General features: G+C 54.8%; 101 protein-coding genes and 1 pseudogene (2 of these 102 running past the window's edge). 63 read left to right on the top strand and 39 right to left on the bottom strand.

Annotated features, from left to right (window positions below; genetic code table 11):
• From ACMVME_RS01890 to ACMVME_RS01880, 3 genes are all read left to right on the top strand, one after another.
• Positions 1-13171 carry the 3' portion of an Ig-like domain-containing protein gene (locus ACMVME_RS01890; protein ID WP_414743401.1) on the top strand. The gene continues 2030 nt to the left of window position 1, outside the view, so 13171 of the gene's 15201 nt are visible here — the last part of the coding sequence; its start codon lies off the left edge, out of view; it ends in the stop codon at positions 13169-13171.
• Positions 13172-13247: 76 nt separating this feature from the next.
• On the top strand, positions 13248-15428 hold the full coding sequence (locus tag ACMVME_RS01885) for a type I secretion system permease/ATPase (protein ID WP_047955582.1): 2181 nt from the start codon (positions 13248-13250) through the stop codon (positions 15426-15428).
• Complete coding sequence (locus ACMVME_RS01880; protein ID WP_014169984.1) at positions 15425-16600, top strand: HlyD family type I secretion periplasmic adaptor subunit; 1176 nt, start codon at positions 15425-15427, stop codon at positions 16598-16600. Before ACMVME_RS01885 ends, ACMVME_RS01880 begins: the two co-directional genes overlap by 4 nt.
• A gap of 35 nt (positions 16601-16635) precedes the next feature.
• Here the strand turns inward: ACMVME_RS01880 and ACMVME_RS01875 are convergent, their stop codons facing one another.
• Positions 16636-17520 carry a MarR family transcriptional regulator gene (locus tag ACMVME_RS01875; protein WP_014169985.1) on the bottom strand — a complete coding sequence of 295 codons (885 nt, stop codon included), beginning with the start codon at positions 17518-17520 and terminating at the stop codon, positions 16636-16638.
• 289 nt (positions 17521-17809) lie between these two features.
• Between ACMVME_RS01875 and ACMVME_RS01870 the strand changes: the two genes are divergently transcribed.
• Positions 17810-19273: an EAL domain-containing protein gene (locus ACMVME_RS01870; RefSeq protein WP_068794612.1), complete on the top strand. Its 1464-nt coding sequence runs from the start codon at positions 17810-17812 to the stop codon at positions 19271-19273.
• Positions 19274-19305: 32 nt separating this feature from the next.
• Here the strand turns inward: ACMVME_RS01870 and ACMVME_RS01865 are convergent, their stop codons facing one another.
• Both ACMVME_RS01865 and ACMVME_RS01860 read right to left on the bottom strand, forming a co-directional pair.
• Positions 19306-19578, bottom strand: coding sequence for a DUF883 family protein (locus tag ACMVME_RS01865; protein WP_014169987.1), 273 nt, complete (start codon positions 19576-19578; stop codon positions 19306-19308).
• 119 nt (positions 19579-19697) lie between these two features.
• Entirely contained in the window at positions 19698-20366 is a 669-nt protein-coding gene (locus ACMVME_RS01860) for an epoxyqueuosine reductase QueH (RefSeq protein WP_414743343.1), read from the bottom strand.
• A gap of 802 nt (positions 20367-21168) precedes the next feature.
• Here ACMVME_RS01860 and ACMVME_RS01855 point away from each other — a divergent pair.
• The 4 genes from ACMVME_RS01855 to ACMVME_RS01840 all read left to right on the top strand — a co-directional run bounded on the left by ACMVME_RS01855 (position 21169) and on the right by ACMVME_RS01840 (position 25555).
• Positions 21169-21972, top strand: a complete 804-nt coding sequence (locus ACMVME_RS01855; protein ID WP_068794614.1) for a DUF6694 family lipoprotein — start codon at positions 21169-21171, stop codon at positions 21970-21972.
• Positions 21973-22274: 302 nt separating this feature from the next.
• Positions 22275-22550, top strand: coding sequence for a metal/formaldehyde-sensitive transcriptional repressor (locus tag ACMVME_RS01850; RefSeq protein ID WP_014169989.1), 276 nt, complete (start codon positions 22275-22277; stop codon positions 22548-22550).
• 33 nt (positions 22551-22583) lie between these two features.
• A complete protein-coding gene (locus ACMVME_RS01845) occupies positions 22584-23702 on the top strand; it encodes an S-(hydroxymethyl)glutathione dehydrogenase/class III alcohol dehydrogenase (RefSeq protein ID WP_014169990.1) in 1119 nt (372 codons plus the stop codon).
• A 161-nt stretch (positions 23703-23863) separates the two neighbouring features.
• Positions 23864-25555 carry a methyl-accepting chemotaxis protein gene (locus ACMVME_RS01840; protein WP_025204238.1) on the top strand — a complete coding sequence of 564 codons (1692 nt, stop codon included), beginning with the start codon at positions 23864-23866 and terminating at the stop codon, positions 25553-25555.
• Positions 25556-25612: 57 nt separating this feature from the next.
• On the opposite strand, the gene ACMVME_RS01835 is transcribed toward ACMVME_RS01840, so the two are convergent.
• The 4 genes from ACMVME_RS01835 to ACMVME_RS01820 form a co-directional block, all read right to left on the bottom strand.
• The gene (locus tag ACMVME_RS01835) at positions 25613-27994 is read right to left on the bottom strand and encodes a glucose/quinate/shikimate family membrane-bound PQQ-dependent dehydrogenase (RefSeq protein WP_068794615.1); all 2382 of its coding nucleotides are present in this window, start codon (positions 27992-27994) and stop codon (positions 25613-25615) included.
• Positions 27995-28276: 282 nt separating this feature from the next.
• Entirely contained in the window at positions 28277-29200 is a 924-nt protein-coding gene (locus tag ACMVME_RS01830) for a LysR substrate-binding domain-containing protein (protein ID WP_014169993.1), read from the bottom strand.
• Positions 29201-29386: 186 nt separating this feature from the next.
• A complete protein-coding gene (locus tag ACMVME_RS01825; RefSeq protein WP_068794616.1) occupies positions 29387-30271 on the bottom strand; it encodes an SDR family oxidoreductase in 885 nt (294 codons plus the stop codon).
• 64 nt (positions 30272-30335) lie between these two features.
• A complete protein-coding gene (locus tag ACMVME_RS01820) occupies positions 30336-30725 on the bottom strand; it encodes a YdeI family stress tolerance OB fold protein (RefSeq protein WP_020884197.1) in 390 nt (129 codons plus the stop codon).
• A gap of 138 nt (positions 30726-30863) precedes the next feature.
• Here ACMVME_RS01820 and ACMVME_RS01815 point away from each other — a divergent pair, with 138 nt between their 5' ends.
• The 4 genes from ACMVME_RS01815 to ACMVME_RS01800 are packed head-to-tail and all read left to right on the top strand — an operon-like array spanning position 30864 to position 33357.
• A complete protein-coding gene (locus ACMVME_RS01815; RefSeq protein WP_068794617.1) occupies positions 30864-31367 on the top strand; it encodes a hypothetical protein in 504 nt (167 codons plus the stop codon).
• 9 nt (positions 31368-31376) lie between these two features.
• Positions 31377-31823 (top strand): DUF421 domain-containing protein, encoded by a 447-nt coding sequence (locus ACMVME_RS01810; protein WP_068794618.1) that lies wholly within the window; start codon positions 31377-31379, stop codon positions 31821-31823.
• 11 nt (positions 31824-31834) lie between these two features.
• Complete coding sequence (locus ACMVME_RS01805; protein ID WP_337275475.1) at positions 31835-32353, top strand: 2-oxo-tetronate isomerase; 519 nt, start codon at positions 31835-31837, stop codon at positions 32351-32353.
• 17 nt (positions 32354-32370) lie between these two features.
• Positions 32371-33357, top strand: coding sequence for an SDR family oxidoreductase (locus ACMVME_RS01800; RefSeq protein ID WP_025204235.1), 987 nt, complete (start codon positions 32371-32373; stop codon positions 33355-33357).
• On the opposite strand, the gene ACMVME_RS01795 is transcribed toward ACMVME_RS01800, so the two are convergent.
• The 8 genes from ACMVME_RS01795 to ACMVME_RS01760 all read right to left on the bottom strand — a co-directional run bounded on the left by ACMVME_RS01795 (position 33358) and on the right by ACMVME_RS01760 (position 39887).
• Complete coding sequence (locus tag ACMVME_RS01795) at positions 33358-34983, bottom strand: alpha-amylase family protein (protein WP_068794619.1); 1626 nt, start codon at positions 34981-34983, stop codon at positions 33358-33360.
• 8 nt (positions 34984-34991) lie between these two features.
• On the bottom strand, positions 34992-36002 hold the full coding sequence (gene cydB / locus ACMVME_RS01790; protein WP_047955589.1) for a cytochrome d ubiquinol oxidase subunit II: 1011 nt from the start codon (positions 36000-36002) through the stop codon (positions 34992-34994).
• On the bottom strand, positions 36002-37405 hold the full coding sequence (locus ACMVME_RS01785) for a cytochrome ubiquinol oxidase subunit I (RefSeq protein WP_014170002.1): 1404 nt from the start codon (positions 37403-37405) through the stop codon (positions 36002-36004). Before ACMVME_RS01785 ends, cydB begins: the two co-directional genes overlap by 1 nt.
• 68 nt (positions 37406-37473) lie before the next feature.
• Entirely contained in the window at positions 37474-38346 is an 873-nt protein-coding gene (locus tag ACMVME_RS01780) for a manganese catalase family protein (protein ID WP_020884190.1), read from the bottom strand.
• 16 nt (positions 38347-38362) lie between these two features.
• Positions 38363-38869: a ferritin-like domain-containing protein gene (locus ACMVME_RS01775; protein WP_014170004.1), complete on the bottom strand. Its 507-nt coding sequence runs from the start codon at positions 38867-38869 to the stop codon at positions 38363-38365.
• Between the two features lie 25 nt (positions 38870-38894).
• Positions 38895-39098: a hypothetical protein gene (locus ACMVME_RS01770; RefSeq protein ID WP_020884189.1), complete on the bottom strand. Its 204-nt coding sequence runs from the start codon at positions 39096-39098 to the stop codon at positions 38895-38897.
• Positions 39099-39121: 23 nt separating this feature from the next.
• Complete coding sequence (locus ACMVME_RS01765; protein ID WP_020884188.1) at positions 39122-39616, bottom strand: ferritin-like domain-containing protein; 495 nt, start codon at positions 39614-39616, stop codon at positions 39122-39124.
• Positions 39617-39707: 91 nt separating this feature from the next.
• Complete coding sequence (locus tag ACMVME_RS01760; protein WP_020884187.1) at positions 39708-39887, bottom strand: general stress protein; 180 nt, start codon at positions 39885-39887, stop codon at positions 39708-39710.
• A gap of 644 nt (positions 39888-40531) precedes the next feature.
• Between ACMVME_RS01760 and ACMVME_RS01755 the strand changes: the two genes are divergently transcribed.
• Both ACMVME_RS01755 and ACMVME_RS01750 read left to right on the top strand, forming a co-directional pair.
• Positions 40532-41875 (top strand): VOC family protein, encoded by a 1344-nt coding sequence (locus tag ACMVME_RS01755; RefSeq protein ID WP_014170009.1) that lies wholly within the window; start codon positions 40532-40534, stop codon positions 41873-41875.
• Positions 41876-41917: 42 nt separating this feature from the next.
• The gene (locus ACMVME_RS01750; RefSeq protein WP_032678128.1) at positions 41918-43423 is read left to right on the top strand and encodes a carboxylesterase/lipase family protein; all 1506 of its coding nucleotides are present in this window, start codon (positions 41918-41920) and stop codon (positions 43421-43423) included.
• On the opposite strand, the gene ACMVME_RS01745 is transcribed toward ACMVME_RS01750, so the two are convergent.
• Entirely contained in the window at positions 43395-44252 is an 858-nt protein-coding gene (locus ACMVME_RS01745; protein ID WP_068794620.1) for a LysR family transcriptional regulator, read from the bottom strand. The genes ACMVME_RS01750 and ACMVME_RS01745 overlap by 29 nt on opposite strands.
• A gap of 113 nt (positions 44253-44365) precedes the next feature.
• Between ACMVME_RS01745 and ACMVME_RS01740 the strand changes: the two genes are divergently transcribed.
• From ACMVME_RS01740 to rimL, 4 genes are all read left to right on the top strand, one after another.
• A complete protein-coding gene (locus tag ACMVME_RS01740) occupies positions 44366-45535 on the top strand; it encodes a pyridoxal phosphate-dependent aminotransferase (RefSeq protein WP_014170012.1) in 1170 nt (389 codons plus the stop codon).
• Positions 45536-45545: 10 nt separating this feature from the next.
• A complete protein-coding gene (locus ACMVME_RS01735) occupies positions 45546-46319 on the top strand; it encodes a transporter substrate-binding domain-containing protein (RefSeq protein ID WP_025204230.1) in 774 nt (257 codons plus the stop codon).
• A 242-nt stretch (positions 46320-46561) separates the two neighbouring features.
• Positions 46562-48217 carry a glucan biosynthesis protein D gene (locus ACMVME_RS01730; RefSeq protein ID WP_068794621.1) on the top strand — a complete coding sequence of 552 codons (1656 nt, stop codon included), beginning with the start codon at positions 46562-46564 and terminating at the stop codon, positions 48215-48217.
• Positions 48218-48264: 47 nt separating this feature from the next.
• Complete coding sequence (gene rimL / locus ACMVME_RS01725) at positions 48265-48813, top strand: 50S ribosomal protein L7/L12-serine acetyltransferase (protein ID WP_025204227.1); 549 nt, start codon at positions 48265-48267, stop codon at positions 48811-48813.
• Here rimL and ydcK read toward each other — a convergent pair.
• Positions 48808-49788 (bottom strand): YdcK family protein, encoded by a 981-nt coding sequence (gene ydcK / locus ACMVME_RS01720; protein ID WP_025204226.1) that lies wholly within the window; start codon positions 49786-49788, stop codon positions 48808-48810. The two genes, rimL and ydcK, sit on opposite strands and share 6 nt — an antisense overlap.
• A gap of 122 nt (positions 49789-49910) precedes the next feature.
• Here ydcK and tehA point away from each other — a divergent pair, with 122 nt between their 5' ends.
• Positions 49911-50912: a dicarboxylate transporter/tellurite-resistance protein TehA gene (gene tehA / locus ACMVME_RS01715; RefSeq protein WP_068794622.1), complete on the top strand. Its 1002-nt coding sequence runs from the start codon at positions 49911-49913 to the stop codon at positions 50910-50912.
• Positions 50912-51505: a tellurite resistance methyltransferase TehB gene (tehB, locus tag ACMVME_RS01710; RefSeq protein WP_032678133.1), complete on the top strand. Its 594-nt coding sequence runs from the start codon at positions 50912-50914 to the stop codon at positions 51503-51505. The genes tehA and tehB overlap by 1 nt, the downstream gene beginning before the upstream one ends.
• On the opposite strand, the gene pepT is transcribed toward tehB, so the two are convergent.
• Positions 51502-52731, bottom strand: a complete 1230-nt coding sequence (gene pepT / locus ACMVME_RS01705) for a peptidase T (RefSeq protein WP_068794623.1) — start codon at positions 52729-52731, stop codon at positions 51502-51504. The two genes, tehB and pepT, sit on opposite strands and share 4 nt — an antisense overlap.
• Positions 52732-52842: 111 nt before the next feature.
• Between pepT and ACMVME_RS01700 the strand changes: the two genes are divergently transcribed.
• Complete coding sequence (locus ACMVME_RS01700) at positions 52843-54438, top strand: ABC transporter substrate-binding protein (protein WP_068794624.1); 1596 nt, start codon at positions 52843-52845, stop codon at positions 54436-54438.
• Between the two features lie 135 nt (positions 54439-54573).
• Positions 54574-55248 (top strand): DUF3313 domain-containing protein, encoded by a 675-nt coding sequence (locus ACMVME_RS01695; RefSeq protein WP_020884175.1) that lies wholly within the window; start codon positions 54574-54576, stop codon positions 55246-55248.
• A gap of 32 nt (positions 55249-55280) precedes the next feature.
• On the opposite strand, the gene ACMVME_RS01690 is transcribed toward ACMVME_RS01695, so the two are convergent.
• Positions 55281-56177 carry a DMT family transporter gene (locus ACMVME_RS01690; protein WP_014170023.1) on the bottom strand — a complete coding sequence of 299 codons (897 nt, stop codon included), beginning with the start codon at positions 56175-56177 and terminating at the stop codon, positions 55281-55283.
• Positions 56178-56350: 173 nt separating this feature from the next.
• Between ACMVME_RS01690 and ACMVME_RS01685 the strand changes: the two genes are divergently transcribed.
• Positions 56351-57223 carry a helix-turn-helix domain-containing protein gene (locus tag ACMVME_RS01685; RefSeq protein ID WP_025204220.1) on the top strand — a complete coding sequence of 291 codons (873 nt, stop codon included), beginning with the start codon at positions 56351-56353 and terminating at the stop codon, positions 57221-57223.
• Here the strand turns inward: ACMVME_RS01685 and ACMVME_RS01680 are convergent.
• Entirely contained in the window at positions 57203-58369 is a 1167-nt protein-coding gene (locus ACMVME_RS01680; RefSeq protein ID WP_068794625.1) for a benzoate/H(+) symporter BenE family transporter, read from the bottom strand. The two genes, ACMVME_RS01685 and ACMVME_RS01680, sit on opposite strands and share 21 nt — an antisense overlap.
• 92 nt (positions 58370-58461) lie before the next feature.
• On the opposite strand from ACMVME_RS01680, the gene ACMVME_RS01675 reads away from it, so the two are divergent.
• Both ACMVME_RS01675 and ACMVME_RS01670 read left to right on the top strand, forming a co-directional pair.
• Positions 58462-58989 (top strand): helix-turn-helix domain-containing protein, encoded by a 528-nt coding sequence (locus ACMVME_RS01675; RefSeq protein ID WP_068794626.1) that lies wholly within the window; start codon positions 58462-58464, stop codon positions 58987-58989.
• Between the two features lie 80 nt (positions 58990-59069).
• The gene (locus tag ACMVME_RS01670) at positions 59070-61034 is read left to right on the top strand and encodes a peptidase U32 family protein (RefSeq protein ID WP_040017455.1); all 1965 of its coding nucleotides are present in this window, start codon (positions 59070-59072) and stop codon (positions 61032-61034) included.
• Here ACMVME_RS01670 and ACMVME_RS01665 read toward each other — a convergent pair whose 3' ends face one another.
• Positions 61035-61265, bottom strand: coding sequence for a DUF2554 family protein (locus ACMVME_RS01665; RefSeq protein WP_025204219.1), 231 nt, complete (start codon positions 61263-61265; stop codon positions 61035-61037).
• Positions 61266-61507: 242 nt separating this feature from the next.
• Between ACMVME_RS01665 and ACMVME_RS01660 the strand changes: the two genes are divergently transcribed.
• Positions 61508-61870 carry a hypothetical protein gene (locus tag ACMVME_RS01660; protein WP_014170029.1) on the top strand — a complete coding sequence of 121 codons (363 nt, stop codon included), beginning with the start codon at positions 61508-61510 and terminating at the stop codon, positions 61868-61870.
• 158 nt (positions 61871-62028) lie between these two features.
• On the opposite strand, the gene ftrA is transcribed toward ACMVME_RS01660, so the two are convergent.
• The gene (gene ftrA, locus ACMVME_RS01655) at positions 62029-63030 is read right to left on the bottom strand and encodes a transcriptional regulator FtrA (protein ID WP_041162599.1); all 1002 of its coding nucleotides are present in this window, start codon (positions 63028-63030) and stop codon (positions 62029-62031) included.
• A 73-nt stretch (positions 63031-63103) separates the two neighbouring features.
• On the opposite strand from ftrA, the gene ACMVME_RS01650 reads away from it, so the two are divergent.
• The 8 genes from ACMVME_RS01650 (at position 63104) to zinT (ending at position 71121) form a co-directional block, all read left to right on the top strand.
• The gene (locus ACMVME_RS01650; protein ID WP_414743342.1) at positions 63104-63517 is read left to right on the top strand and encodes a rhodanese-like domain-containing protein; all 414 of its coding nucleotides are present in this window, start codon (positions 63104-63106) and stop codon (positions 63515-63517) included.
• A gap of 157 nt (positions 63518-63674) precedes the next feature.
• On the top strand, positions 63675-64778 hold the full coding sequence (locus ACMVME_RS01645) for a cobalamin-independent methionine synthase II family protein (RefSeq protein WP_047366215.1): 1104 nt from the start codon (positions 63675-63677) through the stop codon (positions 64776-64778).
• 203 nt (positions 64779-64981) lie between these two features.
• Complete coding sequence (gene urtA, locus ACMVME_RS01640) at positions 64982-66253, top strand: urea ABC transporter substrate-binding protein (protein WP_020884166.1); 1272 nt, start codon at positions 64982-64984, stop codon at positions 66251-66253.
• 24 nt (positions 66254-66277) lie between these two features.
• Positions 66278-67852 carry an urea ABC transporter permease subunit UrtB gene (urtB, locus tag ACMVME_RS01635; RefSeq protein ID WP_068794627.1) on the top strand — a complete coding sequence of 525 codons (1575 nt, stop codon included), beginning with the start codon at positions 66278-66280 and terminating at the stop codon, positions 67850-67852.
• On the top strand, positions 67852-68925 hold the full coding sequence (gene urtC / locus ACMVME_RS01630) for an urea ABC transporter permease subunit UrtC (protein WP_020884164.1): 1074 nt from the start codon (positions 67852-67854) through the stop codon (positions 68923-68925). The genes urtB and urtC overlap by 1 nt, the downstream gene beginning before the upstream one ends.
• Entirely contained in the window at positions 68925-69722 is a 798-nt protein-coding gene (gene urtD / locus ACMVME_RS01625; RefSeq protein ID WP_020884163.1) for an urea ABC transporter ATP-binding protein UrtD, read from the top strand. The genes urtC and urtD overlap by 1 nt, the downstream gene beginning before the upstream one ends.
• Before the next feature lie 9 nt (positions 69723-69731).
• Positions 69732-70430 carry an urea ABC transporter ATP-binding subunit UrtE gene (gene urtE, locus ACMVME_RS01620; protein ID WP_014170038.1) on the top strand — a complete coding sequence of 233 codons (699 nt, stop codon included), beginning with the start codon at positions 69732-69734 and terminating at the stop codon, positions 70428-70430.
• Positions 70431-70482: 52 nt separating this feature from the next.
• A complete protein-coding gene (gene zinT, locus ACMVME_RS01615; protein WP_063925461.1) occupies positions 70483-71121 on the top strand; it encodes a metal-binding protein ZinT in 639 nt (212 codons plus the stop codon).
• Positions 71122-71169: 48 nt separating this feature from the next.
• Here the strand turns inward: zinT and ydeE are convergent, their stop codons facing one another.
• Positions 71170-72408, bottom strand: coding sequence for an efflux MFS transporter YdeE (gene ydeE / locus ACMVME_RS01610; protein ID WP_376711904.1), 1239 nt, complete (start codon positions 72406-72408; stop codon positions 71170-71172).
• A 203-nt stretch (positions 72409-72611) separates the two neighbouring features.
• Between ydeE and eamA the strand changes: the two genes are divergently transcribed.
• A complete protein-coding gene (eamA, locus tag ACMVME_RS01605) occupies positions 72612-73511 on the top strand; it encodes an O-acetylserine/cysteine exporter (protein WP_068794628.1) in 900 nt (299 codons plus the stop codon).
• 38 nt (positions 73512-73549) lie between these two features.
• Here eamA and marB read toward each other — a convergent pair whose 3' ends face one another.
• The 3 genes from marB to marR are packed head-to-tail and all read right to left on the bottom strand — an operon-like array spanning position 73550 to position 74636.
• Positions 73550-73768, bottom strand: a complete 219-nt coding sequence (marB, locus tag ACMVME_RS01600; RefSeq protein ID WP_014170042.1) for a multiple antibiotic resistance protein MarB — start codon at positions 73766-73768, stop codon at positions 73550-73552.
• A gap of 32 nt (positions 73769-73800) precedes the next feature.
• The gene (marA, locus tag ACMVME_RS01595; protein WP_008502237.1) at positions 73801-74181 is read right to left on the bottom strand and encodes an MDR efflux pump AcrAB transcriptional activator MarA; all 381 of its coding nucleotides are present in this window, start codon (positions 74179-74181) and stop codon (positions 73801-73803) included.
• Between the two features lie 20 nt (positions 74182-74201).
• Positions 74202-74636 (bottom strand): multiple antibiotic resistance transcriptional regulator MarR, encoded by a 435-nt coding sequence (marR, locus tag ACMVME_RS01590; protein ID WP_020884159.1) that lies wholly within the window; start codon positions 74634-74636, stop codon positions 74202-74204.
• A 256-nt stretch (positions 74637-74892) separates the two neighbouring features.
• Between marR and ACMVME_RS01585 the strand changes: the two genes are divergently transcribed.
• Positions 74893-75558 (top strand): MarC family NAAT transporter, encoded by a 666-nt coding sequence (locus ACMVME_RS01585; protein ID WP_020884158.1) that lies wholly within the window; start codon positions 74893-74895, stop codon positions 75556-75558.
• Between the two features lie 58 nt (positions 75559-75616).
• Here ACMVME_RS01585 and ACMVME_RS01580 read toward each other — a convergent pair whose 3' ends face one another.
• Positions 75617-76813, bottom strand: coding sequence for a sugar transporter (locus ACMVME_RS01580; RefSeq protein ID WP_063435113.1), 1197 nt, complete (start codon positions 76811-76813; stop codon positions 75617-75619).
• A gap of 177 nt (positions 76814-76990) precedes the next feature.
• On the opposite strand from ACMVME_RS01580, the gene ACMVME_RS01575 reads away from it, so the two are divergent.
• A complete protein-coding gene (locus ACMVME_RS01575; RefSeq protein WP_020884156.1) occupies positions 76991-77779 on the top strand; it encodes a PhzF family phenazine biosynthesis protein in 789 nt (262 codons plus the stop codon).
• Between the two features lie 27 nt (positions 77780-77806).
• Positions 77807-78607: a PhzF family phenazine biosynthesis protein gene (locus ACMVME_RS01570; RefSeq protein ID WP_068794629.1), complete on the top strand. Its 801-nt coding sequence runs from the start codon at positions 77807-77809 to the stop codon at positions 78605-78607.
• Positions 78608-78658: 51 nt separating this feature from the next.
• Here the strand turns inward: ACMVME_RS01570 and ACMVME_RS01565 are convergent, their stop codons facing one another.
• Complete coding sequence (locus ACMVME_RS01565; protein ID WP_032678142.1) at positions 78659-79621, bottom strand: NmrA/HSCARG family protein; 963 nt, start codon at positions 79619-79621, stop codon at positions 78659-78661.
• Positions 79622-79713: 92 nt separating this feature from the next.
• On the opposite strand from ACMVME_RS01565, the gene ACMVME_RS01560 reads away from it, so the two are divergent.
• Together ACMVME_RS01560 and ACMVME_RS01555 are read left to right on the top strand one after the other, a co-directional pair.
• Entirely contained in the window at positions 79714-80625 is a 912-nt protein-coding gene (locus ACMVME_RS01560) for a LysR family transcriptional regulator (RefSeq protein ID WP_236900304.1), read from the top strand.
• A gap of 61 nt (positions 80626-80686) precedes the next feature.
• Positions 80687-81169, top strand: coding sequence for a GNAT family N-acetyltransferase (locus ACMVME_RS01555; RefSeq protein WP_014170050.1), 483 nt, complete (start codon positions 80687-80689; stop codon positions 81167-81169).
• Here the strand turns inward: ACMVME_RS01555 and ptrR are convergent.
• A complete protein-coding gene (gene ptrR, locus ACMVME_RS01550) occupies positions 81123-82001 on the bottom strand; it encodes a putrescine utilization regulator PtrR (RefSeq protein ID WP_068794630.1) in 879 nt (292 codons plus the stop codon). The two genes, ACMVME_RS01555 and ptrR, sit on opposite strands and share 47 nt — an antisense overlap.
• A gap of 99 nt (positions 82002-82100) precedes the next feature.
• Here ptrR and sad point away from each other — a divergent pair, with 99 nt between their 5' ends.
• From sad to ACMVME_RS01505, 9 genes are all read left to right on the top strand, one after another.
• The gene (gene sad / locus ACMVME_RS01545; protein WP_041162600.1) at positions 82101-83489 is read left to right on the top strand and encodes a succinate-semialdehyde dehydrogenase; all 1389 of its coding nucleotides are present in this window, start codon (positions 82101-82103) and stop codon (positions 83487-83489) included.
• 116 nt (positions 83490-83605) lie between these two features.
• On the top strand, positions 83606-85195 hold the full coding sequence (locus ACMVME_RS01540; RefSeq protein WP_040017476.1) for a methyl-accepting chemotaxis protein: 1590 nt from the start codon (positions 83606-83608) through the stop codon (positions 85193-85195).
• 62 nt (positions 85196-85257) lie between these two features.
• Positions 85258-86184 carry a glutaminase B gene (gene glsB / locus ACMVME_RS01535; RefSeq protein ID WP_025204200.1) on the top strand — a complete coding sequence of 309 codons (927 nt, stop codon included), beginning with the start codon at positions 85258-85260 and terminating at the stop codon, positions 86182-86184.
• Positions 86184-86540: a DUF4186 domain-containing protein gene (locus ACMVME_RS01530; RefSeq protein ID WP_068794631.1), complete on the top strand. Its 357-nt coding sequence runs from the start codon at positions 86184-86186 to the stop codon at positions 86538-86540. The genes glsB and ACMVME_RS01530 overlap by 1 nt, the downstream gene beginning before the upstream one ends.
• Before the next feature lie 113 nt (positions 86541-86653).
• A complete protein-coding gene (locus tag ACMVME_RS01525) occupies positions 86654-88099 on the top strand; it encodes a sensor domain-containing diguanylate cyclase (protein ID WP_068794632.1) in 1446 nt (481 codons plus the stop codon).
• A 109-nt stretch (positions 88100-88208) separates the two neighbouring features.
• Entirely contained in the window at positions 88209-89174 is a 966-nt protein-coding gene (locus ACMVME_RS01520; RefSeq protein WP_063156410.1) for a sensor domain-containing diguanylate cyclase, read from the top strand.
• A gap of 82 nt (positions 89175-89256) precedes the next feature.
• On the top strand, positions 89257-89784 hold the full coding sequence (locus ACMVME_RS01515; RefSeq protein ID WP_020884147.1) for a GNAT family N-acetyltransferase: 528 nt from the start codon (positions 89257-89259) through the stop codon (positions 89782-89784).
• 117 nt (positions 89785-89901) lie between these two features.
• Entirely contained in the window at positions 89902-91353 is a 1452-nt protein-coding gene (locus ACMVME_RS01510; RefSeq protein WP_068794633.1) for a tagaturonate reductase, read from the top strand.
• 202 nt (positions 91354-91555) lie between these two features.
• Entirely contained in the window at positions 91556-92470 is a 915-nt protein-coding gene (locus ACMVME_RS01505) for a bestrophin family protein (RefSeq protein ID WP_032681009.1), read from the top strand.
• Here ACMVME_RS01505 and ACMVME_RS01500 read toward each other — a convergent pair.
• The gene (locus tag ACMVME_RS01500) at positions 92458-93006 is read right to left on the bottom strand and encodes a GNAT family N-acetyltransferase (protein WP_020884145.1); all 549 of its coding nucleotides are present in this window, start codon (positions 93004-93006) and stop codon (positions 92458-92460) included. The two genes, ACMVME_RS01505 and ACMVME_RS01500, sit on opposite strands and share 13 nt — an antisense overlap.
• Positions 93007-93149: 143 nt before the next feature.
• On the opposite strand from ACMVME_RS01500, the gene ACMVME_RS01495 reads away from it, so the two are divergent.
• From ACMVME_RS01495 to ACMVME_RS01475, 5 genes are all read left to right on the top strand, one after another.
• A complete protein-coding gene (locus tag ACMVME_RS01495; protein WP_014170062.1) occupies positions 93150-93590 on the top strand; it encodes a GNAT family N-acetyltransferase in 441 nt (146 codons plus the stop codon).
• 145 nt (positions 93591-93735) lie between these two features.
• Positions 93736-94731, top strand: coding sequence for an alpha/beta fold hydrolase (locus ACMVME_RS01490; RefSeq protein WP_032678150.1), 996 nt, complete (start codon positions 93736-93738; stop codon positions 94729-94731).
• Between the two features lie 44 nt (positions 94732-94775).
• Positions 94776-95516, top strand: a complete 741-nt coding sequence (locus tag ACMVME_RS01485) for a response regulator (protein WP_025204193.1) — start codon at positions 94776-94778, stop codon at positions 95514-95516.
• Positions 95513-96811: an ATP-binding protein gene (locus tag ACMVME_RS01480; protein WP_025204192.1), complete on the top strand. Its 1299-nt coding sequence runs from the start codon at positions 95513-95515 to the stop codon at positions 96809-96811. Before ACMVME_RS01485 ends, ACMVME_RS01480 begins: the two co-directional genes overlap by 4 nt.
• Before the next feature lie 137 nt (positions 96812-96948).
• Positions 96949-98139 carry a cytochrome c biogenesis protein/redoxin gene (locus tag ACMVME_RS01475; protein WP_068794634.1) on the top strand — a complete coding sequence of 397 codons (1191 nt, stop codon included), beginning with the start codon at positions 96949-96951 and terminating at the stop codon, positions 98137-98139.
• Between the two features lie 6 nt (positions 98140-98145).
• Here the strand turns inward: ACMVME_RS01475 and tam are convergent, their stop codons facing one another.
• The gene (tam, locus tag ACMVME_RS01470; RefSeq protein WP_020884139.1) at positions 98146-98904 is read right to left on the bottom strand and encodes a trans-aconitate 2-methyltransferase; all 759 of its coding nucleotides are present in this window, start codon (positions 98902-98904) and stop codon (positions 98146-98148) included.
• An 82-nt stretch (positions 98905-98986) separates the two neighbouring features.
• Positions 98987-99571, bottom strand: a complete 585-nt coding sequence (locus ACMVME_RS01465; RefSeq protein WP_025204189.1) for an NUDIX domain-containing protein — start codon at positions 99569-99571, stop codon at positions 98987-98989.
• 86 nt (positions 99572-99657) lie between these two features.
• On the opposite strand from ACMVME_RS01465, the gene ACMVME_RS01460 reads away from it, so the two are divergent.
• Positions 99658-100431 carry a DeoR/GlpR family DNA-binding transcription regulator gene (locus ACMVME_RS01460; RefSeq protein WP_020884137.1) on the top strand — a complete coding sequence of 258 codons (774 nt, stop codon included), beginning with the start codon at positions 99658-99660 and terminating at the stop codon, positions 100429-100431.
• A 60-nt stretch (positions 100432-100491) separates the two neighbouring features.
• Here the strand turns inward: ACMVME_RS01460 and ACMVME_RS01455 are convergent, their stop codons facing one another.
• A complete protein-coding gene (locus tag ACMVME_RS01455; RefSeq protein ID WP_068794635.1) occupies positions 100492-100854 on the bottom strand; it encodes a DUF4406 domain-containing protein in 363 nt (120 codons plus the stop codon).
• Between the two features lie 227 nt (positions 100855-101081).
• On the opposite strand from ACMVME_RS01455, the pseudogene ACMVME_RS01450 reads away from it, so the two are divergent.
• A pseudogene (locus ACMVME_RS01450) lies at positions 101082-101570 on the top strand (mechanosensitive ion channel protein MscS); the annotation flags it as partial.
• A gap of 405 nt (positions 101571-101975) precedes the next feature.
• Entirely contained in the window at positions 101976-102560 is a 585-nt protein-coding gene (locus ACMVME_RS01445) for a hypothetical protein (protein ID WP_068794636.1), read from the top strand.
• Positions 102561-102609: 49 nt separating this feature from the next.
• On the opposite strand, the gene ACMVME_RS01440 is transcribed toward ACMVME_RS01445, so the two are convergent.
• Entirely contained in the window at positions 102610-103509 is a 900-nt protein-coding gene (locus ACMVME_RS01440) for a LysR family transcriptional regulator (protein ID WP_068794637.1), read from the bottom strand.
• A gap of 139 nt (positions 103510-103648) precedes the next feature.
• Between ACMVME_RS01440 and ACMVME_RS01435 the strand changes: the two genes are divergently transcribed.
• From ACMVME_RS01435 to ACMVME_RS01415, 5 genes are all read left to right on the top strand, one after another.
• Complete coding sequence (locus tag ACMVME_RS01435; protein ID WP_032680999.1) at positions 103649-103951, top strand: hypothetical protein; 303 nt, start codon at positions 103649-103651, stop codon at positions 103949-103951.
• 94 nt (positions 103952-104045) lie between these two features.
• Complete coding sequence (locus tag ACMVME_RS01430; RefSeq protein WP_032680997.1) at positions 104046-104603, top strand: NAD(P)H-dependent oxidoreductase; 558 nt, start codon at positions 104046-104048, stop codon at positions 104601-104603.
• Positions 104604-104621: 18 nt separating this feature from the next.
• Positions 104622-105641 (top strand): aldo/keto reductase, encoded by a 1020-nt coding sequence (locus ACMVME_RS01425; protein WP_032680996.1) that lies wholly within the window; start codon positions 104622-104624, stop codon positions 105639-105641.
• A 29-nt stretch (positions 105642-105670) separates the two neighbouring features.
• The gene (locus ACMVME_RS01420) at positions 105671-106402 is read left to right on the top strand and encodes a putative quinol monooxygenase (protein WP_032680995.1); all 732 of its coding nucleotides are present in this window, start codon (positions 105671-105673) and stop codon (positions 106400-106402) included.
• A gap of 77 nt (positions 106403-106479) precedes the next feature.
• The gene (locus ACMVME_RS01415) at positions 106480-107682 is read left to right on the top strand and encodes a serine hydrolase domain-containing protein (protein WP_032681996.1); all 1203 of its coding nucleotides are present in this window, start codon (positions 106480-106482) and stop codon (positions 107680-107682) included.
• Between the two features lie 155 nt (positions 107683-107837).
• Here the strand turns inward: ACMVME_RS01415 and ACMVME_RS01410 are convergent, their stop codons facing one another.
• The 5 genes from ACMVME_RS01410 to ACMVME_RS01390 all read right to left on the bottom strand — a co-directional run bounded on the left by ACMVME_RS01410 (position 107838) and on the right by ACMVME_RS01390 (position 114538).
• Positions 107838-108149: a hypothetical protein gene (locus ACMVME_RS01410; protein ID WP_032680992.1), complete on the bottom strand. Its 312-nt coding sequence runs from the start codon at positions 108147-108149 to the stop codon at positions 107838-107840.
• A gap of 221 nt (positions 108150-108370) precedes the next feature.
• Entirely contained in the window at positions 108371-111505 is a 3135-nt protein-coding gene (gene silA, locus ACMVME_RS01405; protein WP_032680991.1) for a Cu(+)/Ag(+) efflux RND transporter permease subunit SilA, read from the bottom strand.
• 10 nt (positions 111506-111515) lie between these two features.
• The gene (locus ACMVME_RS01400) at positions 111516-112766 is read right to left on the bottom strand and encodes an efflux RND transporter periplasmic adaptor subunit (protein ID WP_032680990.1); all 1251 of its coding nucleotides are present in this window, start codon (positions 112764-112766) and stop codon (positions 111516-111518) included.
• 11 nt (positions 112767-112777) lie between these two features.
• Positions 112778-113119 carry a cation efflux system protein CusF gene (gene cusF, locus ACMVME_RS01395; protein WP_068794640.1) on the bottom strand — a complete coding sequence of 114 codons (342 nt, stop codon included), beginning with the start codon at positions 113117-113119 and terminating at the stop codon, positions 112778-112780.
• A 33-nt stretch (positions 113120-113152) separates the two neighbouring features.
• On the bottom strand, positions 113153-114538 hold the full coding sequence (locus tag ACMVME_RS01390; RefSeq protein WP_032680989.1) for an efflux transporter outer membrane subunit: 1386 nt from the start codon (positions 114536-114538) through the stop codon (positions 113153-113155).
• A 190-nt stretch (positions 114539-114728) separates the two neighbouring features.
• Between ACMVME_RS01390 and silR the strand changes: the two genes are divergently transcribed.
• Positions 114729-115343, top strand: partial view of a copper/silver response regulator transcription factor SilR gene (gene silR, locus ACMVME_RS01385; RefSeq protein WP_032670366.1) — the 5' portion only. It continues 69 nt past the right edge of the window; only the first 615 of its 684 coding nucleotides appear in the window; its start codon is at positions 114729-114731; its stop codon lies off the right edge, out of view.

Here is a 115343-nt window from a genome sequence, read left to right as displayed (position 1 = left end):
CAATCAATACACCGCACAGGTACAGGCTGACGGCAGCTGGACGCTTGACGTGCCGGCAGCCGATCTGGCCGGTATCACCGACGGCACTGCCGTCGTTACGGCGGCCGTGTCGGATAAAGCCGGTAACCCGGCCAGCACGGATGCGTCTGTGCTGGTGGACACTACCGTGCCGCAGATCACCTTCAACACCGTTGCCGGTGATGACATTCTGAATATTGCTGAACACGGTCAGGCGCTGATCGTTTCTGGCACAGTCACCGGGGCACAGGCAGGCGACGTGATCACCGTGACGCTGAACGGTAAAAATTACAGCGCAATGCTGGACGCGTCCGGCAACTGGAGTATGGGTATTCCGGCGGCTGACGCGGGCGCGCTGGGCAATGGCGACCATACGATGTCTGCGACCCTCACCGACAAAGCGGGCAACAGCACCACGCAGACGCATGAGATTGCGGTTTCCCTGACCGCTCCGGTTATCGCTATCAATACCGTTGCGGGCGATGATGTGATCAATGCCATCGAGAAAGGCGAAGATCTGCAACTCTCCGGCACCAGCAACCAGCCGGACGGCACCACGATCGTCGTGACCCTGAATGGCATTAACTACACGGCCACGACTGACGCCAGCGGCAACTGGAGCGTGACGGTACCGGCAGCAAACGTCTCGACGCTGGGCGAAGCGAACTACACGGTCACCGCGAGCGTGACCGATACCGCAGGCAACAGCGCGAGCACCAGCCATCAGGCACTTGTCGACAGTGCGCTACCGGTGGTGACCATTCACGCTGTCGCCATTGATGATGTCATCAATGCGGCGGAAGTGACTGCGGGACAGACCCTGAGCGGAAAAGTCAGCGGTGCCGCAAGTGGTGACACTGTCACGATTTCAATGGGGGGCAACACCTGGACCGCCACCGTTGAGGATGATCTGAGCTGGTCGGTCAATGTGCCGCCTGAAGTCTTAAAGGCCATTGGCAACGGCGATTTGACCGTGACGGCAAGCGTCACTAACGGTCACGGCAATACCGGCTCCGGCAGCCGCGACATCACCATTGATGCCAACCTGCCGGGTCTGCGGGTCGATACCGTGGCGGGCGACGATGTGATTAACAGCATCGAGCATGGTCAAAACCTGATTATTAGCGGCTCCAGTGATGGGCTGAAAACTGGCTCTGCGTTGACGGTGACCGTCAATGGTAAAACCTATGCGGCGACGGTTCTGGCAGACGGGACCTGGGCGGCAGCGATCCCGGCCGCCGACGTCAGCGCGCTGAACGCAGGCAAGGTGACGGTAACCGTTGAGGGTCAGAGCACCGCAGGAAACCCGGTGACGATTGCGCATGACGTCACGGTCGATCTGGCCGCGGTGGCGATCAGCGTCAACGCGATTGCCACCGACGACGTGATCAACGCGGCGGAAAAAGGCGCGGATCTGGTCCTGTCGGGTACCACCACCCACGTCGAAGCCAACCAGACCGTGTATATCACCTTCGGCGGCAAGTCTTACACCGCGACCGTGGATGCCAGCGGTAACTGGACCGCTACCGTGCCTTCTGCTGATTTAGGCAGCCTGAAGGAGGGCGATGCCAGCGTGCAGGTGAGCGTCACCAACGTGAACGGCAACAGCGCGTCAGCGGGCCGTGAATACAGCGTGGATACGACCGCGCCGACGGTCACTATCGACATTGTCAGCGACAACAACATCATTAATGCGTCTGAAGCGCAGCAGGATTTGGTGGTTAACGGCATCACGAACGCGGAAGCGGGTCAGACCGTGACCGTTACGCTGAACGGCAAGGATTACACCACCACCGTGCAGGCGGATGGCAGCTGGAGCCTGAGCGTACCGTCAACCGACCTGAGCGGCATTATCGACGGAAACTACACCATCACCGCGGCGGTATCCGACAAAGCGGGTAACCCGGCCTCGGTGGATCGTGACGTGCTGGTGGATACCACGGTGCCGCAGTTGACCATTCACACCGTTTCGGATGACGACGTCATCAACAGCGTTGAGCACGCGCAGGCGTTGATTGTCACCGGGTCTGTCACCGGCGCGGCAGCGGGTGATGTGGTCACCGTCACCATCAATAATAAATCTTACACCGCCACGCTGGATGCCGCGGGCAACTGGAGCGTGGGAGTGCCTGCGGCCGACGTCACTGCTCTGGCCGCCGGGGATCACACCATCACCGCGACCCTGACCGATAAAGCGGGTAACAGCAACAGTGCGACGCACGACGTGGCCGTCAACCTTACCGCTCCGGTGCTGACCATTGACACCGTTTCAGACGACGATGTCATCAATAGCACCGAGAAAACGCAGGATCTCACCCTCACCGGCACCGCGTCAGGTCTGGCGGCGGGCGCGATCGTCACCGTGATGCTGAACGGCAAAGCCTACAGCGCAACGGTGGATGATAACGGGCTGTGGACGGCTACCGTTCCGGCGGATCAGGTCGGCGCACTGGGTGAAGCGATCTACACCCTCACGGCGTCTGCAACCGATGCTGTTGGCAACAGTACCAGCGTGACTCACACCGTGAACGTGGAGTCTGTCCTGCCGGGTGTCACCATCAACACCGTGGCTGGCGACGATATTATCAATACCGCGGAGCTGGCGACCGGCCAGACTCTCAGCGGTACCGTGGTGAATGCCGAAGCGGGCAACACCGTCACCGTGACCCTCGGCGGTAACACCCTGACCGCCACGGTGCAGGATGACCTGACCTGGTCCGTCAACGTCCCGCAGTCCGTGTTAACCGCACTGGGTAACGGCGAACTGACCGTCACCGCCAGCGTGACTAACGGCGTGGGCAACAGCGGCACCGGCGAGCGCGATATCACCATCGACGCCAGCCTGCCGGGCCTGCGCGTGGATACCGTGGCGGGTGACGATGTGATCAACAGCATCGAGCATGGTCAGAACCTGATCGTGACCGGCACCAGCGAAGGACTGGCGGCAGGGACCGCTCTGTCCGTAACGGTAAATAATAAAACCTATCCGGCCACCGTGCTGGCTGACGGCACCTGGAGTGCGGCTATTCCGGCGGCCGATATTGGCGCGCTGGCGGCAGGCACGGTAGCTGTCACCGTTGAGGGGCAGAACAGCGCCGGTACGCCGGTGTCCATTACCCACAATGTGACGGTGGACCTTGCGGCGGTCGCCATCGGGATTGACGCCATTGCCACGGATGATGTGATTAACGCGGCTGAGAAGGGCGCGGACCTGGTGCTCTCTGGCACCACCTCCAACGTGGAGGAGAATCAGACCGTCAGCATCCTCTTCGGCGGTAAAACCTATACGGCGTCGGTGGATGCTGACGGCAAATGGACGGCGACGGTGCCGTCTGCCGACCTGGCCGGTCTGAAAGAGGGCGATGCCAGCGTGCAGGTGAGCGTCACCAACGTCAACGGCAACAGCGCGTCTGCGGGCCGCGAGTACAGCGTGGATACCACCGCGCCGTCCGTAACGATTAACACCCTGGCGGCTGACGACATCCTGAATGCGACCGAAGCGAAAGCTGACCTGACGGTGTCCGGTACCAGCACCGCCGAAGCGGGTCAGACGGTCACCGTGAGCCTGAACGGGAAGAACTACACCACTACCGTGGGCGCAGACGGCAACTGGGCGCTGGACGTTCCGGCAGCCGACCTGGCGGCGCTCACGGACGGCAGCGTGACCGTGACGGCCGCCGTCAGTGACAAGGCGGGTAACCCGGCCTCGGTGGATCATAACCTGACGGTCGACGTGACGGTGCCGGTCGTGACCATCAACACCGTGGCAGGCGACGACGTGATTAACGTGGCTGAGCATGCGCAGGCGCAGATCGTCAGCGGCTCCGCCACCGGCGCGACGGCGGGCGATAAAGTCACCGTGACCCTTGGCAGCCAGACCTACACCACCGTGCTGGACGCCGCGGGTAACTGGAGCGTGGGCGTTCCGGCGAACGTGATTTCTGGCCTCAGCGACGGCACCGTGACGGTCAGCGTCAGCGTCACCGATGCCGCGGGCAATACCGGATCAGGCACCCATAACGTGACCGTCGATACCGGTCTGCCTTCCGTGGGCTTCAGTACCCTCAGTGGTGACAACGTACTGAACGCGGTGGAGAAAGGTCAGGATCTGAGCGTCAGCGGTACCAGCGCCAACCTTGCGGAAGGCACCCTGGTCACCGTGACCCTGAACGGTAAACAGTACACCGCAACAACCGCGGCGGACGGCGGCTGGAGCCTGACGGTACCGGCAGCGGATCTGGCCGCGCTGGGTGAGGCGAACTACACCCTGAGCGCAACCGCGACGAACACCGTGGGGAACAGCGTCAGCAATACGGCGAACCTGCAGGTCGATACCGCGCTGCCGACCGTTATCATCAACACCGTGGCCGGTGACAACGTGATCAATGCGGCGGAAGTGGCTGCCGGTCAAACCCTGAGCGGTACCGTTGCCCACGCCGAAGCGGGCAATACCGTCACCGTTACGATGGGCGGTAACAGCTGGACGGCGACGGTGCAGGATGACCTGACCTGGTCCGTCAACGTGCCTTCAGAGGTGCTGACGGCGCTGGGTAACGGCGGACTGAGCGTGACGGCCACCGTCACCAACGGACACGGCAATACCGGTTCCGGCGAACGCGATATCACCATTGACGCCAGCCTGCCGGGCCTGCGTGTCGATACCGTGGCAGGCGACGATGTGATTAACAGCATCGAGCATGGCCAGAACCTGATTGTCAGCGGCTCCAGCGATGGGCTGGCAGCGGGCACGGCACTGACCGTCACCGTGAACGGCAAAACCTATGCGGCGTCCGTACTGGCGGACGGGACCTGGAACGCAGCCGTGCCGGCCGCAGACGTCAGCGCGTGGCCGGAAGGCACCGTGAAAATTACCGTTACCGGCGATAGCCCGACAGGCAACCCGATGACCATCAGCCACGACGTGACGGTGGATCTGGCGACCGTGGCGATCAGCATTAACGCCATCGCTACCGACGACGTGATTAACGCGGCGGAAAAAGGGACCGATCTGGTGCTGTCAGGTGCGACCACCAACGTGGAAGCCGGACAGACCGTCACCCTCGCCATGGGCGGTAAAATCTATACCACCACTGTCGATGCCAGCGGTAACTGGACTTATACCGTACCGTCTGCCGACCTGACCGGTCTGAAAGAGGGCGATGCCAGCGTGCAGGTGAGCGTCACCAACGTCAACGGCAACAGCGCGTCTGCGGGCCGCGAGTACAGAGTGGATACCACCGCGCCGTCCGTAACGATTAACACCCTGGCGGCTGACGACATCCTGAATGCGACCGAAGCGAAAGCTGACCTGACGGTGTCCGGTACCAGCACCGCCGAAGCGGGTCAGACGGTCACCGTGAGCCTGAACGGGAAGAACTACACCACTACCGTGGGCGCAGACGGCAACTGGGCGCTGGACGTTCCGGCAGCCGACCTGGCGGCGCTCACGGACGGCAGCGTGACCGTGACGGCCGCCGTCAGTGACAAGGCGGGTAACCCGGTCTCGGTGGATCATAACCTGGCTGTTGACGTGACGGTGCCGGTCGTGACCATCAACACCGTGGCGGGCGACGACGTGATTAACGTGGCTGAGCATGCGCAGGCGCAGATCGTCAGCGGCTCTGCCACCGGCGCGGCGGCGGGCGATAAAGTCACCGTGACCCTTGGCAGCCAGACCTACACCACCGTGCTGGACGCCGCGGGCAACTGGAGCGTGGGCGTTCCGGCGAACGTGATTTCCGCGCTGCAGGATGGCACCGTGACGGTCAGCGTCAGCGTCACCGATGCCGCGGGCAATACCGGATCTGGCACCCATAACGTGACCGTCGATACCGGACTGCCTTCCGTGGGCTTCAGTACCCTGAGCGGCGACAATGTGCTGAACGCGGTGGAGAAAGGTCAGGATCTGAGCGTCAGCGGTACCAGCGCTAACCTTGCGGAAGGCACCCTGGTCACCGTGACCCTGAACGGCAAACAATACACCGCAACAACCGCGGCGGACGGCGGCTGGAGCCTGACGGTACCGGCAGCGGATCTGGCCGCGCTGGGTGAGGCGAACTACACCCTGAGCGCAACCGCGACGAACACCGTGGGGAACAGCGTCAGCAATACGGCGAACCTGCAGGTCGACACCGCGCTGCCGACCGTCACCATCAACACCGTGGCCGGTGACAACGTCATCAATGCAGCGGAAGTGGCGGCAGGCCAGACGATCGGCGGGAAAGTGGTGAACGCCGAAGCGGGTAACACCGTGACGGTCTCTGTCGGTGGCAATACCTACACCACAACGGTACAGAGCGATCTGAGCTGGTCGGTTGATGTCCCGCAGTCCGTGCTGACCGCGCTGGGTAATGGCGACCTGACCGTCACCGCAACGGTTACCAACGGGCACGGCAATACCGGTTCCGGCGAGCGTGATATCTTCATCGATGCCAGCCTGCCGGGGCTGCGTGTCGATACCGTGGCAGGCGACGATGTGATCAACAGCATTGAGCATGGTCAGAACCTGATTGTCAGCGGCTCCAGCGATGGGCTGGCAGCGGGGACCATGCTTACGGTAACGGTGAACGGCAAAACCTATGCGGCGTCCGTACTGGCTGACGGGACCTGGAACGCGGCTATTCCGGCGACGGATGTAAGCGCGCTGCCGGCAGGAACGGTAAGCGTTACCGTTGCAGGCCAAAGCACCACGGGCAATCCGGTGACCATCAGCCATGACGTCACTGTTGATCTGGCGGCCGTCGCCATCAGCATTGATACCATTGCCGTTGACGATGTGATTAACGCGGCGGAGAAAGGGGCAGATCTGCTGCTTTCCGGCACCACCAGCAACGTGGAAGCCAACCAGACCGTCAGCATCACCTTTGGCGGCAAGCACTACACGGCCACCGTTGATGCCAGCGGTAACTGGACGGCGACGGTACCGTCTGCTGACCTGGCCGGTCTGAAAGAGGGCGATGCCAGCGTACAGGTGAGCGTCACCAACGTGAACGGCAACAGCGCCTCAGCAGGGCGCGAATACAGCGTCGATGCGACCGCGCCTGGCGTGACAATTGATACAGTTGCCGGCGACAATGTGATCAACGCCAGCGAAGCGTCTGCAGGTGTGGCCATCACCGGCACCACCACGGCAGAAGCGGGTCAGACGGTCACCGTAACGCTCGGCGATAAGCAGTACACCGCGCAGGTTCAGGCAGGCGGCACGTGGAGTGTGAATGTGCCCGGGGCCGACCTGACTGCGATGGCCGACAACGGCTACACCGTACAGGTTAGCGTGAGCGATGCGGCCGGTAACCCAGGCAGTGCGGCTAAAGCCATTACCCTTGACACCACGCCACCGGTTATCAGCTTTAACGCGGTCGCCGTTGATGATGTGATCAACAGCGTGGAGCATGCGCAGGCGCAGATCGTCAGCGGTAGTGCAACCGGTGCAAACGTCGGCGACAGGCTGGTGATTACCGTCGGGTCTCATCAGTACACGACAACCGTGGATGCGAGCGGCAACTGGAGTGTGGGCGTACCGGCCAGCGTAATTTCCTCGCTGGCTGACGGCACCGCGACCCTCAGTGCAACCATTACCGACAGTGCGGGCAACAGCAGCACGAAGACCCATGATGTGGTGGTCAACACGGCCTCGGTGGCGCTGACCGTGAATACCATTGCCGGCGACGACGTGATCAACGCGGCAGAAGCAGGCTCCTCACTGGTGATTAACGGCTCGAGCGCGCAGTTTGCCAGCGGGACGCAGGTCACGGTAACCCTGAACGGTAAAAGCTACACCGCCACCATTCAGAGTGACGGCTCCTGGACGACTACCGTGCCGGCTGCTGATGTGGGCGCACTGACCGATGGCGGACATTATCCTGTCTCCGTTGCTGCCCAGGACAGCGCGGGCAACAGCGCGTCGGCAACGCACAGCATCAGCGTGGATACCACCGCGCCGGTGATCGGTGTGAATACGCTCTCTGGCGACGACGTGTTAAATGCAGCAGAAGCACAGCAGCCGCTGACCGTGCACGGTTCTACCAGCGCGGAAGCCGGGCAGACCGTTACCGTAACGCTGGGGGGTAAAACCTACAGCGCAACGGTGGCGAACGATGGTACGTGGACGCTGAATGTGCCGGCCGCCGACCTGGCGGCCCTGAATGAAGGGGCGCTGACGCTGACCGCTTCAGTCAACGATAAAGCGGGTAACAGCGGACAGACCACTCACACCCTGACGGTGGATACCGTGGCGCCAACCGTAACCATCGGCACTGTGGCGGATGACGATATTGTCAATAACGCTGAGCAGCTGGCAGGCCAGACCATCAGCGGCACCACCACGGCGGAACAGGGCCAGACGGTGACGGTTTCCTTCAACGATCACCGCTATCAGGCGACCGTGGGGGCGGACGGCTCGTGGTCGGTCTTTGTGCCGGGGCATGATTTCCTCGGCCTGAGCGACGGGAATTACACCCTAACGGCGACGGTGAACGATAAGGCCGGTAACCCGGGCAGCGCGACGCACGACGTGACGCTGAACGGTGATGTCCCGACCATAACTATCCACACCTTTGCGCAGGACGATATCGTCAGCGCCGCTGAACATGGTATCCCTCTGGTGGTCAGTGGTACCACCGACGCGCCTGCGGGCCAGACGGTGACCATCACCCTGAACGGCAAAACCTACACCACAACCGTGCAGGCTGATGGTAGCTGGAACTACACCGTAGGCAGTGCAGACGTGACCGCGCTGGCAGACGGAGGATCGTATGTGATCCATGCCCAGGTGAGTAATACCATCGGTAACACTGCCAGCGACGATCACACCGTGACCGTGGATCTGACCGCGCCGTCAATGGGGATCAGTATCGACGCCCTGCAAAACGATACCGGGCTGAGCGCGAGTGATTTCATCACCAACGACAGCCAGATTATTGTTAACGGTTCATTGACCGCGCAGCTCGGCAATAACGAGAAAGCGCAGATCAGCGTGGACGGCGGGGCGAGCTGGATTGACCTGGCCGTCACGGGCACCACCTGGCGCTACACCGATGGCCGCACCCTGACGGACGGTACGTATCAGTACCAGGTCCGCGTGATTGATAACGCGGGTAACGTAGGGGCAACGGACAGCCAGAACGTGGTGGTGGATCTCACCGCGCCTGCGGCGACGACCATTACGGTCGATTCCGTCAGTCAGGATACCGGTTTGTCTGGCAGCGACTTTATCACCAGCGATAACCAGATCAGCCTGAAAGGGACGCTCGGTGCGGCGCTGGGGAGTGGCGATCACGCGCAGATCAGCCTCGACGGCGGCGTAACCTGGACGGATGTCAGCGTCAGCGGACTGAGCTGGACCTGGGTTGATACCCGCACGCTGGCGGACGGCGATTATAACTATCAGCTTCGCGTGATTGACGATGCGGGCAATATCAGCGCCACCACCAGCCAGGTGGTTACCATTGATACCGTGGCACCCGATGCCAGTAAAACCATCGCCATTGACAGCATCAGCGATGACACTGGCCTGAGCAGCAGCGACTTTATCACCCATGATACCTCGCTAACGCTGCATGGCTCGCTCGGCGCGACGCTGGCTGACGGCGAATATGCGCAAATCAGCATCGACGGTGGCGTGACCTGGCAGAACGTGATTGTCACCGGTAACAGCTGGTACTACGTGGACGGCCGCACGCTGGGTAATGCCACCTATGACTATTATGTGCGCGTGGTGGATGCCGCAGGTAACGTGGGATCCAGTGCCCATCAGCAGGTGACTGTCGATACGGTCGCCCCGGATGCGGCGATTACGGTGACCGTGGATAACATCACCGTGGATACCGGCTTCGACCACAACGACTTCCTGACCAGTTCAACGTCATACACCCTGAACGGGACGCTGGGGGCGCAACCCGGTGCGGGCGAGTATGTTCAGGTCAGTATGGATGGCGGCACCACCTGGGTTAACGCGACGGTGAATGGCACACAGTGGAGCTATAACGACACGCGTACCCTGGCCGACGGTAGCTACAACTATCAGGTGCGGGTGGTCGATCTGGCCGGTAACGTCGGGGCAACCACGTCGCAGACGGTCACGGTTGATACCCACGCGCCTCAGTACGGCATCACCATTGACAGCATCAGTGAAGATACCGGGCAGTCCGGCACTGATTTCATCACCATGGACACCACGCTTACGCTCAACGGCTCGCTTGGCAGCGCGCTGGCCAATGATGAACGCGTGCAGATTAGCCTGGACGGCGGGAATACCTGGACAGATGCAACGGTAACCAACCAGCGCTGGAGCTACACCGATACCCGCGATCTGGCTGACGGTGATTACACCTATCAGGTGCGGATTATCGACCAGGCGGGCAACGTGGGCTCAACCTCATCGCAGGTGGTGACGGTGGATACCACGCCGCCAACCACCGTGGGAACCGTGGTGAGCTATACCGATGACGAAGGTGAGCGTCTGGGCTCCTTTGGCAGCGCGATGGCGACGGATGACAGCTCGCCGCTGATCAACGGAACGCTGAACCGCGCACCGGATGACGGTGAGATTGTGCAGCTTTATCGTGACGGGATCCTGCTGGGCCAGGTCACGATGAACGGTAGCGCAAGCTGGTCCTTCCAGGATAACGGCCTGAGCGATGGCAATCATACGTATATCCTGCGGGTAACCGATAAAGCCGGTAACTATACGGAATCGGACGGGTTTGTACTGAACGTCGATACCAGTATCCCGACCACCACGGCGGCAATTACCGCGCAGACAACATCGGATACCACGCCGATTGTCAGCGGAACGGTCTCCGCGGATCTGGTGAACGGCGAGTACCTGGTGGTGAATGTGAACGGTAAAACCTACACCTCGCAGACGGGCGGCGCGGTGGTGGTCGACCCGGATCACAACACCTGGTATCTGCAGATCCCGGACAGCGATGCACTGAGCGTTGCCAGCTATAACGTAACGGCACAGGTGAAGAGCAGCGCGGGTAACGGCAATACCACCGGGACGGCGAGCGGCAGCCTGGTGATTGACACCACCACGGTGAATACCAGTTGGGCCACCACGGCGGGTAACAGCGAAAACTCGACCATGACCGTCGGCATGAACAGCAGCGGCCTGTGGAATATCATTGCTAACGGACAGTCCTATTCCAGCAGTGATGATTCAACCTACGCGGCGAACGCGCTGACCAATACGCGTGGCTACCCTGCCGTTAGCCAGACCGCTGCCGATTTTGACCGTAACGGCACGCAGGACATCTTTGCGACTGAAACCACCTACGGCGGGTCTACACAGGTGATGTGGACCTACGATGGCAGCACTTACAACGCCAGCCAACTGGGTATGGGAACCACTATCTGGTACGGCGGTGTCATTGCCTACGATAAAACCGGTGACGGGTATCTGGACCTTGCGTATGGCGATGCCGGTGCGGACTCCATTACCTACCTTATTAACAACAAGGGGGTACTCACGCCGGATGGGAGCTATGGCGGCGCCGGATTCTGGGGACAATTCACCACCATGCGTGAAATCTCCGGCGTTGACCTGAATAACGACGGCACCGTGGATGTGGTTCAGCACACCAACCGCAGCGGCGCGTACTCGCTTACCGTGATTAACAACAACGGTAACGGGACGTTATCCCTCGGTCAGAACCTGACTAACGTGTTTGTGGCAAACGTGGCGAATACCACCACGGCGGCGTCGATGACGTGGGCGGATTTCAACGGCGATGGCTACATGGATCTGTACCTGGGCAGCAGCTATAACAACAACGGCGGGGTGATCTACTACAACGACGGTACCGGGAAACTCTCCACCACCAAGAGCGCGGTTGAGGCCTCTAACGCGTCAGCAGGGTATCTGTCGGTGGCGGTGGACTGGAACGCTGACGGCCAGATGGACGTCATCAAGCTCAGTACCTACAGCGGATCGCAGACCGCAACCCTGTTTACCAACAACGGTTACGGTTCAAGCTGGACATCAAGTCAGCTGGCTTCCGGACTGGCGAACGTCACCGGTGTGGCCGCCGTGGATTACAACTGGGACGGCGCGCAGGATCTGCTGGTGTCGCAGCAGAACGGCAAAGTGGTGCTGGTGCAAAACAGCAAAACCGTTGCCGACGGCACGGCGATGCATCTGCACATTGTCGACAGTGAGGGTATCAACGCCTACTACGGTAATACGGTCAATCTGTATAACGCGGCGGGCGTACTGGTGGCCTCGCAGATCATCAACGCCCAGTCCGGTATCGGTTCGAACGATACCTCTGCACTGGTGAGTTTCTACGGTCTGGATCCGAATGAAACTTACTCGGCCGAGATCCTGAAAATCACCAATGGCGTGTCGGATAACGTCACCTGGAGCGGTCTGGAAGCCGGCAACGGTAAAGAGGGCTACGTCCTCACTGCCGAAGCAGCAACCGGAGGGCACAGCGGGACGCTTACCGGTACCGGGTATAACGATACCTTTATCGCCGAGGACGGCACGTATACCTATAACGGTTCCGGCGGCTGGACGACCCACTCGGATCACGACACCTGGAGCAACACCGGGGGTATGGACGTGGTGGACTACCGCAATGCGACGTCCGGCGTGACCGTCGACCTGCGTCTTTCTACCGCGCAGGACACCGGGTTTGGTACCTCACGCCTGCTGAACATTGAGGGCATTAACGGCTCGGACTTTGACGATGTCATTACCGGTAACAGCGGTAACAACCAGTTCGAAGGCCGTGGCGGTAACGACACGTTCAATATTGGCAGCGGCGGTCACGATACGCTGCTCTACACGTTGATCAACGCCTCCAATGCCACAGGCGGTAACGGCAGTGATGTGGTGAACGGCTTTACGGTAGGCACCTGGGAAGGCACGGCGGATACGGACCGTATTGACCTGCGCGACCTGCTTTCAGGCAGCGGCTACACCGGTACGGGCTCAGCGAGCTATGTGAACGGGGTCGCCACGCTGGACGGCAGTGCGGGGAATATCACCGATTACATCCGCGTGGTGCAAAACGGCAGCAATACCGAAATCCAGGTTGACCTGGACGGTAGCGGCGGCCAGTTCTCACCCACAACGCTGGTCACGCTGAACGGCGTGCAGACCGATCTGGCTACGCTGCTGGCAAATCATCAACTGTTAATTGCGTAAAACTATGCCGCGAGGAGCGATCCTCGCGGCCTTTTGCGTAGCTATAACGAAGAGCGATAAAAGATTTCACAACATTATGAAGACACATCCACAGTACGAACCCTGGTTGCAGGGCATGCTCATCATCGCGAAGCACTATCGGCTGGACTTCTCGGCAGAGCATGTTCGGGTCACGATTAACCATGAAAGCCAGTCTCCACGCCAGTTGGTGCTGGAAGAGATGGCACGCCAGCTTGGGTTAGGGATGCGTATGGTGGCGGCCGACGCGGTCTCCCTCGACCCGTGGCGTTTACCTCTGCTTGCGGAATTTACCGGCGGACAAATCGCGGTCATTAACCGCATGGACAGCGAGGGCAACGTGAGCCTGCAGTTCAGCGGTGACGGCGGCCTGGAGACGACGCTGACGCGTGAGGCGCTGTGCTCACGGTTGACAGGACTGCTGGTGCTGCGCCCGCTCGAGTCCACGCCGGATGCCCGGGTAGATGATTACATCAAACCGTATGAGAAAAACTGGTTCTGGCAGCTGGCCCTGAAGGACTGGCGACGCTACAGCGATATTATGCTGGTGGCGCTGGTCGCTAACGTCCTGGCCCTTTCCGGCATGGTCTTTTCCATGCAGGTGTATGACAGGGTAGTGCCCTCGCAATCGGAAGCCACGCTGTGGGTACTGTTTGGCGGCGTAATGATCGCCATTGTTTTCGAATTCATTATGCGCATGCTGCGCGTGCACATTTCGGATGTGGTGGGTAAACGCGCCGACCTGCGTATTTCTGAACGCGTTTTTGCACACGCGCTGAGGATTAAAAACGGGGCCCGCTCTAAGTCAACCGGGTCGTTCATTGCCCAGATCCGCGAGCTGGAGTCGGTGCGTGAACTGATCACGTCCACCACCATTGCGGCCATCTCCGATCTGCCATTCTTCCTGCTGTTTGTGTTCATTTTGTGGATGATTGGCGGACCGCTGGTACTGGTTGTCCTGCTTGCCGTGCCGCTGCTGCTTATCCCGGGCCTGCTGGTCCAGCGCCCGCTGGGCAAACTGTCCAGCGAAGGGATGCGCGAGTCCGCCATTCGTAACGCCACGCTGGTGGAAGCGGTTCAGGGCATTGAAGACATCAAGCTGATGCGCGCTGAACAGCGCTTCCAGAATCAGTGGAATAACACCAATGATGTTGCCGCTAACGTCGGCATGAAGCAGCGCTGGCTGACCGGGCTGTTGCTGACCTGGACGCAGGAGGTGCAGTCGATTGTGTATGCCGTGGTGCTGCTGGTGGGGTGTTACCTGGTTATCAGCGGGGACATGACCACCGGTGCGCTGGTGGGGACCTCTATTCTCGCGTCGCGGACCATCGCGCCGCTGTCGCAAATTTCAGGCGTGCTCTCCCGCTGGCAGTCGGCGAAAGTGGCGCGTAAAGGACTCGACGATCTGATGCAGCGCCCGATTGACGATCCTCAGCAGGGCAAGAAGGTGCATAAAGCCCATCTGCGGGGGGATTATGCGCTTGAAGAGGTGGGGTTCTGGTACGACGATGAAGAAAAACTCACCGTTCTGAATATCAGCAAACTGCAGATTCGCGCCGGTGAGCGGGTGGCGGTGCTCGGACGCAATGGCTCCGGCAAAAGCACGCTGCTGCAACTGCTGGCAGGGATGCAGGAGCCTCAGCAGGGCAGCATTCTGCTGGATAATATCGCGTTGAACCACCTGGACCCGGCTGACGTGCGCCGCGACATGCAGCTGCTGAGCCAGCAGGCGCGGCTGTTCTTTGGCTCCGTGCGGGACAACATTCTGATGGGCAACCCGCTGGCCACCGACGATGAGATCCATCAGGCGCTGGTGAACAGTGGTGCGCTGGAGTTTGTCCGCAAACAGAAAATGGGGCTCAACTACATTATCAACGAAGGCGGCGCGGGCCTGTCCGGCGGGCAGCGTCAGGCGTTATTACTGGCTCGCGCCCTGATCACCTCTCCGAACATTTTGTTGCTGGATGAACCTACCGCCTGGCTTGACGAGATGAGTGAGAAGCAGTTTATCCAGCACCTTAAACCGTGGTTGGGCAAGCGCCGGACGCTGGTGGTCGCGACCCATCGTCTGCCTATTCTGGAACTGGTTGACCGTATCATCGTGCTGGAAAACGGCAAGGTGATCATGGATGGCCCGCGCGACGCCATTCTTCGCCAGCACGGTATGGCGCCGCAAAAAGCCTCACAGCGTACCGTGACCATGAAACCGACACCAGTAGCAGAGGAGGGCGTAGCATGACTGATTTCTCTCGCGTCAACAGCCGCCTGAAGGAGCCACGCTTGCCGCGGTCAACCTGGGTCGCCTGGTCGCTGTTCGCCCTGCTGGCGGTATTTATCACCTGGGCAAGCCTGTTCAGCCTTGATGAGGTCACCACCGGTAGCGGCAAGGTGATCCCCTCTTCGCACGAGCAGGTGATCCAGTCCCTTGAGGGGGGCATTATTCACAGTTTGCTGGTGCGCGAAGGCGACATCGTTGAGCGTGGTCAGCAGCTGGCACAGCTTGACCGGACGAAAACCGAATCAAGCGTGCTGGAGAGTGAATCGCGCCTGAATGCCGCGCTGGCAACCGCCTCGCGTCTGAAGGCCGAAGTGAACGACACGGCACTGGCTTTTCCGGCAGAGCTGGATGATGACGTTGAGCTGGTCAAACAGGAAACGGCGCTGTATCAGTCTCGTCGCGAAAGTCTTGAGAAAGGGCTGGCGGGGTTACGGCAGGGGGCCGAACTGGTGCAGCGTGAGCTGTCGCTGACCCGTCCGCTGGTGACGCAGGGGGCAGCCAGTAAGGTGGAGGTGTTACGTCTTGAGCGTCAAAAAAATGAGCTTGAGAACAAAATCACCGAGATGAAAAACCAGTATTACGTTCGCGCCCGTGAAGAGCTGGCGAAAGCGAACGCGGAGATTGAAGCGCAACGTTCGGTGATGAAAGGGCGTGAAGATTCGTTGACCAGACTGACCTTCAATGCGCCGGTGCGCGGGATCGTTAAGGATATCGACGTGACAACCGTGGGAGGGGTGATTCCGCCAAACGGCAAGCTGATGAGCCTGGTTCCGCTTGATGACCAGATGGTAATTGAAGCGAAAATCTCGCCGCGTGATGTCGCCTTTATTCATCCGGGACAAAAAGCACTGGTGAAAGTGACCGCCTATGACTACTCCATTTACGGTGGGCTGGAGGGCGAGGTGACCATGATTTCGCCGGATACGCTTCAGGATGAGGTGAAAAGGGATGTGTATTACTATCGGGTCTATATCCGCACTGACAGTAACCATCTGACCAATAGACAAGGCAAAGCCTTCCCGGTGTTTCCGGGGATGATTGCGACCGTTGATATTAAAACAGGCAGTAAAACGATTCTGGATTATCTGTTGAAACCGCTTAATAAGGCGAAAGAGGCACTGCGGGAACGGTAAACAAAGGGCGTTCGGGAAACCGAACGCCAGAAACATTATACCGTCGACGTTACGTTAACAACGTGGCGTCGTTCTTTAGGAACAACGTTGATATAGTGAGTCACATAGGCGAAGTATAATCCGGCATAGTTTTCGACCAGTTCTATAAACGCCGGGTAAATCGACATCTGGCCATCACCCTGATCTTTAAGATAACCCGCCTCTTGCGCCGATTTAATAATACGGTTGACGTGGATCCGTGAAACAAAAAATTCTTTAGCCAGTAAGTTGGCTGAATAAGGTATTACTGCGCCATGTGCGGTTTTATTTTTTATGGCCTGCAGGTAAAGATATAACATTATCATCCGCCCTCCGTCTTTATCAATAAACAATCCCACTTCAGGCAAAACCTTCCTGAACGTTAATCCCCTGAAAAGGTATTCCGCTGCGCGACGGAAAAAGTTATTTCGCAGGATGTCGTTATCCAGCAGATTAACGTTGATATTAAACTTTGGGAAAAGAATACTTACCGGCAAAAATGCGCCGGACATGTAGCGTTTAAGTTCATTAAGTCCCTTTTCAGTCGGTGCGATTCTCGTTTTGCGTCTGTCTTCACTGCAGCGCCAGGTCTTGATGCGCCCGGTGGTTCTGAGCAAGGTGATGATCGCAATCACACTGTTGGGGCTGGCTATTTTATAACGTGAGCATAATTCTTTAATTTCTGATACTGACTCAGCCTGATTTCCAAAGATAAAACAACACATGGAAAGAATAATGTTGAACCGTGATTCCTGAAGCATCGTTTTGTAGAACAAAGGTTGTTTTTTGTAGATGGCGTCATTAATGGTGTAGTGCTCTGTTATTGCCTCACTGAATCGCGGATTGTTTTTAATGACATCCCTTCGATGTAGCAAGGCCCTGGATGAGATATGATTATCCATAGCGTTTGTCTCTTATATGAATGAGCCGATAGATGAAGTATCCAGTCTTCTTTCGGATTTTTCATTATACCTTGAGATTGACATATTTACCGTTATTATTTGATGCGAATTTTATATTTATACTGCATATGGATACAGGCGGTGATTAACACAAAGATGTTCTCGTGAGTCACGTTGATAACGGTTTCTTAACCTGATGGTGTACTGTAAAATTATTATCAACAACAGGGTTTTTATATTTTGTTACATTCACAAATGGGATATGTGTTTTTGTGCCCAGGAGCAGGTTATGACCCATAATATTTCTTTCAGAAATGCTGCTTTTTATGAGCAAAAATTTGTCATCTCAACCTGCCATTTCACATTTCAGGGGTACAGTCTGTTACTCAAACAGTACGGTATAGACGCTTCGCACGTTCGTTTTGAGGGGGATGAACCTTCCCGGCAGGATCTGGAAAATATCCTTAGCAGTCAAAACGCTCAAATCTCGGTGTTTCTCGGCAAAGGTGTGGTCTCTCTGCTGGAGAGCCTGAAGCGACTCGCTTGCGTGCTAAATAAACTTCCTGTTATTCGAAAGGTAACCCTGTACGGGGAAATGCCGGATGGCTGGCTGTATCGAACTCTGGGGAATCTTTTAAATAATACTTTCCAGCTTTCATTGATTCGTATAGCCAGCGTGCCTGATGTTATGACCTGTTTTCGTATGCATAATGACGTATTTAAGGATAACTCACGTTCTTTGCGTGACCAATACTGGGGGGTGTCTTATCAGGAAAACGTAAAAGGTTTAACCGAAAGAGAGGTAAGCGTTTTATTAAATTTTTATCGCGGAATGTCAGTGAAAGAGCAGTGTGAAAAAATGGGGCTGTCTAATAAAACGGTTTATACTCATCGTAAGGAAGGGGTGAAAAAATTACACCAGATCCGACGCTGGCTGAAAGATCCGCATGCCTTAAGAATGGAAGGAAGCACGGAACGGTTAACGCAAAAAGAAAGTCTCTCTGCCAAAGAGACGGCGGTGTATAATGCATTGCTAAAAAGAGAAATATTCCCTGCGTATCAGATCATAACCGATCGTTATAAGAAGGGAGTGGGGTTTGAGATACTCATTCGCTGGAATAATAATGGTAAAATTATCAAGCCAGTTAATTTTCTTACTGATATTTCAAATCAGGAGATATGGCTTAAAATTACTGCGTTAGTGATTCATGCTGCGGTGTCAGGTATTAATAAATATAACGGTAAATATTATTTTTCCGTCAATATCCCCCCGCGACTTGCCTCGGGGAATGCACTTCCCGACATGGCCAAAAAGGCTGTGGCGATGCTGCTCAATCCGCAGTGGGCCGACAAACTGGTCTTTGAATTTGCGGAAGATATTGATGTGACCAAGGATAGGACGATCCCAGAAACCATGCGGCGTTTACGCAATACCGGGTGCCGACTGTTTCTCGATGACTGCTTTTCCAACCATCAAACCATGTTCCCGGTAAGGCAGGTGCATTTTGATGGATTAAAGCTTGACCGGGATATCGTCGAGCATTTTGTGGCGAATGACAACGATTATAATCTTATTAAAGCGATACAGATATACAGCGATATGACCGGCACGGATTGTATTGCTGAAGGGGTGGATAGCGAAGAGAAGTTTGAGAAGTTAGTTGCCCTTGGGGTTAAAAGTTTTCAGGGCTATTATCTGTCGCGGGCCGTGAAAGAAGACGAATTAGATCGCATGGTCAGATTGTTTAGCTAAAGCGCAAAAATAAAGCCCCGAAGGGCCTTTATTTATTTTCGACCCAGTAACAGGCCGAGAACAATACCTACCGCCCCCGCAGCAATTAAACCCGTCAGGGGATTGTTTCTCACCGCTTCAGTGACATCGGAAACGGCGTCGCTGGCCTGTGCGGCATATTTTTTGGCAGCACCTTTAACCTGATGCTTAGGGGAGTCAACGAAATCGCCAAACTGCTGCTGGGCTGAGCCTGCCAGTTCATCGAGTTTATTTTTCGCTTTGTCTTCTGCAAACTGTGTATTTTTATCAGTATTGAAATCAGTCATTTTTGCCTCCTTGTGTTGATAGTATAAGGATAGCCTCTCTTTTGCGTTTTAAGGGATGCAGGGCGGAATTTGGCACAAAATCCTCCTGTTTTCGGATATATCTCTATGCCACAAACCCTTTATTTCTCATTCTCATCCTGACCGTAATACAGTTTCCCAATCCGGATAAGCGGGCGGCCCTGAGACTTGCGGTGCAGGTTACTGTCCCTGAGCGAATACACGCACCCGCAATATTCCTGCTGGTAAAACTGTTCTCGCTTGCTTATCTCAATCATGCGCGAGGAACCGCCCTGTTTGCGCCAGTTGTAGTCCCAGTAGGCCATCCCCGGATAGCGTGCTGCCGCACGCTGGCCGCAGTCATTTATCTGCTGCATATTCTTCCAGCGGGAGATCCCTAATGAACTACTGATGACGCGAAAACCATTTTCTGCAGCATACAACGCTGTGCGTTCGAAACGCATATCGAAGCACATGGTGCAGCGGATGCCGCGCTCGGGTTCCCATTCCATGCCCTTAGCGCGTTCAAACCAGTTATCGGTGTCGTAATCGGCATCGACAAACGGCACGCCGTGTTTTTCCGCAAAGCGAATATTCTCCTCCTTACGGATGAGGTATTCCTTTTGTGGATGAATATTGGGGTTATAGAAAAATATGGTGTAATCAATTCCCGAGGCCTGGATGGCCTCCATCACTTCTCCCGAGCAGGGTACGCAGCAGGAGTGCAGCAGCAGTTTGTCGGCACCGTCTGGCAGGGTAAGTTGAGGGCGGATAAAGGGGGTTGTACTCATCGTATCAACTCTATGTGAATGAAATTTATTGAATTGTAGTCCCGTAACCGAAGAAAGTGAACGTTCAGGGCAAACCCCGGCGAACATAAACATCCACGTTTCTTTTCTATGGCTCCGATCAAGTCACCTCGTATTCCCCTGATCCTGCGACAACTCGCAGCAATCATGCATTGACCGAAGGAATAAATTCGACATAATTTATTTCCGTGGTGAATCCTCTCTGACGAGAGTGCGTTCCAGACTACTGCTGTCCGCAGGTATGTACGCATCTTTGCTTACCAGGGGAGAGTCACTGGGATGCACCCGACACCACGATTCTTTCTTTAATTTTTTATCCCATTGGAAGGGTATAGAGTGCACAAGTTTAATTCCTCTCTTCTTGCGATTTTTTTGCTGACAGGTTGTAGTTCCGATCTGGTTCTCAGCCCACCTCAAAAACCTGAATACAAGGCTATGCCAGAGATAACCCAGTCTGTGACGCCATCCCAACAGCGTGCGATCATGGCTGGCGAGAGGCCTGATTGGTCAGAAAGGACGCCAGTCGGCACCATGAAACGATATTGATAAATACCTAGCGACCAGGGCTGCCATTCGGTGGCCTTTTTTATTGTGATGAATGAGCGGGATGTGATAGCCGCAGCCAAAACGCAGAAGGCATGGTGAAAACGACCCTGCGCCTGGCGTTGATAATCACCAGACGTGTGGAATGCAACTGAATCAAGTTAATGTTCTATATGCTTATTTTATCAATGCACCAATTCCTGATAAGATTGTTCCTAATTTTTACTGATGGAATAGGGACATGAAAAAAATTGTTGGCGTGATATTACTTTCCTGCTTACTTGCCGGTTGCGATAAACCACAAATTGACTCATCAACTGATGATGCAATGAAATCGTCTATAGCTAAAGTCAGAGAGTCACTTCCGGAGAATAAGCGGGAGGAGTTTGATAGCGCTCTGCAAGTTGTGGCATTCAGTAACATCAACATGGCTGATCTCATGCATGCTTCATCAGACAATGACAAAGAAGACCTCAGCAAAAAGATGCGCGAACCCCTGTCGGGAAAGACTGCTGAGGAAGTCATTTCTTATGCTCAGAAAGTAACAGCTGAGAGAGAGCTTAAGCAGAAAGAACAGGCAATTCAGGAAATTAAAACGCTAGAAAAGAAAAAAGCTGACTCAGATATGGCTAAAGAGGAGCTGAAGAAAATCCAGGTTTTATCAGCCAGATTTACCAGGGAGCCTGAGGCAGACGGTGAGCCACAACCCGTAATTAGACTGGTTGTAAAAAACAAGAGTGAAAACGTTATTTCCAGAGCCTACCTGCATGGAGTGATAGCAAGCAGCGGACACTCAGATCCCTGGTTGGAAAGTAAGTTCTTTTACGATATTCCTGACGGGCTTAAACCGAATGAAGAAGCTACATGGGCTCTGGCTCCGCCTAAAAATTCTGAATGGGGTCAACTTTATGCCCCAAGCGACGCTGTTTTCACTGTGACAGTCATGAGAGTAGACGGTACTGATAAGCGGGCGTTGTTTGATGCAACAATGTTTACAGAGGAAGACGGTAACAAGCTTGATGAACTGAAGAAAAAATACCCGTGATTTTTAGCTAAAAAAATGACCCGCTTAGGCGGGTTTTTTTACGTCCGGAGGAAACGTGGCGACAGATATATTAACCTGGTGAACCCAGATACGGGCAGAAAGGGAAGGGAAGTTTAGTCACACGATTCGTTCTGCATCCTTTGGTCGTGGTTATGAGCAAATCGCAGGAGATGAACTAACCCTGAGCAGCAATTCTGGCTGATGACCCTCTCAGCTAACTACACGATAACCACGTCAAACCTAATGTTTACATAAACCTGTTTTAAAATATACAATACCCCCCTATAGTATCAGGAGGGCGTATGCCGCATTCACCCGCAGATAAAAAACGTATTCTGACGCGCGTCCGCCGCATTCGAGGGCAGGTTGATGCTCTTGAGCGTGCACTGGAATCGGGCGACCCCTGTCTGGCCATCCTGCAGCAAATTGCCGCCGTGCGCGGTGCTGCGAATGGGCTGATGGGCGAAATGGTTGAAATTCACCTCAAAGATGAGCTGGTGACCGGGGAAACAACGCCGGACCAGCGGGCCGTTCGCATGGCAGAAGTCGGCCATTTGCTGCGCTCTTATCTAAAATAAACCCACAGACCTCACAATAAGGGAAGAGACATTATGAAATCTCGCGCTGCTGTCGCATTTGGCCCCGGCCAGCCGCTCAAAATCGTTGAAATCGACGTGGCTCCGCCGAAGAAAGGCGAAGTCCTGATCAAAATTACCCATACCGGCGTGTGCCATACCGATGCGTTTACCCTTTCGGGTGACGATCCTGAAGGCGTGTTCCCGGCGGTACTCGGCCACGAAGGCGGCGGGATTGTGGTGGAAGTTGGCGAGGGCGTGACCAGCCTGAAACCGGGTGACCATGTGATCCCGCTGTACACGGCAGAATGTGGTGAGTGTAAGTTCTGTAAATCCGGCAAAACTAACCTCTGCCAGGCGGTTCGCGCTACTCAGGGTAAAGGTCTGATGCCAGACGGTACCACTCGCTTCTCCTATAACGGTGAGCCGATCTATCACTACATGGGCACCAGTACCTTCAGCGAATACACCGTGTGTGCGGAAATTTCGCTGGCGAAAGTGAACCCACAGGCGCCGCTGGATAAAGTTTGCCTGCTGGGCTGCGGCGTAACCACCGGGATTGGCGCGGTGCATAACACCGCAAAAGTGAAAGAGGGCGACACCGTTGCGGTGTTCGGTCTGGGCGGTATCGGTCTGGCGGTAATCCAGGGGGCGGTGCAGGCGAAGGCGGGTCGTATTATCGCTGTCGATACTAACCCGGAGAAATTCACACTGGCAGGCGAAATGGGTGCCACTGATTTCGTGAACCCGAAAGACTACGATAAGCCGGTTCAGGATGTGATCGTTGAGATGACCGATGGCGGCGTTGACTTCAGCTTCGAATGTATCGGTAACGTTAACGTGATGCGCTCCGCGCTTGAATGCTGCCACAAAGGCTGGGGTGAGAGCATCATCATTGGCGTTGCCGGTGCGGGCCAGGAGATCAAAACCCGTCCATTCCAGCTGGTGACCGGCCGTGTGTGGCGTGGTTCAGCGTTTGGCGGCGTGAAAGGGCGCACCCAGCTTCCGGGCATGGTGGAAGATGCAATGGTCGGGAAAATTCAGCTCGACCCGTTCATTACCCATCGCCTGCCGCTGGAGCAAATCAACGACGCGTTCGATTTGATGCACGAAGGTAAGTCCATCCGTACCGTGATTCACTTCGGCGACAAGTAACTCTTCTGCCAGCGGTTTTTTTGCCGCTGGCGTTTCCTGCATAATCTTCTCTAAAGTGTGACCTGCCTTGCGCTTTTAGCCGTAAGCTAATCTCCAGCCGTGCCGATGACTATTTTACAGGCGTGTTTTTACGCATCTTACCTACAAGAGAGTCGACGGTCATGGACAACACAACAACGATGCAGGCGCAGCGCACGCTGAGCTTTTTGCATCATATCAGGCTGGTTCCGCTGTTTTCCTCCATTCTCGGTGGCATTATTTTGCTGTTCGCCTTGAGCTCAGGTCTGGCGGGCTATTTCCTGCTGCAGGCAGACGCCGATCAGCAGGATGTCACATCAGAAATTCAGGTGCGTATGGGGCTGTCGAACAGTTCTAACCATCTTCGCACCGCGCGTATCAATATGATCCACGCTGGCGCGGCCAGCCGTATCGCCGAGATGGATGCAATGAAGCAGAACATCAGCGAGGCGGAAAAACGTATTAAGCAGTCTCAGGATGGCTTTAATGCGTACATGAACCGCCCCGTTCGTACGGCGGAGGATGAAGCGCTGGATGCCGAACTGAAAACACGCTTTGACGCCTATATCGCGGGCCTTCAGCCGATGGTTAAATTTGCCAAAAACGGCATGTTTGAAGCGATCATTAACCATGAAAACGAATCCGCGCGCCCGCTGGATGACGCCTATAACGCCGTCCTGCTGAAGGCGATTAAGATCCGTACCGACCGGGCCAATGCCCTGACGGCGCAGGCGCACAGCCGCACGCAGCTGGGCCTGATGTTTATGGTCGGGGCGTTTGCCCTGGCGCTGGTGTTGACCGCGCTGACCTTTATCGTGCTGCGCCGCACGGTCATCAATCCGCTTCAGCGTGCTGCTACGCGAATCGAGAACATTGCAAAAGGCGACCTGACGATGCCGGATGATGTCGCCGGGCGCAGCGAAATTGGCCGGCTGACGCGCGACCTGCAAACCATGCAGCACTCGCTGGAGACCACGGTTGGCACCGTACGCCAGGGGGCGGAAGAGATCTATCGTGGAACCAGTGAAATCTCGGCTGGCAACACCGATCTCTCATCCCGTACCGAACAGCAGGCGGCCGCCATTGAGCAGACTGCCGCAAGTATGGAACAGCTGACCGCGACGGTGAAACAGAATGCCGATAACGCGCACCATGCCAGCAAGCTGGCGGAAGATGCCTCCGGTAAAGCCAGTCGTGGCGGCCAGATGGTCTCCGGCGTGGTGAAAACGATGAGCAATATCTCCACCAGTTCGAAGAAGATCTCTGAGATTACTGCGGTAATTAACAGCATTGCGTTCCAGACCAATATCCTGGCGCTCAATGCGGCAGTAGAAGCAGCGCGTGCGGGTGAACAAGGACGCGGCTTTGCGGTGGTGGCGAGCGAAGTGCGCACCCTGGCGAGCCGAAGTGCAAATGCCGCGAAAGAGATTGAAAGCCTGATCAACGAGTCGGTTTCCCTGATCGATCAGGGTTCCGGTGAAGTGGTCGCCGCGGGCAACACCATGAACGACATCGTCGATGCGGTGAAACGCGTCACCGATATTATGCTGGAAATTGCCGCCGCCTCCGACGAACAGAGCCGCGGTATCGAGCAGGTCAGCCAGGCGATTTCGGAGATGGACAAAGTAACGCAGCAGAACGCCTCGCTGGTGGAAGAAGCCTCTGCGGCGGCGGCCTCCCTGGAAGAACAGGGCGCACGCTTGACCGAGGCAGTCGGGGCATTTCGTCTGAGTGGCGCTAAGCCTGGCCGTTCAGTCTCGTCTGCGCCAGCGGTGAAAAACGCACCTTTACGTCCTGCGCCTGCGGTGTCGGGTGATAACTGGGAAACGTTCTGAGTCGTCCGGGGTAAACGGGTGAAAAAAAAGGGACCGTCAGGTCCCTTTTTTATTGCGTTACTGCTTATCCGGCAGCGCGTAGGCAATCACGTAATCACCGCGATCCGGCGACTGACGGGCACCCCCCGCGTTGATGATGATGTACTGTTTACCGGTTTTCGGTGAAACATAGGTCATCGGTCCGGACTGGCTACCGACCGGCAGACGGTCTTTCCAGATCTCTTTCCCGGTGGCGGTATCAAACGCGCGCAGGTAGAAATCCTGGGTGCCGGCAAAGAACAGCAGACCGGACTGGGTAGCGAGGGACGCGCCCAGGGTTGGCATACCGATTGGGATCGGCATATGCATGCGAATGCCAAGCGGGCCAGTATCTTCCACCGTACCGACCGGAACCTGCCACACCAGCTTGCCTGATTTCAGGTCAACGGCTGACATGGTGCCAAACGGTGGCTTCTGACACGGAATGCCCAACGGCGACAGGAAGCGTTCACGCATAGCCCCGAACGGCGTACCGTCCATTGGCACAATACCCATCTCAATGCCGCTTGCGTTTTTCGCCACGTTGGCACGCGGTACCATGTAGTTTGCCAGGCCCAGGCGCATATCGTTAACGAACATCAGGCTGTTGTTCGGGTCGATTGAGACGCTGCCCCAGTTCATCCCGCCAAGGGAGCCCGGGAACTGCAGGGAACGGTCGAGACCCGGTGGGGTGAAGACGCCCTGGTGACGCATCTCTTTAAACTGAATGCGGCACAGCAGCAGGTCTACTGGCGTCGCCCCCCACATATCCGATTCGGTCAGCGTCTGGTTGCCAATCATCGGCATGCCAACAGAGTACGGTTGGGTCGGGGAGTAACGTTCACCTTCAACGTTACCGGCCGGTACCGGGCGCTCTTCCACTTTCGCCACGGGCTTGCCGGTTTCGCGGTTGAGCATAAAGATCATGCCCTGCTTGCTGGTCTGCACCAGCACCGGCGTGGTGCCACCTTTACCGTCGGGTAAATCGTACAGCAGCGGCTGGGAAGGGAGATCAAAGTCCCACAGGTCGTGGTGGGTGGTCTGGAAATGCCAGCGCACCTGGCCGGTGGCGGCGTCCACCGCCACGATGGAGGAGCTGTACTTGTCATCCAGCGCCGTACGCTCACCCGCCCAGAAATCTGGCGTGGCGTTGCCGGTTGGCAGATAGATCAGGTTCAGTTTTGCATCGTAAGACATGGCAGACCAGACGTTCGGCGTGCCGCGTGTATAGGTCTGTCCTTCCGGTGGAAGGCCGGTCAGCTGCGGATTACCTGGATCCCATGCCCATGCCAGCTTGCCGGTATGAACGTCATACGCACGCACGACGCCCGGCGGTTCGCCGGTGGAGAAGTTATCCGCGATACGACCGCCAACCACCACCACATTCCCCGCGACCAGCGGCGTGGAGGTCTGCTGATAGTAACCCGGCTTGATTTCCCCCATCCCGATGCTCAGGTCAACGGTGCCACGATTGCCAAAGTCTTCACAGACCTTGCCGTTATCTGCATTGATGGCTATCAGTCGCGCATCGGTGGTCGGCAGGAACAGACGACGAGGGCATGCCGCAGGTTGTGTATCTCCCTGTGACGTTGTCACGCTGCTGTGGTCTTCAAAATAGCCCAGACCGCGGCAACGCTGCCAGTTCGGTGCCGAGGCTTTCGCGTCGTAACGCCATTTTTCTTTACCGGAGTCGACGTCCAGCGCCAGGACTTTACTGTACGGCGTACAGACATACAGCGTGTCGCCAATTTGCAATGGGGTGTTCTGATCTTCCGCACCGGAGCCGTTGCTCTGAGGAATATCCCCCGTGTGGGCAACCCAGGCCACCTTCAGATCGTTCACGTTTTGTTTGTTAATTTGATCGAGGGCGGCGAAGCGGTCACCGTGGGTGGTATTGCCCCAGTGCGCCCAGTTTTTCTGCTCCTGACCCGGTGCGACCGGTTTTACCGGTACCGGCTCATTCGCCGCCACCAGCGTTTGCGGCTTGAACATCCAGCCGAGGCTCACCAGCATCACGACCGCCAGAACGGCCGCGACGCCAAACGCCGGTGCTTTATTCGGGGCGTTGTGGTTTGCTGCGCGCATAAACGGCCAGACGATGGCACAGAGGAAGGCCAGCACGGCAAACGTAAAGAGGCGCGAGAAGAGCGGCCAGAAATCCCATCCGGCATCGCTGACGGCCCAGAACAGCGAGGCGATAAACGCGATGCCATAGAGGACGATCCCGCTGGCGCGGTTGATGAAAATCAGGACGGCGGCAATCACCATCGCCACGCCCATGATCAGGAAGTACCCACTTCCGCCTACGGTAACAAGCTTTAAACCTAAGCCGCCAACAGCCAGACCGATGAGCGTCATCAGTCCGGCAAGGAGCCACTGCAGGATACGGGGTATCCCACGTGGCGCGCTGCCAAATGCCATTTCTGTCTCCTTTAAATCCCCCGCGTTGCGGAACGGTGCCGAATATGTACCAATTGGGTAATAATCGCGGAGGGGGATGAGGTTTTATACGGTTTATCCGCATCATGTGCGGATGAATTCCTGTTTAACAAATAGCATGCGAACCATTTGGTGAATTCGCGGCTATGATAAAACTGTTAAATTGTTTTACGCAATTGTTAATGGATGATTTCGCATTTTTTGACCACAGAAACAAAAAACCCGTCGACAGGACGGGTTAGTGGTTGAGGTTGTAAAGGCGTCTCAGGCAGGCATGGATTTGCGGATGGCGCTGAGCAGCGTCTGCGCACCCGGGGAGAGCGGGGTATCCACGCGGGTTAATATACCGATAGGTTCGCCCGCACCTGGCGACGTCACCGGCAGTGCGGTAAGCGTGCCCTGGCGGAGATCATCTTTCACCGCGCCGGAGGGAACGAACCAGACGTAGTCATAATCCACCGTAAGCTGGCGCGAAAGCGAGGCCGACAGCGTTTCGATGCAACCTGAAGGCAGTGAGCAGCCCTGCATCTGCAGCAGTGTCTCGGCGTTCTGACGCGGAACGGTGCCTTTTGGGGATACTACCACCGGCCACTCCATTACGCGGCTTAACGTCACCGTATCCTGCAGCAGGGGGTGACCGGGACGCACGACCAGCTTCAGGGATTCCAGGAATAACAGCTCGTAGTTAAGCCCGCCCATAAGCTCGGGGTCGGACATGCGCCCGATACCGAGATCCAGTTCGCCGGATTTTAGCCCGGCGAGCAGCATGGTGTTATTCATGGTGGCAACCTGAATAGTGGTATGCCGCTGATGTTTGTGGAACTGCCCAATGACCGGAGGCAGAATGCCGAGCGCCGCCGTTGGCAGGGCACCCACGCGCACAATCTCCGTGGCGTGCTCCTCTTTGCGGTTGAGCGACTGTCCGGCAGTATTCAGCGCATCGAGCACCTTGACGGCGTGCGTCAGGAATTGTTCACCCACGAGGGTGAGTTGTGCCCCCAGCCTACCGCGGTCGAAGAGACGGGTTCCGGTGAGTTGTTCCAGCTCGTTCAGCGTTTTGGAGAGCGCAGGCTGGCTTAGGTTGAGAGTTTCAGCCGCTCGCCCCAGCGTTCCCTGTTGAGCGACGGCCACAAATGTATGCAAATGGCGCAAGCGTATGCGCTGACTGAACAGACCATTTTTTTCCATAGGCGATGTTAAAAACAGAGCGATGCGGGTGACAAGCTAAGTTGTTTAATTTTGATAACTTGATAGCAAAATATTTTTAACATTTGATCTGTTTGAGTTACAACATGTTTTTTGGCAGGGGGGAGAGGAAGAACGTCCCTGTTCTTTTCGAGCATATTGAGAGCGTTACGTCAGTGTATAGCCGGGTTAAATCACGCCATCACCGCCGTCAGAGCACCATACCTGACCGGAGGTAAATGAACATTCATCCGAGGCCAGCGTGACATAGAGCGGTGCGATTTCAACAGGTTGACCCGGACGCCCCAGCGGGGTATCACTACCAAACTCTTTCACTTTTTCCATCGGCTGGCCGCCGCTGGATTGCAGCACCGTCCAGTAAGGGCCCGGGGCAACCGCATTGACGCGTATTCCTTTTGGACCAAGCTGTTTCGCTAAGGATTTGGTGAACACCGCCAGACAGGCTTTTGTCTGGGCATAATCCAGCAGCACAGGGCTGGGCTTAACCGCCTGGACCGAGGAGGTATTAATGATAGAGGCCGACGGTTTCAGATGGCGCAGCGCCGCTTTGGTTATCCAGAAAGGCGCATAGACATTGGTTTTGAAGGTCGCGTCAAAATCTTCCGTGGTGAGCTCTTCAAGGGATTCCCGGTATTGCTGACGACCGGCGTTATTCACCAGAATGTCCAGTCCCCCCAGTTTGGCCACCGCCTCTTCTACCAGATTCTGGCAGAACGTCTCATCACGGATGTCACCCGGCAGCGCGACGGCAATGCGTCCTTCCGCTTTGATAAGCTCAATGACGTCAACCGCGTCTTTCTCTTCTTCAGGCAGATAGTTAATTGCGACGTCAGCCCCTTCACGGGCGTAAGCGATCGCGACTGCGCGACCAATACCGGAGTCGCCTCCGGTGATCAATGCTTTCTTGCCGGCAAGGCGGCCATGCCCTTTATAGCTCGTTTCCCCGTGGTCGGGTACGGGTTGCATTTCTGATGCCAGTCCCGGCGGCGTTTGCGGTTGCTCCGGGAAAGGGGGTTGCGGGTAAGCGTTCTGACGTTGTGTAGTATCACTCATAGCTGACTCCTTAAGCCAAGGGGTGAGATTTGATGGATAGTTGCAGCGTTAACGCTTCGCTGAATTATTTCTGCAAATGATCGACGCGCACGACAGGCGGCGATGATTTCTTATCAAGCGATCCGTTGATACTGATCATCTGATCGGGTTTTACTGTTCTGCCGTCGAATACTGCCTGGGGAATAATAACGTCTATTTTTCCGGTTTTATCCTGGAATACAAACTTATCGCCGCTACCGTCAATAAGGTTTCCGCGTAATGAAATAGTCGCACCATCATGCATTTCTTTTGCATGATCGATGGTCATAATTCGTGCATCATCGGTTCCACGATAACCGCTATCCAGTGCGTGCGGCGGTGGCGGTGCTTCACCTTTTTGTAACCCGCCGTTATTATCTGCCCATGCGGCCGGTACCAGAAATATCAAAAAAGCGGAAATAAGCGATAATTTCATCTGATATCCTTCATTTTGTGTGTCTTGACTTATTAAGTATTGTTGCTATTCCTTTATGTGGCAAATGTGATAAGTCTTAAAAACATTCGCTTTTGAAATCAAAAATATCGGTTAATAAGCGAAACGGTGATAGCCGCCATGAAGCGTCAAAGTGATAAGCTACCTGGGATAGATGAGAATTACCGATTGCTGACGTTTGAATATGGATTTCGTCAGGTGGGTTTTATTGTCCTGCTGATCATTATCGTTGCGGCGATAGCGGGCTTCTTTTCAAGCGGAGTGGTGAGTGATACGCAAAGAACAAACTCGGCAAAGTCGCTGACCATCAACTACGAGCGCTTTGGCCGACGCCAGACGGAGTCGAAGATCCACCTTTCATTCCCGGTCAGAACAGAAGGGAAATACACCCTGAGTGTGACCAGCGAGAGCAACGATGTTTACGAGCCAGGAAGCGTTTGGCCGCAACCGGACAGCATGTTTAGTCGCGGGAATACGCTCTTTTTTGTGTATAACAACCTGAAAATGTCCGACAACTTCTCTGTCTTACTTTTCACGACCCCTGCACGCGCAGGTAAATGGAACAATGTCGTTCGCATAAACAACGAGCCGGAAATCCCTTTCTGGCAATTAATTTACCCGTAGGAGGCTGATATGGATATGGTCTTTCGTGCGCTGGCTATTTACCTGTTCCTCGTCGTGGTATTTAAAGTTGCCGGACGGCGTGCTTTGCTGCAGATGACCAGCTTTGATCTGATTCTTCTGTTAATTATCAGTGAGGCGACGCAACAGGCGCTGCTCGGGGAAGATTTTTCGATCACCGGCGCAATGATTACCATTACCACGCTGGTGGTAGTGGATATTATCTTTGGGGTAATGAAAAAATATTTCTCACCGGTAGAAAATATTCTTGATGGCACTCCGGTGATATTGGTTGAGAACGGCGTGCCGCTAGCAGATAAACTCAAAAAAGTCGACGTTTCCTGTGATGATATTCTGGTATCAGCACGCCAGAATAATGGTGTTACGCAGCTGAGTGAAATTAAATATGCCATTCTTGAGCGCAATGGTCATATTTCAATCATTCCTTTTGAGAAGTAAGAGGCCACGAAATGAGCAACCTTCACCATGATAACAATTATACCGTCGCCGAACTGACCAAAAAAGTGGCGAGCAAATTGACAGATCTAGGGCTTCGCTTAACCACGGCAGAATCCTGCACCGGCGGAAAACTCTCCGTCGCCCTTTGTGCTGAAGAGAACACGGCCGAATTTTATGATGTCGGCCTGGTCGTGTTCAGTGACGGCGCAAAAGAGCGCATTCTGGGCGTGCGTCCTGAGACCCTTGAACGGTATACGGCCGTGAGTGAACCGACGGTAACCGAAATGGCCGCCCGGATCCTGGAGATTGCCCAGGCAGATGTCAGTATTGCTATCAGTGGTTATGCCGGGCCAGAAGGGGGCGACGATGGCACGGCGGCAGGGACCGTTTGCTTCGCCTGGAACCTTCGCGGACACACGGAAACCCGTACCATCCTGTTTTCCGGCGACTGCCAGGATGTGGTTGAGAAGGCGGTGCAGTATTCATTGTCTGAATTAGTGACCAGATTATCAGGCTGGGATAACGAGTAAATTTACGCGGAGGTTCTATGGCTGTGATTGTCATTACCGGGGGTACGGCGGGTGTGGGAAAGGCAACGGCGCTGCACTTCGCAAAGGCAGGCTACGATGTGGGGATTATTGCCCGCGATGAGACAAGCCTGCACTCGACCCAGGAGGAGTTAACGCGATTTGGCGTCAAAGCCTGTGCGGTACAGGCGGATGTCGCCGACAGCCAGGCGGTGGTGGACGCGGCAAACGAGATTGAATATCGCCTCGGTGCGATTGATGTGTGGGTTAACAATGCGATGGGTGCGGTGCTGGCACCGTTTCGTACCCTGACGCCGGATGAATTTCGCCGCGTCACTGACGTGACCTATCTTGGCTTCGTAAACGGAACCCGCGCCGCGCTGGAATTGATGGTGCCACGCGATCGCGGCGTGATTATTCAGGTCGGGTCCGCGCTGGCCTACCGCTCGATCCCATTGCAATCGGCCTACTGCGGCGCCAAAGCGGCGATTCGGGGATTCACCGATGCGGTGCGCACGGAACTGATGCATGAGAACAGCCGGGTGCAGCTTTCAATGGTGCAGATGCCGGGGCTGAATACACCGCAGTTTGACTGGGCAAGAAACAAATTCGCCTGGGCTATGCGTCCGGTTCCGCCAGTGTTTGAGCCTGAAGTTGCCGCGAGCGCGATTTTTAAGGTCGCGCAAAAACCGGTGCGCGAACTGTGGGTGGGCAGCAGTACCATTCAGTCGATCGTCGGACAATTCCTCTTCCCGGGTTTCCTGGACCGGCTGATGGTGAAGAAGGCCTGGGAAGGTCAGATGACTGACGATCTGAATGACCGGGATCGCCAGGATTATCTCGACCAGCCGGTCAACGACCTGCACAAAATCCATGGGCGTTTTACCCCGGAAGCGAAAAACCGCGCCACGGCGATCACGTCAGGTGTGCCCGGGAAAGTCCTGTTAGGCTCCCTCGCGGTGGCGGGCGTTGTGCTGACGCGGCTCATGACCCGGCGTAAAAGGTAATCAGCGCAGCGCGCTACGGTTAGTCCAGAACCAGCGATAGCCGTAGCCGCTGAGGGTAAGCTGGACGGTTTTGCCACAGATCAGCGTGTCGTCATAGCGTTTATCCGCCAGGCAGGCGGTCCAGGTGGCGTGACGGATCCCGCGGGCGGTAAACTGGACCGGCTTGTCGCTAAAGTTAACGAAGGTCAGGATACTGCGCGCTTCGGCTTCGTAATAAATGCCCAGTACCGCGTCATCATCAATATTGATGAGACGAAACGGTGCGACAGCAATCTCCGGAAATTCAGAGCGCGTATTGGCCATGTCGATGATCCGGTGCAGCAGGGAATTGCGGTGCAGCAGGGAATCGGCCACGTTGATTTTCTGATAACGCCAGGGACCGCGATCGATGATCGGGGCGATAAACCGCTCAGGATCCGCTGCTGAAAAGCCACCGCCCTCTGACCCCGCCCACTGCATTGGCGTACGCACGGCATAGCGCTCTTCCAGCGTCAGATCATCACCCATGCCAATCTCATCGCCGTAGCGCATGACCGGCACGCCTGGGAGTGAGAAGAGCACCGCGTGGCAGAACGCCAGCCGTTTTTGATCGCCCTTTAACATCGGTGCCAGACGGCGTCGTATCCCGCGCTGGTAGACGTTCATCTCTTCGTCAGGGGCGAAGGTGTCGACCACAATCTGTTTCTCTTTTTTACCAATCCCTTCCAGATCTAACTCATCGTGGTTGCGCAGCCAGTTGGCAAAGCAGCACGAGTCAGGCGGGACAATCATCTTCCTTATGGCATTGCGCAGCGGTCGGGCGCTTTTCCTGGCAAGGCTGACGTAGAAATACTTATTGAGCCAGAAATTCAGCACCAGATTCAGACGGTTATTTTCGCCGAAATAGTCTTTATACGCCTCCACGTCGACGTCCACCTCACCGAGCAGGATCGCTTCCGGATTACGTGCTTCAATAAGGCGGCGCATATGCTCCAGGATCCATAACCCCTTTTTCTCGTCACCGCCGCCTGCCTGCGCGGTCAGGTGCGTTGCGGCATCAAGGCGAAAGCCCGACACCCCGAGCTTGAGCCAGAAGAGGATAATATTTTCGATCTCGTTGAGCAGCGCGGGGCAGGTCAGATTCAGGTCGGGCTCGTGGTGATAGAACATATGTCGGTAGTATTGCCCGGCCTCGTCATCCCATGTCCAGACGCTCTCTTCCACGCCGGGAAACATCGGGGAGGTATCGTCCTCGTTATTATCCGACCAGATATAGTAGTCACGAAAAGGTGAAGTTGGGTTGCGGCGCGCCTGCTGAAACCAGGGATGGGCGTCCGAGGTGTGCTGAATCAACAGCTCAATAATGACCTGCATACCCAGCTCCCGGGCCTGTTCAATAAAGGCGATAATGTCGGCCAGCTTTCCGAAGCGAGGATCAACCTGCAGATGGTCGCTGACGTCGTAGCCTTCATCCAGAAACGGGGTGAGGTAGAAAGGGGTGATCCAGATAACCGTCGCCCCCATGCGGCGAATGTAGCGCAGCTTTGCGCCAATCCCGGCGATGTCCCCGCAACCATCGCCGTTTAAATCATAAAAGAGTGCAGTATCAATCTGATAAATAATGGCTCGGGTATGCCAGTCTGCCATAGTTCACCTCAGTGATAACCTTCCGTGTCGGAAACTTTGCCCCGGAAAACGTAGTAGCTCCAGGCGGTGTACACCAGAATCACCGGAATAATCAGTAACGTTCCGACCAGCATAAACAGCTGGCTGGCCGGTGGTGCCGCAGCCTCCCACAGGGTAATGCGCGGCGGAATAATGTTAGGCCACAGGCTAATTCCCAGACCGCTAAATCCGAGGAAGATCAGCCCAAGGGTCAGCAGGAAGGGACGCGAGTGGCTGGCCGGGTTGCGTGTTAGTCGCCAGATCCACAGGCTAAACACGCCGACCAGCAGGGGAACCGGCAGGAACCAGATGAAGTTGGGGAAGGTAAACCAGCGGTCGGCAACGTACTGCCAGCCGAGCGGCGTCCAGATACTCACCACCGCGATCACCACCACCAGCGCCAGCAGCACGTGCCGGGTCAGTTCACGCATGCGGTTTTGCAACGCACCTTCACTTTTCATGATAAGCCACGTGGTACCGAGCAGGGTGTAGGCCACAACCAGCCCGATGCCGCAGAAAAGATTGAAGGGCGTTAACCAGTCAAGGGCGGAGCCGACAAAACGCCGGCCCTCAACGTCAAAGCCGTTAATCACTGCTCCCACCACCACCCCCTGGCTGAAGGTGGCAAGCAAAGAGCCGCCGGCGAAGGCGTAGTCCCAGAACTTGCGGTGTGAAGGCGTTGCCTTAAAGCGGAACTCGAAAGCCACGCCGCGAAAGATAAGGCCAATTAACATGGCGGTAAGAGGGATGGTCAGTGCATCAATAATCACCGCATAGGCCAGCGGAAACGCGCCGAACAACCCCGCACCGCCGAGCACCAGCCAGGTCTCGTTGCCGTCCCACACCGGCGCCACGCTGTTGACCATTACGTCACGCTCTCTGGCATCGCCCACGAAGTTAAAAAGCAGCCCGATGCCCAAATCAAAGCCATCCATGATGATATACATCAGCGTGGCGAACACGATGATGGCAAACCAGATAACTGAGATATCGACGCCCATCAGTTTCTCTCCTGTTCCGGAACAGACTCAGCGGCAGACAGCGGACGGGCAGGGGTGCCCGAGGTATTTGACGTCAACGTATCAACGGGCTGCGGACCTTTCTTGATAAGCCGAATCAGGTAGACGTAGCCCACGCCAAACACCGACGAATAGACCACAAAGAAGGCCAGCAGGCTGATGCTCATCTGCAGCGTACTGTGCAGCGAGACCGCGTCGATCGTACGCAGATAGCCATACACCACCCACGGCTGACGACCCACTTCGGTGGTGACCCAGCCGGCCAGCAGCGCCAGTAGGCCCGCCGGTCCCATGCACAGCGCGAACCAGTGGAAGGGCCGCGACTGGTAGAGTCGATGGCGATAGCGTAGCCAGACGCTGACCAGACCCAGCGTGATCATCAGCAGACCCATGCCGACCATAATGCGGAATGACCAGAAAACAATCGGTGAGTTCGGGCGATCTTCTTTCGGGAAGTCTTTCAGTGCCGGGACCTGTTTATCCAGGCTGTGGGTCAGAATCAGACTGCCAAGGGCAGGAATTTCCAGCGCGTAGCGGGTGCGCTCCTGCTCCATATCCGGCAGGCCAAACAGCAGCAGCGGTGTCGCTTCGCCTGGCGGGTTCTCCCAGTGACCTTCGATGGCGGCAATTTTGGCCGGCTGGTGTTCGAGGGTATTCAGGCCATGCATATCACCGACGATGGCCTGAATGGGCGCGACCAGCAGGGCCATCCACATCGCCATGGAAAACATAGTGCGTATCGCGGGCGTGTCGTTGCCGCGCAGCAGATGCCATGCGCCCGACGCCCCCACAAACAGCGCGCTGCTCAGGAACGCGGCGATAGCCATGTGAATGAGACGGTAAGGGAAGGAGGGGTTAAAAATGATGGCCAGCCAGTCCTCTGGAATGACCTGACCGTTCTGAATACTGAACCCCTGGGGCGTGTGCATCCAGCTGTTGGAGGCGAGGATCCAGAAGGTGGACATCAGCGTACCCAGCGCGACCATACAGGTCGAGAAGAAGTGCAGGCCCGGGCCGACCTTGTTCCAGCCGAACAGCATCACGCCAAGAAATCCGGCTTCGAGGAAGAAGGCGGTTAAGACTTCATAGGTCAGGAGAGGGCCGGTGATACTGCCGGCAAACTGTGAGAATCCGCTCCAGTTAGTGCCGAACTGATAGGCCATGACCAGACCGGAAACGACCCCCATACCGAAGTTAACGGCAAATATCTTTAGCCAGAAATGGTACAGCGAGCGCCACACCTCATTTTTGGTGCGAAGCCACATCCCTTCGAGCACCACCAGATAGCTGGCAAGACCGATGGTGATAGCCGGGAAGAGAATATGGAACGAGACGGTAAAAGCGAACTGGATTCTGGCGAGATGAAATGCGTCGAGTTCGAACATGGTCCGTACCTCTGGAACTGTTGCGCACGAGGATTGCCAGGCAGTCCGGGGCTGCCTGGCAAAATCGGTTACGGTTTTTTCTTCCCGGCACCGAGTTCGGCACCGGTCAGCGGGTCGGAATGTGGATCGGACTTCGTGCGGGCCGACATCGCTTTGACCAGCGTGGCCTGTTCGGTCGTCAGCGTCACGCTTGCACTCCCGTCACCGCCGTCAACGGCAGGTTGGGGGGATTCAACGTAGTCGAAATGTTTATCGCTGTTCCAGCTTCCGCGAACCTCTCCACCTTCAGACATATTGTAGTACTTGTTGGTGTATTCCTCGATTGGCGGCAGTTTTCCCGGAGGGAAATTATTACGAATGGACTGAAGCGCCTTCTCAAAGGAGAGCTGATGCGCCGCCTCACGCGTCATCAGAAACGCCAGCGCATCCTTCACGCCCGGATCGTCCGTGACGTTAATCAGCCGTTCATAAATGATCTTCGCTCGGGCCTCGGCAGCCACATTTGAGCGCAGATCGGCGGTCGGCTCGCCAATGGTGTCGACATAAGCCGCCGTCCACGGCACCCCGGCGGAGTTGGTCAACGGAGTACCGCCACCGTAAAGCAGGGAGGTAATATGGCTGTCGTTACCGTTTTCGGTCATGGACCGATACAGCTCGGCTTCATTTTCCACGCCCTCCGCCAGTGCGCCTTTAGCCCCTTTATTAAGCATACCCACCAGGGTACCGATAATTTCAAGGTGGCTTAACTCTTCGGTCGCGATATCCATTAGCATATCTTTACGACCCGGGTCGTCATCACTCAACCCCTGAGTAAAGTAACGGCAGGCGGCGGCCAGCTCGCCCTGAGGACCGCCGAATTGTTCCAGTAATAAATTGGCAAGACCGGGATTCGGTTCGGCAACCCGAACCGTATATTGTAATTGTTTGACGTGTCGAAACATGTCTTCTCTCCTGAGGTTATTTTTTTGCTTCGACACCGGATGCGTCTGAACGCAGCAGGAACTGTTCGGTGGTCTGTGGAATGTGGCGAATCAGCCAGTCGGCCATCTCGCGCTCTTCCGCCAGGATACTTTCGATGGCGGGCACGGAAGCCATGTCGCCCGCTTTTTTGGCCGCGGCCAGCAGGGAGGTGTAGCAGGCTATTTCAAATTGTTCGAAAACATAGCCGCTGATAGACCCTTTGACGATCTCATCAGAGGGGAACATCCCGCCAATGGACTGTCCGAGCGCCGCCATTTTACTCATCGAATCTTTTAAAACCGAACGAGAAATATCATTACGGTCGAGGATCTCTTCCAGTAAGGTAATTTGTCGCTTTGTTTCACTAATATGCTGCTCAATTCTGGCGCGAACATCGGGATAATTATCGATACGGCTGGCCATGGATTCCAGCATAGATTCGGCTTGCTTTTCCATCGCATGGGCATCGCGTAGCCAGTCATGGTAGTGTTCTACGTGATTCATTATAATGTCCTCATTATGGTGTCGCTTATTTGGTCTCACTCTCAGCAGCCTGATCGGCACGCGCAGCACTGTAACCAGATAAATGGCCGACAATATTGGCGTAGATACTGATGATAATGACCCATAGGACGCTGCTCTTCCACCATAAAACGGAAGGGATAGCGAGTATGAACCATATTATTGCTGCCGTTAAATGGCACCGTTTAATAGTCCTGGGACTGATGCTCATTTTATTTAACCTTTGCTATAGCGTCATTTTTGCGCTTTTTGGTTAATATTGCCTACGGCCAGGTCGGTAAGTTTAAGATCGGTTTCTTTCTCTTCTTCCAGCGTTTCGGCCAGAAGTTTAACGGCTTTTTTATAGCCCAGTTGTTCTGCCAATGTGGCGAGGGTACCGTAACTGGCAATTTCGTAATGCTCCACTTTTTGTGCTGCGGCAATTAATGCGGCGTCACGCACCTCATTTTTCTCGGTGCTCTCGATGACCTCATTGGCCTCTTCAATCAGGCCTTCCATTGCTACGCACTTCATACGCTTGAGCTTAAGGCCAGATTCTTGCTCGATAATCTGGTCGATACGCTCAATCTGTCCCTGCGTCTCTTCAAGGTGTGCACTAAAGGCTGCGCTCAGTTTTTCACTGGAGGCAGCACGAGCCAGTTTGCCGAGCGCGCGGGTCAGCTGCTTCTCAGCGCTGTAGGTATCGGACAGGAGGTGAATAAACACATCTTCGACACTTTTCATATTCATCATTACGCTCCGGTAAAAAAAAGAAGGGGTACTGCGAGCCTGGAGGCCCGCAGCATGCTCTCTGTTTTAAATAAAAGAGATTTACATCAGATCAGGAGTTTTTACGGCCACCACCGTGGCTGTTTTCTCCTCCTTTCTTACCTGCTTCAGATGCGCGTTGCGGATCGTTTTTAAAATTACCGCCGCTGTGCTGGCCACCTTTACGTCCAGCTTCTGATGCTTTTTCACGGTCTTGTGCGAAATTACCGGAACCACCACGATGCTCTGCCATATTAAACCTCATATATTGGTTATGTCAGTTAAGATACGAAAATATTCCGTATCACTCGTCGTTCGAATAATAACTTTAGTCGGTGTTTCATATTCGTCAAATATGTTTTGTAAACCATCGCTTCGTTGCTGAGATATTTCTGATGGTTAACGCTTCGTTTAATATGAATATATCCTGGATGGCTTGCGGTTAACTGCCTGTCTTCATGGGGTTAATCCGCGAGCCGCAGGGGATAACTGTTTTTCTTGCATTGTTTATGCCTGAAGCGCGTGCGGCAGTCTAAAAATTACAGATTAATCTTAAGGAGAAATATTGGAAATCCGCTTGTTGCGTTAACGAAATAAGATATATGCCACTGATATTTGTTTTTAATGAGATATTACCTCTTAAGATAATGCTATTTATTACCTCTTAATGGTTAAGCGATGAGGTTATTAATAATACAGTTTGATCAGAAAACGCTTTATTTAGAGAAGGTGAATCTACATTTAGAGAAGGTGAATCTGCCAGGTCATATGGGTGTCAGGGCAGGCCAGCACACGCTTTAACCACTCCTGTCTTAAGATCACAAATCGGAAATTCTTCCCCCCAGAGGGAACGGGTTTCTCTACACTCCAGGTAATATTCACTGGAGGCATGACATCATGGCGAACACCATCACGGCTGATGATATTCGGGAACACTTTTCGCAGGCTATGTCGGCGATGTACCAGCAGGAAGTTCCGCAGTACGGCACCTTGCTCGACCTGGTTGCGGACGTAAACCTGGCGGTTCTGGAAAATAACCCACTATTACATGAACAACTGGCGAACGCGGATGAACTGGCGCGCCTGAATGTGGAGCGTCATGGGGCGATCCGCGTGGGTACCGCGCAAGAGCTTTCGACCTTGCGTCGTATGTTTGCCATTATGGGGATGTACCCGGTCAGCTATTACGACCTCTCTCAGGCGGGCGTGCCCGTCCACTCCACGGCGTTTCGCCCGGTCGATGATGCGGCGCTGTGCCGAAATCCGTTTCGTATCTTTACCTCGCTGCTGCGCCTCGAATTGATTGACAATGTCGTCCTGCGTGAGCGTGCCGCGGAGATCCTGTCTCACCGCAATATCTTTACCCCGCGTTGTCTGGAGCTTATCGCGCTGCATGAGGCAGAAGGGCACTTTACGGATGCGCAGGCGCAGGCGTTTGTACAGGAGGCGTTAGAAACCTTCCGCTGGCATCGTCATGCGACGGTCGACCAGGAGACCTATCTGGCATTGCATAACGAGCACCGACTGATTGCGGATGTGGTCTGTTTCCCGGGGTGCCATATCAACCACCTCACGCCACGTACGCTGGATATTGACCGGGTGCAGGAGCTGATGCCGAAGTACGGGATTGAACCCAAAATTCTGATTGAAGGACCACCGCGTCGCGAGGTTCCCGTATTACTGCGCCAGACCAGCTTTAAAGCGCTGGAAGAGCCGGTGCTGTTTGCCGGGGAGCATACAGGAACGCATACCGCGCGCTTTGGCGAAATTGAACAGCGCGGCGTGGCGCTGACGCCAAAAGGTCGTGCGCTTTATGACAGCCTGCTTGCAGAGGCCGGTACCGGTAAAGACAACATGACGCACCAGCTCCATTTGCGCGAGATCTTCAGCGCCTTCCCGGACAGCGAATTGTTGATGCGCCGTCAGGAGCTGGCCTATTTCCGCTATCGCCTGACGCCATCCGGGGAAGCGCATCGACATGCGTTTCGTCCGGGAGACGATCCACAGCCGTTAATTGAGCGCGGATGGGTTGTCGCTCAGCCGATCACCTATGAAGATTTCCTCCCGGTCAGTGCCGCAGGGATTTTCCAGTCGAATCTGGGCAATGAAACCCAGGCGCGTAGCCACGGTAACGCCAGTCGCGACGCGTTCGAAGCGGCGCTGGGTTGCCCGGTGTACGATGAGTTCATGCTCTATCAGGAGGCTGAAATCCGCAGCAAACAGCGTTGCGGTTTGCTCTGAAATCGTTACTCTTCTGGGGTGTGATGGAAACAGAAGGTTGTTATGCAAAATCCCTCCGCCCCTGTGATTGAAACGCGCCAGGGCGCACTGTCTGGTTTAACGGATGAAAACGTACATCTCTGGTGTGGTATTCCCTATGCGGCGCCTCCCGTTGGCAACTGGCGCTGGCGTTCGCCACGGCCGCCTGAACGCTGGGAGGGGCTGCGTCTGGCCACCGCTTTTTCACCTTCAAGCTGGCAGAACAGTGAGTATTGCCAGGCGTTAGGGGGCGGCGATCCCGGCCGGTTCTCAGAAGATTGTCTGTATCTTAACGTCTGGTCACCCGTCGAGCGCCCGGCGCCGCTTCCCGTCATGGTCTGGCTACACGGCGGGGGGTTTACCATTGGCGCGGGTGGCCTGCCGCCCTATAACGGTAAGGCGCTGGCAACGCGCGGCGTGGTGGTTGTGACGATCAATTACCGTCTTGGTCACCTTGGCTTCTTTGCCCATCCCGCGCTGGAAGGAGAAGAAGACCGGGTGGTGCATAACTTTGCGCTGCTGGATCAGATTGCCGCCCTTGAATGGGTTCGGGAGAATATTGCCGCTTTCGGTGGCGATCCTGACAACGTCACCCTGTTTGGTGAATCCGCCGGCGCGCGCAGCGTGCTGTCGCTGCTGGCGTCTCCGCTGGCGAAGGGACTCTTCCACAAGGCGATTGTGCAAAGCGGATACACCCTGCCGGATACGCCGCGGGAACAGGCCCTGCAAAAAGGGGAAGCGCTGGCGGCGCATTTCGGCCTTGAGGAGGCGTCAGCAGAACAGTTACGTGCCATTCCCCCCGAAGCGTTCTGGCCGCTGGCCGCGCCGCTGAACATCGCCCCGGCACCCATCGTCGGAGACTGTGTTCTGCCGGAATCAATGCTCGATGTGTTCTTTGCCGCGCGTCAGCATCCTGTTCCGGTGATGATTGGGTCGAACAGTGACGAAGCCAGCGTGATGGCGGTATTTGGTATCGATCTCGCCGGTCAGATCCAGAAGCTTCGCCGTGAACGTCGTTTTGGACTGGGGCTGATCAAACTGCTCTATCCAGGTGTGAAAGGGGATGTGGAGCTTGGCAGGCAGGTGTGCCGGGATATGGCTTTTACCACCATGGGATATGTGGTGATGCAGGCCCAACAGCGCGTGGGCGGCTTGTGCTGGCGTTACTGGTTCGACTATGTGGCGGAAGCAGAGCACGCAACCTATATCAACGGTGCCTGGCACGGTAATGAGGTGCCGTACGTGTTTGACACCCTTGGTGAGATTGAGCCTTCCTGCCACTACGTTAATGCGCGAGACCGGCAATTCGCAGCGCAGGTTGCAGATTATTGGGTGAGTTTTGCGCGTGACGCCGGTCACCGGGAAAGTCTTCCTGGCCCGACGCACTGGCCGGCCTGTCGAAAAGGAAGGGACGTGCTGCTACGTATCGGCGTGAATAAACATGCAGGTTTCAGGCTTGAAAACCGCTTTATGCGCGCGCGCATGAGTCTCTTTAAGCGCGTCATGAAACACCATGTGAGCCTCGACTGAGCAGGCAGGCGCGAAACGCCGCCAGCCCATTTTCCTGGCCAGGCGATTCGCGCAGAACCAGTCTGTAGCTCGCACCCGTTTTAATGCTGCTCTCAAAAGGCCGCGCCAGCCTTCCGGCGCGGACATCTTCTTCCACCAGCGTTTCGTCGGCAATGGCCACCCCCAGCCCCTGAATGGCGGCCGTGATGGCAAGGTCCATCGTGTCGAAGTGTTGATTTTTGCGCATAACAACCCCAGGGCCTTCCTGCTTCGCCAGCCACAATGACCAGTCTGTCTTATCCCGTGTCGGGTGAAGGAAGGTTAACGCACCCAGTTCGCAACCTGCTCGCAGGGGGCTCATTACCGGGGTTAACGCCTCTTCAAACAGCAGATCGCCCGCGCTCATATGGGTGCCAAATACAATGGCCGCGTCGTAAGATTCCGTTTTGAAATTGACGTTATGGTCGGTAGTGGTGGTCAATGCGATCTGCAGATCCGGCTGCTCACGCTCCACCTCCAGCAGACGAGGCACCAGCCAGCGCATGGCGCAGGTGGGTGCTTTGAGTCGGATCACGGTTTGCTGGGTACGGGCCCGATCGGCCAGGGTCAGCAGCGTTTCAAAAGTGGATTGCAATTCCGGAAGCAGGGCGCTGCCCTGTGGGGAGAGGCGCAGGCCGCGCGCATGGCGCTCGAACAGCGGAAAGCCGAACCACGCTTCAAGGGTGGCGATTTTGCGACTTACGGCTCCCTGCGTCAGACAGAGTTCTGTTGCGGCATGGGTCAGATTCAGATGACGCGCGGTGACTAAAAAGGCGTCGATGGCATTAAGCGGGAGCGAACGGCGCGACATTAAACACCTCAGGTATGCGTTTTTCTCATGGCTATTATGACAACAATTCGATTGTCCCGACAACTGACTTGTTGTTTGAATAGTTATGCATTCATCATGAGAAAGGAAAGAGGATGACGTTACACACTCCGGTGCACACCCGTTCCAAATTACCCGATGTGGGGACCACGATTTTTACCGTTATCGGCCAGCTCTCCGCCCGGCATAACGCCATCAATCTTTCTCAGGGTGCACCCAATTTTTCCTGCGATCCTAAACTGGTCGCCGGGGTGACCCGGGCGATGGAGGCAGGGCACAACCAGTACGCGGCAATGACCGGCCTGCAGCCGCTTAAAGAGCGTATTGCGGATAAAATTGCCACCCTCTACGGCACGCACTATGACCCGGCCAGCGAAGTGCTGGTCACCGCCAGTGCCAGTGAAGGACTCTATTCGGCGATCAGCGGGCTGGTGCACCCGGGCGACGAAGTGATCTACTTTGAACCGTCGTTTGACAGTTACGCCCCGATTGTTCGCCTGCAGGGGGCCACGCCGGTTGCCATTAAACTGACGGTGCCGGATTTTGCCGTCAACTGGGATGAAGTCCGTGCGGCGATCACCCCGCGTACGCGCATGATTATCATCAATACCCCGCATAACCCGAGCGGGCAGGTCTTTTCAGCAGAGGACCTGCAGCAGCTGGTGGCGGTGACCCGCAATACCGATATCATTATTTTGTCTGACGAAGTGTACGAACACGTCGTCTTTGATGGTGAACCGCACCACGGTATGGCGACACATCCGCAGCTGGCGGAGCGGAGCGTCATTATCTCTTCCTTCGGAAAAACCTATCACGTGACCGGCTGGCGCGTGGGTTACTGTGTTGCTCCGGCGGTACTGATGGATGAGATTTGTAAAGTCCATCAATTTCTGATGTTTTCTGCCGATACGCCAATGCAGCATGCGTTTGCAGAGCACATGATTGACCCGCAAACCTGGCTGTCGCTGGCGGCGTTTTATCAGCGCAAACGCGATCTGCTGCAAAGTTTGCTGGAAGCATCACCGTTCAGACTCTTGCCGAGCGCCGGTTCGTTTTTCCTGCTGGCCGACTACAGCCAGTTTAGCGATGAGCGCGACAGTGAACTGGTGAAACGGCTGATCGTTGAGTATGGAGTGGCCACCATTCCGCTGTCGGCGTTTTATGCGGATGGTACGGATAATAAATTGATTCGTCTCTCTTTTGCGAAAGATGAGGCGACGTTACGGGCAGGTGCCCAGGCCCTGTGTCGGGTTAAACCACGCTAAGGAGTTGGAGATGAAATTACGCGCGTTAGTTGTCGGCATGGGATTGCTGTGTACGTTTTCGTCATTCGCGGCTACCGAACTGCGGTACGGGCTGGAGGCGGAATATCCGCCGTTTGAAAGCCGAAATGCTGCCGGCGAACTGGAAGGGTTTGACGTTGAGCTGGGCAATGCCATCTGCAAAGCCGCAGCGCTGAAATGCACCTGGGTTGAAACCTCTTTTGATGCGTTAATACCGGGCCTGGTGGCGAAGAAATTTGATGCCATTAACTCGGCGATGAACATCACTGAACAGCGACGTAAAAGTATTGATTTTACCCAGCCGATTTACCGCATCCCGTCGCAGCTCGTCGGCAAGGCCGGTACCGCGGTAGAGGCAACGCCCGCGGGGCTTAAGGGCAAAACCATCGGTGTCCTGCAGGGCTCTATTCAGGAAACCTATGCGAAAGAGCACTGGGAAAAGCAGGGTGTCACCGTGGTGTCTTATAAAGATCAGAATATGGCCTGGGGCGATCTGCTGAATGGCCGTATCGACGCCTCGCTGGTCATGTCCGCGGCCGGGCAGGCAGGTTTCCTCAGCAAGCCGCAGGGGAAAGGGTTTGGCTTTATCGGCAAACCGGTGTCGGACGACACTATCCTCGGCAGTGGGATCGGCTTTGGGTTGCGTAAAGGGGACGAGGCCACCAAAAAGCAACTTGATGCCGCAATTGATAAAGTGCGTGCCGATGGCACGATCGCTAAACTCGCTGATAAGTACTTCCCAGGTATCGATGTCAGCGTAAAATAACCGCCTCATTTGCCCCGACTGACGATGTCCAGCCGGGGCATTTTTATACACGTCTTTATACCTTTCTTTACACCTTTTTCGGGTCGTTCTGGTCGACAGAAAATATTTCGCACTTTGTACAGATAATCGCCGCCCAACAATTGGATTCTTAACCATTTTTGTTTAGGCTGTGCGTTCTTTCTTGCCGTCATTTCGCCGAGTGCGAAACACATTCACACGACCATAAGGACGTTTTTCCAGGCATGAATCGCAGACGTTTTCTAAAAGGCTCGCTGGCAATGGCAGCCCTGAGCGGCACAACTGGCCTTGCTTCCCTGTTTTCCAAAGCGGCTTACGCTGCTGACTCTGACATTGCTGACGGTCAGAGCCGTCGTTTTGACTTCTCCGTACTGCAATCCATGGCCCATGACCTGGCGAAAACCCCGTGGGGCGGAGCACCGCGACCGTTACCGGACACGCTGGCGACCATGACGCCGCAGGCCTATAACGCCATCCGTTACGATGAAAAACAGTCACTGTGGAATAACATTGAAGGCCGTCAGCTGGACGTGCAGTTCTTCCATATGGGCATGGGTTTCCGTCGCCGCGTGCGCATGTTCTCGCTGGATCAGTCAACGTCACAGGCGCGCGAAATCCACTTCCGTCCTGAGCTGTTCAGCTACGGTGAAACCGGTGTTGATACGAAGCAGCTGGAAGGGCAAAGCGATCTTGGGTTTGCCGGTTTCCGCGCCTTCAAGGCACCGGAACTGGCGCGTCGCGATATCGTCTCATTCCTGGGGGCGAGCTATTTCCGTGCGGTTGATGATACCTATCAGTATGGTCTTTCCGCGCGGGGTCTGGCGGTGGATACCTTTACCGACACGCCGGAAGAGTTCCCTGACTTCACCGCGTTCTGGTTCGAAACCGTCAAACCGGGCGACACTACCTTCACCGTCTATACGCTGCTGGACAGCCCAAGCATCACCGGTGCGTATAAGTTCGTGATCCACTGCGAGAAGAGCCAGGTGATCATGGAGGTGGAAAACCATCTCTATGCGCGTAAAGACATTAAACAGCTCGGCATTGCGCCGATGACCAGTATGTTCAGCTGCGGTACAAACGAACGCCGCATGTGCGATACCATCCACCCGCAAATTCATGACTCTGACCGTCTCGCCATGTGGCGCGGTAACGGGGAGTGGATTTGCCGTCCGCTGAACAACCCGCAGAAGCTGCAGTTTAATGCGTTTGTGGACAAAAACCCGAAAGGGTTCGGCTTGCTCCAGCTCGATCGCGATTTCTCGCATTATCAGGACGTCATGGGCTGGTATAACAAACGCCCAGGCCTCTGGGTGGAGCCGCGTAACGACTGGGGTAAAGGTGCGGTTGGCCTGATGGAGATCCCGACAACGGGTGAAACACTGGATAACGTGGTCTGCTTCTGGCAGCCAGAAAAACCGGTGAAAGCGGGCGATGAGCTGGACTTTAAATACCGTCTTTACTGGAGCGCCATGCCGCCGGTCCGTTCCCCACTGGCGAATGTCTTCGCGACCCGTACCGGTATGGGTGGGTTCCCGGAAGGCTGGGCGCCGGGCGAAAACTACCCGAAAGTGTGGGCCCGTCGCTTTGCTATCGACTTCGTCGGGGGCGATCTGAAAGCTGCCGCGCCAAAAGGCATTGAGCCGGTCATTACCCTCTCCAGCGGTGAAGCGAAGCAGGTTGAGATCCTCTACGTTGAGCCGTTTGACGGCTATCGCATTCTGTTCGACTGGTATCCTACCTCGGATTCGACCGAACCGGTGGACATGCGCATGTTCCTGCGCTGCCAGGGGGATGCGATCAGTGAGACCTGGCTGTATCAGTATTTCCCGCCTGCGCCGGACAAACGTAACTACGTTGACGATCGCATCATGCGTTGACCATTTATTCCCTCTCCCCGGCGGGGAGAGGGTGACGGGAAGGGACCATGACCGCCACTGAATCTGAAATTATCCCGGTGACTGACCATCTCGAGCTTCGCGCCGTCGAAGAGCGCTATACCGCCGATCTGCACAACATGGTCATCAGAAACAAAGCCTGGCTGCAAACCGCCTTTGACTGGGCGCAGCATGTGGGCACCGAAGATGACACCCGTCGTAATGTGCTGAGTAATCAGATGCTGCACCAGCGCGGCTACGCCAAAATGTTTCTGATTTTCAAGGATGAGGACCTGGTCGGCGTGCTCTCGTTTAATGCGATTGAACCCGCCAACAAAGCCGGATACATCGGTTACTGGCTGGACGAGGCGCATCAGGGACAGGGCATTTTGTCGCAGGCGCTGCAGGCATTTATGCGCTATTACGTCGAGCGAGGCGAGATCCGCCGTTTTGTCATTAAGTGTCGGGTGGCGAATAAACACAGCAACAACGTTGCCCTGCGCAACGGTTTTACGCTGGAGGGGTGCCTGCGGGAAGCAGAGTTCCTGAATGGCCGTTTTGACGATGTGAATCTCTACGGCAAAATTTACCCGCTATAACGCCCCTAACAGAGGCGTACGGGTGATGCGCTGGTCGCCGTTAATCACCTTTTCGCCGCGCAGGTGGATGTTCTCACCGGCAAAAGCCTCAATCACCGCATCGTCGGTGATTTCAACCCGATGCTCAATAAGCACATCGCCGCTGATACGCGCCCGTCCCTGGATCACGACCTTATCGTCCAGCAGGATAGGGCCGCCGCGCAGCCAGGCCTGACCGCCAATCAGGACGTGGTGTTTAATGACACAATTTCCTTCCACCACCGCGTTTTCAGCCACCTGAGAGCTGTAGCGGACGGTAGGGATGGCATCGTCGTCAAAACCGGCAATGACGCGGGCGTTACCGTACACTTTTGCGCAGTCACATACCCAGACGTTATTGAGATCGTTGCCTTCGAGGATGGCGCTGTCGAAAACTTCCGCCCGGTGTTCAACGAAGGCATAATTAACCATTGCCTCGCCGTAGATTTGCGCCTGATGCACAATGCGGGACTGGCTCACCGTCGCCTTGTCATAAATTTTCAGGATCTGCTCATGGTCCGGCGTAAGCCCTTTGGCAGCAATCACCACGCTGTTATGAAGCACCCGCGCCTCGCCGAAAATATGGCATTCGCCGCGCACGCAGGATTGTTGTATCGTGACATTGTCACTTATGCGCGCACCGTGACTGACCTCTGCGCCGTCCAGCCAGCAGTTATCGCCAATCTGCGCGTCATGACTGACGATGCAAGGCAGGGTAAGGCGCGCGTTGCCGGACACCGTCGCACCGGCAAAGACGACGCTGTTTTCATCGTAGATCCAGCAGTCGCCTTCGTGCGCGAGGGCGCTCTCATCTTCAACCCAGCCGCCTTTCGTGCCGCTCACGATGTCGTTAAAATTCGCCGTGGCAATAATCTGTCGTAACGACGTCGTGTGCGTTGTCTCGCCGTTTTTCCATTGCCAGAGGCGGGTGTCCTCGCTGAGCCTGTACTTTTTCATCACGGAGTCTCGGGTAAGCGTCTCCACTAAACGTAGCAAACTTTCGGCGTTTCGTAGTGCTGGCATCCGTCGCGGAAACCCCTTAAAATGGCATTTAAAATACATTTTAAAAATTCAAATTAATGAATAAAAATAACAACGCTCAACAAGTGCTTAACCTGCCCGCGGGTTACTTCGGTATGGTGCTTGGCATCATTGGGATGGGCTTCGCCTGGCGATACGCCAGCACGCTCTGGCCCGTGACGCGCTGGCCTGGTGAGAGCCTGGTGGCCCTTGCGATTGTGATTTGGTTTTTGCTGACGGTGGCGTTTATCGCCCGGGCGATCCGTTTCCCGCGAAGTGTGCTGGCCGAGATGCGCCACCCGGTGATGAGCAGTTTTGTCAGCCTTTTTCCCGCCACAACGATGCTGGTCGCCATCGGTTTTGTACCCTGGCTGCGTCCGGTGTCACTGGTGTTATTTGGCGTCGGGGTGGCCATACAGCTGGCTTATGCTGCCTGGCAAAGCGCCGGATTATGGCGCGGTAACCATCCGCAAGAGGCCACCACGCCGGGGTTATATCTGCCCACGGTGGCAAACAACTTTATCAGCGCCATGGCGTGCGGCGCGCTGGGGTTTAACGATGCCGGACTGGTGTTTCTCGGGGCGGGCGTTTTTTCCTGGCTCAGCCTTGAGCCGGTGATTTTGCAACGACTTCGTAGCGCCGGGGAGTTGCCTTCCGCGCTGCGAACCTCGCTGGGTATTCAGCTGGCTCCCGCGCTGGTGGCCTGCAGCGCCTGGTTTAGCGTCAATGGCGGTGAGGCGGATACATTCGCCAAAATGCTGTTCGGCTACGGCCTGTTGCAACTGCTGTTTATGTTACGGCTGATGCCATGGTATTTGTCCCAGCCGTTTAACGCCTCGTTCTGGAGCTTCTCGTTTGGCGTGTCGGCCCTGGCCACCACGGGGCTTCATCTTGGGCAGAGCAGTCCGTCGGGCTTTTTCCACGCCATTGCCGTCCCACTGTTTATCTTTACCAATGTCATCATCGGGATGCTGCTGGTACGAACGTTTATCTTGCTGATACAGGGCAAACTTCTGGTGCGCACTGATAAAGCGCTGCTTATGCAATCTGAGGAAAAATAATGGCTGTTGATGAAAATTACTTCACAGAGAAATATGGCTTAACCCGTACGCACTCAGAAGTGCTGTACAGCGCGGGCATTGTGAAACCGGGTAAAACGCTGGATCTGGGCTGTGGTAACGGGCGTAACAGCCTCTATCTGGCAGCCAACGGTTACGACGTGACCGCGTGGGATAAAAATCCCCTGAGTATCGATAATATTGAGCGTATCAAAGCGGAAGAAGGCATCGTAAACCTGCAGACGGCAATCAAAGATCTGAACAACCTGAGCTTTGAGGGCGAATACGATTTTATTCTCTCTACCGTGGTGCTGATGTTCCTGGAAGCGAAAACCATTCCGGGCCTGATCGGCAATATGCAGCGCTGCACCAGACCCGGCGGTTATAACCTGATTGTTGCCGCGATGGACACGGCGGATTACCCGTGCACCGTCGGCTTCCCGTTTGCGTTCAAAAGCGGTGAACTGAGCAACTACTACGAGGGCTGGGCGTTGCTCAAGTACAACGAAGAGGTGGGCGAACTGCACCGCACCGACGAGAACGGTAACCGCATCAAACTGCGTTTTGCCACGCTGCTGGCGCGCAAGCCCGCTTAACGGGCGGCCAGCAGGCAGAGCTGCAGGGCCGTGTTGTATGAGGCCTCAAACGACGACAGCGGCAAAAACTCAAACTTCGAGTGGAAGTTATGCGCGCCGGTGAAGAAGTTTGGCGTGAGCAGGCCTTTTGCCGAGAGCGCTGCGCCGTCAGTACCGCCGCGCATTGGCGTCGGTTTGGGCGTGATCCCAAGGGATTCCATGGCCTCAAACATCAGGTCGATAGCGCGACGATCCTCACCAATCGCATTGCTGATATTGCTGTAGGTATCTTCAATGCGATACTCCACCTTTGCCGTAGGATGCTGCCCGGCAATCAACGCCGCGACATCGGCAATCTGCTGCTTGCGGGCGGCAAACTGTGCTTTATCGAAATCACGGATATTCGCTTTTAAGACGGCCTCGTTTTGCCCCGCCTGAATGCCGTTAAACCAGATATAGCCTTCACGCCCCTCGGTGCATTCCGGGGTTTGCTGGCGGTCAAAATGGCTGATGAAGTCTGTCGCCATCAGCAGTGGGTTAACCAGCACGCCTTTGGCGGACATGGGGTGAGCCGTTACGCCGGTAAAGCGAATCTCTGCCGCCGCGGCGTTGAAGTTCTCGTAAACAATCTCACCCAGCTCACAGCAGTCGATGGTCCAGGCAAAATCAACGTCAAAGCGTTTTAGATCCAGCGCCTTCGCGCCACACAGGCCGATCTCCTCATCCGGCACAAACGCGACCACAATGTCGCCATGCTGATGTTCTGGCGTCAGGTTTTCCAGCAGCGTCATGACCACGGTGACGGCGGCTTTATTATCTGCGCCTAATACGCTGGTCCCGTCGCTGAAAATAATCTCTTCACCCGGGTAAGCCAGAATTTCCGGATGCTCTTTTACGCGTAACCAGATTGATTTCTCTTTATTCAAACAGAGGTCTTCACCCGTAAATTTTAATATTTGCGGATGAATATCCGGTGATAAACCGACATCGACGGTATCAATATGGGTAATAAAACCGATGCGTGGCGCCCCGGCTACATTACCTTTTTTAACCGCAGTAACCGTCGCGTATTCATCAATCACAATGTCGTCTAAACCCAGCTGCGCCAGCTCCTGGGCCAGCTCACGCGCCATGTCGTGCTGGCCCGGCGTAGAGGGACGGGTGTTCACTCTGGGATCGCTCTGGCTGGTGATGGCGAGATAGCGGAAGAAGCGGTGCGTTAATTGTCTGGAGAGTGCCGAGCCCATAGTGATTCCTTCTGTATTTATTTTTCAGGTGTTTGCTACATCACTTTAATGATATTTATGAAATGGCAAAAGAATTAATTAGCCGTCGAATTAAAAAGACAGGAATAAATGATGAAAAGCAAACTCACAATGTTAACGCTGGCACTTGCTGCGCTCACGGTCAGTTCCACCGTTGCGGCAAAAACGCTGGTGTATTGCTCTGAAGGATCGCCGGAAAACTTTAATCCTCAGTTATACACGTCGGGAACCAGCGTGGATGCCAGTGCCGTGCCGGTCTATAACCGGCTGGTCGATTTCAGGGCGGGTACAACGGAACTGGTCCCGAGCCTGGCGGAACGCTGGGAGGTGAGCGAGGACGGCAAGGTTTATACCTTCCATCTGCGTAAAGGGGTGAAATTCCAGAGTAATAAATCGTTCAGCCCGACGCGCGACTTTAACGCCGACGACGTGATTTTCTCATTTATGCGCCAGAAGGATGTAAACCATCCCTATCACAACGTCTCTAACGGCAGCTATTCCAATTTCGAGAGCCTTGAGTTCGGTAGCCTGATCACGGCCATTGATAAAGTCGATGAGCACACCGTGCGCTTTACGCTCGCCCATCCGGAAGCGCCGTTTGTCGCCGATCTGGCGTGGTATTTCGCCTCGATCCTGTCGGCGGAGTATGCCGACGCGATGCTGAAAGCCGGCACGCCGGAGAAGGTGGATATGGACCCGATTGGCACCGGGCCGTTTAAGCTGGCGCAGTACCAGAAAGATTCGCGCATCCTGTTCACTGCGTTTCCGGAGTACTGGCAGGGCAAATCGAAGCTGGATCGACTGGTGTTTAGCATCACGCCCGATGCCTCGGTGCGTTTTGCCAAAATCGAGAAGAATGAATGTCAGGTGATGCCGTTTCCAAACCCGGCGGACCTGCCGCGCATGAAGGCTAATAAAGACATTAATCTGATGAGTAAAGCCGGGCTGAATACCGGTTTTCTGGCCTTCAATACGCAAAAACCTCCGCTGGATAACGTGAAGGTTCGCCAGGCGCTGGCAATGGCCATCAATAAGCCGGCCATCATTGACGCGGTATTCCATGGCACCGGTACGGCGGCGAAAAACCTGCTGCCACCGGGCGTCTGGAGCGCCGACAGCGAACTGAAGGATTACGACTACGATCCGGAGAAAGCGAAAGCGTTGTTGAAGGAGGCTGGTTTTGCAAACGGCATCAGCATCGATTTATGGGCGATGCCGGTTCAGCGCCCCTACAATCCGAACGCAAAACGGATGGCGGAGATGATTCAGGCCGACTGGGCGAAGGTTGGCGTCCAGACCAAAATCGTCACCTATGAATGGGGCGAGTATCTTAAGCGGGTGAAGGGCGGTGAACATCAGGCCGCGCTGATGGGCTGGACCACCGCAACCGGCGACCCGGATAACTTCTTTGGTCCGTTATTTACCTGTACTTCGGCTAACGGTGGATCTAATTCCGCCAAATGGTGCTACAAACCATTTGATAAAATTATCGCTGAAGCGAAATCGATAACCGATCATGATAAACGCGTGGCGCTGTATAAAGAGGCCCAGCAGATGATGCATGACCAGATGCCGGCAGTAATGATTGCCCATTCGACGATTTTTGAACCGGTGCGCAAGGAAGTCACGGGCTATGAAATCGATCCGTTTGGCAAGCATTTGTTCTGGCAGGTTGATATTAATCAGTAGTTTTTCTCTGCCCGGCGTTCAGTCGGGCAATCTTTTCGCAATTTGTGCTGCTTACATCATTTTTTGTCACAACAAACCCGCCAGACTTTTGCTATAACTTCAAATGCATACTTGCAGATAACATGGAATACCATCATGCGTACTCACACTTTTTTTAAAGTTGCAGTGCTTTCTGGTCTGTTGGCGTTAGCGGGCTGTTCGTCTAAAGTCGCCGCCCCCGAACAATATTCAGGCTTTTTAAAAGATTATTCTGGATTGCAGCAAACAACGTCCGCAACGGGTAAACCGACGCTGCGTTGGGTCGACCCGTCGTATAACGAGGCAAATTACGACAGTATTTTATGGACGCCAATCACCTATTATCCAGCGCCAAAACCAACGACCCAAATTGGTCAAAAAACGCTTGATGAGCTTCTGGCTTATACCAACACCAAAATGAAAGCGGCAATCAGCCAGCGTAAACCTGTTGTTACAACGCCAGGTAAACACAGCCTGATCTTCCGCGGTGCGATTACCGGTGTGAGTTCACAGAAAGAAGGTCTGCAGTTCTATGAAGTAGTGCCCGTCGCGTTAGTGGTTGCAGGTACGCAGATGGCAACGGGGCACCGCACCATGGATACCCACCTCTTCTTCGAAGGCGAGCTGATTGATTCGGCGACGAATAAGCCGGTCATGAAGGTTGTGCGTAAAGGCGAAGGTAAAGAGCTGGCGAACGAAAACACGCCAATGGGCTTCGCAACGTTAAAACAGGTTGTGGATGACATGGCGACGGATGCCACCATGTTTGATGTTAAGAAAACCGCGAAATAATCAAAACGGCCTGCAGCAATGCAGGCCTTTTTTTATGCCATACGCAAACGTCTGAACCAGGTTTCCGGTTTCGTAAACATCACCATATTCCCGCCCAGAATCAGCAGTAATCCAATGATGCCGTTGAGATGCCACACGTAACCTTCATAGACCGTGGAGATGGACAGCGCCACCAGCGGGAAGAGCAGCGTACTGTATGCCGCTTTGCCCGGGCCAATGCGTCCCACCAGCGTGAAGTAGGCACCAAAAGCGATGACCGAACCAAAAATGGCGAGATAAAGCAGCGCGCCAATGTAACTCACCGTCCATTCGGGGATAAAACTGTCACCCCGGAACAGGGCAATGCAGCCCATAATGACCGTACCGTAAAACATCGCCCAGGCGTTGGTGGTCATGGTCTCCAGCCCTTTTCGCTGGTGGCGCATGCTGATCATATTGCCCAGCGAGAACCCGTAGGTCCCCAGTGCTGAAAGGCCAATCCCCGTCAGCAGGGAGGCACTCCAGCCACTCGCCAGCAGGTCGTCCCAGAAGAGGGTGATGATCCCGATAAGCCCCAGGGCCGCCGCCGTCCAGAAGCGTGCGGGTGGGCGCTGACCGAAGAAAATAAAGCTGTTGATGGCGTTATACAGTACGGCCATCGAGAAAATCACCGACTCCAGCCCGGTATTGATGTGCGCGGCGGCGGTGTAAAAACACCAGAAGTTGAAGCAAAAAACGCAGCATCCTTGCAGCATGCAAAAGAGATGATCCCGCAAGGCCAGCTTACGAAGCCGACGCAGGGCAATTAAGACGATCATGATCGTGGCGCAGGCCACGGCAAAACGCCAGAAAATTGACACCGGAGCTGCGACTGGCCCCTGTTGCAGGAAAATGGCAATCCAGGTTGTTCCCCATATCACCACCACCAGTCCATAGAGTAATGCGTTCATTGTTGCTCTCTTCTCACACAGCGAAAAGTGCAGTCTGGCGCGAGTGGCATGACATTGCTTTCACCGATTTGCGGTGGACTTGCATATTCTTGCGCTTTTTTGTGGCTGCAGATCTGGCATCGTGGTGCAACACTTCATAGACTGAGAGTCTGATTACTCACCCGTTAATAGCTATGTCTCGCGCTTACGATACCTTTGAAACGCTACGCCAGCAGAACGCCGTGCTGCGGGAAACCGTTGCGCTGAATTCCGGTATTCAACTGGCAGCCTGGTACAACAAGCACGACACGATAACCGTAAAAAGTAATCACCATACCCTCAGCCTGTACGTGGCGGACGGTTATGAGAGCTATCAAAAAACGCCGGGCGGCTGGAAAAACGGCGGCGGCCCGGACCGTTTCTGTCTGATGCCAAAAGAGAGTGAATCGACGTGGGATATTCGCGATGACCTGTCGTTTGTCCATCTCTACTGCACCGATGAGCATTTGCGTGATGTCGGGGAAAAAATCTGGGACAAGCGCCCGCTGTCCCTGACGCTGGATGAAAAGATTTTCGGCAGCGATCCGAAAATTACCGCGCTTTACCGTCAGTTTTTGCTCGGCTGCGACTGGCAGCAAAAAGCTAACCAGCTCACCCTGAGTACCGCGTCTACGCTGTTGATGACCCACCTGTTACAGAATTACTCCAGCGTGCAGTGGAAACTGCCGGTGGTGACCGGCGGGTTGTCACCGTTTGTGCTGCGTAACGTGCTGGCGTTTATCGAAGAGAACCTTTCCCAGCCGCTAACGCTGGCGGAACTGGCCGAACAGGCCGCGCTGAGCGAGTATCATTTCGCCAGGATGTTCCGTCAGTCCATGGGGCTGGCACCGCATCAGTACGTGATGCAGCGTCGAATGGAGAAAGCCAAAGCGCTGGTGCAGCACACAACCACACCGCTCACGGATATCGCGCTGGCCTGCGGGTTTAACTCCGCCAGCCATTTCAGTAACCGCTTTCGCAGCATGATGGGCATAACGCCCTCGCAGCTACGCGCGGCGAAGGTGTGAAAAGACCGTATAACATACGCCGCCCAGCACCAGCCCCCAGAACGCAGAGCCAATACCCAGGATCGTGACGCCGCTGGCGGTCATCAGAAAGGTGACAATTGCCGCGTCGCGCTCCGTTTCGTTGTTCAGTGCCTGATACAGGCTCCCGCTGATGGTGCCCAGCAGCGCCAGGCCGGCGAGCATCTGGATCCAACTCAGGGGAAGGGAGGCCATCAACCCGGAAATGGATCCGCCAAAAATGCCCGCCAGCAGATAAAATCCTCCTGCGGCCATGGCGGCAAGCCAGCGTTTGCTGGCATCCGGGTGCGCATCCGGGCTCTGGCAAATCGCAGCGGTGATCGCGGCGATACAGATGGAAAAGACGCCGAGCGGGGATAACACCAGTGCCAACCCTCCGGTGACGATCATCAGCGGTGATACGGCCAGAGGATAGCCGGAAGCCTGCATCGTGGCGAAGCCCGGCGCATTCTGGGACGCCATGGTGACCAGGAAGAAGGGCACGCCAATGCTTATCAGACTGGTTAACGTAAAGGTCGGCGCGATAAACGTGGGCATCACCACGGAAAGGGTTAACTCTTTTGTGACAACGTCACCTCCCGCCCAGGCCACCATACTGCCCACCAGCAACGTGGCGACAATGGCGTAGCGGGGTGCCAGCGCTTTGGCGAACAGCCATGCCGCCAGCATGCTGCCGCACAGTAAAAAATGCCCCTCAAGATTGCTGAACGCCTGCAGTCCAAACCTGAGCAGCACCCCGGCGAGCATAGCGGCGGCAAGGGAATGCGGGATAAGCTTCATCAGGCGAGCAAACAACCCGGTTACGCCGCACAGCAGAATGAGCGCGTTGGCAAAGATAAAAATCCCGATGGTCTCGGCAAGCGTTACCCCGTGCAGGCTGGTGGCTAACAGCGCCGCGCCGGGCGTAGACCAGGCGGTGAGTACCGGGGCTTTATACCACCAGGAAAGCGCCAGCGTGCTGACCCCCATACCTATCCCCAGGGCCGTCATCCAGCCGGCGATCTGCTGCGCGTTTGCTCCTGCGGCAGCGGCGGCTTGCCAGATAATGGCGGCGGAACTGGCATATCCCACCAGAACGGCGACAAAACCGGCGAGAACGGCAGAAAAGAGTGAGGATGAAGGGCGCATAAAAACTCCGTTGTGCGTTATAACGTCCGCCCTAAGGTAACACTGTGCGTTATAGCGTACAAGTGGTATGATCGGTCGCATCAGGAGGGAACATGGACATCACACAACATCTTGCTTACACACTGAAAACCGAGCGTCAGGCGCGTGGCTGGAGCCTCGCCAGACTGGCGGAAGAGACCGGCGTTTCAAAGGCCATGCTCGGGCAAATCGAGCGCAATGAATCCAGCCCGACGGTATCCACGTTGTGGAAAATCGCCACGGGGCTGAACATCCCTTTTTCTGCCTTCATCACGCCGGCAGCTGACAGGCAGGCGGTATTCGACCCGGAACAGCAGGCGATGGTGGTGAAACCGTTATTCCCGTGGGATGAGACGCTAAAGTTTGACCACTTTTCGATAACCCTCGCTGCCGGCACCCTGAGCGAATCCACGCCCCACGAGGCTGGCGTGATTGAACACGTGGTGGTGATCAGCGGCGAACTGGAGATGAACATCGATGGCGAGTGGCAGACCATTACTGCCGATTCGGGGGTGCGTTTTGCCGGGGATAAACCGCACGCCTATCGCAACAGCAGCGACCGGCCGGTGCATTTTCACTCCCTGATCCATTATCCCCGCTGAAGCGACGCAAAACTGTTTCGCTGCCGCATACTTCTGACTACAATAGCCGCCATTTTGACCATAACGGATAACGACGAAGTATGCGCCTGCAATCCCATCATCTCGAACTCTTAAGCCCGGCCCGCGACGCCTCCATCGCCCGTGAAGCGATCCTTCATGGTGCTGATGCCGTCTACATTGGTGGACCTGGCTTTGGTGCCCGCCATAACGCCAGCAACAGCCTGAGCGATATTGCTGAACTGGTGCCGTTCGCCCATCGCTTTGGGGCGAAAGTGTTCGTGACCCTGAACACCATTCTGCATGATGATGAGCTGGAGCCTGCGCAACGTTTAATTACCGACCTCTACCAGACCGGCGTCGATGCCCTGATTGTGCAGGATATGGGCGTGCTGGAGCTGGATATTCCTCCCATTGAACTGCACGCCAGTACCCAGTGCGATATCCGCACGGTAGAGAAGGCGAAGTTTCTTTCTGACGTGGGTTTTTCCCAGATCGTGCTGGCGCGTGAGCTGAACCTGAACCAGATCCGCGATATTCACCAGGCGACCGACGCAACCATTGAATTCTTTATCCACGGCGCGCTGTGCGTCGCCTATTCTGGTCAGTGCAATATTTCCCACGCCCAGACGGGGCGCAGCGCCAACCGCGGCGACTGCTCTCAGGCATGTCGTCTGCCGTATACCCTGAAGGACGATCAGGGCCGCGTTGTGGCGTTCGAAAAACACCTGCTCTCGATGAAAGATAACGATCAGACCGCCAACCTGGGTGCGCTGATTGACGCCGGCGTGCGCTCCTTCAAAATTGAAGGGCGTTATAAAGACATGAGCTACGTGAAGAATATCACCGCTCACTATCGTCAGATGCTGGATGCCATCATTGAAGATCGCGGTGACCTGGCGCGTGCGTCGGCCGGTCGTACCGAGCATTTCTTTATTCCGTCAACGGACAAAACTTTCCACCGCGGCAGCACTGACTACTTTGTGAATGCCCGTAAAGGGGATATCGGTGCGTTTGATTCACCGAAGTTTATCGGTTTACCGGTGGGTGAAGTGCTGAAAGTGGCAAAAGATCACCTCGACGTGGAAGTGACCGAGCCGCTGGCCAACGGCGATGGCCTGAACGTGATGATCAAGCGTGAAGTGGTGGGCTTCCGTGCGAATACGGTGGAAAAAACCGGTGAAAATCGCTATCGCGTATGGCCAAACGAGATGCCTGCGGATCTCTACAAAGCGCGCCCTAACGCGGCACTGAACCGTAACCTTGACCACAACTGGCAGCAGGCGCTGCTGAAAACCTCGAGCGAACGTCGTATCGCGGTGGACATTGAACTGGGCGGCTGGGAAGAGCAACTGATCCTGACCATGACCTGTGAAGACGGTATCAGCGTGACGCATACGCTTGATGGTCTGTTCGAGGTGGCAAACAACGCGGAAAAAGCCCTTAACAACCTGAAGGATGGCGTGGCGAAGCTGGGGCAGACCCTTTACTACGCGCGTCATATCGACGTTAACCTGCCGGATGCCCTGTTTGTTCCGAACAGCCAGCTGAATCAGTTCCGCCGCGAGACGGCAGAAATGCTGGATGCCGCCCGCCTGGCTAACTATCCACGCGGCAGCCGCAAGGCCGAAACCGTTCCTGCGCCGGTTTACCCTGACACGCACTTGTCCTTCCTGGCGAACGTCTATAACCACAAAGCGCGTGAATTCTATCACCGTCACGGCGTACAGCTGATTGACGCAGCCTATGAAGCGCATGAAGAGAAGGGCGATGTGCCGGTGATGATCACCAAGCACTGTCTGCGCTTCGCCTTCAACCTCTGCCCGAAACAGGCGAAAGGGAATATTAAAAGCTGGAAGGCCACACCGATGCAGCTGGTGAATGGCGACGAAGTGCTGACCCTGAAATTTGACTGCCGTCCGTGCGAAATGCATGTGATTGGCAAGATGAAAAATCATATTTTCAAAATGCCGTCACCGGGTAGCGTTGTGGCCTCCGTGAGCCCGGACGATTTAATGAAAACCCTGCCGAAGCGTAAGGGTAATTAATTACCGAAAGTGCGTGTCTGGTTTGCGCGATTTCTGCCACAGGTGGTGTTCGCGCAAACCTTCCGCTGACTCTTCTGCAACGCTGCGTAATTCATCGCTATCCGCTTCATGGCGGAGCTGATGTTCCACATTCTTTACCCACACATATTCATGGCCTTTATGTCCTGCCATCAGCTGACCTGAAAATAACCCACACACCAGCAATATCAGCGTTAACCCTTTTCTCATCATTATTTCACCGTTGAATGCCATCGCGGGACTATCATGCCAATAATTTCTTCGGGAAATTATTCAAAAATTCAAATTAGCGCAAAGAGAGTGTCAAATTCTGTGCGGCGACAGCTGTGATGAGACTTTTCCTAAAATTAGCATCAAGTTTGTTAACCGCCAATTCTGGTACGTAATTAGCCACTAGCTTTAAGGATAAATCCTATATAATGGTTAAACTCTGGCTAAGGAATGGGTCTTGTTAAATGAAAAAAATGATAGCGCTTGCGCTGCTGGTGGTTGCTGTTGGGGCGGGTGCAGGTATTTACTCTATTAGTAATGACGAACCAGAATATATTCAGTCCGCGAAAGCGCGTGTTGGGTCATATTTAACCAGCGATTACGGACGCGTGGCCTGTAATAGCACCAGAATTGATGACCAGCGCTGGCAATTAGGCTGCACCAATCAGGCAAGAGGTAAAACATTCGAGTTCGCGGTTTATCCGTCTGAAAAAGCACCGTATGGTGTGTCGCGTTCGTTTTATCTGGAAGCCATCAATGATGATGCAAAACAGAGCGCGGAGCAGGGTCTGATGCGTTATTTGCAAATCAATACCAAAGCGGGTTAATCAGGCTGTTTACCTTTCATTGAGACTATGGATGTTAGTTTGTAAGAGATCCGCTGCCCGGCCATGGAGTGTCGGGACGTAGAGACCAAAATACAAATCTATCCATGCAAGCATTTACCGCCATATTATGGCGGTTTTTTTTGTCTGCAATCCGGCCACTAGCGGGCAGGACGCGAATAGTGTTTGCGATACTGGGCCGGTGAAAGGGCGAACTGCTGCCGAAAATGGTGACGCAGGGTCGATGCCTGACCGAATCCGGTCTGCTCTGCGATGCTGTCGATACTTAAGCGACTGCTTTCCAGATAATCTTTTGCCCTCAGCAGGCGCTCATTGAGCAGCCAGCGCGCGGGCGTGGTGCCGGTCGCATCCTGAAAGCGGCGCAGAAAGGTGCGTTGACTCATGCCGACCCGACGCGCCAGTGAATCAACGCTGTGCGATACGGCAAGATGGGTGTGCAGAAAATCAAACAGTTGACCGAGACGCTGACTTTCGCGCAGTTGCGCCACCGGGCGGCTTAGCTGCTGCGGCAGTGAGCCATCCCGGTGCGGGGGAATGACCAGACGACGCGCTACGGTGTTGGCGATTTCCATCCCATAATCCCGCCGGACCACGTGCAGGCATAAATCGATGCCTGCCGCGCTGCCCGCCGAGGTGAGAATGTCGCCGTCGTCCTGATAAAGTACATCTTCAACCACCTCGATGGCCGGGTAACGGGCCTTAAGCGCCTCAATATAGCGCCAGTGCGTTGTGGCTTTACGCCCATCCAGCAGCCCGGCAGCGGCAAGAACAAACACGCCGGAACAGATCGACAAAAGCTGGCATCCCCGCGCATTGGCCTTACGTAACGCCGCGCAGAGCGCGGGCGGAACCGGTGAATCCAGTCCTCGCCAGCCGGGCACAACGATCAGGTCGGCCGTCTCAAGCAGGGTTAAATCGCCGTCGGTGATGAGGCGAATCCCCCCGGTCGCCCGAAGTTCACCGCTGTCTACGCCCGCCACGGCAAAACGATACCATTCGTCTCCCAGTTCCGGACGCGGCAGACCAAAGATTTCCACTGCCACGCCAAACTCAAAGGTACACAAACCGTCATACGCCAGCACAATGACCTGAGGGCGGGAAATCTGTCTTAAGTTTGTCATCTTTTTGCTGTTTTCTGGCATAAGCGAGCGCATTCACGGGCTGAATTTGTGGATAGAGTAGTGTTAACACAAACGCCAAAGATGAGGAAGGATCATGAGTTATGTTACTGAATTTCCGGCTGCTGAACCCCAGGAAGCCGTTACCCATTTTCTGCGCCGCCTGAGCGTCGAGACCGATTGCGCCGATGTGCATCATGCCATCATGAATCATGAACAGGATTTCGTCCTGCTGCACGTCGTCGGGAGCCCGCAGCAGTTCGCCCGCCGTCACGTTCCCGGTGCGCTACATATGCCGTGGAGTCAGATTACCGCCGAACGCATGGCCCAGTGGCCTGACGGCACGCTGTTTGTGGTCTATTGCGCCGGGCCTCACTGCAACGGTGCGGACAGAGCCGCGCTGAAGCTGGCGCGTCTGGGGCTGCCGGTGAAAATTATGCTCGGCGGGATCACCGGCTGGGAAGATGAAAAGTTTGAGTTTGCGAGCCAGGAATCGCTCTCCGCACTGTGAAGATGAATTTTTTTCAACACCCGTGAAATTTTCTCGTTTGCCGGCTGGCGGCAGGTATGACATCTTTTTTTGGACATTTAGACATCCAGAAGTCTAAAGATTCAAATAATGAATTATCACTGCGGGCAATTATTGTCGGCAGATAAAGGAGATTTCCATGCAACGACACCATGCCCCATACCGCGCCGATGTAGTTGGCAGCTTTTTACGTCCGGATGCCATCAAACAGGCTCGCCTGAAATACGCCAGCGGCGAAATTGATGCCGGGCAGCTTCGTGCGGTTGAGGATGAGGCGATCCGCCATGTTGTCGAGCAGCAGTGCGCCTGTGGCTTGCATGTGGTGACCGACGGTGAATTTCGTCGTGCCTGGTGGCACTTTGATTTCTTCGACGGTCTGCAGGGTGTTGAGCGTTACGATTCTCAGCAGGGTATTCAGTTCAACGGTGTACAGACCAAAGCCCACGGCGTGCGCGTGACCGGCAAACTGGGCTTTGGCGATCACCCGATGCTGGAGGATTTCCGCTACCTGAAAAGCATTAGCGGGAATGCTCAGCCGAAGATGACCATTCCCAGCCCGAGCGTGCTGCATTTCCGCGGTGGGCGCAAAGACATTGATGCGACGGTCTACCCGGATCTGAAGGACTATTTTGACGATCTGGCGACCACCTGGCGGGACGCGATTCGGGCGTTTTACGACGCGGGCTGCCGTTATCTGCAGCTGGATGACACTGTCTGGGCCTATCTCTGTTCGGACGATCAACGTCGTCAGATCCGCGAGCGTGGTGACGATGCCGACGAGCTGGCGCGTATATATGCCCGCGTTCTGAATAAGGCACTGGAGGGCAAGCCGGACGATCTCACCATCGGGCTGCATGTCTGTCGCGGAAACTTCCGTTCAACCTGGATTTCCGAAGGGGGCTATGAGCCGGTGGCTGAAGTGCTGTTCGGGACGGTCAACGTGGATGCCTTTTTCCTTGAGTACGACAATGACCGGAGCGGTGATTTTGCACCACTGCGTTTTGTTCGCCCGGGCAAGCAGCAGGTGGTGCTCGGCCTTATTACCACCAAAAATGGCGAGCTGGAGAACCCGGAAGGGGTGAAGGCGCGTCTGGAAGAGGCGGCGAAATACGTGGCTAAAGAGCAGATTTGCCTGAGCCCGCAGTGCGGATTTGCCTCTACCGAAGAGGGCAACAGCCTGAGCGAAACCCAGCAGTGGGACAAAGTCCGCCTGGTGACGCAGATCGCCAGCGAAGTCTGGTAAACCCTCCGCCACAGCGCTGCATTATAAAAGTGCAGCGCTGTACCATTCTGAGTCGTTCTTTTTACATCCTTCGTTACTTCTCCTGTCATAGCGCTTTATCCATCCTGGCATCCTTTTTGCTCTCTCTAAGCTGACGTTTTTATTTTCTGCGTCCACGCCGTAACGGACGCCTTTGCACAGCTTTCTTTTTCAGGAGTGAAAATATGCACCGTCGTACCTTATTAAAAGCCTTCGCATTGTCCGCGTCTGTCGTAGCTATGGGGATGAGTTTTGGCGCTCAGGCGGCCGATACCATCAAGGTGGGGATCATGCATTCCCTTTCCGGCACGATGGCGATTTCCGAAACGCCGCTTAAAGATGTTGCGCTGATGACCATCGATGAGATCAACGCCAAAGGGGGCGTGCTGGGTAAGAAGCTGGAACCGGTAGTGGTTGACCCGGCCTCGAACTGGCCGCTGTTTGCTGAAAAAGCGCGCCAGCTGCTGAGCCAGGACAAAGTAGCGGTGGTGTTTGGTTGCTGGACGTCGGTGTCGCGTAAATCGGTGCTGCCGGTGTTTGAGGAGCTGAACGGACTGCTGTTCTACCCGGTGCAGTATGAGGGTGAAGAGATGTCACCTAACGTCTTCTATACCGGCGCCGCGCCAAACCAGCAGGCGATCCCGGCGGTGGAGTACCTGATGAGTGAAGACGGAGGCAGCGCGAAACGCTTCTTCCTGTTAGGCACCGATTACGTTTATCCCCGCACCACGAACAAAATCTTGCGTGCTTTCCTGCATTCGAAAGGGGTGGAAGACAAAGACATTGAAGAGGTATACACCCCGTTTGGTCACAGCGATTACCAGACAATCGTTTCCAGTATCAAAAAATTCTCTGCCGGAGGGAAAACCGCGGTGGTTTCCACCATCAACGGCGACTCCAACGTTCCGTTCTATAAAGAGCTGGCTAACCAGGGCCTGAAAGCTACCGATGTTCCGGTTGTGGCCTTCTCCGTGGGAGAAGAGGAGCTGCGCGGGATTGACACCAAACCGCTGGTGGGCAACCTGGCGGCGTGGAACTACTTTGAGTCCGTTGATAACCCGACCAACCAGGCGTTTGTGGCGGATTACAAAGCGTATGCCAGGGCACACAAATTGCCGAACGCCGACACCGTGGTCACCAACGACCCGATGGAAGCCACCTACGTCGGGATCCACATGTGGGCGCAGGCGGTTGAAAAAGCAGGTACCACCGACGTCGATAAAGTTCGGGCGGCAATGGCCGGTCAGTCCTTCAAGGCCCCTTCAGGCTTTACGCTCACCATGGATGCCACCAACCACCATCTGCATAAGCCGGTCATGATTGGCGAAATTGAAGGTAACGGCCAGTTTAATGTGGTCTGGCAGACGGAACAGCCGGTGCGTGCTCAGCCGTGGAGTCCCTTCATTGCCGGTAATGACAAAAAGCCCGATCAGCCGATGAAAACCGCCAGCAACTAAGTTATCACCGCAGGGAGAAAAGTCATGAACGCCATACGCACGATCATCGCTATTGTGTGGCTTACCGGACTGCTGCCAGGGATGGTGCAGGCATCGGATGCCGACCAATTCGTGGCCGCCAGTCGCAGCCAGCAGGCAGAACTGTTGACGCAGTGGGCAACCGCACCGGAGGCGGCACGGTTGCCGCTGCTCCAGGCGCTACAAAGTGAAAGTCTCTATACCGACAGCCAGAAACATGCGTTTGCACAACGCCAGGGGGCAATGGTTCCCCTGGGTGAAACAAAAGCCGCAGCAGGCCAAACCAAAGCCGTGCGTCTGACCAACCGGCTGCGCAATCTGGTGGCGACGGCAATGGCAACCCATCAACTTGTGAGTGACAGTGTCACGGAAAGGCGTGCGGCAGCTCGTCAACTCCAGCGGGATGCACAGCCTGAAATGCTCGATTTCCTGCAAAAACGGGTGAGCAGCGAAACGGATGATGTGGCCCGTCAGTCGCTGATGCTGGCGCTGGCGAACCTCCAGCTGGCAAGTCCGCAGGCTGCGGTGCGCCTGAACGCTGTGGTGCTGTTAGGGCAATCAGACGATCCGGACGTTCAGTCCCGGCTGACGCCGTATACGCAGGCAGCATCGGAGCCGGATGCCGGCGTGCGTGCTGCCGCTGCCGAAAGTCTGAAACAGATTGAGCATCGCCTGATGTGGGGCGATCTGCTTGGTCAGGCGTTTATGGGGCTCTCGCTGGGGTCGGTACTGTTGCTCGCCGCGCTGGGGCTGGCAATTACCTACGGCCTGCTGGGGGTGATTAACATGGCCCACGGGGAGATGCTGATGCTGGGCGCGTACGCCACCTGGATGGTTCAGCAGGTGATGGCCGGCTTCGCCCCACAGTGGCTGGCGCTCTACCCGATCGTTGCACTGCCGGTGGCGTTTATTGTGACCGCCAGCATCGGGATGGTGCTTGAGCGTACCGTTATTCGTCATTTGTATGGCCGACCGCTGGAAACGCTGCTGGCGACATGGGGTATTAGCCTGATGATTATTCAGCTGGTACGCATGACGTTTGGCGCCCAGAACCTGGAGGTGGCAAACCCGCCATGGCTGTCCGGTGGCGTGCAGGTGTTTGCCAATCTGACGCTGCCGTGGAACCGCATTGTGGTACTGGGTTTTGTGCTGCTGGTGCTGTTCTTCACGTGGCTCATTCTGAACAAAACCCGTCTTGGTCTGAACGTGCGCGCAGTAACGCAAAATCGCAGTATGGCGGCCTGCTGCGGGGTACCGACAGGTCGCGTCGATATGCTGGCCTTTGGGCTTGGCTCGGGGATTGCGGGTCTGGGGGGCGTGGCGTTATCGCAGTTAGGCAACGTTGGGCCAGAACTGGGCCAGGGTTATATCATCGACTCGTTCCTCGTGGTGGTGCTTGGCGGGGTGGGTCAACTGGCAGGTAGCGTGGCCGCGGCGTTTGGGCTGGGGATCTTTAATAAAATTCTCGAACCGCAAATGGGGGCAGTATTGGGCAAAATCCTGATCCTGGTGGCGATTATTCTGTTTATTCAGAAACGTCCGCAGGGGTTATTCGCACTGAAAGGGAGGGTTACTGACTGATGAGCCAGCCGCTTACCTTAACGCTGGCGCGCAAAGCGCCACGCACGACGCAGATAGCCGGTAGCCTGATCGTGGCCTGCCTGCTGGTTTTACCGTTTTTCGCCTTACTGCCCGCGACGCATCCGCTGGCGATCTCGACCTGGATGCTCACGCTCACGGGTAAGATCCTCTGTTATGCCATCGTCGCCGTGGCGCTCGATCTGGTGTGGGGCTATGCCGGAATGCTCTCCCTGGGGCACGGTATCTTCTTCGCGCTGGGCGGCTATGCGATGGGCATGTACCTGATGCGCCAGGCGGCGGGTGACGGGCTGCCCGCGTTTATGTCGTTTCTCTCCTGGAGTGAACTGCCGTGGTTCTGGTGGGGGACGCAGCACTTTGTCTGGGCACTGGTATTAATTGTGATGGTGCCGGGGATGCTGGCGCTGGTGTTTGGCTGGTTTGCCTTTCGCTCAAAAATCAAAGGGGTCTATTTTTCGATCATGACCCAAGCGCTGACGTACGCGGGGATGTTGCTGTTCTTTCGCAATGAAACCGGCTTTGGCGGAAATAACGGCTTTACCGGTTTTACCACGCTGCTCGGGTTCTCCGTTACCGCGACTACCACCCGTATTGCGCTGTTTCTGGCTACCGTGATGCTGTTGCTGATAGCGCTGGGCACAGGCTTCGCGCTGGCGAAAAGTAAGTTCGGTCGCATTCTGACCGCGGTGCGTGACGCCGAAAACCGCCTGACGTTTTGCGGGTACGATCCCCGTGGTTTCAAGCTGCTGGTGTGGACACTTTCAGCCGTACTCTGCGGTCTGGCCGGTGCACTGTATGTGCCGCAGGTGGGCATTATCAACCCGGGTGAAATGTCGCCAACCAACTCAATTGAAGCGGCCATCTGGGTCGCGCTGGGGGGGCGCGGCACGCTGGTCGGCCCGGTGATAGGCGCGGCGCTGGTAAACGGTGCGAAGAGCGTCTTTACCGTCGCCCTGCCGGAATACTGGCAGCTGTTTCTGGGGCTGATTTTCATTGCCGTGACGCTGTTTTTACCGCGCGGTGTCTACGGTCTGTTTCGTAAGGGAGAACACTAATGCAGCCAGCCGAAGGATTATTTACCCGCCAGTTACCCGGGGATCGCTATCGCGACCAGACCGATCCGGTACTGCAGCTTGAAGCCATCAACGTGAATTTCGATGGTTTTCAGGCGCTGACGGACCTCTCACTGAACATTGGCGTGGGTGAATTGCGCTGCGTGATTGGCCCCAACGGTGCGGGAAAAACGACATTAATGGACGTGATTACCGGCAAAACGCGGCCTAAAAGCGGCAGAGCGCTGTACGATCAGTCCATCGACCTGACGGCGCTTGAACCCGCCGAGATTGCCCGCCAGGGCATCGGACGTAAGTTCCAGAAGCCCACGGTCTTTGAAGCGCTCACGGTGTGGGAAAACCTTGAGATTGCGATGAAAACTGACAAATCCGTCTGGGCGAGCCTGCGGGCCAGACTCAACGGCGAGCAGCGGGACCGTATTGACGAGATGCTGCTCTTGCTGCGGCTTGGCGGTGAGCGCGATCGCCGCGCCGGGCTGCTTTCGCACGGGCAAAAGCAGTTTCTGGAGATTGGCATGCTGCTGGTGCAGGACCCGCATCTGCTGTTGCTGGATGAACCGGCGGCCGGAATGACCGACGCGGAGACCGACTATACGGCTGAGCTGTTCAGAACCCTTGCGGGCAAACACTCCCTGATGGTGGTCGAGCACGATATGGGCTTTGTCGAAACCATTGCCGACCACGTGACGGTGCTGCACCAGGGACGCGTGCTGGCGGAGGGGTCACTTCGCCAGGTGCAGGCCAATGAGCAGGTCATAGAAGTCTATCTGGGACGCTAAGGAGCCGTCATGTTACAGGTGAACGAACTGAATCAGTATTACGGCGGCAGTCATATTCTGCGCGGGGTCAGTTTTGAAGCGGCGACCGGTGAAGTGACCTGTCTGCTGGGGCGCAACGGGGTGGGGAAAACCACGCTGCTCAAGTGTCTGATGGGCCTGATCCCGGTAAAAACAGGAGACATTATCTGGCAGGGAAAAAAAATCACCCACAGCAAGCCGCACCAGCGCGTGCAGTCGGGTGTGGCCTATGTTCCGCAGGGGCGTGAGATTTTTCCACGCTTAACGGTCGAGGAGAATCTGTTGCTCGGGCTGTCACGCTTCCCCGCCCGCGACGCAAAGCGCGTCCCGGAGGATATCTGGCAGTTGTTCCCGGTGCTTAAAGAGATGAAGCATCGTCGTGGAGGCGATCTCTCCGGCGGTCAGCAGCAACAGCTGGCGATTGGTCGCGCCCTGGCGAGCCGGCCACAGCTGTTAATCCTCGATGAACCCACGGAAGGTATTCAGCCGTCGGTGATCAAAGAGATAGGCCTGGTGATCCGCAAGCTGGCGGACAGAGGGGATATGGCAATCCTGCTCGTAGAGCAGTTTTACGATTTCGCCGCTGAACTTGCCGACAGCTATCTGCTGATGTCGCGCGGGACCATCATTCAGCGTGGACGGGGCGATACAATGGAACAAGAGGGCGTTCGCGGACTGGTTGCGATTTGAAATGTTATATTATAACATCCTCATTCTTATAAAACGGAGTGAGGAGTTTGTTTTGGCTGCACATATTGGCAAATTTGCAATGACTCTGGGGGCGCTGCTGGTAAGCGGTCAGCTGTTTGCCCATTCGCATGGACATCAGATGACGGAAGCGGAACAGAAGGCGGCGAGCGGCGTCTTTGAGGATAAAGACGTCAAAGACAGAAAGCTGTCTGACTGGGATGGGACATGGCAATCCGTCTATCCGTTTTTGCTCGATGGCGCGCTGGATCCGGTTTTTAAACAGAAAGCGCAGAAGGATAAAAAATCCTTCGACGAGGTGAAAGCTTACTACCGCACAGGGTATGCGACGGACGTTGAGGCTATCGGCATCGAAAACAACGTGATGGAATTCCACAAAGGTAAGGCTATCACTCGCTGCCAGTATGATTACAGCGGCTATAAGATCCTGACTTATGCATCAGGTAAGAAAGGGGTTCGCTATCTGTTCGAGTGTAAAGATCCGGACAGCAAGGCGCCGAAGTTTGTCCAGTTCAGCGACCATACCATCGCCCCAAAAGCCTCTTCCCATTTCCATATCTTTATGGGCAACACCTCCCACGAGGCGCTGCTAAAAGAGATGGATAACTGGCCGACGTACTACCCGAACGAAATGTACAAACAGCAGGTGGTCGACGAGATGCTGCACCATTAATGGCCTGCCCGATGCCGGGTGGGCGTCATGCCGCCCGGCGTCGAGGACTTAAGCCACTTTCGGCATTTCGCACCACGCCTTCACGCTCATTCCACGCAAAATCATCAGCCAGGCAATCACGATGGCAACCATCATGATCGCAAACAATGACCAGTGCGGCAGGTTGGTAAGGATAATACCGGTGATCATCGGGTTTGCCGCCGCCCCAAGCCAGCCCAGCGCCTGTGCAGAGAAGTAACTCGCTTTCATACCCGGCGGGGCAATATTGTCGATCAGCATATATTCGCCCGGTGCATAGATAATCTCACCCAGCGTAAACACCGCTGCCGCAATGCCCCAGTAGACCAGGTTTTCCCCGGAGAGCATAAAACCGCCCAGACCCAGGACGAAGAAGAGTGTTCCCACCGTCATCAGCGGACGTATATTGGTGGCGGAGATCTTGCGACCGATAACGTATTGCAGGGTGACGACCACCGCAGCATTCACCGGCAGCACCACGGCAACCACGTTTTGCGCAAAGTTGCTGTCGGCATTCGCAGCCAGCACGTACTGCGAAATACAGCTGGCGAATGACCCGCCCACATACGACGCCAGCAGGCCGGAAAGGGTGTACCAGAAGAGGGCGCGGTCTTTAAGCAGTACTGACGGTTGCCACGGCATTTTCTCTTCGGTGGCATCGAGCGCAACGCTTTTTTGCACAAAGAAATGGATAAAACCGAGCGGCAGTGCGGCACAAAAAGCGGCCAGCCAGAACGGCAGCTGCAGGCTGTACATCACCAGTAAGGTGCCCACCGGCGGCCCGATCGTCCAGCCAATGTTCAGGAAGCTATAGTTTAGCGAGAAAACGCGCGCTTTTTGGCTCGAGGTTAGCACATCGGCAAACCAGGCCTTCAGCACCGTTGAAAATACCGAATAGGCGCAGTTAATCAGGGAAAAGAAGAGCACCACCAGCGTGACGTTATCCACCAGCGGGATAGCAACAAACCCGGCAATAAAGGCGACGATTGACATCAGCATGTAGCGCTTTTTATCAAACTTATCGGCGAGGATGCCAAACCCCATACTGAATACCACACCGACGGTAAGCGCAATGGTCAGGGCATAACCAATATTCTCAACGCTCATATTAAATACGCGCGTGAGATAGATGGTCATAAACGGCAGCGTTGCCCCACGACCAATGGTTAATAATAACGACGACGCCAGCAGCGCTGCGGTTGAGCGCCTGAGTGATGGTTTCATATTCCTGCCTGACAATTGCGTTTGTTTTTTTTGAGCCGCAGAGATTCTGGCCGCGCTTGCTCGCCGCCATCCTGCAACGTGTATTATTTTAGGTATATATCAGGAGTATCACGACATAAGGGGCTTGTATAGCGCCTAATTTATCCGTAAGTGCTTCAGTTGACTGCCAGAAATAATGATCTTCTCGTGGCATGTTTTTTTCGTTACCTTGAAGTGTTTACAAAAATTTAATCATTCAGGGGCAGAGTATGACGCGAAAAGACGGGCTGCTGGCGTTGCTGGTGGTCATCGTATGGGGTCTTAATTTTGTGGTCATCAAGCTTGGGTTGCATAACATGCCCCCACTCATGCTGGCCGGTTTGCGTTTTCTGCTGGTGGCCTTCCCGGCGCTCTTCTTTGTTGCGCGCCCGAAAATTCCGTTCAGACTCTTACTGGGATACGGCCTGACCATCAGCTTTGGCCAGTTCGCGTTTCTGTTCTGCGCCATTAAGTTCGGGATGCCCGCCGGTCTGGCTTCTCTGGTGTTACAGGCTCAGGCGTTCTTTACCATCATTCTCGGGGCGTTTGTCTTTGGCGAGCGTCTGCAGGGTAAACAGCTGGCGGGGATCACCCTTGCGGTGTTCGGCGTGCTGGTGCTGATAGAAGCCAGCCTGAACGGGCAGCACGTGGCGTTACTGGGCTTTATGTTAACGCTGGCGGCGGGGCTGAGCTGGGCCTGCGGGAATATCTTCAACAAGCTGATTATGCAGCATGAGGCGCGCCCGAAGGTGATGTCGCTGGTGGTCTGGAGCGCACTGATCCCCATTGTTCCGTTTATGGTTGCGGCGCTCATTTTTGATGGGTCGGACGTGATGCTGAAAAGCCTGGTGGAAATCGATCTCACCACCATTTTATCGCTGATCTACCTGGCATTTGTGGCCACCATTATTGGTTATGGGATCTGGGGATCGCTGCTGGGTCGCTACGAAACCTGGCGCGTGGCGCCGTTATCCCTGCTGGTTCCGGTGGTAGGGTTGGCCAGCGCCGCGCTGTTGCTCGATGAAAAGCTGAGTGCGCTGCAGCTGCTGGGGGCCGTGCTGATCATGGCCGGGCTGTACATCAACGTGTTTGGTTTGCGCGTGCGTCGGGTAACGCGGGCAAGAGGATAGGCATAAAAAAAGCCCCGCATCCGCGGGGCAAAAACGAATCAGAAGCTGTGCTGATTATAATAAGGCACGCCTAACTCGTCGGATTTGTCACTACCAGCACCCATGTGGTTGAAGTCATAAGGTGACTGGTCATGTGCTGACGGCAAAATCATCGTGTCACGATTATTTTGCTGCGTTGCACGAGGGGTTTGCTCCGCGAAGGTCTGGCTGGAAAACAGCACCAGCAAGGCGAGGGCGGCGGAGGCTGTAACTTTCATGATTTCCTCGGTTACGTCTTTACAGGCGATGATTAACTACAATGTTTTAGTGGATACAGGTATCGGGATTCACCCGGCACGCTGGTAATACGGTATTTGTGAGGCGGCACGTCGAAGTAGTTCTTAAACGTACGCGTCAGGGTTTGCTGTGATTCAAAACCGTAACGTTCCGCCAGATAAAGGATCGGCTCATTGCTTTCTTTCAGCTTCTGGGCAATTTCCGTCAGTTTGCGGCTGCGAATATATTGACCTAATGAATGGCCGGTCTCTTTTTTGAACATCCGTTGCAGGTGCCATTTGGAGTAACCTGAACGCTCTGACACTTTTTCAAGGGAGAGCGGCGATTCCAGGTTATCTTCGATCCAGTCCAAAATGCTATGAATAGTAATAGCGTCAGTATTGCGTCTGGACATCGTCATACCTCTTTTTCTGTTTACGGCAGTATTTTCTTAAGCAAAAGCTCAAGCGTTGCCACTTCATCTGCCGTTAAGTTTTTTGTTAGTTCCTGATGCAGTGTTTGTCCTACTAGTTGATGACATTGCTCGCACATAGCCGCGCCATCGCTGGTGAGTTTCACCAGGACGCCGCGTTTGTCATTCGGGTTAGGGCTTCGTTCTATCCATCCTTTGCAAACGAGACGATCGAGCATGCGGGTTAGCGCACCCAGATCGACAGAGAGCACCTTTTTCAGCTCAACCGGCGTGATACACACTTCGCAGCGAATGGAGCACAGCACTTTGAACTGCGTGGCGGTGATATCCAGCGGTGACAGATAGTCATTGAGCAGGCGATCTTTTTTCTGGTTAACCATATGAATAAGACGACCCAGCGGAATAATGTCGTTAAAGAGATCACTGGTGCTTTTCACAATGGTTGCCCTGGCAAGTAGTTTAGTCACGGCAGATATTATTGCTCAGGCAAGTATAAGTCAACTGAATGGATCAGCGGATGCCACGAATTGCTAAAACGTTTCATGAACTTTTTTTGCATGCTTTCAATTCAAATAGATAACGAAGGGTTATCGTTAATGACCGTAAATAATCGTTACGTTGAGCGAATGGCTGAACGTCACACTTTCACCCTATAATTGCGGTGATAAACATGGATAAGGACAACGACGCACTATGTTGGATTTGATTAAAGCAATTGGTCTGGGGCTGGTGGTATTGCTGCCGTTGGCTAACCCGCTAACGACGGTTGCGCTCTTCCTGGGGCTGGCAGGGAACATGAACAGCGCCGAGCGTAACCATCAGTCGATGATGGCATCGGTCTATGTGTTTGCCATCATGATGGTGGCTTACTACGCCGGACAGCTGGTGATGAACACCTTCGGAATCTCCATCCCGGGTCTGCGTATTGCTGGCGGACTGATTGTCGCCTTCATCGGGTTCCGTATGCTGTTCCCTGCGCAGAAAGCGCATGAGTCACCTGAGGCCAAAAGCAAATCCGAAGAGCTGGAAACCGAGCCCAGCGCGAATATTGCTTTTGTCCCGCTGGCGATGCCAAGTACGGCGGGACCAGGAACAATTGCGATGATCATCAGCTCCGCGTCAACGGTGCGGGATGGCGCGACCTTTCCGGACTGGGTCATCACGGTTGCGCCCCCGCTGATTTTTGCACTGATTGGTATCATCGTATGGGCATCCTTGCGCAGTTCTGGCGCGATCATGCGCTGGGTCGGCAAGGGCGGTATTGAGGCGATTTCCCGCCTGATGGGCTTCTTACTGGTGTGTATGGGCGTGCAGTTTATTATCAACGGCGTGCTGGAGATTATTAAGACGTACCATTAATCACCCGCCCGGTAATGCAAAACGGCAACCTCGGTTGCCGTTTTACGTTGACTGCGGTCTACCCGTGATGGGCCTGTTCTTCCAGTGCGACCGGCCATTTACGGAAGATGAGCAGGGACCAGATGAGCGCCACCAGTGCCGGAATGGCACCCAGATAGCCAATCGCCGACATCGACACGTGAAGGCTAATCTGATTTCCCAGCAGCGCGCCCGCGCCAATACCGAGATTGAAAATCCCCGAGAACAGTGACATCGCCACATCCGTTGCGTCCGGGGCGAGGGCCAGCACCTTCACCTGCATTCCCAGACCGATAATCATGATCGCCACTCCCCAGAACAGGCTCAGGACGGCCAGATGACCCTCGCTGCCCGCCGCTGGCATGAGTAACACCAGGCACGCCAGCAGTAAACCAATGGCGCTACTGACCAGCGCCGACGCGTGCTGATTGCCGAGCTTACCAAACAGAATACTGCCAATAATGCCCGCGCCCCCCAGGATCAACAGCAGAACGGTGGCAAAGTTGGCGCTAAAGCCGGCCACGACCTGAACGAACGGCTCAATATAGCTGTAGGCGGTGTAATGCGCCGTGACCACAATGACCGTCAGCAGATAGATACTCAGCAATGCCGGACGACGCATTAACAGCGGCAGGCTTTTCAGCGAGCCGGAGTGTTCGCTTGGCAGCTTCGGCAGCAGTTTAATCAGGCAGACCAGGGTGATCATTGCCCCCATGCCGATAGTGAAGAACGTGGTTCGCCAGCCAAAGTATTGCCCAACGATACGGCCAATCGGCAGGCCCAGGACCATAGCCAGTGCCGTGCCGGTGGCGATTAGGCTCAGCGCCTGCGCGCGTTTTCCCGCAGGTGCCAGGCGGATGGCCAGTGACGCGGTGATCGACCAGAATACGGCATGGGCAAAGGCGATACCGACGCGGCTGATGACCAGCACCGTAAAGTTCCACGCCAGAAACGACAGGACGTGGCTGACGATAAACAGGGCAAACAGCCCGATCAGCAGCTTTCGCCGTTCCATCTGGCTGGTCAGCAGCATAAACGGCAGTGACATCAGTGCCACCACCCAGGCATAGATGGTCAACATAATGCCCACCTGCGCGGTTTCCATCTGGAAACTTTCAGCGATGTCAGACAACAGCCCAACCGGAACAAATTCTGTGGTATTAAAAATAAACGCGGCAATTGCCAGCGTGACCACGCGTAGCCACGCGACTCTGCGGGTAACTGTGTTCGTTGTCATAGCGATGTCGGAGATTCGTTGCTGAAAAGAAGAGGAGACGATCTTAAAACGTCAACCGGCGAAAACTCAACCATTATGTGATGCAGATCTCAAAATTCACCTGGTAAAAGCGGTAGCCGGGGGCATGGTTTTCATTGAATATAAAAGAACATCACAACAAAAACAGGCGGTAAGACAATGCAGGAGATTGATTTTTATCTGGTAGATGCGTTCAGCAATGCCTCTTTTGGTGGAAATCCGGCGGCCGTGTGCCCGTTAGACGCATGGTTGCCTGATGAGACACTGCTCAGAATGGCACAGCAGCATAATCAGTCGGAAACGGCGTTTTTCGTCTGCAGTAAAGCGGGAATTGAGTTACGCTGGTTTACCACCCTTACCGAAGTCAACCTTTGCGGACATGCCACACTGGCAGCCGCGTACGTCCTGTTTAATGAACTCAACTATCCTGACCCGCGTATCCACTTTGATACCGCCTCTGGCCAGCTGACGGTTAGCCGGGAAGGGGACTGGATGACGCTGGACTTCCCGGCATGCCCGACGCAGGAAGAGACGCCCCCGCCGGCGATGCTTGCGGCGCTGGGGATCGGCCATTACGTAGAAGCCCGTAAGGGGCGAGCCTGGGTGGTGGTTCTGGAAAACCGCCAGCAGGTTGAGGCGCTTGCGCCGAATATCTCGGCAATGACGCCTGGCGAACATAAGGTCAGCGTGACGGCGCGGGGAGAGGGGGATTATGATTTTGTGAGCCGCTTTTTCTCACCGGGAGTTGCCGTCTGGGAAGATCCGGTCACCGGATCCGCGCATACAATGCTTATTCCCTACTGGAGTGAAAAACTGGGTAAAACAGCGATGTTTGCCCGCCAGGTGTCGGCTCGTGGCGGTGATATGCGCTGCGAACTGAAAGGTTCACGCGTGCTGATGAGCGGGCAGGCCTCGCTGTATCTGAAAGGCACCGTCTTTCTGCGCTAAATAACCATAACAAAAGAGGAAGAGACAATGCAGGAAATTGATTTCTATCTGGTCGATGCCTTCAGCGACAGGGCGTTTGGCGGCAACGCAGCGGCGGTTTGCCCCCTGGAAGAGTGGCTGCCGGACGAGACGCTGCTCAACATGGCGCAACAGCACAATCAGTCTGAGACGGCCTTTTTCGTACGCACTGACGGCGGATTCGAGTTGCGCTGGTTCACTACCCTTGACGAAATTAACCTGTGTGGACATGCCACACTGGCGGCATCGCATGTCATTTTCGAATACCTTGATTACCCACACACGGAAATCACCTTCACCACCCGTTTCGTCGGCGAGCTGACGGTAAAACGCAGCGGTGACTGGCTGACGCTCAACTTCCCGGCCTGGCCGACGGCGGTCGTCGATAATCCGCCAGCGCTGCTGTTGAGCGCGCTGGGTATTGAGCGGGCAAAAGAGGTGCGTCTCGGGCGCGACTACATGGTGGTGCTGGAGAACCAGCAGCAGGTAGAGGCCCTCACGCCGGATATCTCAGCAATGATTCCGCTGGATAAGATGGTCTGCGTCACGGCACCGGGCGATGAATATGACTTCGTCAGCCGCTTCTTCTGTCCGGGAGAAGGGGTGCCGGAAGATCCGGTCACGGGATCCACTCACAGCATGTTGATTCCCTACTGGAGCGAAAAACTGGGCAAAACCGTGCTGAACGCGCGCCAGGTCTCGCGACGGGGCGGGGATTTACGCTGTGAACTGGCGGGGGACCGGGTGTTAATCGGCGGTCAGGCCACCCTGTATCTGAAAGGGCATATCTATTTACGCCAGGCGATGTAAGCCAGGAATGGGCCACCGTCATTTCATCATCGGGAATGACGGTGGCTTGCGTTAATCAAACGTTCGTTTTTCCCCCTGCCAGCCAGACGTAATCAGAAATTCACGCCACGTTAAGGTGGCAGGGTTTATGGTTCTGCTCCAGGTAAGATCCCGGTCTTTTCCGTAATAGCCGTAGTTCACGGCATATTCCGTCATGCCGGTAATTTCACTGACCAGTGCCGCGTTGTCTGCGAAATCGGGGAAGTGGTGAAGGAGTGCTTCTCGCGTGTAGGCTGAGCGATACCGGGCTTTTATGCCGGTGACCTCCGTGAAGGTTTCCACCATCTCACGCGGCGAAAGACACTCACCGACAACGGGTAACGTCATGCCGTTGTAGTGTTCAGGGTTATCGAACATCTCAAGCACCGCAGGGCCGGTCGCCGTGAGCGGGTCGACAAAGGGCGCCCGAACGTCTTCCGGGAGATAGAGGGGAAAGATCAGCTCGTCGCCTTCTTTACGCGGCGGATAATATTCGGCCAGATTGGTGTAAAAGAACGCCAGTTGAATAAACGACGCGCTGACGGGGAGTGTGCGGATGTACTCCTCAATTCGGCCCTTATCGCTGAAATGAGGAGCCCATAGAGTTCCGGCCGTTATTCTCTCGACGTTTTCCAGACTGCTGAAGACAAGGTGTTTTACCCCGGCGTTGACGGCGGCATCTGCAAGCCTGTAACCCAGCGCCGTTTCACCCGTTGGCATCTGCGTCGATACGGGGATGAAACCTGGTGTCATCAGAAACGCTCCGTCTGACTCGGCAAACGCCCCGATCAGATGCGCATCATTGCCCGTCTTAAGGGTGATTTGTCTCAGTTCAGCACCCCGTTCCGCCAGCTGTTTCGCCGCAGGAGAGTCCGTGTTTTGCGTTAAGGCGCGCACCCGATAGCGCCCACTTTGCAGCAAGGTTGTGGTTACGCTACGTCCTTGTTTACTGGTGGCACCAAAAACTGTTATGAGTGGTTTTTTATCATACGACATTTCATTCTCGCTCTGTGTTGTTGCGGTAGTGCATTATCGGAATGCGGGCGGCGAGCGTGAAATCGATTTATTTCTTACATGATATCCATCCTATGAATACCAAAAAGCCTGACGTAAACCTGCTGCTGACTCTGGAAGCGCTGGTCGCGGAGCAAAATGTCACCAGGGCCGCCAGCCGGCTTTGTCTTAGCCAGCCTGCCGTCAGCGCGCAGCTTAACCGGCTGAGGGGGATGTTTAACGATCCGTTATTGATCCCGGGGCGCAGGGGGATGACGCCAACTCCCAAAGCTCTTGAGCTGATGGCGACGCTTGGCGGGGCGCTGGCAAAAATACGGGATACGCTGCAATCACATGAGGACTTTGATCCGCTGCACGATTCGCTAACGGTCTCTCTGGCCTGTACTGATTACGTGCAGGCCGCGGTCATTATGCCGCTGATTGTCACCCTGCAAGAGATTGCCCCCGGCGTGCGTATTGCTGTCAGGAATTACGATCCGCATCAGCTAGCCCATCAACTGAGCTCAGGCGATGTTGATGCTGCCATTGCTACGCCAGACCCTGCGCAGGCGCAGCTCAGAACGCAACATCTTTATGACGAATCGTACGTGCTTATCGGGCGCCCTCAGCATCCTGAACTGAACGACCAACTGACAATGGAAGCGTTCGCAAAACTTGAGCATATTATCGTGTCCCCCTCGGGAGGCGGTTTTACCACGCCGCTTGATGTCATGCTGGCGGAGTCAGGGTTGCAACGTAAGGTTGCGGTGTCTGCGGCATCATTTCTGTTTGTTCCCGGCATGGTGCAGATGAGCCATCTGGTAGCACTGGTGCCCCGACGATTAATTATGGGAACCATTAACCCGCTCACCGTGGTGGAACTCCCCTGGCTGAAAGAGACGTTTGACGTCAGTCTTATCTGGCATGAACGCAGCCATAACCACGCAGGACACCGCTGGCTAAGAGATACCCTCGTCAGCCTGAACCGCAATGCTGATATAAGTTAACGGTATGAAGTACGTGTGCAGGGCTGCGCTATGTTGAAATAAAAACAACAAGGAGCCCGCCATGTATTCCATTACCGCTGAATCTGCACATCACCCTGATATTTTGCATCTGATTGCCGCGCTTGACCGCTATCAGAGCGAACTCTATCCCGCTGAAAGTAACCACCTGCTCGATCTGACCGAACTGCCGACAGCCTCGCTGATCCTGATGATTATTCGGGACCGGCAGCTTCATGCCGTCGGGTGTGGTGCCGTGGTGCTCAACGGCGACGGGACCGGTGAAATGAAACGGGTGTATATCGATCCGGCTCATCGCGGGCAACATCTCGGCGAGATGCTGCTGGCGGCGCTGGAAGATGAAGCCCTGAGCCGTCACTGCCACACGCTTCGCCTGGAAACGGGCATCCGGCAACATGCCGCCGTCCGTCTGTATGAGCAGTGCGGCTATGAGCAACGTCCGGCGTTTCCGCCATATGTTGATGACCCGCTGAGCCTGTTTATGGAGAAGGCACTGGTGGTTGACGTTCGTTTAGCAGCGCTATAAAAGCCTCCAGTGGGCGGGTCATAGCCCCGCGGCGCCAGACCAGCCAGGTGGTGAGCCAGCGCCAGTTTTCTTCCAGCGGCCAGGCTTCCACCTGATGGTGGCCTGGCATACTTTCCAGCATCGAACGAGGCATCAGCGCGATACCGGCGCCCGCGATGACGCAGGCGAGCATGCCGTGATAAGACTCCATCTCATGAATACGCCCGGGCGTGGCTCTGTCGGCGTGAAACCAGCTTTCCAGATGTCGGCGATACGAACAGTTTGCGCGAAAGGCGTAGACGTCACTGCCGCTTACCTGCGTGGCGCGTGCCACTTCTGCATGCCCGGCGGGCGTGACCAGCATCATCTCTTCCCGGTAAACCGGCATGCCTTCCAGTTCCGGATGCGAAAGGGGGCCATCGACAAACGCGGCGCTTAAGGTTCCCTCCAGTACGCCGTCAATCATTGTGCCGGACGGCCCGGTAGAGAGGGCAAACTGGATACGTGGATAGCGCTGGTTAAACTGCGCCAGGCTTTCCGGAATACGCACGGCGGCGGTACTCTCCAGCGCGCCAAGCGCAAATAATCCCTGCGGTTCATCACCGGCGACGACCATTCGTGCCTCATCGACCAGCGCCAGGATCTGCTTGCTGTAGCGCAGGAAGCTATGCCCGGCGGGAGATAAACGTAAACGCTGGTTCTCACGAATAAACAGCTCAACGCCAAGATCGGCCTCCAGCTGGCGGATGCGGGTGGTCAGGTTCGATGGAACGCGATGCACCTTTTGCGCCGCCTGGGTGATGCTGCCGGTGAGCGCCACGGCGTTAAACATTTCAAGCTGAGTTAAGTCCATACCATTCTCGATTCGTGAACAAGGTGGTTAGTATTATTCATTTTTAAGAAATAGCAGAGTGCGCCACAATGAATCAACCGTTATTACGTGGAGATCATCATGACTTATTCCTCTGCTACACATGCCCTCTCTGTTAACCCAGCCACCGGCGAGACGCTCGCGGCGTATCCGTGGGCGAGCACCGACGACGTTGAACGCGCAATTGCGCAGGCTGATGCCGGTTTTCGTCAGTGGAGACGCGTAAGCGTTTCAGACCGGGCGCAGAAGCTGCGCGATCTCGCCAGCGCGCTGCGAAACCGTGCAGACGAGATGGCCCGAATGATCTCCCGTGAGATGGGCAAACCCATTTTGCAGGCGCGTGCTGAAGTGGCAAAATCCGCCAGCCTCTGCGACTGGTATGCGGAACACGGCCCGGCAATGCTGCAGCCTGAACCGACCCTGGTAGAAAACCAGAACGCGGTGATTGAATACCGGCCGCTGGGACCTGTTCTTGCCGTCATGCCGTGGAACTTCCCGCTCTGGCAGGTACTGCGTGGCGCGGTACCCATCCTGCTGGCCGGGAACAGCTATCTGCTCAAGCACGCGCCAAACGTACTCGGCTCGGCTGACCTTATTGCGCAGGTATTTGCTGACGCCGGTTTTCCGCAGGGTGTCTTTGGCTGGGTGAATGCCACGAATGAGGGCGTGAGCCAGGCGATCAACGACCGTCGTATTGCTGCCGTAACCGTAACCGGCAGCGTGCGCGCGGGGGCGGCGATTGGTGCGCAGGCGGGGGCAGCACTCAAGAAATGCGTCCTGGAGCTGGGCGGTTCAGATCCGTTTATTGTGCTCAATGATGCTGATTTGGATCTGGCGGTGAAAGCAGCCGTGGCCGGACGTTATCAGAATACCGGACAGGTTTGCGCCGCCGCTAAGCGCTTTATTGTGGAAGAGGGCATCGCTGATGCTTTCACCCAGCGTTTTGTCGAGGCGACGGCGGCCCTGAAGATGGGGACGCCGGATAGCGAAGAAAACTTTATTGGCCCGATGGCGCGATTTGACCTGCGCGATGAACTGCATCAGCAGGTGCAGGCCACGCTGGCCGAAGGCGCCACGCTGCTGCTTGGCGGGGAGAAAGTCGCCGGTGAAGGTAACTACTATGCACCGACCGTGCTGGGGAATGTCACTGCCAGCATGACGGCATTTCGTCAGGAGCTGTTTGGTCCGGTTGCGGCGGTTAGCGTTGCGAAAGACGCGGAGCACGCGCTGCAGCTGGCTAACGACAGCGACTTTGGTCTGTCCGCAACCGTCTTTACCGCGAACGATACGCTGGCGGAGAAATTCTCCCGTGAGCTGGAGTGCGGTGGGGTGTTCATCAATGGTTTCAGCGCCAGCGATGCACGCGTGGCCTTTGGCGGCGTGAAGAAGAGCGGTTTTGGTCGTGAGCTTTCCCACTTCGGTCTGCACGAGTTCTGTAACGTGCAGACGGTATGGAAGAACAGAGTCTAGTTTGCTCTCCGATAACGGCCTTCAGCACGAAGGCCGTTGTCATTTTCCTGCAATGGTTCTGTCATTTTCGTTTCGTAGACTCGCACGCGTCTAACGTCTTGTTACTGAAGAAAATTATGAACCTAACGCAAATTTTTCGCCGTATTGCGCAGCGCCTCATCCCTCGTCAGTTTGGCCTGCTGACCGGTATTTTCTGTATTATTGGTCTTTTCTCCGCACTGCAACTCTCCTCTTCATTTTTGCTCAATGCTTCCCTGAAGGACGCTCAGCGCAACGAGCAGCAAAATCTGCTGGCGTACCAGCAACAGAGCAAACTGGATCTGGCCCGCGTGTCTCTGCTGGCAGCAAGCGATCTGCTTAACCGCTCCGGCGTCTGGTTTATGCAGGATAAAGAGACCGGCTCTGAAGGAAGCTGGCACAGCCTGATGGACGAAGCTCAGGCGTCGCTGACGGTTTCTCAGCAGGCCTGGAACGCCTGGCTGGCGCTCAATCCGCCAAAAGATGACGCCCTGATCACCAGCTACCAGCTTTTCTACGGTGCCATCAAGGAGCAGGCGGAAGGGCTCATCAAGACCAACACGATTGACGCCTTTTTTGCCGTACCTGCCCAGGCTTTTCAGACTGACTTCAACGAAAACTATGCCCGCTATCAGCAGGCCAGCGAGAAGCAGGCGATGCAGGGCCGCCAGAGTCTGATGGCGCAACTCTCTGGCCTGCAAACGCTTTTTCTGATAGCGCCGGTTCTGCTACTTGCCATCGCCATTCTGGTGTGGTTCGGCATGTCCCGCTGGGTCATTACGCCGCTGCGACGGTTGATTGCTCACATTAACCAGCTGGCGGCAGGAGACCTGTCCGGTACACCGCCGGGCGTACTGCGCTTTAACAAGGAGATCGGACAGTTAAGCGACAGTGTTTCCACCCTGCAGCACGGACTGCAGGAACTGGTGACCCAGGTCAGCAATGCCACCCACGCAATGGTTGAAAATATAGGCTCGCTGGCGCAGGGCAACCAGAAGCTGTATCTGCAGTCGGCTCGTCAGGCGAAAGAGCTTGAGGATGTGACGACACACATTGCCGCGCTGGAAAACCACGTGGAAGGGAATACAGGTTATGCAAAGCTCGCCAGCTCCAGGGCGGACGAGGCGCGCCAGGTAGCCGCGGGCGGCGATCGGATGATGACAACCGTCAATGCCTCCATGCAGGCGATCGTTGACCGATCGTCAGAGATGCGCGGGATCGTGGCGATGATCGACAGCGTGGCGTTTCAGACCAACATTCTGGCACTGAATGCGGCCATCGAGGCCGCCCATGCGGGGAACCACGGGCGCGGTTTCGCCGTTGTCGCCCGGGAAGTGGGGCTGCTGGCCAGAAAGAGCAGCCACTCGACGCAGACTATTCAGGCGCTGATCAATCACTCTTTGCAGGGCATCGAAGACGGTTCCCGGGCCGTTAACCTGCTGGAAGATAATCTGCAGCAGGTGATCGGGCTGGTGGCTAATTTAAGCAGTCTGCTGAATGAGATCTCGGTCGCGACCCTGAGCCAGGGGGAGAGCATTCATCAGATGACGCGGCAGCTTCAGGCGTTGAATCAGGTTTCCCGTCAGACCGACATGCTGGTGTCTGACGCGTCGGATGCCTCTGAACGGCTGCATAAGCAATCCGATCTTTTATTGCAGGCGGTTTCGCGTTTTCGTCTTAGCGCCTGACGCAACATATAAGCCTCTGTTATACTCGCAGCCCGTTTTAGCCTGAGGGCAAGGAGCAAAGTGTGGCTGCGGTCATCCATAATGAGATGTTGGACGAGATTCTGTCGCAGGTTCGTCCGTTAATTGGAAAAGGGAAGGTTGCCGACTATATTCCGGCCCTTGCCTCGGTCAGCGGGAATAAGCTGGGTATTGCCATTTGTACGGTAGACGGGCAGCGTTACCAGGCCGGTGACGCCACCGAGCGTTTTTCAATTCAGTCGATTTCAAAAGTACTCAGTCTGGTTGCGGCCATGCGTCAGTATGAGGAAGACGAAATCTGGCACCGCGTGGGGAAAGATCCGTCCGGGCAGCCTTTCAACTCACTGCTTCAGCTCGAAATTGAACAGGGTAAGCCGCGTAACCCGTTTATCAATGCCGGTGCGCTGGTGGTTTGCGATATGCTGCAAAGCCGTCTCAGCGCCCCTCGCCAGCGCATGCTTGAAATTGTCCGTCAGCTCTCGGGCGTCGCGGATATTGCCTACAATGCGGTGGTGGCGCGCTCGGAGTTTGAACACTCCGCCCGTAACGCGGCTATCGCCTGGCTCATGAAATCGTTTGGTAACTTCCATAACGATGTCGCCACCGTGCTGCAAAACTATTTTCATTACTGCGCGCTGGAAATGAGCTGTGTTGAACTGGCACAGACATTCTTGTTCCTCGCCCATCAGGGGCATGCGCCGCACCTCGCGCAAGATGTTGTCTCGCCCATGCAGGCGCGTCAGGTGAATGCCCTGATGGCGACCAGCGGGATGTATCAGAACGCCGGAGAGTTTGCCTGGCGCGTCGGTCTTCCGGCTAAATCGGGTGTCGGCGGCGGGGTGGTGGCAATCGTGCCTCACGAAATGGCGATTGCCGTCTGGAGCCCGGAGCTGGATGAAACGGGAAATTCACTTGCCGGTGTGGCAGTTCTGGAGAAACTGACCCAACGTCTGGGACGTTCCGTATACTGATGTCGACCCTGGATCCGCTTTTTGCCCGCCTGGCGCGATCGCCTTTTCGTTCGCGCTTTCGCTTAGGCACGAAGGAACGGCAGTACTGCTGGGACAAAGGTGCCGAAACCATTGACCAGCACGCCGCCGATTTTATTGCCCGGCGCCTTGCACCGGCCCATCCCACCAATGACGGGAAACAGACGCCCATGCGCGGTCATCCGGTGTTTATCGCTCAGCATGCCACCGCCACCTGTTGTCGTGGCTGTCTGGCAAAGTGGCATAACATTCCGCAGAGTGTTCAGCTCAGCGCGCAGCAACAGCATTATATTGTCAGCGTGATCCACCACTGGCTGGTGCTGCAGATGAACGCCTAAATTTGACGAGTTATGCTCCTGTTGTATTTGTGTTATAGATGCAGGTTAAGTTAGTTCAGATCCTGCTGACGATCGACATAATCGCCATAAGTTATTATACGGAATGATATTTAATGCGTTCTGCTCTCTCTGCCTTCAGGTTTTTTCAACCCGATACTCCGCTGCGTAATGCGTCGTGGATCTTTATTCTCACCACCTTATTCTATTTTGTGGGTGCTGAATTGCGTCTGGTTGAAGCGTTGTCGCTGTTCTGGCCACTGAATGGCGTTATGGCGGGAGTATTCGCCCGTTATGCTTATCTGAATCGTCTGCATAACTACGCGGTCGCGTATGTTGCCATGCTGATGTACGACGCGGTCACCACCAACTGGGGAATGGCCTCGCTGGTGATTAACCTGTCGAATATGATTTTTATCGTCGTGGTCGCCATACTGGTTCTGCGTGATAAACGGCTGATGAAAACCCCCGATCCGCTTAATGCGCTGCGTCTGTTTAACTACTGCCTGATTGCCGCGCTGCTGTGTGCCTTGCTTGGCGCGGTGGGGTCGGTCGGTATCGACAGTCACACCTTCTGGCCGCTGTTTGCCGACTGGTTTAGCGAGCAGTTTTCAACGGGGGTGCTGATTGTGCCGTGTATGCTGACGATTAGCCTGCCCGTACGTGATATTCAGTTACGCCTGGAGCAGCTGTTCCCGGTTATGGCGCTGATTGTCTCGGTGGTCGCGTCGGTGGTGATTGGCGGCGCGGGGAGCCTCTGTTTCCCGCTGCCGGCGCTTATCTGGTGTGCGGTACGCTACCCGCTGCCCGTCACCTGTTTACTGACGTTTCTCACGGGCGCCGTTGAGATTATTCTGGTTGCCAACTCCATTATCAATATTGCCGTCGCGACACCGCTTTCGACCCCGATGATGTTCTCAGCCCGGCTGGGCATTGCCACCATGGCTATTTGTCCGGTGATGGTCTCCGTCAGCGTGGCGGCCATTAATTCACTGATTCGTCAGGTATCACTGCGGGCAGATTATGATTTTCTGACGCATGTCTATTCCCGCTCCGGGCTTTATGAAGCGTTAAAGCAAGAAGAGGCGCACCGGCATTCGCGTTTTTTAACCGTCATGCTGCTGGATATCGATTACTTCAAAAGCATCAATGATAACTACGGTCACGAGTGCGGTGATCGCATACTGGCGGCCTTTGCCCGGCAGGTTCAGCAGGTTGTCGGTGAGGACGGTATGGTGGCGCGAATGGGCGGAGAAGAGTTCGCGGTGGTCGTGAACTCCGGGGATGCGCAGCACGGTTTTGAACTGGCTGAACGCATTCGAACCACCGTCGCACATCATCCGTTTACCTGGCGCCAGCAGACGCTGTATCTGACCGTCAGCATTGGCCTGGGCAGCGGTAAATCTGAGTCATGGCAGTTGACGGAGGTCTTTAATAAGCTGATGGCTGAAGCGGACGATCATCTCTATCGTTCAAAGAAAGCGGGGCGAAATCGGACCAGCGCCCGGCTGTCGGATGAGCAGGTTACTGCAACGTCCGGCAGCGAAACATCACTGCATTAGTCGTCATGAGCCAGTGACGTTAACAAATAGCGTCTGAACAGGATATTCGTACACTGACAATGTCTCTGTTTAAGCTACGCTTTTAGTAAAGCTTGCGTCAGGAGACGTTATGAAAACACCTGCAACCCCTGAAAACGAAACGGAACGTCTGAACTCGCTGCGCGAATCAGGCCTGCTTGAAATCGACAGTTCGCCGGCCTTTGACCGCCTGACGCGTCTGGCAAAACGCTTTTTCCAGGTGCCGCTGGCGATGGTCAATCTTATCGATGAGCATTCGCTGATCGTGAAGTCAGCGGATGGCCAGGCACCGGACTCTGTCCCGCGCAATATCTCATTTTGTGGCCATACGATCCTCAGCGAAGCGCCGCTGGTGGTGGGGGACATGCGTCAGGATGACCGCTTTGCCGATAATCCGCTGGTGGCCGGTGAGCCAGGCGTTCGTTTCTACGCTGGTTTCCCGCTGCGTCTGCGCGACGGCGCGAGCGTCGGATCGCTTTGCCTGATTGATTATTCTCCGCGCGAGTTTACGGCGGCCGATCTTGCCGTGCTGGGAGACCTGGGCGCGCTGGCAGAAGATGAATTTGCCGCCGTCAGTGCGGCGACTACCGATGAACTCACCGGCTTATTCAACCGTCGGGGCTTTAATCAGCTCGTCCGGTTTACCCTGTCCGTCGCCCGACGCCGTGCAGAGCCGTTAACCCTCGGCTGGCTGGATCTGGATCGTTTTAAGGAGATAAACGATCGCTACGGTCACGAGGAAGGGGATAAGGCGCTGAAGGTGATGGCGCAACTGATGCGTTCCTCCTTCCGTGAGGCGGATCTGCTGGTTCGCTTTGGCGGGGATGAGTTTGCCGTGCTGTTCGCCGATACGGATGAGCAGGGGGCCTGGATTGCGATGCAGTATCTGGCCGAGCAGGTCGAAAATTATAATGCCCGCAAACTGCATCCGTGGTCGCTTCTGTTCTCGTGGGGCCTCAGTGAATTCGACCACAATGGCCATGACCTGCAACAGTGGCTAAAAGAGGCCGATGAAAAGATGTATGCCATGAAGCAGCAGCGCCATCGCGAAAGATGACATAACAAAAGCCTATGATCGATCCGTTTGCGTTAATAAGATGTTAATTGCACAGTGACGGTATTCAACGTAAGGAAAAACAATGAATACCTCACTGCACATCAAAAACCTCACCCGGGAAGAGATCCTCACCCACCTCGATGCGTTGTCCGCGATCCTCGAAAACTGCGTTAACGGCGGCGCATCCGTCAGTTTTATGTTGCCCTTTAGCCCGGAAAAAGCACGTGCTTTCTGGCGCGGTATTGCTGAGAGCGTGGGACGCAATGAACGTCTTGTGCTGGCCAGTATCGATCCGCAGGACGGTGTTATCGGCACGGTACAGTTGATCACCGATCAGCCGGAGAATCAGCCGCATCGCGCGGATGTGGCAAAACTGCTGGTCCATGAAAAAGCGCGCCGTAAAGGGGCGGCAATGGCCCTGATGGAAGAACTTGAAGTACAGGCCAGAGCCAGAGGCATTTCGGTCCTGGTACTGGATACGTCCACCGGCAGCGGTGCCGAGACGTTCTACCAGCGTGCTGGCTGGCAAAAAGTGGGGGAGATCCCGCGCTATGCATTGATGCCGGATGGCGCGATGACCGCCACCTCCGTGTTCTATAAATTCTTATAATTATTTTTCACAACTCCATCATGAATTGATCAAAACAGGGTTCCCGGTCGTAAAGTTTTGATAAGTTATCGTACCAATCTTATCAGGCTGTATGACTAATTATAAAAGGAACCCATTGTGAACACACTTAACCGTCATGATTTTCCCGGTCCACACTATCCGGAACGTATCATTCAGTTTGGTGAAGGCAATTTCCTGCGGGCGTTTATCGACTGGCAAATCGACCTGTTAAACGAACATACCGATCTTAACGCCGGTGTGGTGGTCGTTCGTCCCATTCAAAGTGATTTTCCGCCGTCGCTGAATACGCAGGATGGACTGTATACCACGATCATTCGCGGCCTGAACGAAAAGGGCGACGCGGTGAGCGATGCACGTCTTATCCGTTCCGTTAACCGCGAAATCAACGTTTATAACGAATACGATGCGTTCCTCAGGCTGGCTCATAACCCGGAGATGCGCTTTGTGTTCTCGAATACCACGGAAGCGGGGATCGGTTATCACGCGGGCGACACCTTTGAAGATGCGCCTGCCGTCAGCTACCCGGCGAAACTGACGCGATTGCTCTTCGAGCGTTTCAGTCATTTTAACGGTGCGCCAGACAAAGGCTGGGTCATCATTCCGTGTGAACTGATTGACTACAACGGGGATGCGCTGCGGGAACTGGTGCTGCGCTACGCGCAGGAGTGGGCGCTGCCGACGGCCTTTACTGAATGGTTGAACGATGCCAACTGCTTCTGCTCGACCCTGGTTGACCGCATTGTAACGGGTTACCCGCGTGACGAAGTGGCCGCCCTGCAGGCTGAACTGGGTTATCAGGACGGGTTCCTGGATACCGCCGAACACTTCTATCTGTTTGTGATTCAGGGCCCTGACTCCCTTGCCAGCGAACTGCGTCTTGATAAGTTCCCGCTCAACGTATTGATCGTGGATGACATCCGGCCCTACAAAGAGCGTAAAGTCGCCATTCTGAACGGTGCGCACACGGCGCTGGTACCGGTAGCTTTCCAGGCCGGGCTGGACACGGTAGGCGAGGCGATGAACGATGCTGACGTGTGCGCTTTTGTCGAAAAAGCTATCTATGAGGAAATTATTCCGGTACTGGATTTGCCGCGTGATGAGCTGGAATCATTCGCCAGTGCGGTAACGGGCCGTTTCCGTAACCCTTACATCCGGCATCAGCTGCTGTCGATTGCCCTCAACGGGATGACCAAGTTCCGCACCCGCATTCTGCCGCAGCTGCTGGCAGGGCAGAAAGCAACCGGGTCATTGCCTGCGCGACTGACGTTTGCTTTAGCGGCACTGATTGCGTTTTATCGCGGGGAGCGTAACGGGGAAAGTTACCCGGTACAGGACGACGCGCACTGGCTGGCGCGTTTCCAGCAGCTGTGGACACAGCATCACGATCGCCAGATCACTACCCGCCAACTGGTAAAATCGGTACTGAGCGTGAGTGAACACTGGGAGCAAGATCTTACGCAGGTTAACGGCCTGGTCGAGCAGGTTACGCGGGATCTGGATGCTATTCTGCTTCAAGGAATGCGTGCGGCCGTTAAACCGCTCTGCTAACACCGTTGCCCGGCTTCGGCCGGGTTTTAATGGGAAACTTATTAGTTACAACATACTATTTGCTCTGTTTTTAAAAAACACCTCTGGCACCGTGCGGTTTAGGCTAGCCAGGTCAGAAAATTCAATGTTTTATTAACATGCTTGCAACCGTGAGGGGGATCACGTTTAATAGCCACGCTCTTTTTCTTTCCTGAAACTCACTATGATTGTTCGTCCTAAACAGCACTGGTTACAACTCATCTTTGTCTGGCATGGCTCGGTACTGCCAAAAATCTATACCCGCTTGCTACTCAACTTCCTGCTTTCTATCGCCGTGATCCTGATGCTGCCGTGGTACACGTCCCTTGGCATCAAATTTACCGTTGCGCCATTTAGCATTCTCGGTGTGGCGATCGCTATCTTTCTCGGTTTCCGAAACAACGCCTGTTATTCACGCTACGTTGAGGCGCGCCAGCTTTGGGGGCAACTGATGATAGCGGCACGCTCTCTGTTTCGCGAGGTAAAAAACACCCTGCCGGACGATAAACATCTCGGCGAGTTTGTTCGACTGCAGATTGCCTTTGCCAACTGTTTGCGCATGACCCTGCGCCGGGAAACGAACGCCGAACAACTTTCCCGTTATCTTACGGAAGATGATTTACGCAAGGTGATGAACGCCAACTCGCCGGCGAACCGTATTTTACTGATCATGGGGGAGTGGCTTGCCGTCAGGCGCCGCAATGGCGAGCTCTCAGATATCCTGTTCCACAGTCTCAACAACCGGCTGAACGACATGTCCATCGTCCTGTCGGGTTGCGAGCGTATTTTGACGACACCTGTACCGTTTGCTTACACGCTGATCCTTCATCGTACGGTGTATCTGTTCTGCATCATGCTGCCGTTCGCGCTGGTTGTCGATCTGCACTACATGACGCCTTTTGTATCGGCGCTGATTTCTTACACCTTTATCTCGCTGGATACGCTGGCGGAAGAGCTGGAAGACCCGTTTGGTACCGAAGATAACGACCTGCCGCTGGACGCCATCTGCAACATGATGGAACGTGACCTGTTGCAGATGAACGATGAAGAAGAGATCCCCGAAAGACTGTTACCGGATAAGTATTATCAACTGACCTGACGGGCATTCCATTCGTCACGGGTGATTTCCCACAGTTCGGAATCCAGCATGCCGCTGACGTACGCTTTCTTTTCTGTCCTGATAAGCCGCATGCCGCTACTGTCTGAAATACGACGGGAGCGGCTGTTAGCAGCCGCTTTTGGCGCACGCAATACCGGCTTGTTCAGGGTGTTAAACCAATAATCCGTCGCCGCAATACTGGCCTCACGCATGTATCCCTTACCCTGAAACTCCGGCGCCAGCCAGAACCCACGGTTATTATCTTCAACATCGTACAGGCAGATAATCCCCATCAGCTCATCCGGCGCCTCGCGACGTCGAATACTCCAGAACCAGGCAATGCCTTTTTCCATATCCGGCAGCGCAACGTTATTAACATAATACTCCGCGCCGTTATCCGGGTAGGGCCAGGGCACTGAGGAGACCATATAGCGAACGATTTCCCAGCGTGGATAAAGCCGCTGTATCTGGACGGCATCTTCCGCGACCAGGGGAATGAGTAACAGGCGGTCTGTCGTTAGCGTCGGTATTGTCATCCGTGGTTCTCCCTGTTTAAGCGTTATGTTTTTGTTCACCTTCTGGTATTTTCATCTCTATCACATTCTTTTTCGGTGTGCTGGACTTCTTTACTACCAATAACTGCTTTTAAAAGGCTTTCGATTTGTAATATGAGGAATATATGGCTGTTACGGTAAGAGCTTTACGCGCAGAAGATTATTCCCAGTGGCGTCCGCTGTGGGACGGCTACACCCATTTTTATGACTGTGTCCTCGATGAGTCCGTGACCGCCGCGACATGGCAAAGGGCGCTCGACGAGCGATCATCGATGTTTTGCCGGGTTGCGGAAAGCGACGGCAACGTCATCGGCTTCGCCATGTGTATTTTGCACGAAGGAACCTGGTCGACAGCGCCCGTTTGTTATCTGGAAGATCTGTTTGTTGCTGCCAGCCAACGGGGAGCAGGGACTGGAAAAGCGCTCATTGATGCCCTGATGGACGAAGGCAAGCGCGAAGGGTGGTCAAAACTTTACTGGGTCACGCGGCAGAACAACCCGGCACGTAAACTCTACGACCAATATGGCGAAGCCGACGATTACGTTCGTTATCGCGTCTCGCTTTAAGACGCAATGACCTGTGTTTGTATCACATTGTATCAACGCCGCTGATACATACACAGGCTTGCAATAAAGGCCCATTCGCACATATCTGCTATACAAACCGATGTTGTTATATCCCCGTGAATCGTACTCAATCGGAGATAACAACATGTTCAGCAAACTCGCATACTCAACTCTGGCGTTAACCGTTTCTCTTGGTACCGTCATGTCCTGTCAGGCCGAAGCAACCGGTACTGATTTCGCGACGGCGTTTGATCATCCTCAACAGATTAATGCCGGCGACCTTAACGTCGGTTATGTCGACATCGGCCCGAAAAATGGTCAACCGATCATTTTATTACACGGCTGGCCCTACGATATTCATAGTTATGCGCAAGTTGCTCCCGCGCTGGCTGCCAAAGGATATCGGGTGATTGTGCCTTCTCTGCGTGGCTACGGAACTACCCGTTTCCTCTCAGACAAAACGCCGCGTAACGGCCAGCCTTCGGCCATGGCGAAAGACGTTGTGAACCTGATGGATGCCCTGAACATCAAGCAGGCCGTTTTTGCAGGATACGACTGGGGTGCCCGTACGGCGGACATCGTCGCGGCGCTGTGGCCAGAACGCGTTAAATCGCTGGTCTCCGTCAGTGGATACCTGATCAGCAGCCAGCAGATTGGCAAACAACCCTTACCGCCGAAAGCAGAAGTTCAGTGGTGGTATCAGTTCTATTTCGCCACCGAACGTGGCGCTGAAGGCTACGCCAAAAACACCCATGACTTCGCCCGTTTGATCTGGTCACAGGCATCACCTGACTGGAAATTTAGCGATGCAACGTTTAACGCCAGTGCCAAATCCCTTGATAACCCGGACCATGTCGCGGTGACGCTCAGTAACTATCGCTGGCGTTTAGGGCTGGAAAAAGGGGAGCGCAAATACGACAGTTATGAGCAAAAACTGGCAACGCTTCCGAATATTACCGTCCCGACGATCACCATCGAAGGCGGAAACAACGGGGCACCGCATCCTGCTCCACAGGCCTACGCCGGGAAATTCACCGGTAAGTATGAACACCGTACCTTTGGCAAAACTGTAGGTCACAATCCTCCGCAGGAAGATCCGCAGGATTTCGTCAACGCAGTTGTGGACGCAGATAAACTCTGAAATGTGCTATTTTCAATACGTTACCCTTCAGTCTGGAGATTTCTGTGGAGCATATTGATCATATCCTTGTCGTCGATGACGACAGGGATATTCGTGAGCTGATTGTCGATTACCTCGTTAAGTCCGGATATCGCGCCTCTGGCGCGGCAAATGGCAAAGAGATGCGAGTTGTGCTTGATAAACAGCATATCGATCTTGTGGTGCTGGATGTCATGATGCCCGGCGATGACGGATTAACGCTGTGTCGTCAGCTCCGAAGCGGTAAACATAAAGACTTGCCCATTCTGATGCTCACGGCGCGTAACGAGGAAACAGACCGGATCCTGGGGCTGGAGATGGGGGCAGACGATTATGTCGTGAAGCCTTTTGTTGCACGCGAGTTACTCGCGCGGATCAAAGCCATTTTACGTCGTTTCCGCACAATGCCCCCCAATTTACAGGTGACGGAAGCCGGGCGACTGGTCACGTTCGGAGAATGGCAACTGGACACCGTGGCCCGTCATTTAATCGACAGTGAAGGGATGGTAGTGGCGCTCAGCGGAGCGGAATATCGTCTGCTGCGCGTGTTCCTCGATCACCCTCAGCGTGTCCTGACCCGGGATCAACTGCTAAATCTGACCCAGGGGCGCGATGCCGAGCTTTTTGAACGATCGATTGATCTGCTGGTGAGCCGGGTGCGTCAGCGTCTGAATGAAGACGCCCGCACGCCGGCCTATATCAAGACCGTGCGCAGTGAAGGTTATGTCTTTACAATGCCGGTGACCATAAAAGAGGCCAATGAATGACGCTTTGGCCACGCTCGTTGCTGTCCCGGCTGTTGGTCATCGTGCTGGCTGGACTCTTACTGGCCAATACCCTCAGCCTGACGCTGGTGATGGTTGAACGTATGCACAGCGCCCGCACCGTAATGCTGGGTAATCTGGAAAACGATGTAGCCACTAGCGTGGCCATTCTTGACCGGCTTCCCGCCCAGGAGCGGGCGGCCTGGCTGCCGCGGCTGGAGCGCGGTAACTATCGCTATATTCTTGGGCCTGGAGAACCGGGCGCACCGCCTGAGGATAAGCGTTCACGCGATGCCATTCGAACGCTAAAAGAGACCCTTACGGCTGACTACCCGCTCACGTTTACCGCCGTTCCCGGTCCCATTTCCCATATTCAGGCGCATCTCACCTTACGTGATGGGGCACCGTTGACCATCGATCTGACGCCACGCATGCCACCGGTCGCCAGCTGGTTACCTGTCGTGCTGGTATTGCAGCTGCTGCTGCTTGCGGCCTGTGCCTGGATCGCCGTGCGTCAGGTGATTCGGCCTTTTTCACAGTTTACCCGTGCAGTTGACGCGCTGGACCCGGCTGCGAACACACCAATGACGGAGAAGGGGCCGGTAGAAGTGCAAAGAGCCGCGCATGCCTTTAACGCGATGCAGGCGCGCATTCAATCCTATCTTCGCGAACGCGCGCAGATCCTGGCATCCATTTCTCACGACCTGCAGACGCCCATCACGCGCATGAAATTGCGCGTCGAGATGGCCGATCAACCCGAGTTACGCGACAAATTATTGAACGACCTCGATAACATGACCCGTCTGGTGCGGGAGGGGATTGCCTATGCCCGGTCATCAGAATCTCTGGAAGAGACCTCGCTAAAGCTGGAGCTCAATGCCTGGGTAAACAGCATTGCCTGTGATTATCAGGACATTGGTAAAAACGTGCAGTTTCAGGCAAACGACGCCCGCCTGCCGATAGTGACTCGGCCGCAGGCACTTCGCCGGGTGATGACCAACCTTCTGGATAACGCGCTTAAGTTTGGTGGCTATGCCGTTATTGAGATTGATGATTCTTCTGCCGGACACATTGCTATCCATATTCTGGACGGCGGGCCGGGGATACCCGAGGCTGAACTCGACGCGGTATTACAGCCTTTTTATCGGGTAGAAACATCGCGTAACCGTGATACCGGCGGTACCGGCCTGGGGCTGGCGATTGCTGCACAGCTGACCGCGCAGCTTGACGGGAAACTGCGGCTGGCAAACCTTCCTGAAGGCGGGCTGAAGGTCACGGTAACGCTGCCGCGTCGCTAATTGTACGGTTTTGTATCCGGTTGCGTGCCCGATACGAGAGCAGACAAATCGTCCCGTTTTGCACACATCCCAAACACATCCGTACGATGAAATACCCTCACTGCAGCGTCGCAGGCCATCTGTAATGTGAGGTTTTTATGTTTTTGATAATCGCGTTTCTGGGCGGGATGATAAGCCTGCTCAGTCCATGTACGCTCCCGGTGATACCTCTTCTGTTTGCCGGTTTTCAGGGGCAGCGAAGACATATCCTGGCTCTGCTGGCAGGGATGATCGTGATGTTTACCGTGGTGGCGATGGTTGTCACGGTTGCCAGTGAATGGATCACGGATGCCACGATAATAGGGCGCTGGCTGGCACTCATTATTCTGGCTACAGCCGCGCTGGCCTTGATTTTCCCGTCCTTCGCCCAGCGTATAGCCGGGCCTGCGGTCAGCGCGGGCAATATCCTCAATACCCGCAGCGGACAAACGCGCGGAATGTTTTCCGCTTTCCTGGCCGGACTGGCCGTCGGTCTGCTCTGGTCTCCCTGTGCCGGACCGATCCTTGGGGCTATTTTCAGTATCAATATTGCGGGTCATTCGGCCATCACCACCGGCGCGCTGTTGGCGGCGTATGGCAGCGGATGTGCGCTTATGCTGGGCCTGCTTATGGCCGGCGGTCGGAAACTGATGGCACCGCTGCGGGCCAAATCAGCGCTGATGAAAAGGGTGCGCAAGGGGGCGGGCGTGGTGATGTTAGCGGCTGTGGCGTTCAACGCCACGGGGATGAACTCGGTGCTGAAAGGTGCAAATGGGGTGGCAGACCGTCTTGAAACGACGCTGTTAACCTTGGCGAAGCCCGCCACTGCGCCAGTAAAACTGCAGCCGGTCGTCATGACCGAACCCAGCAGTCAGTTGCCTTCGTTAAGTGGCGGAACCGGGTGGATTAATGGTGACCCTGTCACGTCTGAATCATTGCGAGGTAAAGTCGTCCTGATTGATTTCTGGACCTGGGACTGCATCAACTGCCAGCATACGCTCCCGCATGTCCGCGACTGGGCCACACGATATCAGTCCCAGGGTCTGGTGGTCATCGGCGTGCATACGCCTGAATATCCGTGGGAAAAACCGCTCTCGTCGGTGAAAAACGCGGTGAACAAATGGCAACTGCCGTATCGGGTCGTGACGGATAATAACTACCAGATCTGGAACGCCTTCGGGAACCAGTACTGGCCGGCACATTACTATTTCGATGCCAAAGGGCAGTTACGTTATACCTCTTTTGGCGAAGGTAACTATGAAGAACAGGAAAAAGTTATCCAGCAGCTGCTTAAAGAGGCCCGCTCATAACGTTGCTCAGGGCTGACGTTGAGCAATGATAAACAACCGTGGAAAAGCCAGCAGTATCTGCCCGTTTTCCTGGAGCGGATACTGCTCTTCCAGCATTTCATGGTAGCGTTTGAGAAAACGTTTCTGCTCGCTCTCATTAAGCTCCTGCAGCCACGGACGTAAACCGGTTGCGCTTACCCAGTCAATAATGGCCTGGTGTGAGCTCATTTTATGGAAATAGGTTGTCCGCCAGATATCCACATCACAACCGGCGTCTGTCAGAATGTCGTAATAGGCATGCACGCCGGGTAAGGCTTCACGCCCCCGGTCGGGATAGCCTTGTTCCCAGGCAACTTCACGCATCGCCACATGAGTGGGCTCAAGCCAGTTGTCAGGCATCTGAATGGCCAGTACGCCATTTAACGTGAGCAGAGAGACCAGGTGCGGCAGGAGATCGTAGTGGTCGGGCACCCACTGCAACGAGGCATTGGCGTAAATCAGGCTCAGCGGCTGGCCGGGCTTAAACTGGCGGATATCGGCCTCAACAAAGTGGCAATCCGGTAAGGCGCTGCGGGCTTCGTCGAGCATCGCAGGTGAGTTATCGACCCCTGTGACGTGCGCTGAAGGCCAGCGATGTTTTAACAGCGCCGTACTGTTTCCAGGCCCGCAGCCCAGATCGACGATGGATGACACGTCATCCAGGGGAATTCTGGCGAGCAATTCAGCGGCGGGGCGCGTACGTTCGGCTCCGTATCGCAGGTACAGGGAAGGGTTCCAGTCGGCCATCTTTGCATCTCCGTTGTGCATGCTTCAGCAAGAATAGCACACGCAGACACCTGCACTGCGGCAGGTGTCTGTCCTGCGGCAATTACAGAATGCCTTTCAGGGCAACATGATAAAGCAGCATGATGGTTTTCCCGTCGACAATCCTGCCCGTTTCAATGCCGCGCAGTGCCTCTTCCAGCGTCATTTCCAGTACGTCGATATCCTCACCCTCCGCTTTGAGTCCACCGCCTTCACTGGTTCTGTCTTTCGGCTGGTATTCGGCGAGATAAAAATAGAGTTTTTCAGTGACGGAGCCCGGGCTCATGTAAGCTTCAAAAATTTTCTCAACGCGGGAAACGCTATAGCCGGTCTCTTCTTCCGCTTCTGCTTTAATCCGGCTTTCCGGATCCATGTTATCGAGCAAGCCCGCAGCAGCTTCAATAAGGTCATCTTCGTGCCCGTTAATAAAGACAGGGAAGCGGAACTGGCGGGTCAGGATCACCGTCTTTTTATCCCGGTTATAAAGCAGGATGGTGGCTCCGTTTCCCCGGTCGTAAACTTCGCGATTTTGCCGCTGCCATTCACCATCGCGTCGCTGCAGATCAAAGGTATATTTTTTCAGGATGTACCAGTTATCAGACAGTGTTTCACTTTCTATGATGCGTACATCTGCACGTTTTGATTGCACGTTTGTTCCTCCTTACGTAGAGTAATTATCATAAACAGCATTGTCGTGCAGTTTCAAGATTAAACGTGCAATATCAGGAATTCCTTATGCTCACAACGCAGCGAAAACAATTGATCCTTGAAAAGCTCGAGGCTGAAGGTCAGGTCCAGTCGAAAGCGCTCAGCACGCTTTTCGCGGTGTCTGAAGATACCATTCGGCGTGATTTACGCGAGCTGGCGGCAGAAGGGCGTTTACAGCGTGTTCACGGCGGGGCGCTGCCGTCATCCTCGGCCATTGCCCCGTTTGCTGAGCGTAAATCGGTAAAGATGGATGCCAAGAAAAATGTCGCCCGTAAAGGTGCGCAGCTGATTTCTGACGGCCAGGTGGTGATCATTGACGGCGGCACGACCACGTCAGAGCTGATTACGTTTCTGCCTCCTGATTTGAAGATAACCGTGGTCACGCATAGCCCAGGCATTGCGCTGGGACTTGTCGAACATCCCTCCATTGAGGTTATCCTGATCGGTGGCCGTCTGTATAAACACTCTATTGTTGCGGTTGGCGCGGCTGCTATCGAAGGCATCGAAAAAATCCATGCGGACCTGTTCTTTATGGGAGTAACTGGCATCCATCCTGATGCGGGCCTGACGACCGGTGATTTTGAAGAGGCGAGTATCAAACGTGCATTTTCCGGCAGAGCCGCCGAAACGGTTGTGCTGGCTTCCCCCGAAAAAATCAATACCGCGTCATCTTTTGTGATTGGCGATCTGTCGCTGGTGAACACGATTGTCGTTGAAGACGATACCGATAGCGCCTGGATTAACGCGGTAAAAGAAAAGGGGGTTTCCGTGGTGATGACCTCTGAACCGGAAAAGGCATAACCCACGCGAAAAGCTTTTATGATCCGGCCTGTCAGTAAGTCGACAGGCCGGCAGGTCACATCAAACCTGAGGGATATCCTCAAGCGCAGTGTAAATCTTAAGCCCCAGCGTTTGCGCCACCTCTATGTCCATATCGGCCCCTTTGGACGCGCCGGCAATCCGGTAGATAGCATCACATTTCGCAATGAGTCGGTGCGCGACGGGATACAGCATTGCTTCACTGATTTCATCACCCATCGATTTCGAGCCAGCCGCTTTTGCCAGCGGTAAGGCCAGCCATTCACCAATAACCGGAACATGGCCACGTTGATAAACGGCTAACGCCGCATTTTCAAGACGATCAAGGTTTTCATCAATGCGCGCCTGCACGCCATCGGTGCCGCTACGATAGGGGCCGGCGATTAAAATCAACTGTTGTGTCATATCAACCTCAGTAAGTAAAAATGCATGAGTTTGCACGTTTGTGCGTCTTTTGTTTCTGGCTTCATATTAATCGCCAATTTCGTGCAATTTCAAGCAATATTGTGCATTATGGTTTTTTTAAGACAGTTGCAGAAGAGTCGAGCTGGTCTATGCTCAAAAAGCAGAGATCAGCCATTCTCTGGGCGTATTGAAAAATAACAATAATCTTGCGTTTCAGGGGGGGGGGAATGAAGAGGATCCTGCTCGTTACATTGTCATGCTTGCTCTCGGTAATCTCCTTTCTCAGCGTAGCCGCAGAGCCGCGCCAGGAGCCGACAGATCGGGAGCGCGCCAGAACGGTTTATATTTTCCATCAGCCGATTGTTATGCTGCAGGCAAAATTCGGTCTGACCACGCCTGAAGAGCGAGTTTTGCGCATTCGTAATACGCTGCGCAATTTCTCTCAACAGGATGTTCGGGAGCCCCTGAAAATTATTCCGGTTACCCGTTACAACCAACCGGGAAGACTGATTGTGATGAACGGCAAGCCGGTGATGTTACTGGCACAAGCCGATCTCGATGAGGGTGACGACCTGACGCTTGATGAAGCTGCTCAACGTGTGCTGACCCGAATGGAGGCACAACGTACGGCGCTTCGCGATCAATATGACGCCGGGTGGTTGGCATTATCGGCAGGCAAAACGGCCGCAGGGCTGCTGGCACTGTTTGTTTTCTGTGTACAAATTATGTCGCCAAACTTTGTGATGCAACCAGAAGGCGCGGTCGTCGTGACGGAAGATAACTGGTATGCAGCGCCGGCAGAGAAGCCAGAGAATAAACAGCGTGAGTGAAGATGGCTATGCAGGTTTGGAGGGTTCGGAGCAGATAAGGTGCATTTGAGGCTGTCAAACACCAGAACAAGGATGACCATAAAAAGCCAGATTCTGCCTTAATCTATGTAAGTGCGCATAATGTATATTATGTTAAATTGACTATTATGATCCATCCATGGGCAACACTCATTACGCAATCCTACCCTTTCTAATTCCAGGCCATTCTGGCTGGCCACAGGATATTGGCTCAACGTTTTAACACTGCTATCATCGAAATCATTAATTAAGCGTTAAGCCTAGAGTATTCAAATGCTTAAAGAGCTATCCCGTCGTCTACAACACTGTAACGACATAGCTGTACGTATAAACAATGCCAACGATTCGCAGCTGCAAGAACTGAAAACGCAGTTGGCCCAGCAGATGGGTAAGCCCGTGGGGCTACATACGATGGGCATCCCTGCGGCAATCAGCACCCTCGGGGTGATTGTCAGTTTTGCTATTCCGCAGCTATGGTTGGGCTACGGCGTATTCGCCGCACTCAATCAGCCGGCAGAAAAGGTATTTGTGTGGGTAGTGCTGATTGCCCTTCTGTTCGCCGGCATCAACGGTCTGACGATGTTTATGATGGGTAAAGGCAGTATTCGCGCCGTGCGGGTACATCTTTCTCTGGCATTCATAAGCCTTCTGCTGACGGTCGTTTATCTGATTGCGGCGCTGAGCGGCACCATCTGGCCAGGCGTCAATTTAACAGCCGCACTGGTGAGTGTTGTCATGTTGCTGCTCAGCGGTTTCTGTATACGATCTCCTTCCTTCTATAAGATGCTGCTATTTACCCTTCATAACCGCGCCTGGCGCCAGCAAATCCGCCAGACACGCAATAACATGCAGCGTTAAACACATTCCCGCCACTACTGGCGGGACTTCGCCCTGTGCCTGCGCAACCTTATCGCTCGGTCGCGGAGATCAGAAAATCAATCAGGGCTTTCACCCTTTTCGTTTTCCCCGCGTTTTTCGGGTAATAGAGATACACTGGCGGATAGGTTTTCCAGAAGCTCTCCATCACAGGTACAAATTGTTCCCGATCTGGCTGTAACCGCCAGATGGGTTCGAACAAGCGCCCAATTCCCAGCCCGTTACGAATTCCGTCTGCCATAACGTCAATATCGTTGCTGATTAACTGTTCGGGCATCTCAACGGTTAACTGTTCTCCGCGATCGTTCAGGATCAACGGAAGGATGCGGTTGTTAGTGATAAAACGGTAACCAATCAATCGGTGATGACTGAGATCTGCCGGCACCTCAGGCATACCCTGTTCAGCGAGATAGGCAGAGGATGCGTATAACCCTTCACGAAACGGTTTCATTAACGGCCGTGCTACCACCCCACCCTCCAGAATATCGCCAAAACGAATCCCCAGGTCAAAGCGCTCCTCGATAATATTCACGGTACCGTCGAAGACCGAAATTTCCAGTTGAATCCTTGGGTATTGCTGACAGAACGCGGCCATTGCAGGCTTGAGAATTAACAGATAGGCGAAACGCGAGAGCGTAATTCTTACCACGCCAGAGGGTTCCTGATTCCGATCGCGAATGCTTTCCAGCGATTTTTCCAGCGAATCCACCGCGGCGGCCGTTTGTTCCAGCAACTGTTGCCCGGTTTCGGTCAGCTCAATACGCCGGGTCGTGCGCACAAAAAGCGGATGACCAATATGCTCTTCCAGCAACTTAAGCGCATTGCTGACGGAGGGCGGCGTGATTTCAAGTTTCCTCGCGGCTGCCGAGATATTTCCTTCACGCGCAATGCTCTGAAAGATGCGGATCTGATTATAAAGAGCGTTATTCATAGCATTTTCCTTAAGCAATTACCGCCTGATTATTAAGTACAGACTAAAGATGCTTAAGTCAATGCTCGCCTTATCTTCATACATTGAGGCTCTTATACTTTCTGCTCTTCTCACTGAAAACTGATTACTGGAGCGACTGATGCGAATTTTATGTCTGGATATTCCCGCCGCGGGTGCATCGCCGGAAAAATATGCACCGCACCTTACTGCTGAAGCATTGCACGCCTGGGGACTGTATAAATCCGGCGTCATCCGCGACATCTACTTTCGTCAGGACAGACCCGGCGTCGCTATTTTCCTTGAATGTGACGCTGTCGAGGAAGCGATGAACGTAATGGCCGAATTCCCTCTGGCGAAAGCAGGCTTATTAAGCTTCGAGTGCATTCCTCTTGGCTCCTTTATTAACTGGGAAAATCTCTTCTCAGAAGAATTTAAAAACTAAAAGCACGGCGTGGCTGACGTCCCGTCTTTTTAAGACGCTGCATCTGAAAACACGCCTGAGTTAAACATTCATCAATTCTGCATAACTGATTGAAATGAAAAATATCCTTATCGTTTCCGGACATCCAGAGCTTAACCATTCTATCGCCAACGCCACCATCCTTGACGAGGTGGCGACAGCCCTGCCCGACGCTGAAATTCGTCGTCTGGACTGGCTCTATCCGGACGGCAAATTCAATATCGGTGCGGAGCAGGAAAGCCTGCTCAGGGCCGATGTGATTGTCTGGCAGTTCCCTTTTTCCTGGTACGGACTCCCGGGACTCATGAAACAGTGGCTGGATGAAGTTTTTGTTCACGGTTTCGCGCATGGTTCAACGGCGAAACTGGGTGGTAAAAAGCTGGTTCTCTCCTTCACAACGGGGGCACCGCAAGCGCTTTACACCGCTGACGGTTTCTTTGGCCATACCATTGAGGAGTATCTCATTGCGTTCGAGACGACGGCAAGGCTGTGCAATCTTGAGATGCTGGCACCGGTTTATACCTGCGGTATCAGCTACGCCGACAGGGATGCCGAGAAAATCGCCCAGCAAAAAACGCTTGCCCGGGAGCACGCGTCAAGGCTTGTCGACCTGCTTAACGCTATTGGTGAATAATTCGGAAGGAGAATAACGATGCAGTATACCCGGCTCGGTAAAAGTGACTTACTTGTCTCTCGCATCTGCATGGGATGCATGGGGTTTGGCGATCCGTTGACAGGCCAGCATCGCTGGACGCTGGACGAAACGGAAAGCCGGCACATCATTCGCTACGGCCTTGAACAGGGCATCAATTTTTACGATACCGCCATCGCCTACCAGAACGGTTCGAGTGAACGGTTTGTTGGCCGGGCGTTGCGTGATATGGCGAAGCGCGATGATGTGGTGCTGGCTACAAAGTTTCTGCCGCGGACGCCCGCGCAAATTGCCGAGGGGATCAGCGGAAAACAGGCAATAGCCCGCTCGCTGGATCTGAGTCTGCAAAATCTGGGTATGGACTACATAGACCTCTACATTTACCACATCTGGGATTACAACACGCCCGTTCTCGAGGTGCTTGAAGCGCTGCATGCCGCCGTTACTGCCGGCAAGGTGCGCGCTATAGGGATCTCAAACTGCTACGCCTGGCAGCTGGCTAAGGCGAACGCGCTTGCAGAACGCGAAGGGCTGACGCCCTTTGTTTCCATGCAGAGTCACTACAACCTGATTATGCGTGAAGATGAACGTGAACTCTTCGGTTTATGCGCTGAGGATGGGATCGCGTTGACGCCCTATAGTGCGCTGGCAAGCGGCCGTCTCTCCCGTAAAGAAGGCCACACGCGGCGAGCCGTCGAGGATGACTACGCCCGCGGGAAGTATGACCGGACGGCAGAACAAGATCGGATCATTATCGAACGCGTTGCCGAGCTTGCCGAACAGTATCAGGTATCCATGACGGAAATATCTCTCGCCTGGCTACTGACCAGGGTCACCTCACCTATTGTCGGTGCCACGCAAAAACGTCATGTCGAAGGTGCAGTAAACGCCGTGAGCCTGCAGCTGAGTCCGGAGGCGATCCGCTATCTGGAAGAATGCTATCAGCCCCACTTTCTGACGGGGGTTATGGCGCAAAATACGCCGCATACCAAAGACGTTAAGCAGGTCTGGACGCGGTAGCCTGTCTCTGGTTTAGAAAAAGGATCATCATGAAAAAGAGTCTCATGTTTTTAACTTGCCTGCTAATAAGCAGCCCTGCCTTTACAAAAAGTCAGGGCATACAGGATACGCCCGTGATGAATATCGTTGAGATAAGCATCACGCCCGATCGGGACAGGCATTTTGATGAGGTTGCCAGGCAAACAATCACCGCTTCGGTTGATCATGAAGTGGGCACGCTGGCGATGTACGCGCTGAAACGCAGTGACAATGCGCGTCAGGCATATATGGTTGAGCTTTATGCAAGCGAGTTGGCCTACCGCAAACATCTGGATGCCTCTCCGTACAAAGCGTTTGTTACTCAAGCACCTGATATGATTGATCGGAAGCTGAAAATCACACTGGTGCCGCAATTTACAGGGGACAAACACATCATACCCGATGAGCGGACCATCAATAATCTGGTGGTAGTCGAGGTGAAGCCGGAATATCAGACTGAATTCAAAAACATTGTCCTTCCTGAAATGGCTCAGTCGCTCAACATAGAAAAAGGCGTGCTTGCCATGTATGCCGCGACAGACGTAGATGATCCCCACCGCTGGTATTTCTATGAGATTTACGCCAGTGAGGAAGATTATCAACTCCACAGACAGACGCCGCACTTTAGGGATTATCTAAAGCAAACGGCGCACATGAGTACCCTTAAAACGTCTATTCCTGTCAAACCACTATTTCTGCGTAATAAAGGCGGGATAACCGCAGATATCGTCCCTGGCGGCTAAAGCGTAGAAAAATGGCGTTTACGCAGGCCAGGTGTGATACATTCCGGGCGCTCTAATGACCACCACACATGACAGGTATGCAGAACATAACTCAACATTTTCGCTGGCTTCTGCTTGTTATCCCGTCACTGAGCGGTTGTGGCACCCTCTCGCAAATGTCCTCCCCGGCAGGAACACAGGAACTCCTCACCCATAAATCGCTGGACGGCGACGTTGATAGCGTGGTCCGTCACTATATGGCGCAAAAATCCGTTCCCGGGATGACGGTTGCGGTGATCCATAATTACGGTTCTCCGCAGTTTTACAGTTGGGGCGTAACCGATGCGGCCAATCGCTACCCGATCGGGTCCAATACCTTGTTTGCCCTCGGTTCGCTCAGCAAAGGGATTACGGCGGAAGTGGTGGCTTGTCTGGTGAACGAAGGAAGGCTGAGTTGGGACGATAACCTGTCGACATTGCTGCCACCGGGTACGCCCTTAAGCGCAGATGCACAAAAAATTACTCTACTGGAACTGGTGACCCACACCTCTGGCCTGCCCCGTCAGAATATGGATGTTCCGATGCTGGGAAAATTCATCAGCTATTTAAGCAGTGGCGATAACTTTTATGGCGAACTGGATAGCGATAACGTATTGCGCTATTTAGCCAACTGGCATGCACCACAGCATAAAATGCCGCAATACTCTAATACCGGCTATGCCCTGATTGGCTATATCCTGAAACACAAAACCGGCGAAGATATTCAGAGTTTAGCCTCGCGCTATATTTTTCAACCGCTGCAAATGGCTAACAGTAGTTTTACTCCCCAGACGTTAAAGGGATACCCGCAGCGTGCGCTTGGCCACGCTGGCGATCAGCCCAAATTCATCCCGCGCGGTCAGCTGACGCCCGACTGGCATTTTTCCAACAACATGGTAGCGGCAGCGAGTTTGTACAGTAACGCCGAAGATCTGGCCGCGTATGCCCGCTATCATGTGGCGACAACCGACAATCGCTTATTGGATAGCGTCTTTGCTGAAGTCAGTAATACCGATATTCAACGCTCCGACGGTGTACAGGGTATTGCCTGGACCACCGACTTTATCGGTCTGGAAAAAATTACTTATCAGGTAGGCTATATTGGCGGCTACTCAAGCTTTATCGGTTTCGATAAACAAAAAGGCAATGCGGTAGTCGTGCTTCAAAATGCATTTAACTGGAGTAACTATATTGGTATCGCACTATTAATGGATATGGCGAAAAACGATAACCAGAGAGAAGAACATTCTCGCGCGCTGTAACCTCGCCAGGTCATGTCTGCAAACCAACTGCAACGCTTCTCCGTATCGGCATGATACTGCTCAGCGGTGGCTGCATCTTTAGAAGAACTTCTAAAAGATGCTGAAAACGCCCCTCACTCGAGGGGCGTATAGCCGTGACATCCACCACGCGCCAGTTAATTCGCCTGATTCATACGGCGATGTTTCTCTGCCTGTTGCTGGTGAATAGCAGAAGACTGCCCATTGTTCGCCGTTTCATGCACAACGGCGGCCTTCTCATGCTCATTCATCGCAGAGAAAGACTTTGCCGATTCGGGAGTAGTATTACAGGGGCCAGCTTTGAGCATTTTCTTGTGCATCTCAGCCATGGTTTGATGCGCAGTTGCCTGAGCGTTATTAACCTGGTCGTGCATGTTGATCGTTTCTGCTGCCCAGCCAGATGAGGTGACAGCCATAATGGTGACAATGGATAACAGGATCTTTTTCATGGTCGAATCTCCTAAGTTTACATGCTCTGCAATATCGCTGAATGAAAAGTCAGAGATAAATGCATCGGCGTCTGAATTATCATTGATTATAAAAACCGACCTCTGTTTATCCCGTGACGGGCTGATGACATTTCTGTCACTGGGCCATACGGGGAATAACGCCCTGCCCCATACGCATAAAAAAGGACACTCCAGCGTGTCCTTTTAATATCGTCGCGCGTTTATTTATGTCTTCGCAGCCAGATTAATTTGTAGGCGGCCGGAATAATGAACAGGGATAACAGCGGAGCCGTAATCATTCCTCCAATCATCGGCGCGGCTATCCGGCTCATGACTTCTGAGCCCGCACCGGTTCCCCAGAGGATGGGCAACAGACCGGCAATGATAACCGCTACGGTCATCGCTTTCGGTCTCACGCGGAGTACCGCCCCCTGATAAAGGGCTTCATCGAGCCCTTCCGCGGTAAAGGTTTCCCGCTGGGCTAGCGCCGGATGGGCTTCAATGGCATGACGCAAGTACATCAGCATCACCACGCCAAACTCTGCTGCCACCCCGGCCAGGGCAATAAAGCCGGTTCCGGTCGCCACGGACATATGGAAGCCCTGCCAGTACAGGAACCAAATTCCGCCGACAAGGGCGAATGGCAGACTCATCAGAATAAGCAGTGCCTCATCAACACGACGGAATGCCAGATATAACAAAATGAATATGATCATTACCGTCATCGGCACCATCATTTTCAGTTTTTTATTGGCGTGTTCCAGCAATTCAAACTGTCCGGAGAAAGAGACACTGGTGCCCGGTCTTAATTTTACGTGCTGGCTGATAGCGGTTTTAATGTCGTTTACAACCGACACCATATCCCTGCCACGGGCATCAATATAAATCCAGCTGGCAGGACGGGCATTTTCCGTTTTCAGCATGGTAGGTCCGGAAACGACACGAATATCAGCGACATCGCCCAGGGTAATTTGCTGTTTCATGGGCGTCAGAATGGGCATCTGTTTCAGTGCCTGTGGGCTGTTTCGGTAATCCTGAGGGTAGCGGATATTGATCGGGTAACGGGCTACGCCCTCAACCGTCTCGCCGGTTGTTGCGCCACCGATGGCTGATGAGACAAACAGCTGCACATCACCCACCGTCATTCCGTATCGGGATGCTTTCTCGCGGTTGATATCCACGTCGATGTAGCGTCCGCCTTCCAGACGTTCTGCCAGTGCTGAAACCACGCCCGGCACGGTTTTGGCCACCGCTTCGATACGTTGTGCCGTGACATCAATATCAGACAAAACGGTGCCAGACACCTTGATACCGATTGGGCTTTTAATGCCGGTGGAGAGCATATCTATACGGTTACGGATCGGCGGTACCCAGAGGTTAGCCAGGCCGGGCAAACGCACGGTCTTATCCAGCTCATCAACGATCTTGTCAATCGTCATTCCTGGTCGCCACTGATCTTCAGGTTTGAGCTGAAGGGTGGTTTCGACCATTTCCAGTGGCGCGGAGTCGGTCGCCGTTTCGGCCTTACCGGTCTTACCAAATACGGACGCCACTTCAGGGACGGTTTTGATTAATTTGTCTGTCGTCTGCAAGAGCGCGGCAGCCTCCGCCGGCGATACGCCAGGTAACGTTGAAGGCATGTACAGCAGGTCGCCCTCATTGATCTTTGGCAGAAACTCCCCCCCGACCTGACTCAGCGGCCATATGACCGTAAAAATTGTTAACGCCGCAACCAGCAAGGTCGTTTTCGGCCAGTGGAGCACGCGAAGCAATAACGGGTGATAGGCATTAATCAGCAGTCGGTTCAGCGGGTTGCTGGTCTCCGCGGGGATTTTCCCTCTGATCCAGAACCCCATCAGTATAGGAATGACGATGATTGCCAGCGCGGCCGCGCCCGCCATGGCATACGTCTTCGTGAAGGCCAGCGGCCCAAACAGGCGCCCTTCCTGTCCCTCAAGCGTGAAAATGGGGATGAACGACAAGGTGATGATCAGCAGGCTGATAAAGAGCGCCGGGCCCACTTCAACGGACGCATCGGTAATGACCTTCCAGCGGGTTGCGTTGTCTATCTGCTCCCCAGGGTGTTGATGATCCCACTCTTCCAGTCGTTTATGCGCATTTTCAATCATCACAATGGCGGCATCCACCATCGCCCCCACGGCAATGGCAATCCCGCCCAGAGACATAATATTGGCGTTTAGCCCCTGGAAATGCATGACGATAAAGGCAATGCACAGGCCAAGCGGCAGAGAAACGATCGCCACCAGCGCAGAGCGGATATGCCAGAGGAACAGCGCACAGACGATGGCCACCACGATAAACTCTTCAAGGAGTTTGTTACTCAGGTTATCAATGGCGCGGTCAATTAACTGGCTGCGATCGTAGGTAGTCACCACCTCGACACCCTCTGGCAGGCTGGCTTTCAGCGTCTCCAGTTTGTCTTTCACTGCGGTAATAACTTCACGTGCGTTTTTCCCCGAGCGCAGGATCACGACGCCACCAGCAACTTCGCCCTGGCCGTTAAGTTCTGCAATGCCACGCCGCATTTCCGGGCCCGTTTGCACGCGGGCCACATCGCGCAGATAAACCGGCACGCCGTTCTCGCCCGTTTTCAGGACGATATTATTGAAATCATCAATGGACTGAAGGTAACCGCTGGCGCGGACCATGTACTCCGCTTCCGCCATTTCAATGGATGATCCCCCTGCTTCCTGGTTAGATGATTCGAGAGCCTGTTTAACGTCGGGCAGCGTGACACCGTACTGCGCCAGCTTCAACGGGTTAACCTGAATCTGATACTGCTTAACCACGCCGCCTACTGACGCAACCTCCGCGACGTTAGGGATGGTTTTCAGTTCGAATTTCAGGAACCAGTCCTGAAGGGAACGCAGTTCTGCAAGATCGTGTTTTCCGCTGTGATCCACCAGGGCATATTCAAATATCCAGCCGACACCGGTGGCATCTGGTCCTATTTCTGAGCTTACACCGGCAGGCAATTTGCCCTGAACCTGGTTCAGGTATTCCAGAACGCGCGAGCGAGCCCAGTAGAGGTCAGTACCGTCTTCAAAAATGACGTACACATAGGAGTCACCAAACTGGGAAAAACCACGCACGGTCTTTGCGCCGGGTACCGACAGCATGGTTGTCGTGAGCGGATACGTGACCTGATTTTCAACAATCTGCGGAGCCTGACCGGGATAGCTGGTTTTAATGATCACCTGCACATCAGACAGATCGGGCAATGCATCCACAGGGGTATTGATGATAGTCCATGTTCCCCAGACGCTGAGAAACAAAGCGCCCATCATCACCAGGAAACGGTTGGCGACGGAGCGCCGGATAATCCATTCAATCATCATCGTCTCCTTAATGGCCCGAATGCGCGTCGTCAGTTTTTTCAGGATGACGCATGCGCTCCAGCGCACCGCTAATATTGGCTTCGGAGTCAATCAGGAACAGACCGCTGACCACGACAGAATCGCCTTCGCTCAGTCCGCTGCCAATCGCGGACTGTTGCTGAGATTCATGCAGAACATGAATGTTTTTTGGCACAAAACGCCCTTCCGCATCGACCACAATCACCCGCTGTTCTTTGCCCGTATCAATCACGGCCTGGGATGGGATCAGCAGCATCTCCTGGCTCCTGGCGTTCAGTTTCAGGTAGGCGTTCATGCCGGGTTTCAGGCTTTCGTCTTGGTTGGAGACCTGCAGACGGACCTGCAGCGTGCGGGTAGTTTGATCCACGCTGGGGAGAATGTTCCATTTTTCAACGGCAAACGATTTATCCGGGTACGCGGGCACTGAAATTTCAAATTGCGAGCTGTCTTTGAGAAGATACGCAATGGATTCCGGCACGGCCGCACTGATCCAGACCGGATCCATCCCCTGAATTTGTGCCACCACATTATCTTTGGTAATGTTCATGCCCGCGCGCAGGTTAAACGCCGTAATCACGCCATCTATGGGGGCCTTGATAGTAAAACGGGTCTGGATACTCCGGGTCGCACGCAGTCGTTGAACATCCTCTTCCGGCATGCCGGCAAGACGTAGTCGCTCCAGAACACCTTTTATCTGGGTAGGGGTTCCGCCGGTACCCGATAACAACAGGAACTCGCTTTGCGCTTCTACCCATTCCGGAATGGTGATATCGATAAGCGGCGTCCCTTTTTTAACATGATCGCCCACGGTCAGTGGGTACACTCTCTCAACGAAACCCTCAGAACGCGCCTGCACAATGACAAACTGATATTCGTTATAACTGACGTTGGCCGGTATGGTCTGGGCGTAATTCAGCGATCCCCGCGTCACTTTCTGCGTTTTGAGTCCCAGGTTCTGAACCTGCGTCGGGTCAATACGAATACCCTCACTGCTTTTTTCGTCATTTTCATCGGCATATTTCGGCACCAGATCCATATCCATAAACGGAGATTTGCCGGGTTTATCAAACCGGGTATCCGGCTTCATCGGGTCATACCAGAAAAGAACTTTTCTCTCCGTCGTGGTCTGTTCTGTTTTTTCTGCGGGATACACCGACTGCCAGGCGATAACTGAAATCAGCCCTCCTGCAATAAGGCTGCCGATGATGACGGCAGCAAACTTTATTCTTAAAGAGGCCATGCTTTTTCTCGCTATTTAATGCTCTTGAGTAAAGAGATATTGCCCTGCTGAACAAACGTAAAATTAACGTGGCTGCCGGCTTTTAAGGCGAGAATAGTTTCGTCTGCCTGGACAAAGGTGAAACGCATGGTCATGGCGGGCCAGCCAATCGCTGGAATAGCATCATGCGCGATAGTGATTTTTTTAGTGCTCAGATCAACCGCTTTCACCACGCCGGTTCCCGCGATAACCTGCTCTGGCGTGGCTTGTGTTGCTGTGCTCATCTCCCCGTGCTGATGTGTTTCAGCATGCAGGCCTGCAGAAAATATAACGGAGAGTGCACCCAGTACGACCGCGTTAAATAAACTGTTCATTTTTTGATTTCCTGATGGAGTAATTAAAAGGAATTACTCAACCCAACCGCCACCCAGCGCGGTGAATAAGTTAATTTCATTCACCTGTCGGGAATAGATAAGGTCGAGAATGGTTTGTTGTGTTGCAAAAAGAGAACGTTCAGCATCGAGCACTTCAATGTAACTGACCGCGCCACTGGAATATAAACCTCTGGCTCGCTGCAGGGTGATATGTAGCGAATCAAGATAACGCTGCTGGGCGTCGAGTTGCTGACTGATGCTGTCCCGCAATGCGAGCGCGTCGGCGACCTGTTTAAAAGCCGCCTGAATTTTTTGTTCGTAATTGACGATTGACTGCTGCTGGCGAATTTCAGCCAGTTTGAGGTTGGCTTTATTCCTTCCGGCATTAAAAACAGGAATGTCAATTTTCGGAATAAAATTCCACATCCCGCTTCCTGCGGTGAAGAGGCTGGATAATTCCGTACTGCTTGCTGAAAGCCCGCTGGTTAGCGTAATGGACGGGAAAAAGGCGGCGCGCGCCGCGCCAATATTGGCATCAGCCGCTTTCAACTGATACTCCGCTTCCATAATGTCCGGGCGCTGAAGCAATATTTCTGACGGCAGACGAGGCGGCAGTTTGACGGGTGAAATCTCATCGACGCTGCCTCCTTTCTCTGCCGGCAGCGCGCGATAGGTTCCCAGAACCTGCTGCAGGGCATTATTGGCCTGAGCCAGCTCGCCTTCTCTTTTCGCTATGTCTGCACGGGTACTTTCAATCTGCCCCCGGGCCTGTTCAAGTGCCAGAACGTTGGTGCTGCCCGTTACCAGCTGTTGTTCAACAAAAGCCCAGGATTGTTGATAGTTTTTTAGCGTATCGCGGGCAATACGACGTTGTTTGTAGGCCAGCTGCTGGCTGAAATAGCTCTGCGACACGCTGGAGACGAGCAGGATATGCACGGCACGGCGAGCCTCCTCGCTGGCAAAATAGTTCTGTCTGTCAGCATCACTCATATTCCTGAGTTTGCCGAAGAAATCGAGTTCGTAACTGAGGTTCAACCCTGCGTCGTACTGCTGTGTGGTCGGCTTGTCCGTTTTCAGCCCGCCGCTGTAGGTCACACCTGACGAGGCATTCACCTGCGGATACCGGTCGGCATCCGTCACGTTGAACTGCGCACGCGCCTCTTCAACCTTGAGGGCGGCCATTTTTAAATCACGGTTGTTATTCAGGGCTTCGGCGATCAGTGCTGCGACCTGAGGATCGGTAAAAAAGCTACGCCATCCGCTGTCGTGATACCCCGCCACCACCGGCGTGAGGCTATTTCGGGATAACGAGAACTGCTGCGGAACCGGTGCTGGCGGACGCGCATATTCTGGTGCCAGCGAGACGCAGCCTGCCAGGAAAAATATTGTGCTAATGCTAAGTCGTTTTAATGTGCACATCACGCTTCTCGTCCAGGCAGACCTGGTAAATGTTTCAAATGAAGTCCAGAGTATTACCAGGGTTACTCTACAGCGTGCTTCCTGTTTGCCTGGTGACAGGATAATGACAATGTTGTCATTCTTAACGTAAGTCATTGATAACGGTTTGAGGCTCTCTAGAATGTCCAGAGCAGCCAGTCAGGGGAGTAAGATGAAAATACTGATCGTTGAAGACGAGATAAAAACCGGGGAGTACCTCAGCAAGGGGCTGACTGAGGCGGGGTTTGTGGTGGACCACGCTGACAATGGCCTGACCGGATATCATCTCGCCATGACCGCCGAGTATGACCTCCTGATTCTGGATATCATGCTTCCCGACGTGAACGGCTGGGATATCATCCGCATGCTACGTTCCGCCGGGAAGGGAATGCCGGTTCTGTTACTCTCAGCCCTTGGCACTATTGAACACCGGGTGAAGGGTCTTGAACTGGGCGCGGATGATTACCTGATCAAACCCTTTGCCTTTGCGGAGCTTCTCGCCCGCGTCAGGACGCTTCTGCGACGGGGCAATACGGTGATCACGGAAAGCCAGTTTCAGGTGGCTGATCTGATGATTGATCTCGTGTCCAGAAAGGTGAGCCGCGCGGGAAACCGCATCCTGCTGACCAGTAAAGAGTTCAGCCTGCTGGAGTTTTTTATGCGACACCAGGGGGAAGTGCTGCCCCGCTCCCTGATTGCATCCCAGGTCTGGGACATGAATTTTGACAGCGACACCAACGCGATTGATGTCGCCGTCAAACGGCTTCGCGCGAAAATAGACAATGAT

Source organism: Enterobacter cloacae complex sp. 2024EL-00711 (assembly GCF_047529885.1).
Classification (GTDB): Bacteria; Pseudomonadota; Gammaproteobacteria; order Enterobacterales; family Enterobacteriaceae; genus Enterobacter; species Enterobacter ludwigii.
Note: the sequence above shows the minus strand (reverse complement) of the source record. Positions and strands in the feature narration are given on the sequence as shown.

Excerpts from the sequence above, each read along its gene's own strand:
- ACMVME_RS01885 (WP_047955582.1), top strand. The coding sequence starts at position 13,248 with ATGAAGACACATCCACAGTACGAACCCTGGTTGCAGGGCATGCTCATC.
- ACMVME_RS01880 (WP_014169984.1), top strand. The coding sequence starts at position 15,425 with ATGACTGATTTCTCTCGCGTCAACAGCCGCCTGAAGGAGCCACGCTTG.
- ACMVME_RS01875 (WP_014169985.1), bottom strand. The coding sequence starts at position 17,520 with ATGGATAATCATATCTCATCCAGGGCCTTGCTACATCGAAGGGATGTC.
- ACMVME_RS01870 (WP_068794612.1), top strand. The coding sequence starts at position 17,810 with ATGACCCATAATATTTCTTTCAGAAATGCTGCTTTTTATGAGCAAAAA.
- ACMVME_RS01865 (WP_014169987.1), bottom strand. The coding sequence starts at position 19,578 with ATGACTGATTTCAATACTGATAAAAATACACAGTTTGCAGAAGACAAA.
- ACMVME_RS01860 (WP_414743343.1), bottom strand. The coding sequence starts at position 20,366 with ATGAGTACAACCCCCTTTATCCGCCCTCAACTTACCCTGCCAGACGGT.
- ACMVME_RS01855 (WP_068794614.1), top strand. The coding sequence starts at position 21,169 with ATGAAAAAAATTGTTGGCGTGATATTACTTTCCTGCTTACTTGCCGGT.
- ACMVME_RS01850 (WP_014169989.1), top strand. The coding sequence starts at position 22,275 with ATGCCGCATTCACCCGCAGATAAAAAACGTATTCTGACGCGCGTCCGC.
- ACMVME_RS01845 (WP_014169990.1), top strand. The coding sequence starts at position 22,584 with ATGAAATCTCGCGCTGCTGTCGCATTTGGCCCCGGCCAGCCGCTCAAA.
- ACMVME_RS01840 (WP_025204238.1), top strand. The coding sequence starts at position 23,864 with ATGGACAACACAACAACGATGCAGGCGCAGCGCACGCTGAGCTTTTTG.
- ACMVME_RS01835 (WP_068794615.1), bottom strand. The coding sequence starts at position 27,994 with ATGGCATTTGGCAGCGCGCCACGTGGGATACCCCGTATCCTGCAGTGG.
- ACMVME_RS01830 (WP_014169993.1), bottom strand. The coding sequence starts at position 29,200 with ATGGAAAAAAATGGTCTGTTCAGTCAGCGCATACGCTTGCGCCATTTG.
- ACMVME_RS01825 (WP_068794616.1), bottom strand. The coding sequence starts at position 30,271 with ATGAGTGATACTACACAACGTCAGAACGCTTACCCGCAACCCCCTTTC.
- ACMVME_RS01820 (WP_020884197.1), bottom strand. The coding sequence starts at position 30,725 with ATGAAATTATCGCTTATTTCCGCTTTTTTGATATTTCTGGTACCGGCC.
- ACMVME_RS01815 (WP_068794617.1), top strand. The coding sequence starts at position 30,864 with ATGAAGCGTCAAAGTGATAAGCTACCTGGGATAGATGAGAATTACCGA.
- ACMVME_RS01810 (WP_068794618.1), top strand. The coding sequence starts at position 31,377 with ATGGATATGGTCTTTCGTGCGCTGGCTATTTACCTGTTCCTCGTCGTG.
- ACMVME_RS01805 (WP_337275475.1), top strand. The coding sequence starts at position 31,835 with ATGAGCAACCTTCACCATGATAACAATTATACCGTCGCCGAACTGACC.
- ACMVME_RS01800 (WP_025204235.1), top strand. The coding sequence starts at position 32,371 with ATGGCTGTGATTGTCATTACCGGGGGTACGGCGGGTGTGGGAAAGGCA.
- ACMVME_RS01795 (WP_068794619.1), bottom strand. The coding sequence starts at position 34,983 with ATGGCAGACTGGCATACCCGAGCCATTATTTATCAGATTGATACTGCA.
- cydB (WP_047955589.1), bottom strand. The coding sequence starts at position 36,002 with ATGGGCGTCGATATCTCAGTTATCTGGTTTGCCATCATCGTGTTCGCC.
- ACMVME_RS01785 (WP_014170002.1), bottom strand. The coding sequence starts at position 37,405 with ATGTTCGAACTCGACGCATTTCATCTCGCCAGAATCCAGTTCGCTTTT.
- ACMVME_RS01780 (WP_020884190.1), bottom strand. The coding sequence starts at position 38,346 with ATGTTTCGACACGTCAAACAATTACAATATACGGTTCGGGTTGCCGAA.
- ACMVME_RS01775 (WP_014170004.1), bottom strand. The coding sequence starts at position 38,869 with ATGAATCACGTAGAACACTACCATGACTGGCTACGCGATGCCCATGCG.
- ACMVME_RS01770 (WP_020884189.1), bottom strand. The coding sequence starts at position 39,098 with ATGAGCATCAGTCCCAGGACTATTAAACGGTGCCATTTAACGGCAGCA.
- ACMVME_RS01765 (WP_020884188.1), bottom strand. The coding sequence starts at position 39,616 with ATGAATATGAAAAGTGTCGAAGATGTGTTTATTCACCTCCTGTCCGAT.
- ACMVME_RS01760 (WP_020884187.1), bottom strand. The coding sequence starts at position 39,887 with ATGGCAGAGCATCGTGGTGGTTCCGGTAATTTCGCACAAGACCGTGAA.
- ACMVME_RS01755 (WP_014170009.1), top strand. The coding sequence starts at position 40,532 with ATGGCGAACACCATCACGGCTGATGATATTCGGGAACACTTTTCGCAG.
- ACMVME_RS01750 (WP_032678128.1), top strand. The coding sequence starts at position 41,918 with ATGCAAAATCCCTCCGCCCCTGTGATTGAAACGCGCCAGGGCGCACTG.
- ACMVME_RS01745 (WP_068794620.1), bottom strand. The coding sequence starts at position 44,252 with ATGTCGCGCCGTTCGCTCCCGCTTAATGCCATCGACGCCTTTTTAGTC.
- ACMVME_RS01740 (WP_014170012.1), top strand. The coding sequence starts at position 44,366 with ATGACGTTACACACTCCGGTGCACACCCGTTCCAAATTACCCGATGTG.
- ACMVME_RS01735 (WP_025204230.1), top strand. The coding sequence starts at position 45,546 with ATGAAATTACGCGCGTTAGTTGTCGGCATGGGATTGCTGTGTACGTTT.
- ACMVME_RS01730 (WP_068794621.1), top strand. The coding sequence starts at position 46,562 with ATGAATCGCAGACGTTTTCTAAAAGGCTCGCTGGCAATGGCAGCCCTG.
- rimL (WP_025204227.1), top strand. The coding sequence starts at position 48,265 with ATGACCGCCACTGAATCTGAAATTATCCCGGTGACTGACCATCTCGAG.
- ydcK (WP_025204226.1), bottom strand. The coding sequence starts at position 49,788 with ATGAAAAAGTACAGGCTCAGCGAGGACACCCGCCTCTGGCAATGGAAA.
- tehA (WP_068794622.1), top strand. The coding sequence starts at position 49,911 with ATGAATAAAAATAACAACGCTCAACAAGTGCTTAACCTGCCCGCGGGT.
- tehB (WP_032678133.1), top strand. The coding sequence starts at position 50,912 with ATGGCTGTTGATGAAAATTACTTCACAGAGAAATATGGCTTAACCCGT.
- pepT (WP_068794623.1), bottom strand. The coding sequence starts at position 52,731 with ATGGGCTCGGCACTCTCCAGACAATTAACGCACCGCTTCTTCCGCTAT.
- ACMVME_RS01700 (WP_068794624.1), top strand. The coding sequence starts at position 52,843 with ATGAAAAGCAAACTCACAATGTTAACGCTGGCACTTGCTGCGCTCACG.
- ACMVME_RS01695 (WP_020884175.1), top strand. The coding sequence starts at position 54,574 with ATGCGTACTCACACTTTTTTTAAAGTTGCAGTGCTTTCTGGTCTGTTG.
- ACMVME_RS01690 (WP_014170023.1), bottom strand. The coding sequence starts at position 56,177 with ATGAACGCATTACTCTATGGACTGGTGGTGGTGATATGGGGAACAACC.
- ACMVME_RS01685 (WP_025204220.1), top strand. The coding sequence starts at position 56,351 with ATGTCTCGCGCTTACGATACCTTTGAAACGCTACGCCAGCAGAACGCC.
- ACMVME_RS01680 (WP_068794625.1), bottom strand. The coding sequence starts at position 58,369 with ATGCGCCCTTCATCCTCACTCTTTTCTGCCGTTCTCGCCGGTTTTGTC.
- ACMVME_RS01675 (WP_068794626.1), top strand. The coding sequence starts at position 58,462 with ATGGACATCACACAACATCTTGCTTACACACTGAAAACCGAGCGTCAG.
- ACMVME_RS01670 (WP_040017455.1), top strand. The coding sequence starts at position 59,070 with ATGCGCCTGCAATCCCATCATCTCGAACTCTTAAGCCCGGCCCGCGAC.
- ACMVME_RS01665 (WP_025204219.1), bottom strand. The coding sequence starts at position 61,265 with ATGATGAGAAAAGGGTTAACGCTGATATTGCTGGTGTGTGGGTTATTT.
- ACMVME_RS01660 (WP_014170029.1), top strand. The coding sequence starts at position 61,508 with ATGAAAAAAATGATAGCGCTTGCGCTGCTGGTGGTTGCTGTTGGGGCG.
- ftrA (WP_041162599.1), bottom strand. The coding sequence starts at position 63,030 with ATGCCAGAAAACAGCAAAAAGATGACAAACTTAAGACAGATTTCCCGC.
- ACMVME_RS01650 (WP_414743342.1), top strand. The coding sequence starts at position 63,104 with ATGAGTTATGTTACTGAATTTCCGGCTGCTGAACCCCAGGAAGCCGTT.
- ACMVME_RS01645 (WP_047366215.1), top strand. The coding sequence starts at position 63,675 with ATGCAACGACACCATGCCCCATACCGCGCCGATGTAGTTGGCAGCTTT.
- urtA (WP_020884166.1), top strand. The coding sequence starts at position 64,982 with ATGCACCGTCGTACCTTATTAAAAGCCTTCGCATTGTCCGCGTCTGTC.
- urtB (WP_068794627.1), top strand. The coding sequence starts at position 66,278 with ATGAACGCCATACGCACGATCATCGCTATTGTGTGGCTTACCGGACTG.
- urtC (WP_020884164.1), top strand. The coding sequence starts at position 67,852 with ATGAGCCAGCCGCTTACCTTAACGCTGGCGCGCAAAGCGCCACGCACG.
- urtD (WP_020884163.1), top strand. The coding sequence starts at position 68,925 with ATGCAGCCAGCCGAAGGATTATTTACCCGCCAGTTACCCGGGGATCGC.
- urtE (WP_014170038.1), top strand. The coding sequence starts at position 69,732 with ATGTTACAGGTGAACGAACTGAATCAGTATTACGGCGGCAGTCATATT.
- eamA (WP_068794628.1), top strand. The coding sequence starts at position 72,612 with ATGACGCGAAAAGACGGGCTGCTGGCGTTGCTGGTGGTCATCGTATGG.
- marB (WP_014170042.1), bottom strand. The coding sequence starts at position 73,768 with ATGAAAGTTACAGCCTCCGCCGCCCTCGCCTTGCTGGTGCTGTTTTCC.
- marA (WP_008502237.1), bottom strand. The coding sequence starts at position 74,181 with ATGTCCAGACGCAATACTGACGCTATTACTATTCATAGCATTTTGGAC.
- ACMVME_RS01585 (WP_020884158.1), top strand. The coding sequence starts at position 74,893 with ATGTTGGATTTGATTAAAGCAATTGGTCTGGGGCTGGTGGTATTGCTG.
- ACMVME_RS01580 (WP_063435113.1), bottom strand. The coding sequence starts at position 76,813 with ATGACAACGAACACAGTTACCCGCAGAGTCGCGTGGCTACGCGTGGTC.
- ACMVME_RS01575 (WP_020884156.1), top strand. The coding sequence starts at position 76,991 with ATGCAGGAGATTGATTTTTATCTGGTAGATGCGTTCAGCAATGCCTCT.
- ACMVME_RS01570 (WP_068794629.1), top strand. The coding sequence starts at position 77,807 with ATGCAGGAAATTGATTTCTATCTGGTCGATGCCTTCAGCGACAGGGCG.
- ACMVME_RS01565 (WP_032678142.1), bottom strand. The coding sequence starts at position 79,621 with ATGTCGTATGATAAAAAACCACTCATAACAGTTTTTGGTGCCACCAGT.
- ACMVME_RS01560 (WP_236900304.1), top strand. The coding sequence starts at position 79,714 with ATGAATACCAAAAAGCCTGACGTAAACCTGCTGCTGACTCTGGAAGCG.
- ACMVME_RS01555 (WP_014170050.1), top strand. The coding sequence starts at position 80,687 with ATGTATTCCATTACCGCTGAATCTGCACATCACCCTGATATTTTGCAT.
- ptrR (WP_068794630.1), bottom strand. The coding sequence starts at position 82,001 with ATGGACTTAACTCAGCTTGAAATGTTTAACGCCGTGGCGCTCACCGGC.
- sad (WP_041162600.1), top strand. The coding sequence starts at position 82,101 with ATGACTTATTCCTCTGCTACACATGCCCTCTCTGTTAACCCAGCCACC.
- ACMVME_RS01540 (WP_040017476.1), top strand. The coding sequence starts at position 83,606 with ATGAACCTAACGCAAATTTTTCGCCGTATTGCGCAGCGCCTCATCCCT.
- ACMVME_RS01530 (WP_068794631.1), top strand. The coding sequence starts at position 86,184 with ATGTCGACCCTGGATCCGCTTTTTGCCCGCCTGGCGCGATCGCCTTTT.
- ACMVME_RS01525 (WP_068794632.1), top strand. The coding sequence starts at position 86,654 with ATGCGTTCTGCTCTCTCTGCCTTCAGGTTTTTTCAACCCGATACTCCG.
- ACMVME_RS01520 (WP_063156410.1), top strand. The coding sequence starts at position 88,209 with ATGAAAACACCTGCAACCCCTGAAAACGAAACGGAACGTCTGAACTCG.
- ACMVME_RS01515 (WP_020884147.1), top strand. The coding sequence starts at position 89,257 with ATGAATACCTCACTGCACATCAAAAACCTCACCCGGGAAGAGATCCTC.
- ACMVME_RS01505 (WP_032681009.1), top strand. The coding sequence starts at position 91,556 with ATGATTGTTCGTCCTAAACAGCACTGGTTACAACTCATCTTTGTCTGG.
- ACMVME_RS01500 (WP_020884145.1), bottom strand. The coding sequence starts at position 93,006 with ATGACAATACCGACGCTAACGACAGACCGCCTGTTACTCATTCCCCTG.
- ACMVME_RS01495 (WP_014170062.1), top strand. The coding sequence starts at position 93,150 with ATGGCTGTTACGGTAAGAGCTTTACGCGCAGAAGATTATTCCCAGTGG.
- ACMVME_RS01490 (WP_032678150.1), top strand. The coding sequence starts at position 93,736 with ATGTTCAGCAAACTCGCATACTCAACTCTGGCGTTAACCGTTTCTCTT.
- ACMVME_RS01480 (WP_025204192.1), top strand. The coding sequence starts at position 95,513 with ATGACGCTTTGGCCACGCTCGTTGCTGTCCCGGCTGTTGGTCATCGTG.
- ACMVME_RS01475 (WP_068794634.1), top strand. The coding sequence starts at position 96,949 with ATGTTTTTGATAATCGCGTTTCTGGGCGGGATGATAAGCCTGCTCAGT.
- tam (WP_020884139.1), bottom strand. The coding sequence starts at position 98,904 with ATGGCCGACTGGAACCCTTCCCTGTACCTGCGATACGGAGCCGAACGT.
- ACMVME_RS01460 (WP_020884137.1), top strand. The coding sequence starts at position 99,658 with ATGCTCACAACGCAGCGAAAACAATTGATCCTTGAAAAGCTCGAGGCT.
- ACMVME_RS01455 (WP_068794635.1), bottom strand. The coding sequence starts at position 100,854 with ATGACACAACAGTTGATTTTAATCGCCGGCCCCTATCGTAGCGGCACC.
- ACMVME_RS01445 (WP_068794636.1), top strand. The coding sequence starts at position 101,976 with ATGCTTAAAGAGCTATCCCGTCGTCTACAACACTGTAACGACATAGCT.
- ACMVME_RS01440 (WP_068794637.1), bottom strand. The coding sequence starts at position 103,509 with ATGAATAACGCTCTTTATAATCAGATCCGCATCTTTCAGAGCATTGCG.
- ACMVME_RS01435 (WP_032680999.1), top strand. The coding sequence starts at position 103,649 with ATGCGAATTTTATGTCTGGATATTCCCGCCGCGGGTGCATCGCCGGAA.
- ACMVME_RS01430 (WP_032680997.1), top strand. The coding sequence starts at position 104,046 with ATGAAAAATATCCTTATCGTTTCCGGACATCCAGAGCTTAACCATTCT.
- ACMVME_RS01425 (WP_032680996.1), top strand. The coding sequence starts at position 104,622 with ATGCAGTATACCCGGCTCGGTAAAAGTGACTTACTTGTCTCTCGCATC.
- ACMVME_RS01420 (WP_032680995.1), top strand. The coding sequence starts at position 105,671 with ATGAAAAAGAGTCTCATGTTTTTAACTTGCCTGCTAATAAGCAGCCCT.
- ACMVME_RS01415 (WP_032681996.1), top strand. The coding sequence starts at position 106,480 with ATGCAGAACATAACTCAACATTTTCGCTGGCTTCTGCTTGTTATCCCG.
- ACMVME_RS01410 (WP_032680992.1), bottom strand. The coding sequence starts at position 108,149 with ATGAAAAAGATCCTGTTATCCATTGTCACCATTATGGCTGTCACCTCA.
- silA (WP_032680991.1), bottom strand. The coding sequence starts at position 111,505 with ATGATTGAATGGATTATCCGGCGCTCCGTCGCCAACCGTTTCCTGGTG.
- ACMVME_RS01400 (WP_032680990.1), bottom strand. The coding sequence starts at position 112,766 with ATGGCCTCTTTAAGAATAAAGTTTGCTGCCGTCATCATCGGCAGCCTT.
- cusF (WP_068794640.1), bottom strand. The coding sequence starts at position 113,119 with ATGAACAGTTTATTTAACGCGGTCGTACTGGGTGCACTCTCCGTTATA.
- ACMVME_RS01390 (WP_032680989.1), bottom strand. The coding sequence starts at position 114,538 with ATGTGCACATTAAAACGACTTAGCATTAGCACAATATTTTTCCTGGCA.